Annotated in this window: 105 protein-coding genes, 2 tRNA genes and 1 pseudogene (2 of these 108 running past the window's edge); 46 read left to right on the forward strand and 62 right to left on the reverse strand. The window is 59.5% G+C overall.

The features are described from left to right. From BFP92_RS19945 to hutC, 21 genes and pseudogenes are all read right to left on the reverse strand, one after another. Nucleotides 1–528: the 5' portion of an amino acid ABC transporter permease gene (locus BFP92_RS19945; protein WP_065930777.1), read on the reverse strand. 432 nt of this gene lie to the left of the window's left edge; the window shows 528 of its 960 coding nt (coding positions 1–528); it begins with the start codon at nt 526–528; the stop codon falls past the left edge of the window. Nucleotides 529–682: 154 nt separating this feature from the next. Further along, nucleotides 683–1,480 carry a transporter substrate-binding domain-containing protein gene (locus BFP92_RS19950; RefSeq protein WP_065930922.1) on the reverse strand — a complete coding sequence of 266 codons (798 nt, stop codon included), beginning with the start codon at nt 1,478–1,480 and terminating at the stop codon, nt 683–685. A 220-nt stretch (nt 1,481–1,700) separates the two neighbouring features. Continuing rightward, the gene (locus BFP92_RS19955) at nt 1,701–2,501 is read right to left on the reverse strand and encodes a transporter substrate-binding domain-containing protein (protein WP_065930778.1); all 801 of its coding nucleotides are present in this window, start codon (nt 2,499–2,501) and stop codon (nt 1,701–1,703) included. 111 nt (nt 2,502–2,612) lie between these two features. Continuing rightward, nucleotides 2,613–5,257 (reverse strand): annotated as a pseudogene (gene mdoH / locus BFP92_RS19960) (glucans biosynthesis glucosyltransferase MdoH). Continuing rightward, nucleotides 5,250–6,995: a glucan biosynthesis protein G gene (locus BFP92_RS19965; RefSeq protein WP_065930923.1), complete on the reverse strand. Its 1,746-nt coding sequence runs from the start codon at nt 6,993–6,995 to the stop codon at nt 5,250–5,252. The pseudogene mdoH and the gene BFP92_RS19965 overlap by 8 nt, the downstream one beginning before the upstream one ends. Before the next feature lie 267 nt (nt 6,996–7,262). Continuing rightward, nucleotides 7,263–7,700, reverse strand: a complete 438-nt coding sequence (gene dtd, locus BFP92_RS19970; RefSeq protein ID WP_065930779.1) for a D-aminoacyl-tRNA deacylase — start codon at nt 7,698–7,700, stop codon at nt 7,263–7,265. Beyond that, nucleotides 7,697–8,668, reverse strand: a complete 972-nt coding sequence (pip, locus tag BFP92_RS19975; protein ID WP_056860643.1) for a prolyl aminopeptidase — start codon at nt 8,666–8,668, stop codon at nt 7,697–7,699. Before pip ends, dtd begins: the two co-directional genes overlap by 4 nt. Nucleotides 8,669–8,772: 104 nt before the next feature. Beyond that, nucleotides 8,773–9,702 (reverse strand): alpha/beta hydrolase, encoded by a 930-nt coding sequence (locus BFP92_RS19980; RefSeq protein WP_065930780.1) that lies wholly within the window; start codon nt 9,700–9,702, stop codon nt 8,773–8,775. 92 nt (nt 9,703–9,794) lie between these two features. Beyond that, nucleotides 9,795–10,730: a choline ABC transporter substrate-binding protein gene (locus BFP92_RS19985; protein WP_065930781.1), complete on the reverse strand. Its 936-nt coding sequence runs from the start codon at nt 10,728–10,730 to the stop codon at nt 9,795–9,797. Nucleotides 10,731–10,973: 243 nt separating this feature from the next. Beyond that, on the reverse strand, nt 10,974–11,774 hold the full coding sequence (gene hutG / locus BFP92_RS19990; RefSeq protein ID WP_065930782.1) for an N-formylglutamate deformylase: 801 nt from the start codon (nt 11,772–11,774) through the stop codon (nt 10,974–10,976). A gap of 11 nt (nt 11,775–11,785) precedes the next feature. Then, nucleotides 11,786–12,991 carry an imidazolonepropionase gene (gene hutI, locus BFP92_RS19995; RefSeq protein ID WP_065930783.1) on the reverse strand — a complete coding sequence of 402 codons (1,206 nt, stop codon included), beginning with the start codon at nt 12,989–12,991 and terminating at the stop codon, nt 11,786–11,788. Nucleotides 12,992–13,006: 15 nt separating this feature from the next. Continuing rightward, nucleotides 13,007–14,416, reverse strand: a complete 1,410-nt coding sequence (locus BFP92_RS20000) for an amino acid permease (RefSeq protein WP_065930784.1) — start codon at nt 14,414–14,416, stop codon at nt 13,007–13,009. Nucleotides 14,417–14,534: 118 nt separating this feature from the next. After that, entirely contained in the window at nt 14,535–16,073 is a 1,539-nt protein-coding gene (hutH, locus tag BFP92_RS20005; protein ID WP_099487750.1) for a histidine ammonia-lyase, read from the reverse strand. An 18-nt stretch (nt 16,074–16,091) separates the two neighbouring features. Further along, nucleotides 16,092–17,615 (reverse strand): HAL/PAL/TAL family ammonia-lyase, encoded by a 1,524-nt coding sequence (gene hutH, locus BFP92_RS20010; RefSeq protein ID WP_065930785.1) that lies wholly within the window; start codon nt 17,613–17,615, stop codon nt 16,092–16,094. A 131-nt stretch (nt 17,616–17,746) separates the two neighbouring features. Next, on the reverse strand, nt 17,747–18,571 hold the full coding sequence (locus BFP92_RS20015; protein ID WP_065930786.1) for a quaternary amine ABC transporter ATP-binding protein: 825 nt from the start codon (nt 18,569–18,571) through the stop codon (nt 17,747–17,749). Beyond that, complete coding sequence (locus BFP92_RS20020; protein WP_017138613.1) at nt 18,568–19,419, reverse strand: ABC transporter permease; 852 nt, start codon at nt 19,417–19,419, stop codon at nt 18,568–18,570. The genes BFP92_RS20015 and BFP92_RS20020 overlap by 4 nt, the downstream gene beginning before the upstream one ends. A gap of 72 nt (nt 19,420–19,491) precedes the next feature. Further along, nucleotides 19,492–20,457, reverse strand: coding sequence for an ABC transporter substrate-binding protein (locus tag BFP92_RS20025; RefSeq protein ID WP_056860651.1), 966 nt, complete (start codon nt 20,455–20,457; stop codon nt 19,492–19,494). Between the two features lie 69 nt (nt 20,458–20,526). Further along, a complete protein-coding gene (locus tag BFP92_RS20030; RefSeq protein WP_065930787.1) occupies nt 20,527–21,972 on the reverse strand; it encodes a purine-cytosine permease family protein in 1,446 nt (481 codons plus the stop codon). A 108-nt stretch (nt 21,973–22,080) separates the two neighbouring features. Then, nucleotides 22,081–23,766 carry a urocanate hydratase gene (gene hutU, locus BFP92_RS20035; RefSeq protein WP_017138616.1) on the reverse strand — a complete coding sequence of 562 codons (1,686 nt, stop codon included), beginning with the start codon at nt 23,764–23,766 and terminating at the stop codon, nt 22,081–22,083. A 323-nt stretch (nt 23,767–24,089) separates the two neighbouring features. Continuing rightward, nucleotides 24,090–24,650, reverse strand: coding sequence for a HutD/Ves family protein (locus BFP92_RS20040; protein ID WP_065930788.1), 561 nt, complete (start codon nt 24,648–24,650; stop codon nt 24,090–24,092). Continuing rightward, entirely contained in the window at nt 24,647–25,357 is a 711-nt protein-coding gene (gene hutC / locus BFP92_RS20045) for a histidine utilization repressor (protein WP_017738808.1), read from the reverse strand. The genes BFP92_RS20040 and hutC overlap by 4 nt, the downstream gene beginning before the upstream one ends. 147 nt (nt 25,358–25,504) lie before the next feature. Here hutC and BFP92_RS20050 point away from each other — a divergent pair, with 147 nt between their 5' ends. After that, nucleotides 25,505–26,869, forward strand: coding sequence for a formimidoylglutamate deiminase (locus BFP92_RS20050; protein ID WP_065930789.1), 1,365 nt, complete (start codon nt 25,505–25,507; stop codon nt 26,867–26,869). 118 nt (nt 26,870–26,987) lie between these two features. Here BFP92_RS20050 and BFP92_RS20055 read toward each other — a convergent pair whose 3' ends face one another. Both BFP92_RS20055 and BFP92_RS20060 read right to left on the reverse strand, forming a co-directional pair. Then, complete coding sequence (locus BFP92_RS20055; RefSeq protein ID WP_028615380.1) at nt 26,988–27,557, reverse strand: lipocalin family protein; 570 nt, start codon at nt 27,555–27,557, stop codon at nt 26,988–26,990. A gap of 30 nt (nt 27,558–27,587) precedes the next feature. Next, entirely contained in the window at nt 27,588–27,842 is a 255-nt protein-coding gene (locus BFP92_RS20060; protein WP_017849914.1) for a hypothetical protein, read from the reverse strand. A 221-nt stretch (nt 27,843–28,063) separates the two neighbouring features. Here BFP92_RS20060 and BFP92_RS20065 point away from each other — a divergent pair, with 221 nt between their 5' ends. Further along, nucleotides 28,064–28,336 (forward strand): type II toxin-antitoxin system Phd/YefM family antitoxin, encoded by a 273-nt coding sequence (locus BFP92_RS20065; protein ID WP_065930790.1) that lies wholly within the window; start codon nt 28,064–28,066, stop codon nt 28,334–28,336. Then, a complete protein-coding gene (locus BFP92_RS20070) occupies nt 28,333–28,656 on the forward strand; it encodes a type II toxin-antitoxin system RelE/ParE family toxin (RefSeq protein ID WP_065930791.1) in 324 nt (107 codons plus the stop codon). The genes BFP92_RS20065 and BFP92_RS20070 overlap by 4 nt, the downstream gene beginning before the upstream one ends. Nucleotides 28,657–28,713: 57 nt before the next feature. On the opposite strand, the gene BFP92_RS20075 is transcribed toward BFP92_RS20070, so the two are convergent. The 4 genes from BFP92_RS20075 to BFP92_RS20090 form a co-directional block, all read right to left on the reverse strand. Then, nucleotides 28,714–29,724 carry a class 1 fructose-bisphosphatase gene (locus BFP92_RS20075; RefSeq protein ID WP_003237460.1) on the reverse strand — a complete coding sequence of 337 codons (1,011 nt, stop codon included), beginning with the start codon at nt 29,722–29,724 and terminating at the stop codon, nt 28,714–28,716. A 96-nt stretch (nt 29,725–29,820) separates the two neighbouring features. Next, entirely contained in the window at nt 29,821–31,164 is a 1,344-nt protein-coding gene (locus BFP92_RS20080) for a DUF3999 domain-containing protein (RefSeq protein ID WP_065930925.1), read from the reverse strand. Continuing rightward, nucleotides 31,164–34,688 (reverse strand): DUF2339 domain-containing protein, encoded by a 3,525-nt coding sequence (locus BFP92_RS20085; RefSeq protein ID WP_065930792.1) that lies wholly within the window; start codon nt 34,686–34,688, stop codon nt 31,164–31,166. The genes BFP92_RS20080 and BFP92_RS20085 overlap by 1 nt, the downstream gene beginning before the upstream one ends. 170 nt (nt 34,689–34,858) lie before the next feature. Further along, the gene (locus BFP92_RS20090) at nt 34,859–37,309 is read right to left on the reverse strand and encodes a glycogen/starch/alpha-glucan phosphorylase (RefSeq protein WP_065930793.1); all 2,451 of its coding nucleotides are present in this window, start codon (nt 37,307–37,309) and stop codon (nt 34,859–34,861) included. Between the two features lie 236 nt (nt 37,310–37,545). On the opposite strand from BFP92_RS20090, the gene BFP92_RS20095 reads away from it, so the two are divergent. Then, nucleotides 37,546–37,980 (forward strand): YkgJ family cysteine cluster protein, encoded by a 435-nt coding sequence (locus tag BFP92_RS20095; RefSeq protein ID WP_017138625.1) that lies wholly within the window; start codon nt 37,546–37,548, stop codon nt 37,978–37,980. A 335-nt stretch (nt 37,981–38,315) separates the two neighbouring features. On the opposite strand, the gene typA is transcribed toward BFP92_RS20095, so the two are convergent. Beyond that, nucleotides 38,316–40,136 (reverse strand): translational GTPase TypA, encoded by a 1,821-nt coding sequence (typA, locus tag BFP92_RS20100; protein ID WP_053140412.1) that lies wholly within the window; start codon nt 40,134–40,136, stop codon nt 38,316–38,318. 139 nt (nt 40,137–40,275) lie between these two features. Then, nucleotides 40,276–41,730 carry a tRNA uracil 4-sulfurtransferase ThiI gene (thiI, locus tag BFP92_RS20105; RefSeq protein WP_065930794.1) on the reverse strand — a complete coding sequence of 485 codons (1,455 nt, stop codon included), beginning with the start codon at nt 41,728–41,730 and terminating at the stop codon, nt 40,276–40,278. Nucleotides 41,731–42,064: 334 nt separating this feature from the next. Here thiI and glnA point away from each other — a divergent pair, with 334 nt between their 5' ends. Then, nucleotides 42,065–43,471 carry a glutamate--ammonia ligase gene (gene glnA / locus BFP92_RS20110; protein ID WP_065930795.1) on the forward strand — a complete coding sequence of 469 codons (1,407 nt, stop codon included), beginning with the start codon at nt 42,065–42,067 and terminating at the stop codon, nt 43,469–43,471. Between the two features lie 70 nt (nt 43,472–43,541). On the opposite strand, the gene BFP92_RS20115 is transcribed toward glnA, so the two are convergent. Further along, nucleotides 43,542–43,781, reverse strand: a complete 240-nt coding sequence (locus BFP92_RS20115) for a DUF6124 family protein (RefSeq protein WP_065930796.1) — start codon at nt 43,779–43,781, stop codon at nt 43,542–43,544. A 429-nt stretch (nt 43,782–44,210) separates the two neighbouring features. On the opposite strand from BFP92_RS20115, the gene BFP92_RS20120 reads away from it, so the two are divergent. The 3 genes from BFP92_RS20120 (at nt 44,211) to ntrC (ending at nt 47,653) form a co-directional block, all read left to right on the forward strand. Continuing rightward, on the forward strand, nt 44,211–44,747 hold the full coding sequence (locus tag BFP92_RS20120; RefSeq protein ID WP_065930797.1) for a chorismate mutase: 537 nt from the start codon (nt 44,211–44,213) through the stop codon (nt 44,745–44,747). A 387-nt stretch (nt 44,748–45,134) separates the two neighbouring features. After that, nucleotides 45,135–46,220, forward strand: coding sequence for a nitrogen regulation protein NR(II) (gene glnL / locus BFP92_RS20125; RefSeq protein ID WP_017138631.1), 1,086 nt, complete (start codon nt 45,135–45,137; stop codon nt 46,218–46,220). Further along, a complete protein-coding gene (gene ntrC / locus BFP92_RS20130; protein WP_017138632.1) occupies nt 46,217–47,653 on the forward strand; it encodes a nitrogen regulation protein NR(I) in 1,437 nt (478 codons plus the stop codon). The genes glnL and ntrC overlap by 4 nt, the downstream gene beginning before the upstream one ends. Nucleotides 47,654–48,191: 538 nt before the next feature. On the opposite strand, the gene BFP92_RS20135 is transcribed toward ntrC, so the two are convergent. Next, a complete protein-coding gene (locus BFP92_RS20135) occupies nt 48,192–48,632 on the reverse strand; it encodes a hypothetical protein (RefSeq protein ID WP_065930798.1) in 441 nt (146 codons plus the stop codon). Between BFP92_RS20135 and BFP92_RS20140 the strand changes: the two genes are divergently transcribed. Further along, nucleotides 48,631–49,086 (forward strand): tRNA (cytidine(34)-2'-O)-methyltransferase, encoded by a 456-nt coding sequence (locus BFP92_RS20140; RefSeq protein ID WP_065930799.1) that lies wholly within the window; start codon nt 48,631–48,633, stop codon nt 49,084–49,086. The genes BFP92_RS20135 and BFP92_RS20140 overlap by 2 nt on opposite strands. A gap of 132 nt (nt 49,087–49,218) precedes the next feature. On the opposite strand, the gene secB is transcribed toward BFP92_RS20140, so the two are convergent. The 3 genes from secB to BFP92_RS20155 are packed head-to-tail and all read right to left on the reverse strand — an operon-like array spanning nt 49,219 to nt 50,410. Further along, nucleotides 49,219–49,698, reverse strand: coding sequence for a protein-export chaperone SecB (gene secB, locus BFP92_RS20145; RefSeq protein WP_012721755.1), 480 nt, complete (start codon nt 49,696–49,698; stop codon nt 49,219–49,221). A 42-nt stretch (nt 49,699–49,740) separates the two neighbouring features. Continuing rightward, the gene (gene grxC / locus BFP92_RS20150) at nt 49,741–49,995 is read right to left on the reverse strand and encodes a glutaredoxin 3 (RefSeq protein ID WP_065930800.1); all 255 of its coding nucleotides are present in this window, start codon (nt 49,993–49,995) and stop codon (nt 49,741–49,743) included. 1 nt (nt 49,996) lies between these two features. Continuing rightward, entirely contained in the window at nt 49,997–50,410 is a 414-nt protein-coding gene (locus BFP92_RS20155) for a rhodanese-like domain-containing protein (protein ID WP_017138635.1), read from the reverse strand. 151 nt (nt 50,411–50,561) lie between these two features. On the opposite strand from BFP92_RS20155, the gene gpmI reads away from it, so the two are divergent. From gpmI to BFP92_RS20180, 5 genes are all read left to right on the forward strand, one after another. Continuing rightward, a complete protein-coding gene (gene gpmI / locus BFP92_RS20160; RefSeq protein WP_065930801.1) occupies nt 50,562–52,088 on the forward strand; it encodes a 2,3-bisphosphoglycerate-independent phosphoglycerate mutase in 1,527 nt (508 codons plus the stop codon). A 225-nt stretch (nt 52,089–52,313) separates the two neighbouring features. Beyond that, the gene (locus BFP92_RS20165) at nt 52,314–53,609 is read left to right on the forward strand and encodes a murein hydrolase activator EnvC family protein (protein ID WP_065930802.1); all 1,296 of its coding nucleotides are present in this window, start codon (nt 52,314–52,316) and stop codon (nt 53,607–53,609) included. A 30-nt stretch (nt 53,610–53,639) separates the two neighbouring features. Next, a complete protein-coding gene (locus BFP92_RS20170; protein WP_065930803.1) occupies nt 53,640–54,953 on the forward strand; it encodes a S41 family peptidase in 1,314 nt (437 codons plus the stop codon). A gap of 1 nt (nt 54,954) precedes the next feature. Then, complete coding sequence (locus BFP92_RS20175) at nt 54,955–55,740, forward strand: divergent polysaccharide deacetylase family protein (protein WP_065930804.1); 786 nt, start codon at nt 54,955–54,957, stop codon at nt 55,738–55,740. Nucleotides 55,741–55,803: 63 nt separating this feature from the next. Beyond that, nucleotides 55,804–57,093, forward strand: coding sequence for a Vps62-related protein (locus BFP92_RS20180; protein WP_065930805.1), 1,290 nt, complete (start codon nt 55,804–55,806; stop codon nt 57,091–57,093). Here BFP92_RS20180 and BFP92_RS20185 read toward each other — a convergent pair. The 7 genes from BFP92_RS20185 to BFP92_RS20215 all read right to left on the reverse strand — a co-directional run bounded on the left by BFP92_RS20185 (nt 57,046) and on the right by BFP92_RS20215 (nt 62,842). Next, nucleotides 57,046–57,801 (reverse strand): substrate-binding periplasmic protein, encoded by a 756-nt coding sequence (locus BFP92_RS20185; RefSeq protein WP_065930806.1) that lies wholly within the window; start codon nt 57,799–57,801, stop codon nt 57,046–57,048. The two genes, BFP92_RS20180 and BFP92_RS20185, sit on opposite strands and share 48 nt — an antisense overlap. A 66-nt stretch (nt 57,802–57,867) precedes the next feature. Then, nucleotides 57,868–58,638: an imidazole glycerol phosphate synthase subunit HisF gene (gene hisF / locus BFP92_RS20190; RefSeq protein WP_065930807.1), complete on the reverse strand. Its 771-nt coding sequence runs from the start codon at nt 58,636–58,638 to the stop codon at nt 57,868–57,870. 9 nt (nt 58,639–58,647) lie between these two features. Further along, nucleotides 58,648–59,385, reverse strand: coding sequence for a 1-(5-phosphoribosyl)-5-[(5-phosphoribosylamino)methylideneamino]imidazole-4-carboxamide isomerase (hisA, locus tag BFP92_RS20195; protein WP_008435688.1), 738 nt, complete (start codon nt 59,383–59,385; stop codon nt 58,648–58,650). A gap of 39 nt (nt 59,386–59,424) precedes the next feature. Further along, nucleotides 59,425–59,682, reverse strand: coding sequence for a DUF2164 domain-containing protein (locus BFP92_RS20200; RefSeq protein WP_005783916.1), 258 nt, complete (start codon nt 59,680–59,682; stop codon nt 59,425–59,427). Continuing rightward, entirely contained in the window at nt 59,682–60,320 is a 639-nt protein-coding gene (hisH, locus tag BFP92_RS20205) for an imidazole glycerol phosphate synthase subunit HisH (protein WP_065930808.1), read from the reverse strand. Before hisH ends, BFP92_RS20200 begins: the two co-directional genes overlap by 1 nt. Next, a complete protein-coding gene (hisB, locus tag BFP92_RS20210) occupies nt 60,320–60,913 on the reverse strand; it encodes an imidazoleglycerol-phosphate dehydratase HisB (RefSeq protein WP_017138645.1) in 594 nt (197 codons plus the stop codon). Before hisB ends, hisH begins: the two co-directional genes overlap by 1 nt. 267 nt (nt 60,914–61,180) lie before the next feature. After that, complete coding sequence (locus BFP92_RS20215) at nt 61,181–62,842, reverse strand: OFA family MFS transporter (protein WP_065930809.1); 1,662 nt, start codon at nt 62,840–62,842, stop codon at nt 61,181–61,183. A 326-nt stretch (nt 62,843–63,168) separates the two neighbouring features. Here BFP92_RS20215 and BFP92_RS20220 point away from each other — a divergent pair, with 326 nt between their 5' ends. The 5 genes from BFP92_RS20220 (at nt 63,169) to BFP92_RS20240 (ending at nt 67,738) form a co-directional block, all read left to right on the forward strand. Continuing rightward, the gene (locus BFP92_RS20220) at nt 63,169–65,385 is read left to right on the forward strand and encodes an AsmA family protein (protein WP_065930810.1); all 2,217 of its coding nucleotides are present in this window, start codon (nt 63,169–63,171) and stop codon (nt 65,383–65,385) included. Beyond that, nucleotides 65,382–66,449, forward strand: coding sequence for an A/G-specific adenine glycosylase (gene mutY / locus BFP92_RS20225; protein ID WP_065930811.1), 1,068 nt, complete (start codon nt 65,382–65,384; stop codon nt 66,447–66,449). Before BFP92_RS20220 ends, mutY begins: the two co-directional genes overlap by 4 nt. After that, nucleotides 66,446–66,718 carry an oxidative damage protection protein gene (locus BFP92_RS20230; protein ID WP_056860676.1) on the forward strand — a complete coding sequence of 91 codons (273 nt, stop codon included), beginning with the start codon at nt 66,446–66,448 and terminating at the stop codon, nt 66,716–66,718. Before mutY ends, BFP92_RS20230 begins: the two co-directional genes overlap by 4 nt. 103 nt (nt 66,719–66,821) lie before the next feature. Then, nucleotides 66,822–66,897: transfer RNA gene (locus BFP92_RS20235), tRNA-Phe, on the forward strand. Nucleotides 66,898–67,063: 166 nt separating this feature from the next. Next, on the forward strand, nt 67,064–67,738 hold the full coding sequence (locus BFP92_RS20240; protein ID WP_058422640.1) for a hypothetical protein: 675 nt from the start codon (nt 67,064–67,066) through the stop codon (nt 67,736–67,738). 8 nt (nt 67,739–67,746) lie between these two features. Here the strand turns inward: BFP92_RS20240 and BFP92_RS20245 are convergent, their stop codons facing one another. Next, nucleotides 67,747–69,354: an ArnT family glycosyltransferase gene (locus BFP92_RS20245; RefSeq protein ID WP_065930812.1), complete on the reverse strand. Its 1,608-nt coding sequence runs from the start codon at nt 69,352–69,354 to the stop codon at nt 67,747–67,749. 88 nt (nt 69,355–69,442) lie between these two features. Continuing rightward, on the reverse strand, nt 69,443–70,408 hold the full coding sequence (locus BFP92_RS20250; protein WP_065930926.1) for an arsenic resistance protein: 966 nt from the start codon (nt 70,406–70,408) through the stop codon (nt 69,443–69,445). A 169-nt stretch (nt 70,409–70,577) separates the two neighbouring features. On the opposite strand from BFP92_RS20250, the gene BFP92_RS20255 reads away from it, so the two are divergent. Continuing rightward, nucleotides 70,578–71,486: an alpha/beta hydrolase family protein gene (locus BFP92_RS20255; RefSeq protein WP_065930813.1), complete on the forward strand. Its 909-nt coding sequence runs from the start codon at nt 70,578–70,580 to the stop codon at nt 71,484–71,486. Nucleotides 71,487–71,558: 72 nt separating this feature from the next. Further along, nucleotides 71,559–71,972 (forward strand): hypothetical protein, encoded by a 414-nt coding sequence (locus BFP92_RS20260; RefSeq protein WP_065930814.1) that lies wholly within the window; start codon nt 71,559–71,561, stop codon nt 71,970–71,972. Nucleotides 71,973–72,115: 143 nt separating this feature from the next. Here the strand turns inward: BFP92_RS20260 and gabP are convergent, their stop codons facing one another. Next, nucleotides 72,116–73,507: a GABA permease gene (gene gabP / locus BFP92_RS20265; RefSeq protein WP_056860683.1), complete on the reverse strand. Its 1,392-nt coding sequence runs from the start codon at nt 73,505–73,507 to the stop codon at nt 72,116–72,118. Nucleotides 73,508–74,061: 554 nt separating this feature from the next. Between gabP and BFP92_RS20270 the strand changes: the two genes are divergently transcribed. The 5 genes from BFP92_RS20270 to BFP92_RS20290 all read left to right on the forward strand — a co-directional run bounded on the left by BFP92_RS20270 (nt 74,062) and on the right by BFP92_RS20290 (nt 78,274). After that, complete coding sequence (locus tag BFP92_RS20270; RefSeq protein ID WP_017138656.1) at nt 74,062–74,835, forward strand: ABC transporter ATP-binding protein; 774 nt, start codon at nt 74,062–74,064, stop codon at nt 74,833–74,835. A 13-nt stretch (nt 74,836–74,848) separates the two neighbouring features. Next, nucleotides 74,849–75,601 carry an ABC transporter substrate-binding protein gene (locus BFP92_RS20275; RefSeq protein ID WP_065930815.1) on the forward strand — a complete coding sequence of 251 codons (753 nt, stop codon included), beginning with the start codon at nt 74,849–74,851 and terminating at the stop codon, nt 75,599–75,601. Between the two features lie 81 nt (nt 75,602–75,682). Then, nucleotides 75,683–76,378: an ABC transporter permease gene (locus BFP92_RS20280; protein ID WP_065930816.1), complete on the forward strand. Its 696-nt coding sequence runs from the start codon at nt 75,683–75,685 to the stop codon at nt 76,376–76,378. A 38-nt stretch (nt 76,379–76,416) separates the two neighbouring features. Then, entirely contained in the window at nt 76,417–77,106 is a 690-nt protein-coding gene (locus tag BFP92_RS20285) for an ABC transporter permease (protein WP_058422651.1), read from the forward strand. Next, nucleotides 77,087–78,274, forward strand: a complete 1,188-nt coding sequence (locus tag BFP92_RS20290; RefSeq protein ID WP_065930817.1) for a methyltransferase — start codon at nt 77,087–77,089, stop codon at nt 78,272–78,274. The genes BFP92_RS20285 and BFP92_RS20290 overlap by 20 nt, the downstream gene beginning before the upstream one ends. A gap of 241 nt (nt 78,275–78,515) precedes the next feature. Here the strand turns inward: BFP92_RS20290 and bcsQ (BFP92_RS20295) are convergent, their stop codons facing one another. Continuing rightward, nucleotides 78,516–79,415, reverse strand: a complete 900-nt coding sequence (gene bcsQ / locus BFP92_RS20295) for a cellulose biosynthesis protein BcsQ (RefSeq protein ID WP_065930818.1) — start codon at nt 79,413–79,415, stop codon at nt 78,516–78,518. Nucleotides 79,416–79,582: 167 nt separating this feature from the next. Then, nucleotides 79,583–80,476, reverse strand: coding sequence for a cellulose biosynthesis protein BcsQ (gene bcsQ, locus BFP92_RS20300; RefSeq protein ID WP_239694284.1), 894 nt, complete (start codon nt 80,474–80,476; stop codon nt 79,583–79,585). Between the two features lie 397 nt (nt 80,477–80,873). Here bcsQ (BFP92_RS20300) and BFP92_RS20305 point away from each other — a divergent pair, with 397 nt between their 5' ends. Together BFP92_RS20305 and BFP92_RS20310 are read left to right on the forward strand one after the other, a co-directional pair. Then, entirely contained in the window at nt 80,874–81,107 is a 234-nt protein-coding gene (locus BFP92_RS20305) for a DUF2790 domain-containing protein (protein WP_065930928.1), read from the forward strand. Between the two features lie 127 nt (nt 81,108–81,234). Continuing rightward, nucleotides 81,235–81,310, forward strand: a tRNA-Thr gene (locus BFP92_RS20310). Between the two features lie 498 nt (nt 81,311–81,808). On the opposite strand, the gene BFP92_RS20315 is transcribed toward BFP92_RS20310, so the two are convergent. Next, complete coding sequence (locus BFP92_RS20315; protein ID WP_065930819.1) at nt 81,809–82,573, reverse strand: hypothetical protein; 765 nt, start codon at nt 82,571–82,573, stop codon at nt 81,809–81,811. A gap of 67 nt (nt 82,574–82,640) precedes the next feature. Further along, nucleotides 82,641–84,074: an SMODS domain-containing nucleotidyltransferase gene (locus tag BFP92_RS30595; RefSeq protein WP_083221764.1), complete on the reverse strand. Its 1,434-nt coding sequence runs from the start codon at nt 84,072–84,074 to the stop codon at nt 82,641–82,643. Nucleotides 84,075–85,087: 1,013 nt separating this feature from the next. On the opposite strand from BFP92_RS30595, the gene BFP92_RS20320 reads away from it, so the two are divergent. Beyond that, nucleotides 85,088–86,701, forward strand: a complete 1,614-nt coding sequence (locus BFP92_RS20320) for a TIGR04141 family sporadically distributed protein (protein ID WP_065930820.1) — start codon at nt 85,088–85,090, stop codon at nt 86,699–86,701. A gap of 287 nt (nt 86,702–86,988) precedes the next feature. On the opposite strand, the gene BFP92_RS20325 is transcribed toward BFP92_RS20320, so the two are convergent. Beyond that, entirely contained in the window at nt 86,989–88,107 is a 1,119-nt protein-coding gene (locus tag BFP92_RS20325) for a GTP pyrophosphokinase (protein WP_065930821.1), read from the reverse strand. Nucleotides 88,108–88,530: 423 nt separating this feature from the next. On the opposite strand from BFP92_RS20325, the gene BFP92_RS20330 reads away from it, so the two are divergent. Then, entirely contained in the window at nt 88,531–88,815 is a 285-nt protein-coding gene (locus tag BFP92_RS20330; RefSeq protein WP_065930822.1) for a DUF3077 domain-containing protein, read from the forward strand. Nucleotides 88,816–88,880: 65 nt separating this feature from the next. On the opposite strand, the gene BFP92_RS20335 is transcribed toward BFP92_RS20330, so the two are convergent. Further along, a complete protein-coding gene (locus BFP92_RS20335) occupies nt 88,881–89,366 on the reverse strand; it encodes a hypothetical protein (RefSeq protein ID WP_065930823.1) in 486 nt (161 codons plus the stop codon). Nucleotides 89,367–89,487: 121 nt separating this feature from the next. Here BFP92_RS20335 and BFP92_RS20340 point away from each other — a divergent pair, with 121 nt between their 5' ends. Next, on the forward strand, nt 89,488–90,375 hold the full coding sequence (locus tag BFP92_RS20340) for an AraC family transcriptional regulator (protein ID WP_065930824.1): 888 nt from the start codon (nt 89,488–89,490) through the stop codon (nt 90,373–90,375). Nucleotides 90,376–90,393: 18 nt separating this feature from the next. On the opposite strand, the gene BFP92_RS20345 is transcribed toward BFP92_RS20340, so the two are convergent. The 6 genes from BFP92_RS20345 to BFP92_RS31775 all read right to left on the reverse strand — a co-directional run bounded on the left by BFP92_RS20345 (nt 90,394) and on the right by BFP92_RS31775 (nt 95,312). Next, a complete protein-coding gene (locus tag BFP92_RS20345) occupies nt 90,394–91,095 on the reverse strand; it encodes an SDR family NAD(P)-dependent oxidoreductase (RefSeq protein WP_065930825.1) in 702 nt (233 codons plus the stop codon). Beyond that, nucleotides 91,092–91,313, reverse strand: a complete 222-nt coding sequence (locus BFP92_RS20350) for a tautomerase family protein (protein ID WP_065930826.1) — start codon at nt 91,311–91,313, stop codon at nt 91,092–91,094. The genes BFP92_RS20345 and BFP92_RS20350 overlap by 4 nt, the downstream gene beginning before the upstream one ends. Before the next feature lie 339 nt (nt 91,314–91,652). Further along, entirely contained in the window at nt 91,653–92,939 is a 1,287-nt protein-coding gene (locus BFP92_RS20355) for an OprD family porin (RefSeq protein ID WP_056860697.1), read from the reverse strand. Between the two features lie 545 nt (nt 92,940–93,484). Next, nucleotides 93,485–93,703 carry a hypothetical protein gene (locus BFP92_RS20360; RefSeq protein ID WP_056860698.1) on the reverse strand — a complete coding sequence of 73 codons (219 nt, stop codon included), beginning with the start codon at nt 93,701–93,703 and terminating at the stop codon, nt 93,485–93,487. 234 nt (nt 93,704–93,937) lie between these two features. After that, nucleotides 93,938–95,044 carry an agmatine deiminase gene (gene aguA, locus BFP92_RS20365; protein WP_058422624.1) on the reverse strand — a complete coding sequence of 369 codons (1,107 nt, stop codon included), beginning with the start codon at nt 95,042–95,044 and terminating at the stop codon, nt 93,938–93,940. A 121-nt stretch (nt 95,045–95,165) separates the two neighbouring features. Next, nucleotides 95,166–95,312 carry a hypothetical protein gene (locus BFP92_RS31775; RefSeq protein ID WP_170875851.1) on the reverse strand — a complete coding sequence of 49 codons (147 nt, stop codon included), beginning with the start codon at nt 95,310–95,312 and terminating at the stop codon, nt 95,166–95,168. A gap of 98 nt (nt 95,313–95,410) precedes the next feature. On the opposite strand from BFP92_RS31775, the gene rfbB reads away from it, so the two are divergent. The 5 genes from rfbB to BFP92_RS20390 all read left to right on the forward strand — a co-directional run bounded on the left by rfbB (nt 95,411) and on the right by BFP92_RS20390 (nt 100,809). Beyond that, nucleotides 95,411–96,493, forward strand: coding sequence for a dTDP-glucose 4,6-dehydratase (gene rfbB / locus BFP92_RS20370; RefSeq protein WP_065930827.1), 1,083 nt, complete (start codon nt 95,411–95,413; stop codon nt 96,491–96,493). 41 nt (nt 96,494–96,534) lie between these two features. Then, on the forward strand, nt 96,535–97,080 hold the full coding sequence (gene rfbC, locus BFP92_RS20375; RefSeq protein ID WP_065930828.1) for a dTDP-4-dehydrorhamnose 3,5-epimerase: 546 nt from the start codon (nt 96,535–96,537) through the stop codon (nt 97,078–97,080). Nucleotides 97,081–97,145: 65 nt separating this feature from the next. Next, entirely contained in the window at nt 97,146–98,954 is a 1,809-nt protein-coding gene (locus BFP92_RS20380) for a sensor histidine kinase (RefSeq protein WP_065930829.1), read from the forward strand. Beyond that, on the forward strand, nt 98,951–100,336 hold the full coding sequence (locus BFP92_RS20385; RefSeq protein WP_065930830.1) for a sigma-54-dependent transcriptional regulator: 1,386 nt from the start codon (nt 98,951–98,953) through the stop codon (nt 100,334–100,336). The genes BFP92_RS20380 and BFP92_RS20385 overlap by 4 nt, the downstream gene beginning before the upstream one ends. A 17-nt stretch (nt 100,337–100,353) precedes the next feature. Continuing rightward, nucleotides 100,354–100,809 (forward strand): thioesterase domain-containing protein, encoded by a 456-nt coding sequence (locus tag BFP92_RS20390; RefSeq protein WP_065930831.1) that lies wholly within the window; start codon nt 100,354–100,356, stop codon nt 100,807–100,809. A 128-nt stretch (nt 100,810–100,937) separates the two neighbouring features. Here BFP92_RS20390 and cysQ read toward each other — a convergent pair whose 3' ends face one another. Continuing rightward, nucleotides 100,938–101,774, reverse strand: a complete 837-nt coding sequence (gene cysQ, locus BFP92_RS20395; protein ID WP_056860705.1) for a 3'(2'),5'-bisphosphate nucleotidase CysQ — start codon at nt 101,772–101,774, stop codon at nt 100,938–100,940. After that, nucleotides 101,771–102,337, reverse strand: coding sequence for an ADP compounds hydrolase NudE (nudE, locus tag BFP92_RS20400; protein WP_017135384.1), 567 nt, complete (start codon nt 102,335–102,337; stop codon nt 101,771–101,773). Before nudE ends, cysQ begins: the two co-directional genes overlap by 4 nt. Before the next feature lie 87 nt (nt 102,338–102,424). On the opposite strand from nudE, the gene yrfG reads away from it, so the two are divergent. Beyond that, nucleotides 102,425–103,087 (forward strand): GMP/IMP nucleotidase, encoded by a 663-nt coding sequence (gene yrfG, locus BFP92_RS20405; RefSeq protein ID WP_065930832.1) that lies wholly within the window; start codon nt 102,425–102,427, stop codon nt 103,085–103,087. Between the two features lie 124 nt (nt 103,088–103,211). On the opposite strand, the gene lysM is transcribed toward yrfG, so the two are convergent. Continuing rightward, the gene (lysM, locus tag BFP92_RS20410) at nt 103,212–103,652 is read right to left on the reverse strand and encodes a peptidoglycan-binding protein LysM (RefSeq protein ID WP_065930833.1); all 441 of its coding nucleotides are present in this window, start codon (nt 103,650–103,652) and stop codon (nt 103,212–103,214) included. A 234-nt stretch (nt 103,653–103,886) separates the two neighbouring features. Between lysM and fdhD the strand changes: the two genes are divergently transcribed. The 3 genes from fdhD to BFP92_RS20425 all read left to right on the forward strand — a co-directional run bounded on the left by fdhD (nt 103,887) and on the right by BFP92_RS20425 (nt 107,808). Continuing rightward, nucleotides 103,887–104,726 carry a formate dehydrogenase accessory sulfurtransferase FdhD gene (gene fdhD, locus BFP92_RS20415; protein WP_056858200.1) on the forward strand — a complete coding sequence of 280 codons (840 nt, stop codon included), beginning with the start codon at nt 103,887–103,889 and terminating at the stop codon, nt 104,724–104,726. Beyond that, complete coding sequence (locus BFP92_RS20420) at nt 104,723–107,071, forward strand: FdhF/YdeP family oxidoreductase (protein WP_065930834.1); 2,349 nt, start codon at nt 104,723–104,725, stop codon at nt 107,069–107,071. The genes fdhD and BFP92_RS20420 overlap by 4 nt, the downstream gene beginning before the upstream one ends. A 257-nt stretch (nt 107,072–107,328) precedes the next feature. Then, a complete protein-coding gene (locus BFP92_RS20425; protein ID WP_065930835.1) occupies nt 107,329–107,808 on the forward strand; it encodes a glycine zipper domain-containing protein in 480 nt (159 codons plus the stop codon). A 144-nt stretch (nt 107,809–107,952) separates the two neighbouring features. Here BFP92_RS20425 and BFP92_RS20430 read toward each other — a convergent pair whose 3' ends face one another. Together BFP92_RS20430 and BFP92_RS20435 are read right to left on the reverse strand one after the other, a co-directional pair. Continuing rightward, entirely contained in the window at nt 107,953–108,384 is a 432-nt protein-coding gene (locus BFP92_RS20430; RefSeq protein WP_065930836.1) for an acyl-CoA thioesterase, read from the reverse strand. 23 nt (nt 108,385–108,407) lie between these two features. After that, entirely contained in the window at nt 108,408–110,345 is a 1,938-nt protein-coding gene (locus tag BFP92_RS20435; protein WP_065930837.1) for a RecQ family ATP-dependent DNA helicase, read from the reverse strand. A 172-nt stretch (nt 110,346–110,517) separates the two neighbouring features. Between BFP92_RS20435 and BFP92_RS20440 the strand changes: the two genes are divergently transcribed. The 6 genes from BFP92_RS20440 to BFP92_RS20465 all read left to right on the forward strand — a co-directional run bounded on the left by BFP92_RS20440 (nt 110,518) and on the right by BFP92_RS20465 (nt 115,258). Beyond that, nucleotides 110,518–111,546, forward strand: a complete 1,029-nt coding sequence (locus BFP92_RS20440; protein ID WP_065930929.1) for a S8 family peptidase — start codon at nt 110,518–110,520, stop codon at nt 111,544–111,546. A gap of 322 nt (nt 111,547–111,868) precedes the next feature. Beyond that, nucleotides 111,869–112,192 carry a hypothetical protein gene (locus BFP92_RS20445; RefSeq protein WP_065930838.1) on the forward strand — a complete coding sequence of 108 codons (324 nt, stop codon included), beginning with the start codon at nt 111,869–111,871 and terminating at the stop codon, nt 112,190–112,192. A gap of 244 nt (nt 112,193–112,436) precedes the next feature. Then, nucleotides 112,437–112,958: a hypothetical protein gene (locus tag BFP92_RS20450; protein WP_239694285.1), complete on the forward strand. Its 522-nt coding sequence runs from the start codon at nt 112,437–112,439 to the stop codon at nt 112,956–112,958. Beyond that, entirely contained in the window at nt 112,958–113,590 is a 633-nt protein-coding gene (locus BFP92_RS30600) for a DUF1493 family protein (RefSeq protein WP_239694286.1), read from the forward strand. The genes BFP92_RS20450 and BFP92_RS30600 overlap by 1 nt, the downstream gene beginning before the upstream one ends. Before the next feature lie 269 nt (nt 113,591–113,859). Beyond that, the gene (locus BFP92_RS20460) at nt 113,860–114,216 is read left to right on the forward strand and encodes a DUF1493 family protein (protein WP_065930839.1); all 357 of its coding nucleotides are present in this window, start codon (nt 113,860–113,862) and stop codon (nt 114,214–114,216) included. 178 nt (nt 114,217–114,394) lie between these two features. Then, nucleotides 114,395–115,258, forward strand: coding sequence for a DMT family transporter (locus BFP92_RS20465; protein ID WP_239694287.1), 864 nt, complete (start codon nt 114,395–114,397; stop codon nt 115,256–115,258). A 56-nt stretch (nt 115,259–115,314) separates the two neighbouring features. Here the strand turns inward: BFP92_RS20465 and BFP92_RS20470 are convergent, their stop codons facing one another. Next, nucleotides 115,315–115,343, reverse strand: partial view of a phosphoenolpyruvate carboxykinase gene (locus tag BFP92_RS20470; RefSeq protein WP_065930841.1) — the 3' portion only. The gene runs 1,513 nt beyond the window's last position; only the last 29 of its 1,542 coding nucleotides appear in the window; its start codon lies off the right edge, out of view; the stop codon is at nt 115,315–115,317.

Consider the following 115,343-nt stretch of genomic DNA (forward strand, 5'->3'; position numbering starts at 1 on the left):
GAAGATAAAGATTTGCACCAATAGCGGCGTACCGCGCACCAGTTCGACGTAGATCGTCGACAGATCGCGCAAGGTCGGGTTGCTCGACAGACGGCATAAGCCGGTTGCCAGACCCATCGCCAAACCCAGGATTCCGGAGACCACCGACAACCATAAGGTCGTCCACAAACCCCACATCAACGGGCCCAGCGCCCAATGCCGGGTGACGCCGATAACATCGCCTTCGGCCACGTCGTCGCCACGTGACACTTGCAGGCTGTTGTCGGCCACGGTCAGCTTTTGCTCGGTGCCTGCGTCGTTGCGCAAGGTGACTTCGGCGACGTCGCCTTTGCGCACCAGCTCAATGACGGTGGAGATGTCGGCGGCGCGCTGGGACGTTTCGGCCTGATAGGCGAAGTACTGCGGCACGCGGTTCCAGCGCCACTCGTAGGACATCAACGAGGTGGCGTAGTACAACGCGCCGGCCAGGCCGACCAGCACGACCACGGTCAGCAGGTGCCAGGGCCATTGGGCTTTTTTCTGTTTCATTTCACTTTCCGAAGATGTATCGCCTGGCATGAGATCGTTCCCACGCTCTGCGTGGGAATGCCTCACTGGGCGCTCTGCGTCCGCTTTGTGACGCGCAGCGTCACGGGCTGCATTCCCACGCAGAGCGTGGGAACGATCGACTCGGTGTCAGCGCTTATTCCATGTCCTTGAGCCACTCGGAGCTCTTGAACCACTTGTCATGGATGCGATCGTAGGTGCCGTCGTTGCGGATCTGGTGCAGGAAGTTGTTGATGTAGTTGAGGCTGTCGAAATCGCCCTTTTTCAGGCCGAACGCCAGTGGCTCGAAGGTGAAGGGTTCTTCCAGGAACACCAGCTTGCCATTACCGACTTTCTTCTCGGCAACCACGTTGTACGGCGCGTCATACACAAAGGCATCGGCCTTGCCGTTGACCACGTCCAGCACGCCTTCCTGTTCGTTGTCATAGCCGTGGTACTTGGCTTTGGAGATCAGCTTCCTGGCAACCATCTCGCCGGTGGTGCCGAGCTTGGAGGTCAGGCGGTATTTCTCGTCGTTCAAATCTTTGTAGGATTTGATGGTGCCTTCCAGGTCTTTACGAATCAGCAGGGTCTGGCCGACCACAATGAAGGGTTCGCTGAAGTTCAGGCGCAGATTGCGCTCCTGGGTCAGGGTCATGCCGCTGCCGATCATGTCGAACTTGCCGGTCAGGAAGGCCGGGATAATGCCGTCGTAGCCGGTGGATACCAGTTCCAGCTTGACGCCCATGGACTTGGCCATGGCCTTGAGGATGTCGACTTCAAAACCGATGATTTCACCGCGCTTGTCGGTCATTTCGAACGGCATGTAGGTCGGGTCCATGCCGACTTTCAGCGTGCCGCGCTTGACCGCATCGTCGATGGCGCCCGCATGCGCCGCAGTGGCCGCGACCAGCGCAGTGACGCCGAGCATCAGCATCGAAAGATACTTTTTCATCATCAAGTCCCCTGAAAGATTCTTATAACGCCGGCGCGCAAAAGGGCTGCACCAATTCGGGGTGCGATCCTAACCCACTCGTTGCCCGTCACAAAGGTTTCACGGGTAAATGTTATCGGCGTATGTCGGAAAAGCCCCACAACGGTGCAGCACAGCCCAGGCACTAGACACATCAGCACAACAGCGCCGCAATTGATTGATGTGTAAGCAGTTATGACGTTCAGTCGATCTCCGCCATCCAGTCGGTTTCCTTGAACCACTTGTCGTGCAGCCGATCGTAGGTGCCATCCTGGGCAATTTGATTGAGGAAGTGGTTGATCCAATTGAGGCTGTCGTAGTCGCCTTTTTTGAGCCCAAACGCCAAGGGCTCAAAGGTAAACGGCTGCTCAAGGGCAAAGAGCCGATGGTTTTCCGGCCTGGTCATCGCGATCAGGTTGTAGGGCGCGTCATGGACAAAGGCGTCGGCCTTGCCCTCCACCACCTGGCGCACACCCTCTTCGGGCGTTGCGAAGCTGCTCAGGTGCGCGGCGCCCAGAAACCGCTGCGCAGCCGCTTCACCGGTGGTGCCTTCAGTCGCAGCGATGCGGTAACCCGCCTCGTCGAGGTCTTCGATGCTGGCAATCTTGCCGGCAAGGCTGGGGTTCAGCAGTACGGTCTGGCCGACCACGATAAAGGAGTCGCTGAAATTCAGCTTGAGGTTGCGCTCCTGCGTCACCGTCATGCCGCTGCCGATCAGGTCGAACTTCTTCGCCATCAGCCCCGGCAGCAACTCGGTATAAGGCACGGCGACCAGTTCAAGCTCGACGCCCAAGGCGCGGCTCATCGCCTGCAGCAAGTCGACCTCAAAACCAACGATACGGCCCTGCTTGTCCTTCATTTCAAAGGGCACATAGGTGGGCGTGGTGCCGACTTTAAGCACACCGCGTCGAACCGCCTCATCGAGGGCACCAGCACTCAACCAGCCTGCGTAAATCAATGCGATGACGCCGCTCAGCACCGCCGAACAATACCTTTTGATCATGAAACCCCCTGCGACCTAGTCAATTTGGGGGCGATGCTACCCCAGCGACAGGCACGGCAATACGCTTCGAACAAAGGTCTTTTGTTTCGAAATAACAAGGGGTTAGCGGTATTAGGAGGATATTCTGAACGCTGTAGGAACAGCGCATCTAACGCCCCCGAGGTGAGCCCTCGGGGGCGTCGGAATCAGGCCGGTTGGGCCTGGGACGACAGCGGTTGCAGCGGCAGCAATGGCGCGTGCGGATCAGCCTTCACCGATGCACGCCAGGCACCGAGCCACTCGGCATGACCTTCACTCCACACCTGCTGATGCAGGCGAGCCAAGGCTACCGGGTCACTCAGCAATGCCAGGCGCTCGCCGTTGTTGAGGCCGGCGGGGCCGACTTTCATCGCGTGGCGCACACGTTCCTGACGCAAGTGTTCGATCGGCTCCGCCTCACGGTGACGCGAGGTCGCCAGGGCGCAGGCCAGGGCGTTTTGCTGCGGGTCGACCACCGAACGCACAAACCCGTCATTGAGGGCGTGCCAACGGTTTTCGTGGGTGTATTGCTCGGTCGACAGCAAGGCTTGCGGCGGGTTGTATTCCTCTGGGATCAGGAACAGGCTCTCGTCGCGAGACTTGAGGCCCAGCTTGACCCGGCTGGAGATCACCGACACCGGAATCGACAGCATCAGCGAGCCGACGATCGGAATCAGCCACCACAGGAAGCTTGGGTTCAACCACACCACCAACAACGCCCACAGGAAGCCCAGCAGGGTTTGCGGGCCGTGACGCTTGACCGCCTCGCTCCATGGCGTGGAATCGTCGTCACGCTGCGGCGAGTTCCAGGTCGCCGCCCAGCCCAGGAACGCGGCGAGCACGAAACGGGTGTGGAAGATCATGCGCACCGGCGCCAGCAGCATGGAGAACAGCATCTCCAGCAGCATCGACAAGGTCACCTTGAACTTGCCACCGAACTCTTTCGCGCCCTTGGCCCAGATCAGGATAATGCTGAGCAATTTAGGCAGGAACAGCAGCACGATGGTGGTGGAAAACAGCGCCACCGCCTTGTCCGGGTGCCATTGGGGCCACAGCGGGTACAACTGGCGTGGTGCCATGAAGTACTGCGGCTCCATCAAGGTGTTCACTGCCAGCAATGCCGTCGACAGCACCAGGAAGAAGAACCACAACGGCGCCGACAGGTAGGACATCACGCCGGTCAGGAACACCGCACGGTGCACCGGGTGCATGCCTTTGACCAGGAACAGGCGGAAGTTCATCAGGTTACCGTGGCACCAGCGACGGTCACGCTTGAGCTCATCCAGCAGGTTCGGCGGCAGTTCTTCGTAGCTGCCCGGCAGGTCGTAAGCAATCCACACGCCCCAGCCGGCACGGCGCATCAGCGCCGCTTCAACGAAGTCGTGGGAGAGGATCGCACCGGCAAACGCACCTTTACCCGGCAACGGCGCCAGGGCGCAGTGCTCGATAAACGGCTTCATACGAATGATGGCGTTGTGACCCCAGTAGTGGGATTCACCCAGCTGCCAGAAGTGCAGACCAGCGGTAAACAGCGGGCCGTAGACGCGGGTGGCGAACTGCTGCATGCGCGCATACAGAGTGTCCATGCCCGACGCACGCGGCGCGGTCTGGATAATCCCGGCATCCGGCGTGGCTTCCATCAAGCGCACCAGGCTGGTCAGGCATTCGCCGCTCATCACGCTGTCGGCGTCGAGCACCACCATGTACTTGTATTCACCGCCCCAACGACGGCAGAAGTCGTCGAGGTTGCCGCTCTTGCGCTTTACGCGACGGCGACGGCGGCGATAGAAGATCTTGCCGAAACCACCGGCTTCGCGGCACACATCAAGCCAGGCTTGCTGTTCGGCGATGCAGATATCGGCTTCGTTACTGTCGCTGAGCACGAAGAAATCGAAACGGTCCAGGTCGCCCGTGGCGGCCACCGATTCGAACGTAGCGCGCAGGCCGGCAAATACCCGCGGCACGTCTTCGTTGCAGATCGGCATCACCAGCGCGGTGCGGGCGTCCTTCGGAATCGGCTCGTCACCGGCACTTTTACCGGAGATCCGGTATTTATCGTGGCCAGTCAGCAACTCCAGGAAGCCCATCAGCGCGGTCCAGAAGCCGGCCGAAACCCAGCAGAACAGAATCCCGAACATGATCAGAATGCTGGTTTGCAAGGCGTAAGGCAGTACCTGGGTAGCGGTTTGCAGCAGGGTCTGGTTGCGGATTTCGTCGAAGTCGACCAGCGACCAGCCCTGGTACGGCATGATGCCTTTCATGTACCAGCCGGCAACGATGGTCTGGCCGAGCATCAGCACCAGCAGGATATAGCGACGGATCGAACCCACGGTACGCCAGCGTGCTGCCGGCAATACGCGCTCATCCTTCGGCGGCGCCGGAGGGTTGGTGCGACCGGTCATCCGGCGCCAACCACGCACCAGGATATTGGTACGCCATGGCTCCGGCACCACTTTGGTCCGACGGATCGGCGGCGTGGCCTTCAGGCAAACCCGGCCGTTGGCGTCAAGCGCCAGCATCTCGGCGTCTTGCAGCTCTTCGGCGGTATTGAGCGTCAACCGGCGGCCGACCGAGGCTTGGGCAGCCTCGGTGGGTGCGTCGAACGTCTTCGAAGACAGACGTTCGTGCAGCTCGCTGAAGGAAGTGCAGCCCGCCAGTTCGGCGCGCTGCTCTGCGGTCATCGGGAGGTGCGCCAGGTACTCGGACAGGGTCTCTGGCGTGGCTTGAGAATTACTCATCGGCAGGCAACTGATAGCTCCAGGTTTCGGTCAGGACGTGTTCGGTCTTTTCCGGCTCCGGATTGGCGGGGGCAGCCTCTGGCTGCTTGGCGTCCTTGTCTTTCGCTTCCTTGGCGTCTTTCCTGGCCTGTTTTTCGTGTTGCTTGGCCAGCAGTTTGTCGGCCTTGAGCACCTGGGTCGAGACCTTCTCAGGCTCAGCTTTCACGATGTCTTCGACCAGCGCGGCACGCATTTCGGTGGGCTTGCCTGCGTCCTTGATCTTCATGCGCAGGGTCAGGCGCCAGCCTTTGGTGTGCTCGTTGTAGCGCACGCTGTTTTCAACGATTTCGGCGTTGTCACCCACGCTCACCTGGCTGCGCACTGGCGCATCCGGCGGCAGGTTCTTCAGGGACGGGCCCTCGAAGTCCACCAGGTAGGCCACGCTGCCGTCAGGCTGGCGAATCAGGTTGGATTGCTTCACGTCACCGGTGGAACGCAAGGTCTGCTTGACCCAGGCGCTGTCGGCCGGGTGCAGGTCTTTCTCGTCCATGGTCCAGTGCAGGCGATAGCTGACATCCAGCGGCTCGCCGACTTTCGGCAGCTCGGCCGGGCTCCAGAACGCAACGATGTTGTCGTTGGTTTCGTCGGCGGTCGGAATCTCTACCAGGTCGACAGAACCCTTGCCCCAATCGCCTTCAGGCTCGATCCAGGCGCTTGGGCGCTTGTCGTAGTTGTCGTCCAGGTCTTCGTAGTGGCTGAAGTCGCGGCCACGTTGCAGCAGGCCGAAACCACGCGGGTTCTCGACGGCGAAGTTGCTGACCGACAGGTGTTTAGGGTTGTTCAGTGGGCGCCAGATCCACTCGCCATTGCCGGCATGGATCGACAGGCCGCTGGAATCGTGCAGCTCACGGCGGTAGTTAAGCACCTTGGAAGGCTGGTTCGCGCCGAACAGGTACATGCTGGTAAGCGGGGCGATGCCCAGCTTGCTGACCTTGTCACGCAGGAACATCTGGGATTTGACGTCGACAATGGTGTCGGTGCCAGGACGCAGGGTCAGGCGATAGGCGCCGGTGGCACGCGGTGAGTCCAGCAGGGCGAAGATCACCAGCTGTTTCTCGCCCGGTTTAGGGCGCTCGATCCAGAACTCGGTGAAACGCGGGAACTCTTCACCGGACGGCAATGCCGTGTCAATCGCCATGCCACGGGCCGACAGGCCATAGGACTGGCCCTTGCCGACGACGCGGAAGTAGCTGGCGCCGAGCATGGTCATGATTTCGTCTTGCTTGTCGGCCTTGTTGATCGGGTACAGCACACGGAAGCCGGCGTAACCCAGCTGTTCGGTGGCTTTAGGATCAAATTTCACGTCGCCGAAATCGAAACGACTTGGGTCGTACTTGATTTCCTGGACGCTGTCGGCGGTCACTTCGTTGATTTTCACCGGCGTGTCGAAGTGCATGCCCTGGTGATAGAAGGACAGCTTGAACGGCGTGTTCTGATCGGCCCACTCAGCTTTTTCGTTGCGGAAACGAATCTTCTGGTAGTCGGCGAATTTCATTTCGCGAAATTCGTTAGGCAGATTGCTGCGCGGAGCTTCGTATTTCTGCCCAGCCAGCTCTTTTGCCTTGGCCGACACATCATCCAGACTGAATGCCCACAGTTGACCCGCGCCGAACAGGCAAAACAGGGCAGAGCCCGTTACCAGTGCGTTTCGTAACCGCTTAGCAGACAATTTTGGTGCATTACAGGGACTAACAATCACGAGCAACCCTCGCCGAAAACAGATCAAAAAACCAACGGCCAGCTATCTATATGCCAGGTTGGCGAGCATTGTTCCGACTCCCCTGGGGCAAAATGATTCCCCAATGGTTTGTCGGACAAGTCTCTACCTAAGTCAAAAATGGACCAATTTACGCTGATCCCCATAGCGCGCGATTATCTAGTAGCCCGCGATACAACGCATCAGGGACAACGAAGTATTTGTAGTGAAACCCTGCGTTTTTAGGCATTAAAGTCGTTTTTAATACATTCATGTCTGTAAGAGGAATGTCACAGGGCCATCATTGACCAAGTGCACCTGCATATCAGCGCCAAAACGCCCTGACGCCACCTTGCCATGCAATTGTTGCGCTTGTAACAACAAGTGCTCAAAAAGCGCCGCTCCCAGCGCCGGCGGGGCCGCAGTGGAGAAGCTGGGCCGCAACCCGCTTTTGGTATCCGCCGCCAGGGTGAACTGCGACACCAGCAGCAAACCGCCGCCGATATCCTTCAACGACAGGTTCATCTTGCCCTCGTCGTCGCTGAACACCCGATAGTTAAGCAGCTTGTGCAGCAGTTTGTCGGCGCTCTCGGGCGTATCTGAAGGTTCGACGGCCACCAGCACCAGCAAACCCTGGTCAATAGAGCCTACGACTTCGCCCTCAACCTCAACCCGGGCGCCACGCACCCGTTGTAACAGGCCCTTCATGCTTCTTCTGGCGGCAGATCAAGCAGGCGCCGTGCCATCTCGCCGGTCGCGCGCACCAATGCATCGGTGATGCCGGGCTCGGACGCGGCATGCCCGGCCTCGCGAATCACCTGCAATTCACTGTTGGGCCAGGCCTGATGCAGCTCCCAGGCGTTATCCAGCGGGCAGATCATATCGTAGCGGCCATGGATGATGACGCCAGGCAGATGGGCGATCTTGTGCATATCGCGAATCAGCTGGTTGGGCTCCAGGAAGGAGTTGTTAGTAAAGTAGTGGCACTCGATACGCGCAATCGACAGGGCGCGCTGCGGCTCGGAAAAACGCTCGACATGCTGCGGGCTCGGGCACAGACCGAGCATGCGCCCTTCCCAGCCGGACCAGGCTTTGGCGGCGTGCATCTGGGCGATCTGGTCGTTGCCGGTGAGGCGCTTGTGGTAGGCGGCAACCATGTCGTGGCGCTCGTCCGCCGGGATCGGGGCAAGGTAGTCCTGCCAGTAATCCGGGAACATGCGGCTGGCGCCCTCCTGGTAGAACCAGTGAATATCCTGCGGGCGGGCCAGGAAAATCCCGCGCAGGATCAGGCCATGCACGCGCTCGGGGTGGGTTTGTGCGTAGGACAGCGACAGGGTCGAGCCCCAGGAGCCGCCAAACAGCACCCATTTGTCGATGCCCAGGTGCTCGCGGATGCGCTCAAGGTCGGCGACCAGATCCCAGGTGGTGTTGTTCTCCAAACTCGCGCGGGGTGTGGAACGCCCGCAGCCACGCTGGTCGAAGGTCACGATGCGGTACAGGTTCGGGTCAAAATAGCAGCGGCTCTGGGCATCGCAACCGGAGCCGGGGCCACCGTGGATGAAGACGACAGGCAAGCCTTCGGGGGAGCCACTCTCATCGACGTACAGCGTGTGGGTGTCATCGACGGCCAGATCGTGCCGGGCGTAGGGTTTGATCTGCGGGTACCAAGTCTGCATTGCGCGCTCCATAGGGTGTCGGGTTCATCCCTGAGGGGACGTCTATTATTCTTGCCGTCTGGCATCATAAACCCGAATTGTGCAATGAGCATGCCCTTGAATACTTAGACCTGTGTCAGCCCTTCGCGCCTGAGGTAATGCAGCAGATAGTTATAAAGCTGATCCACCTCCGGGGCTTGGCCGCGTGCGCGCAGGCAACCATGGACCAGCCCTTTGCCGGAATACAGCACGGCGGGCACACCGGCCTGTTGCAGCCGTTCGGCATAGAGCATGCCGTCATCGCGCAACGGGTCGAACTGGGCCACGGCGATCAACGCCTTGGGTAAGCCGCCGAAATGCTCGGCCAACAAAGGCATGGCATAGGCCGATGGCGTGCCCGCAGCGTCCAGGTACATTGCCAGGTAGCAGTCGGTGTCGGCGCTGCTGAGCAGGGGCGCGTCCCTGCAGTCACGGCGCGAGGGCAAATCGGCCGGGCCGCCCAGGCCGGGGTAAATCAGCACCTGAGCCACGGGCAGCGGCTGGCCATCGTCGCGCAGCCCCAGGCACAGCGCCGCCGCCAGATTGCCGCCCGCGCTGTCGCCCATCACCACCAGGCGTTGCAGGTTGATGGCGTGCGGCCCCTGACCGGCCTGGAGTGCCTGCCATACGGCGCGACAGTCTTGGTAGGCCGCCGGGAACGGATGCTCAGGTGCCAGGCGATAGTCGATGGCGATCACCAGCACTTGCAGCGTGTTGGCCAGTTCGAAGCAGATGAAGTCGTGGGAGTTCAGCCCGCCCACCGCCCAGCCGCCGCCGTGCATATAGAGAAGACAGGGCCAGCCCTCCGTCGGCGCTGAGGCCCTGGGTCGGTAACTACGCACGCCTACGCCGCCCAGGGAAAAGTCCGACAGTTGCAGCCCTTCAGGCTGCGGTGGCGTGAAGGCCTGGCACATACGGTCGTAGTTGTGGCGCAAGCCTGCCAGCGACGAGTCGTCACTGGTGAAGGATTCGGTTTTGGTGATGAAGGCGGCTAGCTGCGGAGAAGTCGGATACATGCGCAATATCCCTGACAATCGAGATCTAAAGGTGGGAGCTGGCTTGCCTGCTCCCACAGTTGCTCTGTGTTGTTTGATCTACCGTGCCTGGCTTAAGGTTTGAGGCTGGCCTGCACCGCCGCCACACCGTCGCTGCCATCAAACGCCGTAACCCCGGCCAACCAGCGCTGCAGATCCTCAGGGTGGTCACGCAACCACTGCCTGGCCACATCCTGCGGCGACTGGCGCTCCATGATCGGCACCATCAACTGGCTTTCCTGGGCGGCGGTGAAGGTCAGGTTCTGCAACAGACGGTTGGCGTTGGGGCAGCGCTCGCCGAAGTCCGGCGCGGTGACGGTGGAAACCGTGGCGCGGCCTTCGTCCGGGCCGAACACATCTTCACTGCCTGTGAGGTAAGCCATTTTCATGTTGATGTTCATCGGGTGCGGGGTCCAGCCGACGAACACCACGAACTCCTTACGGTTCACCGCTCGCTGCACCGCGGCGAGCATGCCGGCTTCACCGGAAGCGACCAGCTTGAAGCCACCGAGGCCGAAGTGGTTGGTGTCGATCATCTTCTGGATATCGGTATTGGCACCGCTGCCCGGCTCGATGCCGTAGATCTTGCCGCCGAGTTTGTCCTTGAAGCGGGCGATGTCGGCAAACGTCTTCAGCCCGGTATCGGCCACGTATTGCGGCACGGCCAGGGTGGCTTGGGCGTCGGCCAGGCTCGGCGTGTCGAACACCTTGACCTGCCTGGCGGCCAGGAATGGCGCGATGTTGTTGTCCATCGCCGGTTTCCAGTAGCCGAGGAAGATATCCAGGCGCTTGTCGCGGATGCCGGCAAAGATGATCTGCTGCACGGCGCTGGTCTGTTTGCTGTCGTAGCCCAGGCCGGTAAGCAGCACGTCGGCCATGCCGGAGGTGGCGATCACGTCGGTCCAGCTGACCACGCCCATGCGGATGGCTTTACATGAGGCGGGGTCGGCGGCCATGGCGTTGGCGCTGATCAAAGCGGCAGCGGTGAGGGTCAACAACAGTCTTTTCATGGATGAGGTCTCACTCGGCAGCTTTTATTGTGGGGAGTGGCGTCTGGCGCGCCGTACCCACAACCTTACTTAGCGGGACCTCTGCTGACACGAACTGTGGCGACCGGCAGTTGCACTGGAGCGACTGTGAGGGCCCCTTCGCGAGCAAGCCCGCTCCCACATTGGGACCGCATTCTCCTGCTGAAACTCGGTCAAATGTGGGAGCGGGCTTGCTCGCGAAAGCTATTTCAGCAGCACCGAAAATTATCGGTAACGCCTCTGCCCCCAGGCCAACAACCCTTCCAGCAACTGCTTCAATACCACCCGCGTCGGCTCAGCCAGATCCGCGCGATACCGGAACGGCTCAACCTCTTCCATATACGTGCTCTGGCACAGCTCCAACTGCACCGCATGAATATCCTGCGTCGGGTCGCCGTAGTGGCGAGTGATATGCCCGCCCTTGAAGCGCCCGTTCAGCACATGGGTGAATTGCGGATGCTCAGCGCAGATGCCTTCCAGCTGGCTGGCCAGCTCGGGGTCACACGCCGCGCCGTTGAAGGTGCCGAGGTTGAAGTCCGGCAGCTTGCCGTCGAACAGGTGCGGGATTACCGAACGGATCGAGTGCGCGTCAAACAGCAAGGCGTAGCCGAACTCGGCCTTGAGCCGCGCCAGCTCTTCTTGCAGCGTGCGGTGGTACGGGCCCCAGATCTTTTGCAGGTAGGCTACGCGTTCTTCTTCGGACGGCACCTGCCCTTCACGGAACAACGGCACGCCATCGAACAGGGTCGCCGGGTACAGCCCGGTGGTGGCGCCGGCGTAGAGCGGTTTGTCGTCGGACGGCCGGTTCAGGTCGATCACAAACCGCGAGTACTCGGCCGACAAGGTACTGGCGCCCAGTGCTTCGGCAAAGTCATACAACGTCGGGATATGCCAGTCGGTGTCCGGCAAGCTTTGTGCCTCGGGGATCAGCCCGGCTTCGACCGCAGGCGTCAGGCGCAAACCCGCGTGGGGCATGCTGATCAGCAGCGGCACGCGGCCTTGTTTGAAGTTCAGAACCTTATCCACAACAACACTCCTCAGACGGTGACGTCGACGCCATGGCGCACGACGCGTTTATCCAGTTCGCCGCCCAGCCAGTAGGCCAGGTCGGCAGGGCGATCAATCTGCCAAGCGACAAAGTCCGCAACCTTGCCCACTTCCAGCGAACCATGGGTGTCGCCCATGCCCAGCGCGGTGGCCGCATGTTGCGTGGCGCCGGCCAGGGCTTCTTCCGGGGTCATGCGGAACAAGGTGCAAGCCATGTTCAACATCAGGCGCACCGACAGCGCCGGCGAGGTGCCGGGGTTGAGGTCGCTGGCAATGGCGATCTTTACGCCGTGCCTGCGCAGCGCATCCATCGGCGGCAATTGGGTTTCACGCAGGAAGTAGAACGCCCCCGGCAGCAACACCGCGACAGTGCCGGAAGCGGCCATGGCGATGGCGTCTTCTTCGGTCATGAACTCCAGGTGGTCGGCCGACAGTGCGTGGTAACGCGCCGCGAGGCTGGAGCCGTGCAAAGAGGACAGCTGCTCGGCGTGCAGTTTCACCGGCAAGCCCAACTGCTGGGCGACCTTGAATACACGCTCCACTTGTTCGGTGGAAAACGCCAGGTACTCACAGAAGGCGTCTACCGCATCCACCAGCCCTTCGGCCGCGAGCGCCGGCAGCATCTCAGTGCAGATGTGGTCGATGTAGTCGTCAGCGCGATCCTTGTACTCCGGCGGCAGCGCGTGAGCCGCCAGGCACGTGGCGCGCACGCTCACCGGCAGCACCTGGCCAAGGCGCCGCGCAACCCGCAGCATCTTGCGCTCGTTGGCCAGGTCCAGGCCGTAGCCGGACTTGATCTCCACCGTGGTCACGCCGTCACGCAGCAAACTGCGCAAGCGCTTTTCAGCGCTGGCAAACAATTCATCTTCGGTGGCGGCACGGGTGGCGCGCACGGTGCTGGCAATACCGCCACCCTTGGCAGCGATTTCGGCGTAGCTCACGCCTTCAAGGCGCTGCTCGAATTCACCGCTGCGATTGCCGCCGAACACCGTGTGGGTGTGGCAGTCGATCAGCCCGGGGGTGACCCACGCGCCTTGCAGGTCATGCACCTGGGCGTAGTCCGCCGTCGGCACTTCGCTGCGCGGGCCGATCCACTCAATCAGTGAATTGGCAGTGACCATCGCGGCATCCTCGATGATCGAGTATTTGCCGTGGGCCATGGTTGCGACGTGGCAGTGTTGCCAAAGCGTTTTCATCAACGCCTCCCTAAGTTATCGATGAGACAAAGCCGGGTCGTATTGGACCCTGGCCGCTTGCCCGGCGGCGGGTTTGACCCACAGCAGGTAAGCCAGCACCAGCAGCACGATCCACACGGCGCCGACCAGCAAAGCCGCCTGGGTATCCGGGAAGTAACCCAGCACACCAAACACGAACAGCATGAACACGATGGCCGCCGCTGGCGCATAGGGCCAGAACGGCACCGGGAATTTCAGCTCGGCCACCTGTTCCTTGGTCATGGAGCGGCGCATGGCGACCTGGGTAAACAGGATCATCAGCCACACCCACACGGTGGCGAAGGTGGCAATCGAGGCGATCAGCAGGAACACGTTTTCCGGGATCAGGTAATTGAGCACCACGCCGCCGAGCAACGCCGCGCCCATTACCAGCACGGTCATCCACGGCACGCCGTGTTTGGACAGTTGCGCGAAACCCTTGGGCGCCTGCCCTTGCTGGGCCAGGCCATACATCATGCGGCCGGCGCCGAAGATGTCGCTGTTGATGGCCGAGACGGCGGCGGAGATCACCACGATATTGAGGATGGTCGCTGCCGAGCCGATGCCAAGGTTGCTGAAGATCTGCACGAACGGACTGCCCTGGCTGCCAATCTGTGGCCACGGGTAGATGGCCATCAGCACAAACAGGGTCAGCACGTAGAACAGCAGGATGCGCAGCGGCACCGCATTGATCGCCTTGGGGATCACGCGCTGCGGGTCTTTGGCTTCACCGGCGGTGATGCCGATGATTTCGATGCCGCCAAACGCAAACATCACCACCGCGAACGAGGCGATCAGGCCACCGATGCCGTTAGGCATGAAGCCGCCGTGGGCCCACAGGTTGCTCAAGCCGCTGGCCTGGGTTTCGCCTGCCGAATGAATGCCGAACAGCATGATGCCAAAGCCGCCGAGGATCATCGCCACGATGGCACCGACCTTGAGCAGTGACAGCCAGAACTCCATCTCGCCAAACACTTTGACGTTGCACAGGTTCAGGCCGCCGATCAAAAACACGATGCCCAGCACCCAGACCCAGCGTGCAACCTCGGGAAACCAGAAGCCCATGTAGATGCCAAAGGCGGTGACGTCGGCGAGACAGACGATGATCATTTCAAACGCGTAGGTCCAGCCGAGCACAAACCCGGCCATCGGCCCCAAATAGGTGCTGGCGTATTGGCCGAAGGAGCCGGACACCGGGTTGTGCACGGCCATTTCACCGAGGGCGCGCATCACCATGAACACCGCAGCGCCGCCGATCAGGTAGGCCAGCAGTACGGCAGGGCCGGCCATTTGGATGGCGGAGGCGGACCCATAGAACAGCCCGGTGCCGATCGCGGAACCGAGTGCCATGAAGCGAATATGTCGGGCGCTTAGCCCGCGTTTCAAACCCTTTTCTTGCTGGTGCATTTCTCGTCCCTATTATTCTTATGAGGAGAAGATCGTTCCCACGCTCCGCGTCACGACTCTAAAAGCGGACGCGGAGCGTCCAGGGCAGCATTCCCACGCAGAGCGTGGGAACGATCGGTTACAAGCTCGGCAGGAGCTTGGCCGGCACCAGCTCGTTCAGGCAGCGGCTGGCGAGCAGTTCGCTGGCGGCATTGATGTCTGGCGCGAAGAAGCGGTCCTTTTCATAGAACGCCACTTTGTCGCGCAGAATCGCGCGGGCTTTTTCCAGCTTGGCCGAAGTTTTCAAACCGTCGCGCAAGTCCAGGCCCTGGCACGCCGCCAGCCATTCGACGGCGAGTACGCCACGGGTGTTCTCGGCCATTTCCCACAAGCGTTTGCCCGCAGCCGGGGCCATGGACACGTGGTCTTCCTGGTTGGCCGACGTCGGGATGCTATCCACGCTATGGGGATGCGCCAGCGCCTTGTTCTCACTGGCCAGCGCCGCAGCGGTGACCTGGGCGATCATGAAGCCGGAGTTCACCCCGCCATTGCCGACCAAAAACGGCGGCAGTTGCGACATGTGCTTGTCCATCATCAACGAGATACGACGCTCGCTCAGCGAACCGATTTCGGCGATCGCCAGCGCCATGTTGTCGGCAGCCATGGCCACCGGCTCGGCGTGGAAGTTACCGCCGGAGATCACGTCGCCTTCGGCAGCAAACACCAGCGGGTTATCCGACACCGCATTGGCCTCTACCACCAGCACGTCGGCGGCCTGGCGGAACTGGGTCAGGCAGGCGCCCATGACTTGTGGCTGGCAGCGCAGGGAATACGGGTCTTGTACTTTGTCGCAGTTCTGGTGCGACTGGGACACCTGGCTGCTCTCGCCGAGCAGGTCGCGATAGGCCGCAGCCGCATCGATCTGCCCACGCTGGCCACGGGCGGCATGGATACGTGCGTCGAACGGCGAGCGCGAGCCAAGCACCGCTTCCACTGTGAGGGCACCGCACGCCAGCGCACCGGCGAACAGGTCTTCGCCTTCGAACAGGCCGCGCAGCGCATAGGCGGTGGACACCTGGGTGCCGTTCAGCAGCGCCAGGCCTTCTTTGGCCGCCAGCGTCAGCGGCGTCAGGCCGGCAACTTTCAGCGCGTCGGTGGCCTCCAGCCATTCGCCCTTGTAGCGTGCCTTGCCTTCGCCCAGCAGCACCAGCGACATATGCGCCAGTGGCGCCAAGTCGCCGGAAGCACCGACCGACCCTTTGAGCGGAATGTGCGGGTACACCTCGGCGTTGATCAGTGCGATCAGCGCGTCGATCACCTGGCGACGAATGCCGGAAAACCCACGGCTCAGGCTGTTGACCTTGAGCACCATGACCAGCCGCACCAGCGCGTCGCTGATCGGCTCACCGACGCCGGCGGCGTGGGACAGCACCAGGGAACGCTGGAGGTTTTCCAGGTCAACGCTTGCGATGCGGGTCGAGGCCAGCAGGCCGAAACCGGTGTTGATGCCGTAGGCGGTGCGGTTCTCGGCGAGAATCTGCTCCACGCAGGCCACACTGGCTTCGATCTGCGCCGTGGCGCTGTCATCCAGACTGAGGGTTACCGGCTGCTGGTAGATAGCCCGCAGTTGGGCAAGGCTCAGTTGGCCTGGAATCAAATTTAGCGCAGTCACATTCATGCTCCTTGTGAATTATTCTTAGTGCAAATTAGGTAATACGTGGTGCAGCAAAGCGGTGTCCTTGAGCAACGCGGCGGCGCTCGCGATGTCCGGCGCCAGCCAGCGGTCCTGCTCGTAAGGTGAGACTTTTTCACGCAACAGACGCCAGGCACTGTCAGTGCCCGCGCCAAAACGCTGGTCCTTCAAAAACTCAAACGCCTGGGCCGCCAGCAGGTACTCGATGGCGAGGATCTGGGTGACATTGGCCAACAGCTGATGCAGCTTGAGCGCGGCATTGGTGCCCATGCTCAAGTGGTCTTCCTGCAGGCCCGAGGTGACGAAATTGTCGAGCACCGCCGGTTGGGCCAGCTGGCGGTTTTGCCCGCACAGCGAAGCGGCGACGTACTGCACGATCATCATCCCGGAGTTGACCCCAGGGTTGCTGACCAAAAACGCCGGCAAGCCACTGACATGCGGGTTGATCAGGCGGTCCAGGCGACGCTCGGCCACCGAGCCGATTTCGGCCATGGCAATGGCGAGCATATCGGCCGCCAGCGCCACAGACTGCCCATGCGGGTTGGCCTGGGACACCACGCGGTAGTTGTCCGGCGTGCCGAGCACCAGCGGGTTGTCGGTGGCGCTGTTGAGTTCGGTCTCGATCTGGCGTGTGGCGTGTTCAACCTGATCACGTGCCGCGCCGTGAATCTGCGGGATCGAGCGGATGCTCAGCGCGTCCTGGGTGCGGATGCCTTTGCTGCTGGCGATCACTTCACTGCCGTCGAGCAAGGCGCGCAGGTTGATGCCGACTTGCTGCATGCCCGGGTGGGGCTTGAGGGCGATGATGGCTTCGTCGAAGGCGTCGATCTGACCACGCTGGGCTTCGAAACTCATGGCGCCGATCACGTCGGCCCATTGCAGCAGGTGATGCGCGTCAGCCAGGGCCAGGCAGCTCAGGCCGGTCATGCACGGCGTGCCATTGACCAGGCACAGGCCGTCTTTGGCGCCGAGCACCACAGGCGGTAAACCTTCGGCTTTTAAGGCGGCTTGCGCCGTCACGATCTGGCCGCGATAGCTCACCTCACCAACGCCGAGCAAGGCCACGCCAATGTGGGCCATGTGGGTCAGGTAGCCCACCGAGCCCTGGGACGGCACTTGCGGCGTGATGCCATGGTTGAGCAACGCCAGCAGCGAATGCACCACCTGCGGGTGCAGGCCGGATTTGCCGTGGCTGTAGTTGATGACGGCTGCGCAGATGATCGCGCGGGTCTGTTCGTCGCTCAGCACCGGGCCGACGCCACAGGCGTGGCTCAGCAGTGTGTTGCGCGACAGCTGGCTGAGTTGTTCACCTTTGAGCGACACATTGCACAGCGCGCCCAGGCCGGTGTTCACACCATAGGCGCGTTCGCCGCTGGTGACGATGCGCTGCACGATGGCCTGGGCATTGTCGATGCGCGCCCAGGCGTGGCCCGAAAGTTCGAGCACGGCGCCATGGCGGGCGACGGCGACCACGTCCTGCCAACGCAGAGGGGCGTCGGCGATGATGATTGTTGTTGCCTGGGACATCTTGAGCCTCTTGAATTGATCGTTCCCACGCTCTGCGTGGGAACGCCGCCTGGGACGCTCCGCGTCCCGCTGTCAGGTGTGACGCGGAGCGTCACGGGATGCATTCCCACGCAGAGCGTGGGAACGATCAGCTACACCACCGCCGCCCGGCGCTGAACAAACCTGTCCACATACTCATCCGCCGGCGAATGCAGAATCTCGCGCGGTGTGCCGACCTGGATCAGCTTGCCGTCCTTGAGGATCGCAATGCGGTTGCCGATGCGCACCGCCTCGTCGAGGTCGTGGGTGATGAACACGATGGTTTTGTGCAGGGTCTTTTGCAGCTCCAGCAACTGGTCCTGCATCTCGGCGCGGATCAACGGGTCGAGGGCGCTGAAGGCTTCGTCCATCAGGATGATGTCGGTGTCCGCCGCCAGGGCGCGGGCCAGGCCGACACGTTGGCGCATGCCGCCGGAAAGCTGGTGCGGGTATTTGTTTTCGTAGCCCTTCAGGCCCACGGTTTCGATCCAGTGCAGCGCACGTTCGGCGCACACCTGCTGGGTTTCGCCGCGCACCTTGAGGCCGTAGGCGACGTTGTCGAGCACGCTCTTGTGGGGCAGCAAGCCGAAGCTCTGAAATACCATGCTGATCTTGTGGCGGCGGAATTGGCGCAGGGCTTCCATGTCCAGTTGCAGGATGTCTTCGCCGTCCACCAGGATCGCGCCGCTGGTAGGATCGATCAGACGGTTGAAGTGGCGTACCAGGGTGGATTTGCCCGAACCCGACAGGCCCATGATCACAAAGATCTCGCCGGTGCCGATGCTCAGTGACAGGTCGTTCACGCCGACCACGCAACCGGTCTCGGCCAGCACTTGGTCCTTGGTCTTGCCCTGGCCAACCAGCGCCAGGGCTTCCTTGGAGCGGTTGCCGAAAATCTTGAAGACGTTTTTAACTTCAATTTTGCTGACAGTAGTCATTTGCTCGCCTCATGCCGTGGACGACCATAGGCCTGGGTAATGCGGTCGATGACCACTGCGAGAATCACAATCGCCAGCCCGGCTTCGAGGCCACGGCCGACGTTGAGGGTCTGGATGCCGACGAGTACGTCTTCACCCAGACCACGGGCGCCAATCATCGAGGCGATAACCACCATCGACAACGCCATCATGGTGGTCTGGTTGATACCCGCCATGATGCTCGGCAGCGCCAGCGGCAGTTGCACGCCAAACAGTTGCTGCCAGCGGTTGGCACCGAAGGCGTTGATGGCTTCCATGACTTCGCCGTCGACCTGGCGAATGCCCAAGTCGGTAAGGCGAATCAGCGGCGGCGCGGCGTAGATCACCGTGGCGAAAATCGCCGGCACCTTGCCCAGGCCAAACAGCATCAGCACCGGGATCAAGTACACGAAGCTGGGCATGGTTTGCATGATGTCGAGCAGCGGCATCAATACCGAACGCAGGCGATTGCTGCGTGCCGACAGGATGCCCAGCGGAATGCCGATCAGCACCGAGATCACCGTGGCGACCATCATCAGCGCCAGGGTTTGCATCAGCTTGTCCCACAGGCCAACCGCGCCCACCAGGAACAGCAGACCGACGATCACCGCCGTGGTCACCACCTTGCGGGTGGCGTGCCAGGCGATGCCGCCGACAATGGCGAGCATCAGCCACCAGGGCGCTGCGCGCAGCAAGCCTTCCAGGTTGACGATGGCCCATAACAGCGTGTCGGAGATGTGCCGGAACACATCACCGTAGTTGGTGACCAGCGAGTCCACCCAACCGTTGACCCAGTCGGCGATGGAAAACGTAAAACTCTCAGGAAACATAGCGTGCTCTCGATCCAGTGGGTTGTGGCCGTGTGCCCGGCTAACCCCTCAGGGTAGCCGGACACCCTTGACCTACAAGGCCGCGTCGATTTTCTTGGCTGCGTCGTCGCTCACCCATGCGTGCCAGACTTCAGGATGTTCCTTGAGGAAAATTTTCGCCAGTTTTGGCGACTCAATCCGCTCTTTGGCCATGCGACCGAGGTTCTGGTTAAGCAGGTCGATCGGCAGGTTGACCTTCTCCAGCACCGCTACCAGTTCAGGCGCTTGCTCGTGGAAGGTCTTGGACAGGCCGACCTTGATGCTCACGCTTTTATCCACACCGGGCTTTTCTTCGAGCTTGACCAGATCAACCTGGCCCATGAGCGGGGTGGGTGACCAGTAGTAGAACAGGATCGGCTCGCCACGCTTGTAGCTCGACAGCACAGCGGCATCCAGCGCTGGGCCGGTGCCAGGGCGGAAGTTGGTGTAGGTGCTTTCCAGGCCGTAGCTTTTGAGCATCTCGCTGTTGTCCAGCTCACAGGTCCAGCCGGCCGGGCAGTTGTAGAAGCGGCCTTTGGACGGTTCTTCCTGGTCCTTGAACACCGAGGCGTATTTGGCCAGGTCGGCGATGTTTTTCAGGTCCGGCGCCTTGGGCTCCAGCTTGCGCTTGGCGTCGCCTTCGATCACGTAACGCGGCACGTACCAGCCTTCGACGGCACCGACAACGGGCGCGCCAACGCCAACGACTTTGCCGGCCTTCTCGGCCTTGTTCCAGACTTCGCTGCGGCCTACCCATTCTTCGGCGAACACCTGGATGTCGTTGCTGCTCAGGGCGTTTTCCATGGTGATGGAATTGCCCGGCAAGCTGTCGGTTTTGCAGCCGTAGCCTTTCTCCAGCACGGTTTGCAGGATGTCGGTGAGCAACATGCCGCTTTCCCAGTTCAGCCCGGCGAATTTCACCGGTTTGCCGGACTCGCACCAACCCGCTGCCTGGGCGCCGGCAGAGGCCAGCAAGCCTGCAGATAACACGGTGGCCAGCAGGGTTTTATTCATCTTCATTGTTGTGACGCTCCCAATCTTGAAATGGATTACGGCAGTCAGTAGGCATCCTGCCCTGTCCACGTCCCATCAGGCTTGTGCAGCCAGCCCGTTTGTCGTTGGTGCAGCGCCCTGCTCTATTGGCAGGATCAGTTGATCGGGCACTGTGCCGTGCCATTTTTTCGCACACACGTAATACAGGGCCGCAGGCAGTACCAGGCCGATGATCCAGGAGATATCCACATCACCCAGCGCGGCAACCAAAGGGCCGGTGTAGAACTTGGTAGAGATGAACGGCAACTGCACCAGCACGCCGAACACATAGACGCTGATACCCAGCAGGTTCCAGCGACCGTAGCGGCCCTTCGGGTCGGCCAAGGCCGGTACGTCATAGCGCTCGCGGGTGATGCAGTAGTAATCCACCAGGTTGATCGCACTCCACGGCGTGAAGAACGCCAGTAGAAACAGAATGAAAGACTTGAACGCACCGAGGAACGAGTGCTGGCCGAGCAACGCGATCAGGGTTGCAGTGCCGACAATCACCAGCACGAACACCAGACGTTGCAGGCGCGTGACCTCCAGGCGACCACGGAAGCCGCTGATGATGGTCGCAATGCACATGAAGCTGCCGTAGGAGTTCAGGGTAGAGATGGTGACCTTGCCGAACGCGATGCTGAAGTACAGCAGCGCAGCGGTGGCGCCCGTACCACTTAACCCGACGATGTAGGCGACTTCGTGACCGGCAAATTGCCCGTTGGACATGGCCGCGGCAAACACGCCAAGGACCATCGCCACCTGAGCACCAATGACTGAACCCGCACCGGCGGCGAAAAAGGTTTTCAGCGAAGATGTTTTGCTTGGCAGGTAACGTGAATAGTCCGCCACGTAAGGGCCGAAGGCGATCTGCCAGGAGGCCGCGAGCGACACCGCCAGCAGGAAACTGCTCCAGCTGAAGTGGCGAATCTGCAAAAGCGCGCCAACGTCGGTCTGGCTCATCAAACGGCTGAACAGATAGACAAAGGCGATCACGCCAATGACGCTGGCGACACGCCCAATAAAGTGGATCACCCGGTAACCCAGTACGGTGACCAGTACGATCACGCTGGCAAAAATCAGGATACCGACGCTGTCGCTGACCCCGAACAACTGGCCCAGCGCCTGCCCCGACAGCACGGTCCCGGTCGCGGTGAAACCGAGGTACATCAAACAAACCAGCACAATCGGAATGGCTGCACCATAAACGCCGAACTGCACCCGGCTGGAGATCATCTGTGGCAGACCAAGCTTTGGCCCTTGCGCCGCATGCAACGCCATGACGCCGCCGCCGATGAGTTGGCCGATCAACAGACCGATCAACGACCAGAACACATCACCGCCGAGCACCACGGCCAAGGCCCCGGTGACAATCGCGGTGATTTGCAGGTTGGCCCCCATCCACAGGGTGAACTGGCTCAATAGACGACCGTGTCTTTCCGCTTCCGGGATGTAGTCGATCGAACGCCTTTCGATCAACGGGGTGGTGTCATTTGCAGCCATGGTGTTCAACCTCTGATGGATTGTTTTTCGGTGGTGCGGGTGAAACATGTCTTGTGTACACAGCAGGGCAAATGTGGGAGCTGGCTCCCACAGGAACCAGGCCAGCCGTTACTTGATCATCGGCAGGTTGAGGCCCTGCTCCTTGGCGCAATCGATAGCGATCTGGTAACCGGCATCGGCGTGACGCATCACCCCGGTGGCCGGGTCGTTGTGCAGCACGCGGGCAATGCGCTCAGCCGCTTCGTCGGTGCCGTCGCAGACGATGACCATGCCCGAATGCTGGGAGAAGCCCATGCCCACGCCACCGCCGTGGTGCAGCGACACCCAGGTCGCGCCGCTTGCGGTGTTGAGCAGGGCGTTGAGCAGTGGCCAGTCGGACACGGCGTCGGAGCCGTCCTGCATGGCTTCGGTTTCGCGGTTGGGGCTGGCGACCGAGCCGGAGTCGAGGTGGTCACGGCCGATCACCACCGGCGCCGACAGCTCGCCGCTGCGTACCATTTCGTTGAACGCCAGGCCAAGCTTGGCGCGCTGGCCCAGGCCAACCCAGCAGATACGTGCCGGCAAGCCCTGGAAGCTGATGCGCTCGCGGGCCATGTCCAGCCAGTTGTGCAGGTGCGCGTCGTCCGGGATCAGCTCTTTGACTTTGGCGTCGGTCTTGTAGATGTCTTGCGGGTCACCCGACAGCGCAGCCCAGCGGAACGGGCCGATACCACGGCAGAACAGTGGGCGGATGTAGGCCGGCACAAAACCCGGGAAGTCGAAGGCATTTTCCACGCCTTCTTCCTGGGCCATTTGGCGGATGTTGTTGCCGTAGTCGAAGGTCGGAATGCCTTGCTTCTGGAATTCCAGCATGGCTTTGACGTGCACGGCCATCGACTGCTTGGCGGCCTTGATCACGGCAGCCGGCTCGGTCTTGGCGCGGGCGCGGTATTCGTCCCAGGTCCAGCCGGCCGGCAGGTAGCCATTGAGTGGGTCGTGGGCGCTGGTCTGGTCGGTGACCATGTCCGGGCGCACGCCGCGCTTGATCAGTTCCGGCAGGATTTCGGCCGCGTTGCCCAGCAAGGCGATGGAGATGGCCTTGCCTTCTTTGGTGTATTTGGCGATGCGGGCCAGGGCGTCGTCGAGGTCGGTGGCTTGCTCGTCGACATAACGGCTGGCCAGACGAAAATCGATGCTGACCTGCTGGCACTCGATGTTCAGCGAGCAGGCGCCAGCCAGGGTCGCAGCCAACGGCTGAGCGCCGCCCATGCCGCCGAGGCCGGCGGTGAGGACCCAGCGGCCGGTGAGGTCGCTGTTGTAATGCTGGCGGCCGGCTTCGACGAAGGTTTCGTAGGTGCCCTGCACGATGCCCTGGCTGCCGATGTAGATCCAGCTGCCGGCGGTCATCTGGCCGTACATGGCCAGGCCCTTGGCATCCAGTTCGTTAAAGTGCTCCCAACTGGCCCAGTGCGGCACCAGGTTGGAGTTGGCGATCAGCACGCGCGGAGCGTTGCTGTGGGTCTTGAACACGCCGACCGGCTTGCCGGATTGCACCAGCAGGGTCTCGTCGTCATTCAGGTTAGTGAGGCTCTCGACGATCTGGTCGTAGCACTCCCAGTTACGCGCCGCACGGCCGATACCGCCGTACACCACCAATTCTTTCGGGTTCTCGGCCACTTGCGGATCAAGGTTGTTCATCAGCATGCGCAACGGTGCTTCAGTCAGCCAGCTTTTGGCGGTGAGCTTGTTACCGCGAGCGGCACGGATTTCGACGTCACGGTATTTAGTAGGCTTGGCTTTCGAAAAATCGGTCACAGCTGGACTCCTCGGCATGGTGCGCGAACATTGATGGTGCGAAGGAGAGTCTTACGCACACATCTTTACTTGTATGTACAAGCATATGCAATCAAGCGGCCAACTTGGTGAGGGAGCGTGTGAGATTTTTTGGGGAGGCGTGTGAAAGCCTTGGAAATTAAGGCTTCCAGGCTTGTTGAAATTTCTTACAGAGGGAGTTTGCGGACGGGGAAATTGCTAACGATTGCCTGGCGTTGCGCCAAGCTGGGGCATTCGGTAACAAATTGGTGCGCGGCTGGAAACAGCTCTTATGAACAATGAAAAGCAAATGTGGGAGCAGTTTTTTAACCGAGTTGGGTCAGTTCGATAATGCAGCTGCGGCCGCTGACGGCGATATCCAGCAAGCCAGTGTTACCGTCGATTTGCAGGCAATCGTGATGGCCGAGCTTTTCACCCAGCACCTTCACCTCATCGGCCACACTGAACACCAACACCGTGCGCGCCGTGCTGAAAAAACGCTGCACGCCGTCAATCCACTGCAACCGTGCGTGGTAACGCTCAGGCGAATAAATCAGGTTGAAATCGCGGATCGGCCCGGTGATCAGGCGGCACGACACTTGGCTGTCACCCTTGAACGCAAACGGCTGCAGCGGTAACAGTCCGCGCTGTTCCTCGCCATCCACGGTCAACACCATGCCCGCGCCTTTGATCACGGTGATCACGCGCTGGTAGCCGGCAAAGGTGGAAAACCCGCCCGACTCGGCAATATCGGCAATCGACAGGCGCCAGCCAAAGCCATCCAGGCCAGTGCCTGCGTCACGGGTGATTTCTTCGGTGCTGCCGCCGCCGTTTTTCCACGGCATGCGGATGTAATCGGTGGCGCGCCAGACGTTCACTGCACTCATTTACTGAAACGTCCTTCCAGGCTATGACGGGAACCGGGGTGGATCAAACGCGCGGCGGTGACCGGCTGGCGGCCGGACCAGGTGCGGCGGCGAATCAACAGGCAGGGCTCGCTCGGCTCGATCTGCAACAGCTTGCACTCGGCGGCATCGGCGAGGATGGCTTCAACCACATGCTCGCCCTCGGTCAGGGGCGCGACCTGGTTGAGGTAGGCGTACGGCGTTTGCTGGGTGAAATCCTGTTGCAGGTATTCCGGCGCCACCAGGGCGTTGACGAAGCGGTCTTCGATTTGCACGGGAATATCGTTTTCAAAATGCACGATCAGCGAGTGAAACACCCGCCCGCCTTCACGCATTTCCAGGGCCACGGCGCGCTCGGAACCGGCGGCCTCTTCGCCCAGGTGAATAACCTGGCAGGTATGGCGATGACCGCGCGAGGCGATCTCATCGGCAATGTTGTGTACTTCAAACAGCGCCGACTGGCTCTTGGGCTCAGCGACGAAGGTGCCGACGCCTTGCATGCGCACCAGCAAACCTTCGGCGGTGAGTTCGCGCAGGGCGCGGTTGATGGTCATGCGGCTGAAGCCTAACTGGCTGACCAGTTCGCTCTCGGACGGCACGCGGTAATGGGGCGGCCAGTTGCCGTTGAGAATCTGCTGGCTGATCATCTGTTTGACGCGGGCATACAAGGGCGCCGGACTTTCGTCCATGTGGGCAGCCAGCGAAGACTTGGCAGGCGGAGTCGGCACAGGGAATCCTTGCAGGGGGAAAAGATGCATAGATTGCCGGAGTTTACCGAGCAGGCAAACGTCTGTATATGTATATACAAATAAACACACGACCGGGGTGCCTTGATCATGTCCGCTTTCTTTGCCGAACGCGCGCTGCTGCCTAATGGATGGGCCAACGATGTACGCTTTGAAGTCAGCGCCGATGGCGTGCTGACCCAGGTTGAGCCCAATGCCAGCGCAGACCACGCCGAACGGCTCAGAGGCCCGGTTTTGGCGGGCATGCCCAACCTGCACTCCCATGCGTTCCAGCGCGCCATGGCCGGTTTGGCCGAAGTGGCCGGCAACCCGAATGACAGCTTCTGGACCTGGCGCGACTTGATGTACCGCATGGTCGGCAAGATCAACCCCGAGCAATTGCAGGTCATCGCCCGCCAGCTGTATATCGAGATGCTCAAGGCCGGCTACACCTCGGTGGCCGAGTTTCATTATGTGCACCACGACGTCAGCGGCCAGGCGTATGCCGATCGCACGGAGCTGTCGCGGCAGATCAGCCAGGCGGCGGCCAGCAGTGGCATCGGCCTGACGTTGCTGCCAGTGCTCTACACCCACTCCGGTTTTGGTGGCCAGGCGCCGAATGACGGCCAGCGGCGCTTTATCAACAGCACCGAAGATTACCTGGACCTGCAAGCACGCCTGAAACCCATTCTGGCGGCGCAGCCAGCGCAGCAGTTGGGCCTGTGTTTCCACTCGTTGCGTGCCGTCACACCCGAACAGATCAACGCTGTGCTGGCCGCCAGTGACAAGGCGTGCCCGGTGCATATCCACATTGCCGAGCAGCAAAAAGAAGTCGACGACTGCCTGGCCTGGAGCGGCAAACGCCCGCTGCAATGGCTGTATGACAATGTGGAAGTGGATGAGCGTTGGTGCCTGGTGCACGCCACCCATGCTGACGCCGACGAAGTCACGCAAATGGCCAAGAGCCGGGCAATCGCCGGCTTGTGCCTGACCACCGAAGCCAACCTGGGCGATGGGATTTTCCCGGCGGTGGATTTCCTCGCTCAAGGCGGGCGCATGGGTATCGGTTCCGACAGCCATGTGTCACTGAGTGTGGTGGAGGAGTTGCGCTGGCTCGAATATGGCCAGCGCCTGCGGGACCAGCGGCGCAACCGTCTGTATCGCAGTGATCAGCCGATGGTTGGCCGCACGTTGTTCGATGCTGCACTCGACGGCGGCGCCCAAGCGTTGGGGCAGCCGATTGGTCGGTTGGAAGTGGGCAAGCGGGCAGATTGGATTGTGCTGGATGGCAATGACCCGTACCTGGCGACGGCGACCGAGGATGGGATTCTCAATCGCTGGCTGTTCGCCGGTGGTGATCGCCAAGTGCGCGATGTGCTGGTCAACGGCAAGTGGGTGGTGCGCGATGGGCATCATGCCGGCGAAGAAGACAGCAGCCGGGCGTTCACCCAAGTATTGAAAGACTTGCTCGGTTAAAAATGTGGGAGCGGGCTTGCTCGCGAAAGCGGTGGATCAGCCAACTTATCTGTCGACTGACACTCCGTATTCGCGAGCAAGCCCGCTCCCACATTTTTGATCGGCGGTACTCTCAGGTTTATTGCGAAGTCTTCGCCATCTGTTTGTCCGACGTACGCCAGATCAACCGCGTGGTGTCATAACCCTGCTGGCGCGCCCTGCTCAGCAGGTCTTCGCGGGTGTCGGCACTCACCGTCGGGGTGCGCGACAAGATCCACATGTAGCGTCGGCTCGGGCTGCCGACGATGGCGGTCTTGTAGTCATCACTCACGTACAGCACCCAGTAATCGCCCTTGGCGACGCCCGGCAGCAGCGCCGTGAACCAGTTATTGAATTCCACCCAGAGCTTGTCGGTCTTGCCCGGCACTTGCGGCGTGGCCGTGCCCTTGGCTTCTTCCCACTTCCACTCTGTAGTCAGGCAGCGGTTGAACACCGACATGTCGCCATCCGGCAACAGGGTGTAGCGAGCTTCGGACTGCGCGCAGTTGCGCTGGAAGTACATCGGCAATCGGGCCAACTCATACCAGGTGCCCTGGTAACGCTTGAGGTTGACGTTGCTCGCGGTCTTGGGTTGCAGATCATCGCCAGAATGGCTGGCGCAGCCCGCCAAAAACAGACTGGCGCAAAGAAACAAAACAAAACGCATCATTCTTCTTCTCCCGCAGGCTCGCGCCCCGGTTTACTTCAGGCCTTGCCCGGAAAACATCAGAACTTTGTCACCGGCGTACTGCACGCTGATAAAGCTGTTTTTATCGCCCCACGTGCAACTGGACATGCCCAGCGCACCGGAACAATCGGTCGGCTTACCCAGCAACGACTCCACCTCGGCCTTGGCCATGCCAGCCGACAGCTTTGCGTAATTTTCTTGATTGACCTTGCTGCACGCGGCTAACAGCACGCAAAAAGCCAGCAAAGCGAGACGGCGTAAAGACATGGAAAAGCTCCTGGAGAGACAAAGCAGCTGGGGTATCTGCCAGAAGCTTAGAAGGGAAAAGGGGTGTCTGGTTCCCGATAGGGGGTGGTATTTCTTTTTTCTGCGCACGGGTCCTTTTCAGCGCCTTTTCGAACGCAAAACCTCAACCTTTCATCAGTCCAGCGCTACGACAAGACCAAATAAAGACTAATATCGGTCCAACATCGAGCAAGGGCTTACCCGTGAAATTCTCATCCCAGATAAAACCGATCAGCTACCTGAAAAGCCATACGGCCGAGATCGTCAAAACCCTCACAGAAAGCCGCGAACCGCTGGTTATCACTCAAAACGGTGAGGCAAAGCTGGTGGTGATGGACGTGAAGAGCTTTGAAGAACAGGCGGAAACCATGGCCTTGTTAAAGCTTTTGGCCTTGGGTAATCGACAGATTGAATCAGGCCAGTTTGAGGATATGGAGGACGTATTCGCAGAGCTGGACAAGGACGACGCTCAATGACGTTCAGGGTTGTGATTCTTCACTCAGCAAAGAACGACCTTAAAGACATCAAGTCATACCTCATTCGACAATTCTCTGCGTCAACCTGGCAAACGACCTTTGAATCGTTGAAACAAGCTATGCGCCGCCTCGAAACTCAGCCTTATGCAGGCTCGATACCGGAAGAAATCGAGCGGCTGAATATGAGCCAGTATCGCCAAGTGGTGAGTGGCATGAACCGGATCATCTACGAAATCCGTGAACAAACCATCTATGTCCACATCATCGCCGACACTCGAAAAAACTTGCAGGCACTGCTGCTGAAAAATCTTATCCAGTAAATAAAAAAGCCCCGAAACGCTGAAAGCATTTCGGGGCTTTTTGATCATCACAAATTTTTACTTCTTGTGATAAGCCGTCACACGCTCAACTTCTTCCTTCGAGCCCAGGAACACCGCCACGCGCTGGTGCAGGCCTTCCGGCTGGATGTCGAGGATGCGCTGGTGGCCGTCGGTGGACGCGCCGCCTGCTTGCTCAACCAGGAACGACATCGGGTTGGCTTCGTACATCAAGCGCAGCTTGCCCGGCTTGGAAGGTTCGCGGCTGTCACGTGGGTACATGAACAGGCCACCACGGGTCAGGATGCGGTGCACGTCCGCCACCATCGCAGCGACCCAGCGCATGTTGAAGTTCTTCTTCAACGGGCCTTCTTCGCCGGCCATCAACTCGCCCACGTAGCGGGTCACGGGCTCTTCCCAGTGACGCTGGTTGGACATGTTGATGGCAAATTCCTGGGTGGAAGCCGGAATGGTGATGTCTTCGTGGGTCAGCACGAAGCTGCCCATTTCGCGGTCCAGGGTGAAGCCTTTAACGCCGTCGCCCAGGGTCAGCACCAGCATGGTCTGCGGGCCGTAGATGGCGTAGCCGGCAGCCACCTGCTCGGTGCCTGGCTGCAGGAAGGCCTTTTCGTTCAGGGCTTCGTTCTGGCTCAGGTATTCATTCGGGCAGCGCAGTACCGAGAAGATGGTGCCGACCGGTGCGTTGATGTCGATGTTGGACGAGCCGTCCAGTGGGTCGAACACCAGCAGATACGCGCCCTTCGGGTACTTGCCCGGGATCTGGTAGGCGTTGTCCATTTCTTCGGACGCCATGCCGGCCAGGTGACCGCCCCATTCGTTGGCTTCGAGCAGGATTTCGTTGGAAATCACATCGAGCTTCTTCTGCACTTCACCTTGGACGTTTTCAGTGCCCATGCTGCCCAGAACACCACCGAGTGCGCCTTTGGACACGGCGTGGCTGATTTCCTTGCAAGCACGCGCCACCACTTCGATAAGGAAGCGCAGATCGGCAGGCGTGTTGTTGCTGCGGGTCTGCTCGATCAAATAGCGACTCAGGGTAACGCGGGACATGGAAGGCTCCGGAAAATGGGGGGCTTAAAAACCCGCGCAGTTTAACGCGAGTCGAGGGTTATTTCCTCTAATCAGAGGATTTAACCCCAATAGAGTTCACGGCTTGGCCGCCGGTGCACGCAACAAACTGTAGGCCATCGCCCCTAGCGCCGCCACACCCAGCAGGAGCACGGCCCACAGGCCGAGTTTCTTCCAGTCGGTGCCCGCTTCGGGCGAAACGGCAATCGCAGGCGATTTGACCGTCACGTCGCCTGTGACCGTGGCCTGCCCCAAGGTCTTGATACGCTCGGCGCTGTAGTCGGGAATCAGCGTCGACAGCGGCAAGTTAGCGGCCTTTACCGACGGGTTGCCCAACGCCAGGGTAAACGGCGGCTCACCGCGCGCCAGGAACACCAACTGCGTGGCGCGCACAGCAAAACGCAATGCCGGCGCTTCCACGCCCAGGCCACCGCCGCGCTCGTCCACCTGCAACTTGAGCTCACCCACGGCAACGCCAGGCAATTGCAATTCATCCTGCACCACGTCCTGGCCATTCTGGGTCAGGCGATACAACAAGCCATTGCTCAACGGCTGCCAGGCCTGATTGGCTTCGCGCCGCCCCGCCAACGTCACGGGCGCCAGCGTGTTGGGCTGCTTGAGCTCGACGCGCAAGCGCTCCACATACAGCCCCGTCGGCAGCTGCCAGCTGTATTCACCGGCCTTGAGCCGCGTACCCGACAGCGGCTGCGACCACACCAACGGCAGCGGCAAGCTGCTGCTGGTCGCGCTGACCAGTTTGGCCGACGTCAACTGCGGTGCCGCCTGCCCTTGCCACACCAGGCGTAGATAACGCGCCGTTTGCCCCGGCAAGCTCACGTCATGCTGCTCGACACGCTCGTCGGCAAACGACAAGCGCGCCACTTGCCCGTCGCCCCACGCCTGCCAGTGCTGCAAGTCATCACTGGCTTCAATGCTGAAACGCTGGAAACCGTCCTGCTCGCGGCTCCAGTCCAGGCTCAACTGCTGCAACGGCGCCTTGATCGAACTGGCGTCCAGCACCCAGCCACGCAACACTTGCGCGCCGGTTTTAGGCGGCAGCACTTGCAGCAAGGTGCCTTCGGCAGTGGACTTCATCACCACATCCGGCACGCTTTCACGGGTGTCGGCGGCGTACAGCGGGAACCACTTCACATCCGTCACGTCGCGGCTTTCGGTGCGTTGCGCGGACTGGCGCGACAGCGCGTAAGCCTGGGGCTCGCCGGCGGCATTGAACACGCGCACATCACCAAGATCCGCCTGGCGCGCGCTCAATTGCACCGACAGCGGCAACGCCAGGCGATACCACGGCCCGTTGCCACTGACCGCCAACGGCACCTGTGTGGTGAAGTCGGCGGGCGTCTCTTGCGCCCACACCGACAACGTCGAACACATGCCCAACGCAATCACGCTCAACTTACCGATCAAGAGGATGCTCCTTCAGTTTCCAACACCGGCTCGACGCGTTTGGGCGGCAGCGGTGCAAAGTAACCCACCACCAGCAACAGCCCGCCCACACCAATAAACGACACGATCCGCGCCAGCCCGCCACGGTTACTCAGCTCGACAAAGAACAGCTTGGCGACCACCACCGCAATCAACGCCGCGCCGATCAGCCACACTTCGCGACGATGGCGCAGGTGGCCGCCGATCATCAGGCCCAGGGCGATCAGGGTCCAGACCAGCGACAAGCCGGCCTGCACCCACATGGACGCCAGCAAGGCCTCCAGCTGGAACGGCACGCCCACCCAATGGTGGGCGGTGCGCATCACCAAGGCCGTGAAGAAGGCAAACAGCGAAGCCCCCGCGACACCTTGGGCGATCAGCTCTGCACGCGGCCCGCGCTGCGGCGCCACGCTGCGCGACCGCAGGTAAATACCCAGCAATGCGAACAGCAGGCCCACGTCCAACGGGTTGAGCAATGGCACGTACGGCAGCGGTTTCGCCGTGCCGTCGCTGAAGATGTTCGCCAACCAGAACCAGCCGAGCATCAATACCGCCAGCGGCAACGCGGCCAGCACACGGTATTCACGCGGGTAGGCCGACACCGGCCACGGCCAGCTGCGCGGTGCCGCCGCCAGCACCAGGTACAGGCTTGGCAGAATCGCCCAACCCAGCCAGCGCCAGGCGTTGTACTCGCTCGACAGCAGCAACAGGCCGTAACGCAGCTCCAGCGCCAACACACCGATCAACATCCAGCAGCCGAGCACATGAGCGATGCTCACTACCGTGCCCGGCACCACCGCCGCCAAACGGCGCAGCGCGATGAAATGCACCCCAAACACCGCCAACCACGCCAGCCAGCCGTACTGCGCCGCCGGGTGGTAGTAATCATGGGCAGACACCAGCAACACCACGCCCGCCGCCGGCATCAGCAAGGCGCACAGCATGCCCAGAGATGCCCAGCGCAAACGTGCGGCCAACAGCGCCCAGATCGCCACGCTCACCGCCGCGATACCGAGCAAAAATGCGCCTTGCAGCGCCTGCGGGATAAACCGCAGCACTTCGCCGATCAACGCCAATGCCCACCAGGCCGCGCCCCACACCAGCAGCAGGTCGGACAGGCGTTGCAATTTCAACACGGCAAACACCGGCGCCTGCGGTTCACGTTGCAAGCGCCAGGCGCCCACCATTGCCGCCAGGCCCAGCACCATCGGCGTCCAGAAACCGCTGTGCGCCAAGGGGCGCAAGCCCTCGCTGCTCAACGGCCCGAGCAACTGCGGCACCGCCAACAGGAACGAGGCGCCACCCACTATTTGCAGCAGCAAACCAAACACGAAACTCACGCGTTGTTGCAGGTACAGGCTCAACCAGATGATCAGCAAGCCACTGGCCGCCCATACGCCGCTGGCGCTTTCCCATGGCAGTACAAACAGCACCGCGAGGTTGATCAACACCAAGCCGGCCAGCAGCACCACCGACAACCCGCGCAACAGCCGCACATCGCTGCGCACCAGGTCATCGCGCGCGGCCAACAGCATGCCGCCGACCAACGCCAGGCCGATCAACGAGGCGGTCAACAAGCCGGTCCAGCCGGCACTGAATACCGCGGCCCCATCACCGCCCTGCAAGCGCAGGAGGAACAACGCCCCGCCGAGCAATTGCACACCGAAGGCAGCGAACAGGAAGGTGCGCGAGCCGATGCGCAGGCCGACAAACAATGTCAGCAGACCGGCGATTGCCCAACTGATGGCGGTGCCTTGGGTCAGCAACAACAACGGCGCAAGCAGGTACAAAAAGGTCAGGCCCAGGCTCGCCAGCACGGGCAGGCCGTTGCGCTCCCAGCCCGCGGCTTGTTCGGTCGAGGCCTTGCGCAACTGATCGAAGCTGAACAACAGCGCTGCGCCCAGCAACAGCGCGCCCAGTGGGGCACCGTCGAGCAGGGTCAACTCGCCAACGCGCAGTTCGCTGAGGAACGCCAGCGCCGACCCCAACTGTAACAACAGGCCAAACGCGCGAGCCAACGGCCGCTGCTGACGCAAGCCGAGCCAGAAGATACCGGCCCCCTCCACCGCCCAGGCCGCCGCCGTCCAGCGCGCGTCGAGGCCCAGCGGAATTGCCAGGCTGGCAAAGATCACGCCCAGCGCCAGGCAGGTTTCGGCCAGCAGCAAGGCGCGCCCGCCACTCAGCATACGAGCCAAGCCCATGTAGATAAGGCCTAAACCCAGGGCACTGAACGCGGCGGCAAACTCCAGGTGCTGCACCACGGCGAACTGCAAGCCAAAGCCTGCCAACGGCGGGCCGAACAGCATGCTGCCATCGACATAATCACCCTTGGCCGCCGACCAGCGCAGCAGCGCCTCACGGCCTTCGGGCGCATCGCCCACCTCTTGCAGCTTGCGGCGGGCGAACAACAGGCCGATGGCCAGGTACATCAGGAAAAACAGGATCAGGAACGGCTCGGTGCTCCACAGCAGTTCCGGCGTGTAGGAGCGCATGCCCCAGGCGAAGCCTATGCCGAAGGTGCCGACAAATCCGATCAGGTTGAGCAGACGCCAGGCCTTGAACCACGCGATGGCCAGAATGCCGGCGTTGAGCAAGGCAAAGTAACTGAACAGCGCCACATGGTTGCCGGCGCCGGTTGAGGTCAGAATCGGCGCGGCAAACCCACCCAGCGCCGCTGCGCAGGCCAGGCCGAGGGCATCCTGGGTGATCGCCAGGATGGCCGAGAACACCGTGACCGCCACCAGCAGGCCCAATGCGGCGCTCGGGTCGATCAAGGGGTGCAAGCGCATCGCGGCAAACACCGTCAGGTACAACACGGCAATCCCGGTACCTTGCAGCATCAGGCCGTAATTGCTGTTGCGCAGCCGTAACCACCAACCCAGGCCCAACAGGCCGATGGCGGCAGCGGCAACCCCGGCATAACGCAGTTCAATCGGCACCACCACGCCTTCGGTGGCATAACGCAGCAAAAAGGCCAGGCCAAGAAACAGCAGCACCACGCCAACGCGCAGCACAGTGTTGCCGCCGAACAGCCAATTGCGTGCGCCGCCGATGGCGCGCTCGATCAGGTTGGGGCCACGGGGGATAGCAGGTTCTTTCGGCGCGGGGGCCGGTGCCGGCGTCGGCGCCTGGGCCCAGACGTCATCCGGCAACGGCTGGCTGGCCTCGGCCGTCATGGCGACAGGCGCCAGTTCGGCGGGCAATTCCCAAACAAGCTCGGGCCTTTCAACAACAAGTGCGGGCTCAGGGATGAGGGGTTCGACGATTTCGTTGCGGGTCGGCGTCGGCACCTCCAACTGGCGCAAGCGTTCGCCCAGGGCGATCAGCGCCTTCTGCGTGGTTTCCAACTGACGCGCTTGTTGCTCCGCCTGGGCCGACAGCCTGGACAGGCGAATCGCCTGGCCAATGCCCAAGCCCAGCAATGCACCGATGCCGGCGTCCGAAAACGACTCATCGAACGCCCAACCGAGCGCCAGGCCAATCAGCATGAAAATCCATTGCATGGTCGATATCCCTAAGCAGCCCGAGGCGGGCAAACCGGGGCCTAGTATATCGACGCAAAGCTAATGTGGGAGCGGGCTTGCTCGCGAAAGCGGGGTGCCAGTCGACATATTTGTTAACTGACCCTCCGCATTCGCGAGCAAGCCCGCTCCCACACTTTGTCTTGCGGTGTTTAGTCGAGGGCTTTCCAGATCTCGGTGGCGTATTCGCGGATGGTACGGTCCGAGCTGAACCAGCCCATGCGCGCCGTATTAAGCACCGCCGAGCGCCACCAGGCCTTGGAATCATGCCAATGCGCCTCGACCCGTGCCTGGGCGTCCCAGTAAGCGTCGAAATCGGCGCATACCAGGAAGCGGTCGTAGTCGATCAGCCCGTCGATCAAGCCCACATAGCGGCCCGGATCATCCGGCGAGAACACCCCGCCACGGATCGCTTGCAGCACATCGTTCAGGCGATGGGAGGCGGCAATGTCCGGCCCCGCGTTGAACTCACCGGCGTGCTTGCGGGCTTCGACCTGCTGGGCGCTGAGGCCGAAGATAAACATATGCTCGGCGCCCACGCGCTCGTGCATCTCCACGTTGGCGCCGTCCATGGTGCCGATGGTCAGCGCGCCGTTAAGGCCGAACTTCATGTTGCTGGTGCCCGACGCCTCAAAACCGGCAGTGGAAATCTGCTCCGACAAATCCGCCGCCGGGATGATGCTTTCCGCCAGGCTCACGTTGTAGTTGGGCAGGAACACCACTTTGAGCAAACCGCGCACGGTCGGGTCGTTGTTCACGGTGCGAGCGATGTCGTTGGTCAGCTTGATGATCAACTTGGCCTGGTGATAGCTGGCCGCCGCCTTGCCCGCGAAGATTTTCACGCGCGGCACCCAATCGGTGCCTGGCTCGGCGCGGATTGCCTGGTACAAGGCCACGGTGTGCAGCAGGTTGAGCAGTTGGCGTTTGTATTCGTGGATCCGCTTGACCTGCACGTCGAACATCGCCGCCGGGTTCACCGAAATGCCCAGGCGCTCGTGGATGATCTCGGCCAGTGCCCTCTTGCTGTGCAGGCGCTGTTCGGCGAAGGCTTTGCGGAACGCCTGCTTCTCGGCGAACGGCTCCAGTTCCACCAGGCGTTCTTCGGGCTTGTCGAGAAGGTCCGGGCCAAGGGCTTCCACCAGCATCTCGGTGAGCTTGGGGTTGGCCTGGTACAGCCAGCGGCGGAAGGTAATGCCGTTGGTTTTGTTATTGATGCGCTCCGGGTACAGCTTGTGCATTTCAGAGAACACCGTGCTGCGCATCAACTGGGTGTGCAGCCCGGAAACGCCGTTGACGCTGTGGGAGCCCAGAAACGCCAGGTTACCCATGCGCACGCGGCGGCCATTGTCTTCTTCGATCAGGGACACGGCGCGCAATACGTCGAAATCGTGGATGCCCTTGGCGCGCAGCGAATCGATATGCTGGGCGTTGATCAGGTAGATGATCTGCATGTGCCGAGGCAGCATGCGTTCCATCAAACCGACAGGCCAGGTTTCCAACGCTTCGGGCAACAAGGTGTGATTGGTGTAGGAAAGGGTTTCAACCGTCACATCCCACGCGGCTTCCCACGGGATGTCATGCAGGTCGACCAGTTGGCGCATCAGCTCAGCCACGGCGATGGACGGGTGCGTGTCGTTGAGCTGAATCGCGGCGTGTTCGCCCAGGCTGAGGACCGAGCCGTGCATGTTCTTGTGGCGGCGCAGCAAGTCTTGCAGCGAGGCGGAGACGAAAAAGTATTCCTGGCGCAGGCGCAATTCCTGCCCTGCTTCGGTGCTGTCGGCCGGGTAAAGCACTCGGGAGATGCTTTCGGCGCGGGCCACTTCCGCTACGGCGCCCAAGTGGTCACCAGCGTTGAAGCGCTCCAGGTGCAGGTCTTCTACCGCACGGGCACGCCACAGGCGCAGGGTGTTCACACTGGCACCGCGCCAGCCGACCACCGGCGTGTCGTACGCCACTGCGCGCACGGTTTCGTTAGGCGTCCATACCTGGATCATTTTGCCGGAGGCGTCCGCCAGGGTTTCGACGCTGCCGCCAAAGCCGATCGGGTAGATCACTTCGGCGCGCTCGAACTCCCACGGGTTGCCGAAATCCAGCCAGCGCTCGGTCTGCTCTTGCTGCCAGCCGTCGACGATCGCCTGGCGGAACAGGCCGTGTTCATAGCGGATGCCATAGCCGTGGCCGGCAATGCCCAGGGTCGACATGCTTTCCATAAAGCACGCGGCCAGGCGGCCCAGGCCACCGTTGCCGAGCGCCGCGTCGGGCTCCAGCAGGCGGATGCGCTCCAGGTCCACGCCCAGCTCGGACAGGGCTTCGCGGGCAATCTCCAACACACCCAGGTTGCTCAGGCTGTCGTAGAGCAAACGGCCGATCAGGAATTCCAGCGAGAGGTAATACACCCGCTTCTGGCCTTTGCGGTAGATGCGCCGCGTGTGGTTCATCCAGTGGTCGACCATCTGGTCGCGTGCGGCCAGGGCAATGGCTTCGAACCAGTCGTGGTCGAAGGCGTGATCCGGGTCCTTGCCCACCGCGTAAGTGAGTTTGGTCAAGACAGCATCGCGGAATGCGGCTACCTCTGCTTCTCGTGCAAGCGGTTCCTGAGACATCGGTGCGACCTCGGGCGAGATTGAAGGAGTTGCTAGAGCCTAGTCGGTCTGACAGACGGTAGACGTGCTGGTTCGGCAGTTTTTTAACTCATTCACCATTGCCGGAAATTGATGCAGGGGCCGTGCCTGCTTTTCACCCCTGCACCGTTGGAGATGAAATCTGCAAAATATTGTTCAAAAAACCACCAATCCCGGTATGATCGCGCGCCCGGATACAGCCCCACCTTGGAACCTTGATGAAGCCTCAACTGATCGCCGCCGCGGAACTCGACCGTCTAGAGACCTGGCAGAAATATTCCGCCCACATGTGCGGCGGCTGCGTGTCCAGCTGCTGCACGCTGCCGGTCGAGGTGAAGATCAAGGACCTGATCCGCATTGGCATCGTCGATGAGTTCGAGCGCGGCGACCCGCCGAAGAACATCGCCAAGCGTTTGCAGAAGGAAGGCATCGTCGAGCGCTACAACAACAAATCCGAGATCTTTACCCTCCAGCGCATGAGCAACAACGACTGCCTGTACCTGGATCGTAAGACGCGCTTCTGCACTATTTATGACAAGCGCCCGGATACTTGCCGCAACCACCCGAAAATCGGGCCACGGCCGGGGTATTGCGCGTATAAGCCCAAAGAAGTGGTGCGCGAGACCAATTTGCGGACCCTCGACAAGTTCTGATGATCGTGAAGATCGTTCCCACGCTCCGCGTGGTAACGCAGCCCTGGACGCTCTGCGTCCGCCCTTAAAAGCGGGACGCGGAGCGTCCCAAGCGGCATTCCCACGCAGAGCGTGGGAATGATCGGCACCGGGGGCGTTTTTCATTCAGCCCGAGTTAACTCAGTTCTCTGATGATCGTTCCCACGCTCCGCGTGGGAATGCAGCCCTGGACGCTCTGCGTCCGCCCTTAAAGCGGGACGCGGAGCGTCTCCCACGCAGAGCGTGGGAACAATCAGGCATAAAAAAACGCCCCCGGCCTTTCGACCGGGGGCGTTTTTCATTCAGCCTGAGTTAACTCAGTTCTTGGCTTTCTTGGCAGCGCGGGTACGCTCGCCTTCGTCCAGGATCTTCTTACGCAGGCGGATCGACTTAGGCGTAACTTCGCACAGCTCGTCGTCCTGGATGAATTCCAGGGCCTGTTCCAGGGTGAAGCGAACAGGTGGGACCAGAGCGATGGTTTCGTCTTTGCCCGAAGCACGCATGTTGTCGAGCTTCTTGCCTTTGGTTGGGTTAACGCCCATGTCGTTGTCACGGCTGTTCAGACCAACGATCTGACCGTTGTAGATCTCTTGACCGTGTTCAACGAACAGCTTGCCACGCGCCTGCAGAGTTTCCAGGGAGTAGGTCAGCGCCTTGCCGGTTTCTACCGATACCAGAACACCGTTCTGACGGCCGGACATGTCGCCGGACTTCATGGTGTCGTAGCGATCGAAGATCGAGGTCAGGATGCCAGCACCGTTGGTCAGGGTCAGGAACTGGTTACGGAAACCGATCAGACCACGCGCAGGGATGTTGTATTCCAGACGCACACGGCCTTTGCCATCCGGCACCATGTTGGTCAGGTCGCCCTTACGCAGGCCCATCTCTTCCATGACCTTGCCCTGGGATTCTTCAGGGGTGTCGATGGTGACGTTTTCGAACGGTTCCTGCTTCACGCCGTCAACAGTACGGATGATCACTTCTGGACGACCAACGCCCATTTCGAAGCCTTCGCGACGCATGGTTTCGATCAGTACCGAGAGGTGCAGCTCACCACGGCCGGAAACCTTGAACTTGTCAGCCGAGTCGCCTTCTTCAACGCGCAGAGCAACGTTGTACAGCAGCTCTTTGTCCAGACGTTCCTTGATGTTACGGGAAGTCACGAACTTGCCTTCTTTACCGCAGAAAGGCGAGTCGTTTACCTGGAAGGTCATGGAAACGGTTGGCTCGTCAACGGTCAGAGGCTTCATCGCCTCGACGGTGTCCGGCTGGCACAGGGTGTCGGAGATGAACAGCGAGTCCATACCGCTCACGCAAACGATGTCGCCAGCAAACGCTTCTTCAACGTCGATACGGTGCAGACCGTGGTGACCCATCAGCTTCAGGATACGGCCGTTACGCTTCTTGCCGTCGGCGCCGATGGCAACAACCGGGGTGTTCGGCTTGACGCTACCACGGGCAATACGGCCAACGCCGATAACACCCAGGAAGCTGTTGTAGTCCAGTGCCGAGATTTGCATCTGGAACGGGCCTTCACGGTCAACCTTCGGTGGTGGAACGTGGTCAACGATGGCCTGGTACAGCGGGGTCATGTCTTCCGCCATGGCGGTGTGTTCCAGACCGGCAATACCGTTCAGGGCCGAAGCGTAGATGACTTGGAAGTCCAGCTGTTCTTCGGTAGCACCCAGGTTGTCGAACAGGTCGAAGATCTGGTCCAGAACCCAGTCCGGACGCGCGCCTGGACGGTCAACCTTGTTGATGCACACGATCGGACGCAGGCCGGCTTCGAACGCCTTCTTGGTCACGAAACGGGTTTGCGGCATAGGGCCGTCTTGAGCGTCAACCAGCAGCAGAACGGAGTCAACCATCGACATTACGCGTTCTACTTCGCCGCCGAAGTCGGCGTGGCCCGGGGTATCCACGATGTTGATGTGGTAGCCGTTCCAGTTGATAGCGGTGTTTTTAGCCAGGATGGTAATACCGCGCTCTTTTTCCTGGTCGTTGGAGTCCATCACGCGCTCGTCGTTGAGCTCGTTGCGCTCCAGGGTGCCGGATTGACGCAGGAGTTTGTCTACCAGGGTGGTTTTACCATGGTCAACGTGAGCAATGATGGCGATGTTACGTAGATTTTCGATCACTTGTGTATCTCGATCAGAGGATTCGGTGTGCTGACAGGTCGTGGCAGCGATTAACAGTAGAGTCAGGCCTTGCCGTTACAGCTTGACGGCAGAGTCGGGGGGCCGGTGACGCAGGCCACAGGCAAACAGCCCCGGGCTCTTAGCTCGGTCGATAAACGCGCACATTGGCATACCCCTCACTGAGCAAATGGTGGGCATGCAGGCGACTCATCACGCCTTTGTCGCAATACAGCAGGTACTGACGGCTGTTATCCAGTTCCTTGAAACGCGCGTTCAATGCGTAGAACGGCAGCGCTTGCACGTCGATGCCAGCGATTTCCAGCGGCTCATCCTCGGCGGCATCCGGGTGACGGATGTCGACGACGATCTGGCCGGCCAGGGCTTCGCTGACTTCTTCGATTTGCACATCCTGGCCCAATTCATCGATGACGCGATCGATCGGGACCAGTTTGGCGTTCTCAAGCGCACGCTCAAGAATCGCCATATCAAACTGTTGTTCTTCATACTCCACGCGGTTGCGCTTGGCGTGGGTCTTGGGGTTCACCGAAATGACCCCGCAATATTCAGGCATATGCTTGGCAAAGTCGGCCGTGCCGATTTCTTCTGCCAGGTCGATGATGTCCTGCTTGTGGCTGGCGATCAGCGGGCGCAAGACCAGCTTCTCGGTGACGCAATCAATCAGCGACAGGTTTGGCAGCGTCTGGCTGGACACCTGGGAGATCGCTTCACCGGTCACCAGCGCGTCGATCTGCAATTGATCGGCGATTCGGGACGCAGCGCGCAACATCATACGCTTCAATACCACGCCCATATGACTGTTATCGACTTTGCCGAGAATTTCGCCCAGCACTTCCTCGAACGGCACGCTTACAAATAGCACGCGTTGGGAGCTGCCGTACTTCTTCCAGATAAAGTGCGCGACTTCCATCACGCCCAATTCGTGTGCACGCCCGCCCAGGTTAAAAAAGCAGAAGTGGCTCATCAGGCCGCGGCGCATGATCTGGTAGGCCGCCACCGTGGAATCGAAACCGCCGGACATGAGTACCAGGGTCTGTTCCAGGGCGCCCAGCGGGTAACCGCCGATGCTGTTGTGCTGGCTGTGGATCACAAACAACCGTTGGTCGCGAATTTCCATGCGCACTTCAATTTGCGGCGCTTTGAGGGAAATTCCGGCGGCGCCGCACTCGCGACGCAGCTTGCTGCCGACGTATTTCTCCACATCCATGGAGCTGAAGGTGTGCTTGCCGGCACGCTTGCAGCGCACCGAAAAGATCTTGCCTTCCAGCGACTCACCGTAGTGCTGTTTGCACTTTTCGGTGATGTCGTCGAAGTCGCCCAACGGGTACTCATCCACCTGCAGGAAATGCGCAATGCCCGGCATGCAGCTCAGGCGCTCGGTCATGTCCTTCAAGGCTTTGGCGTCGGTAATACGGGTTTCCAGCTCGAGGTTGTCCCACACGCCGTTCACCACCACAGCCGGGTCCAGGTCGCGGAGCACGGCACGGATGTTCTTGGCCAACTGACGGATGAAACGCGTCCGTACCGGTCGGCTTTTGATGGTGATCTCGGGGAAGACTTTTACGATTAATTTCATGGAAACAGCGCGCGCCGGGCCTGCTGAAAAAGGGGGGCGCGGATTATAGCGGAAATCGCTCAAGGTTTAACCAGTTAATATGCATCACAGATACAACGCACCAAAACGGGTCATTTGCGCAAATTAACGCTACATTGCAGTGCGTTATTTATTCCGCTTCAGCGGATTGCACCGTTATAGGGGCCATTTTGAGGCAAAAAGGCCATGTTGGCGCACTGGCATGCAATTTGCTCTCTTGTGAGGCAGGTTGCCTTGGTCGAGTATTCGCGCCGGCATCACCCACATTCTAAGGGCTAACTCCACTACCCCAGCCCGAAGCCACCCGGAGGACACCATGTCGAAGTCGGTTCAACTCATCAAAGATCATGACGTTAAATGGATTGATCTGCGCTTCACGGACACTAAAGGTACTCAGCACCACGTGACCATGCCGGCTCGCGACGCGCTGGATGATGCGTTCTTCGAAGAAGGCAAAATGTTCGACGGTTCCTCCATTGCCGGCTGGAAAGGCATCGAAGCTTCCGACATGATCCTGATGCCGGACGACAGCACTGCCGTACTCGACCCGTTCACCGAAGACCCAACCCTGATCATCGTCTGCGACGTGATCGAGCCTTCGACCATGCAAGGCTACGACCGCGACCCACGTGCGATCGCCAAGCGCGCCGAGGAATACCTGAAGTCGACCGGTATCGGCGACACCGTATTCGTAGGCCCGGAGCCGGAATTCTTCATCTTTGATTCGGTCAAGTTCAAGTCCGACATCTCCGGCTCCATGTTCAAGATCTTCTCCGAACAAGGTTCGTGGATGTCTGACCAGGACATCGAAGGCGGCAACAAAGGCCACCGTCCAGGCGTCAAAGGGGGTTACTTCCCGGTTCCGCCGTTCGACCACGACCACGAAATCCGTACCTCCATGTGCAACGCCATGGAAGAAATGGGCCTGGTCATCGAAGTTCACCACCACGAAGTGGCGACTGCCGGCCAGAACGAAATCGGCGTGAAGTTCAACACCCTGGTGGCCAAGGCTGACGAAGTTCAGACCCTGAAGTACTGCGTACACAACGTGGCGGATGCCTACGGCCGTACCGCTACCTTCATGCCTAAGCCACTGTACGGCGATAACGGTTCGGGTATGCACGTTCACCTGTCCATCGCCAAAGATGGCAAGAACACCTTCGCTGGCGAAGGTTATGCCGGCCTGTCCGACACTGCCCTGTACTTCATCGGCGGTATCATCAAGCACGGTAAGGCCCTGAACGGCTTCACCAACCCGTCGACCAACTCCTACAAGCGTCTGGTCCCAGGTTTCGAAGCACCGGTAATGCTGGCCTACTCGGCGCGTAACCGTTCCGCTTCGATCCGTATTCCTTACGTGTCCAGCCCGCGCGCTCGCCGTATCGAAGCTCGCTTCCCGGACCCGGCAGCCAACCCATACCTGGCCTTCGCTGCGCTGGTAATGGCTGGCCTGGACGGTATCCAGAACAAGATCCACCCAGGCGACGCCGCCGACAAAAACTTGTACGACCTGCCGCCTGAAGAGGCCAAAGAGATCCCACAAGTGTGCGGCAGCCTGAAAGAAGCCCTGGAAGAGCTGGACAAGGGCCGTGCGTTCCTGACCAAAGGCGGCGTATTCAGCGACGACTTCATCAACGCTTACATCGAGCTGAAAAGCGAAGAAGAAATCAAAGTACGCACCTTCGTACACCCACTGGAATACGAGCTGTACTACAGCTGCTGATCCGGTAGCGCCGCTTAACGTGGCGTAACGAAAAAGACCTCCTTCGGGGAGGTCTTTTTTTGCCTGGCGTTTAGCGAGCCGGGGCGTGGCGGTCGAGCATGTTGCCCACCATCAAGGTGCCGAGGGCACTGAGCTGGTGAATCGCCAGGACGGTATCGCGGTGCTTGCCTTCCAGGGCCTCGGACAAATCAAGCAACAAGGTGCTGACCGAGGTAAAGGCTTCGAAGCTGTTGATCAGCAGGGATTCGTCGTCGCTGCCAGGGTCGATGGTGAAGACGGATGGAGGCGGATTTGGGGTTGCTTTGAACATGTCTTAACTTCCTCGAATGAGGCCGCCATCGACTCGCTACTAAACGATAGGGTGGCAGCTATGCGCAGGTTAGTAGACCGGGGAAGTTAAGCAAAAGCCGGCGCACCCGAAGGTGCCCTACGCACAGCCGCCATAAAGGTCGGAGTGGTACGACTTAACTTAACCCTCAGGCTACTAAACCTGATCGCTGATGAGCAGCGACCGAGCAACCTTAGAGACGACAAGCCAGCCGTACAAGCCGGCGGATTCTGGCGCACCTGTAGGCAAGCACGCAAGTTAAGGTAGCCTCTGGCTGACACCGCCCAAAATCTGCAACCCCAATCAAAATGTGGGAGCGGGCTTGCTCGCGAAGGCGGCGTATCAGTTAATGCATCGGGTGACTGACGCACCGCCTTCGCGAGCAAGCCCGCTCCCACAAGGAGATCTACGTTGAAACATAGATTTGCATTCGCCCTGTTATTCACCTGCGCCACAGCCAGCGCAGCGCCGCCCACTCTGGAGCCCTTGCTCAACAGCATCGCCGAGCGCCTGGAGATTGCCGATCAGGTAGCCCTGAGCAAATGGGACAGCCACAAGCCCGTAGAGGACAAAAAGCGCGAACAAGAGGTGATCGCCAGCGTCACCGCCCAAGCCCCCAGCTACAAACTCGACCCCGCTGCCGCCGAGCAGTTTTTTTCGGCGCAGATCGAGGCCAACAAGCTGGTGCAATACACCCACCTGTCCGACTGGCAGTTCCAGGGCAAGGCCCCCGACGACCCGCGCCCGGATCTGGTGAAGCAGATTCGGCCGCAACTGGACCAACTGCAAAAAACCCTCCTGCAGCAACTGGCCGACTTCACCCCGCAGCGTACCGACCCGCAATGCCCGCAGTGGTTGGCCACCGCCATCCATGAGCCGCTGAATGACCCGACCCGCCAGCTAGCCATGATCCGCGCCACTGCCGAGCTGTGCATCTTCAAAGGTTAAAGCCTGCAAACCCAATCAAAACTGTGGGAGCGGGCTTGCTCGCGAAGGCGGCGAATCAGTCGATACATGTGTTAACTGACACACCGCCTTCGCGAGCAAGCCCGCCCCCACATTTGGATTGGGCGCATTCAGATGTACCTTCCGCGCCTTCCTGAACAAACTTTCCAAAACCGCACTATATTGGTGCGACAGCCTGCACGCTTCCCACCCATCCAGCCCATTTTGGTTCGATTCTTCCCGAGCCAGCTGGCAGAACGCCACAGTTTCGCGCCTAAAACCCTTATTTCAGGGGTTTAACGCTTCTTTTCGGAGCCTTGGTTTGGTTTTTGCATTTTCCTTGTATCAGCGTGTGCCTCAAGCCCGCGCCTTGCTCCAAAAGAGGTCCCGATGACCATCAGCGATGCACTGCACCGTTTGTTACTCGACAACCTGACCACCGCGACCATCCTGCTCAATGACGACTTGCGTCTTGAGTACATGAACCCGGCGGCGGAGATGCTCCTGGCCATCAGCGGCCAGCGCAGCCATGGGCAGTTCATCAGCGAATTGTTCACCGAGTCGGCCGAGGCCTTGAGTTCGTTGCGCCAGGCCGTGGAGCAGGCGCACCCGTTCACCAAGCGCGAAGCGATGCTCACCGCCCTCACCGGCCAGACCCTGACCGTCGACTACGCCGTGACCCCGATCCTGAGCAACGGTGCGACCCTGCTGTTGCTCGAAGTGCACCCGCGCGACCGCCTGCTGCGCATCACCAAAGAAGAAGCGCAGCTGTCCAAGCAGGAAACCAGCAAGATGCTGGTGCGCGGCCTGGCCCACGAGATCAAGAACCCCCTCGGCGGCATTCGCGGCGCGGCGCAGTTGCTGGCCCGTGAGCTGCCGGAGGAACACCTCAAGGACTACACCAACGTCATCATCGAGGAGGCCGACCGCCTGCGTAACCTGGTGGACCGCATGCTCGGCTCCAACAAGCTGCCGTCCCTGGCGATGACCAACGTGCACGAGGTGCTGGAGCGCGTGTGCCAGCTGGTCGAGGCCGAAAGCCAGGGCTGCATCACCTTGGTGCGCGACTACGACCCAAGCATTCCCGACGTATTGATCGACCGCGAGCAGATGATTCAGGCGGTGCTCAATATCGTGCGCAACGCCATGCAGGCCATCAGCAGTCAGAACGAGCTGCGCCTGGGCCGCATCAGCCTGCGCACCCGCGCCCTGCGCCAGTTCACCATCGGCCATGTGCGCCATCGCCTGGTGACCAAGGTCGAGATCATCGACAACGGCCCGGGCATTCCTGCGGAACTGCAGGAAACCATCTTCTTTCCCATGGTCAGCGGCCGCCCGGACGGTACCGGGCTGGGCCTGGCCATTACCCAGAACATCATCAGCCAGCACCAGGGCCTGATCGAATGTGAGAGCCATCCCGGCCACACCACGTTCTCGATCTTCCTGCCATTGGAACAAGGAGCCCCCACGACATGAGCCGTAGTGAAACTGTCTGGATCGTCGATGACGACCGTTCTATCCGCTGGGTCCTCGAGAAAGCCTTGCAACAGGAAGGCATGACCACCCAGAGCTTCGACAGCGCCGACGGGGTGATGAGCCGCCTGGCTCGTCAGCAGCCGGACGTGATCATCTCCGACATTCGCATGCCCGGCGCCAGTGGCCTGGACTTGCTGGCGCGCATCCGCGAGCAGCACCCGCGTTTGCCGGTGATCATCATGACCGCGCACTCGGATCTGGACAGCGCTGTCGCGTCGTATCAGGGCGGTGCCTTTGAATACCTGCCCAAGCCGTTCGATGTGGACGAGGCGGTGGCGCTGGTCAAGCGCGCCAACCAGCACGCCCAGGAACAACAAAGCCAGGAAGCCCCACCGGCCCTGACCCGCACCCCGGAAATCATCGGTGAGGCACCGGCGATGCAGGAAGTGTTTCGCGCCATCGGGCGTTTGAGCCACTCCAACATCACCGTGTTGATCAACGGCGAGTCGGGCACCGGTAAAGAGTTGGTGGCCCACGCGCTGCACCGTCACAGCCCACGGGCGGCTTCGCCGTTTATCGCGCTGAACATGGCGGCGATTCCGAAGGACTTGATGGAGTCCGAGCTGTTCGGCCATGAAAAAGGCGCGTTCACCGGCGCGGCCAACCTGCGTCGCGGGCGCTTTGAACAGGCTGACGGCGGCACGCTGTTCCTGGATGAAATCGGCGATATGCCGGCAGATACCCAGACACGCTTGCTGCGCGTATTGGCAGATGGCGAATTCTACCGCGTCGGCGGGCACACGCCGGTCAAGGTTGATGTGCGCATCATTGCGGCGACGCACCAGAATCTGGAAACGTTGGTACACGCGGGCAAATTCCGTGAGGACTTGTTTCACCGTTTGAACGTGATTCGTATCCACATCCCTCGGATGTCGGATCGCCGCGAAGACATTCCGACCCTGGCCCGCCACTTCCTCAGCCGCGCCGCGCAAGAATTGGCGGTGGAGCCGAAGCTGCTCAAAAGCGAGACCGAGGAATACCTCAAGAATCTGCCGTGGCCGGGCAACGTGCGTCAGTTGGAGAACACCTGCCGCTGGATCACGGTGATGGCGTCCGGGCGCGAAGTGCACATCAGCGACCTGCCGCCGGAGCTGTTGAGCCTGCCGCAGGATTCGGCACCGGTGACCAACTGGGAGCAGGCGCTGCGCCAATGGGCCGACCAGGCTTTGGCACGCGGCCAGTCGAACCTGCTGGACAGCGCCGTGCCGGCGTTCGAGCGGATCATGATCGAAACTGCCCTGAAGCACACCGCCGGCCGCCGTCGCGATGCCGCGGTGTTGCTGGGCTGGGGCCGCAATACCTTGACGCGCAAGATCAAGGAGTTGGGCATGAAGGTCGATGGTGGGGATGATGATGAGGGTGATGAAGCCTAACTGCTGATCGTTCCCACGCTCGGCGTGGGAACGCCTCCCCGGACGCTCCGCGTCCGAGCCTCACCGCAAGTTCAGATCTGTGCACTGGTGACGCGGAGCGTCACGCGATGCATTCCCACGCGGAGCGTGGGAACGATCAGGTGGAGTGCACCGGTTCAATGCACCACGAACCGGCATCGGGCACGAATCCAACTCCCGAAACACGCGCCGAATTAAGAAAAGATTAGATCCCAAAAACACCAAAGCCCCGTATTCCGGGGCTTTGCGCTTTCTGGCGTAATTTTTTGGCGCACATTTCAACTTCTGGCACGCGCCCTGCAACAACCCTTACATCACCCAGTTTCGGGGACCTTGGTACAGGCAGGCCGAGAATCCCCTCTTTACACCTGGGGTGCTTGATGCGCATCGCGTCGCGCCCCACACCCGTTTCGGGAACCTCGGTACAGGCAGGCCGGGGATTCCCTCTTTAACACCGAAGCCTTCATGGCTTCACCCCGTTTTGGGAGCCCTGGTACAGGCAGGCCGGGAACTCCCTCTTTTATTGCTCTTGGAGATGGATCTCCAGCCGCCAGCGGCCATCAGCCTTCTCGCCTTTCCACTCCCCGCGCAACGGCCGAGCCGCCACCAGGTTCAGCAGCAAGCCGCCATCGGTTTTGCGAACCCGCCAGTTCACGTCCTTGTCGTTGACCTTGAGTTGCCCGCTGGCAGCCTTGCCTTGCGCGTCGAACAACACTGCAACGGTGCCGTCGACGTGTTCGCCGTGCAGCTTGGGTTCGCTGTTGAACCACACCACCACGCCGTCTGCCGCTGTTTCTACCTGCTGCAGTTCGACCGGATCCGGCGTGGTCAGGCGGCCGATCATCAGCCCGATCATCAAACCAACAATCGCCAATGAGCCCATCACCCGTGGCAATAGCTTCGGCCTTGGGTCGTCTTCAGGGGTAGAATGCAGCGCATCTTTGCCTTCGGAGCCGTGCATGTTTCACGTCATCCTTTTTCAACCAGAAATTCCGCCGAATACCGGCAACGTTATCAGGCTGTGCGCCAACAGTGGCTGCCACCTGCATTTGATCGAGCCTTTGGGCTTCGACATGGACGACAAGCGCCTGCGTCGCGCCGGGCTGGACTACCACGAGTACGCCACGCTCAAGCGCCACGCCGACCTCGCCAGCTGCCTGGAGAGTTTGGGCCACCCGCGGCTGTTCGCGTTCACCACCAAGGGCTCGCGGCCGTTTCATGATGCCAGCTTTGCCGAAGGCGACGCCTTCCTGTTCGGCCCGGAAAGCCGTGGCCTGCCGGCGGAGGTGCTTGATGCACTGCCTGAGGGCCATCGTCTGCGCTTGCCGATGCGCGAGGGTTGCCGCAGCTTGAACCTGTCCAACACCGTGGCCGTCGCTGTCTATGAAGGCTGGCGCCAACTCGGCTTTAAATAACACCGCATAACAAATGTGGGAGCGGGCTTGCTCGCGAAAGCGGAGTGTCAGTCAACGAAGATATCGACTGAAGTACCGCATTCGCGAGCAAGCCCGCTCCCACATTTGATCGGTGTCGTTGCTCAGAACAGCTTACTGAACAGTCGACGAACCTTCCTGTTGCATGCGCTGCAGCTCTTGCGCGTACAGGGCATCGAAGTTCACCGGCGCCAGCATCAATGCCGGGAACGAGCCACGGGTGACCAGGCTGTCCAGGGTCTCACGGGCATACGGGAACAGGATGTTCGGGCAGAACGCGCCCAGGGTGTGGCTCATGGATGCTTCGTCCAGGCCCTGGATCAGGAAGATACCAGCCTGTTGCACTTCAGCGATGAAAGCTACTTCTTCGCCGTTCTTAACAGTCACGGACAAGGTCAGCACGACTTCGTGGAAGTCGCCTTCCAGAGCCTTTTGACGGGTGTTCAGGTCCAGCGCAACGCTTGGGGTCCATTCCTGACGGAAGATGGCCGGGCTTTTCGGCGCTTCGAACGACAGGTCACGCACGTAGATCCGCTGCAGCGAAAACTGTGGGCCTTGAGCTTCTGCTGCTTCGGTGTTCTGTTGGTCAGTCATCGCAGATCCTTCTTGATCTTGGGGTCTTTTAGGGTTTAGGAGTCAGACGAGCAGCAGCGCATCGAGTTTACCGGCGCGCTCCAGAGCGAACAGGTCATCGCACCCACCGACATGCTTGTCGCCGATCCAGATCTGCGGCACGGACGTGCGTCCCGCTTTCTGGGCCATTTCGGCGCGCACCTGGGGTTTGCCGTCGACCTTGATCTCTTCGAAGGCAACGCCCTTTTTCTCAAGCAGAGCCTTGGCCCGCATGCAGTAAGGGCACCAATCGCTGGAGTAAACGACAACCTGGCTCATATCACTTCACCAGCGGCAGGTTATCGGCCTTCCAGCTGCCGATACCGCCGGACAGTTTGGCGGCGGTGAAACCGGCTTTGAGCATCTCGCGGGCGTGAGTGCCGGCGTGCTGGCCTTGGGCGTCGACCAGAATAATGGTCTTGGCCTTGTGTTTTTCCAGCTCGGGCAAGCGTGCGATCAGCTTGTCCTGTGGAATGTTCAGGGCGCCGACGATATGGCCGGCGGCGAAATCCTTGGCCGGGCGAATATCCACGACAACGGCCTCATCCTTGTTGACCAGCGCGGTCAGCTCCGACGTGCTCAGGCTGCGGCCACCGCGACTCATTTCATGAGCGATCAGCAGCGCCAGCAGGATGACGAAGGCACCCGCGAGCAGGTAGTGGGCAGTGGCAAATGCAATCAGGTGATCAACCATCAAGGAGGTTCCAGGGCGTTAAAATGGCGGTAAGTATACACAGCCGTCAGGGGCGGCCAACCCCCGTAAAGCGGTGACGTGGTCGGAACTTCGCTTTAGACTGCTACTCCCTTTTCAATTGTCTTCCTTTATTAGCGCCGCGAGAGGATCTATGACTACCACGCCTAAACCTTTGGTCCTGATAATTCTCGATGGCTTTGGACACAGTGAAAGCCACCACGACAACGCCGTGTACTCGGCCAGCAAGCCGGTACTCGACCGTCTGACCGCCACCGTACCCAACGGCCTGATCTCCGGTTCCGGTATGGATGTGGGCTTGCCGGACGGCCAAATGGGCAACTCCGAAGTCGGCCACATGAACCTGGGCGCCGGACGAGTGGTATACCAGGACTTCACCCGCGTGACCAAAGCGATCCGTGATGGCGAGTTCTTCGAGAACCCGACCATCTGCGCGGCGGTGGATAAAGCCGTAGCCGCCGGCAAAGCCGTGCACTTTATGGGCCTGTTGTCCGACGGCGGTGTACACAGCCACCAGGACCACCTGGTTGCCATGGCCGAACTGGCCTTCAAGCGCGGCGCCGAAAAAATCTACCTGCACGCCTTCCTCGACGGCCGCGATACGCCGCCGAAAAGCGCGCAATCGTCCATCGAACTGCTCGACGCCACCTTCGCCGCCCTCGGCAAGGGCCGCATCGCCAGCCTGGTCGGCCGTTACTTCGCCATGGACCGTGACAACCGTTGGGACCGTGTCGCCCAGGCCTACAACCTGATCGCGGAAGGCCAGGGCGAATTTCACGCCGCCACCGCCCAGGAAGGTCTGGAAGCCGCCTATGCGCGTGGCGAGAGCGACGAATTCGTCAAAGCCACCACCATCGGCGAGCCGGTCAAAGTCGAAGACGGCGACGCCCTGGTGTTCATGAACTTCCGCGCGGACCGTGCGCGCGAGCTGAGCCACGTATTCGTTGACGCCGGTTTCAAGGACTTCGAGCGCGCAAGCCAGCCGAAAGCCGAGTTCGTCATGCTTACCCAATACGCCGCCAACATCCCGGCCCCTTCGGCATTCGCGCCGGGCAGCCTGGAAAACGTGCTGGGCGACTATTTGGCGAAAAACGGCAAGACCCAGCTGCGCATTGCCGAAACCGAAAAATATGCCCACGTGACCTTCTTCTTCTCCGGTGGCCGCGAAGAGCCGTTCCCGGGTGAAGAACGCATCCTGATCCCGTCGCCAAAAGTCGCCACCTACGACCTGCAGCCGGAGATGAGCGCGCCGGAAGTCACCGACAAGATCGTCGATGCCATCGAACACCAGCGTTACGACGTGATCGTGGTCAACTACGCCAACGGCGACATGGTCGGCCACAGCGGCAACCTGGAAGCGGCCGTGAAAGCCGTGGAATGCCTGGACCTGTGCGTCGGCCGCATCGTCGACGCCCTGGAGAAAGTCGGCGGCGAAGCGCTGATCACCGCCGACCACGGCAACTGCGAGCAGATGTCCGACGAATCCACCGGGCAAGCCCACACCGCCCACACCACCGAGCCGGTGCCGTTCATCTATGTCGGCAAGCGTGACCTTAAAGTGCGCGAAGGCGGCGTACTGGCGGACGTGGCGCCGACCATGCTGAAACTGATGGGGCTGGAGAAACCGAAAGAGATGACCGGTACTTCGATTCTGGTCTGATCCCAGCCTCACCACAAAACCAGTGTGGGAGCGGGCTTGCCCGCGATAGCATTCTGCCAGTCGACTACACAGTTCACTGACACACCGCTATCGCAGGCAAGCCAGCTCCCACATCTGCATGTGGCGTCCGTGAGATATCTTGCTCTCCAGCCCGAATTGGGCGTTTTTTTTGCGGCGCTTGGCGGGCATACTAGGCCGTCCCTTTCCCTGGTGTCGCCCGCCTCTATGCTTCGCGCCTTGATTACCCTCGCTCTAGTCTGCTTGCTCCAACCGGCGTTTGCCGATGAGCGCGCACAAACCCAACAACAGTTGGACGCTACGCGTCAGGACATTACCGAGCTGAAAAAACTGCTCGGCAAGCTCCAGGAAGAAAAATCCGGGGTGCAGAAAGACCTGCGCGGCACGGAAACCGAGATGGGCAAGCTCGAGAAGCAGGTCCAGGAGCTACAAAAAGAATTAAAGAAGAGCGAGTCGGAACTGGAGCGACTCGACGCTGAGAAAAAAAAACTCCAGAGCGCACGCGTTGAACAGCAACGCCTGATCGCGATCCAGGCCCGCGCCGCCTACCAGAGCGGCCGCCAGGAATACCTCAAGCTGCTGCTCAACCAGCAGAACCCCGAGAAATTCGCGCGCACCCTCACCTATTACGACTACCTGAGCAAGGCGCGCCTGGCGCAATTGAAGGGTTTTAATGAAACCCTGCGCCAGCTGGCCAATGTCGAGCAGGAAATCGCCGACCAGCAGTCGCAATTGCTTGATCAGAAAACCGCCCTCGACACCCAGCGCGACCAGTTGGACAAGGTGCGCAAAGAACGCCAGCAAGCCCTGGCCAAGCTCAATAATGACGTGAAAGCCCGCGACGCCAAGCTCCAGGCGCGCGAGCAAGACCAGGCTGACCTGGGCAAAGTGCTCAAAACCATCGAAGAAACCCTGGCGCGCCAGGCACGTGAGGCTGAAGAAGCGCGGCAAAAAGCGCTGATCGCCCAGCAGGAAGCGGAAAAAAAGCGCCAGCGTGAAGCCGAGCTGGCCGCCACCACTGACGCGCCGGCGCCGCGTAAACCGGCGCGCGCAGCGCCTGGGCCGCTGGTTTCCAGCTCCGGCGAGAACTTCGGCGGCCCTTTTGCTTCAGCCCGCGGAAAACTTCCATGGCCCGTTGATGGTCGACTACTGGCGCGCTTTGGTGAAACCCGTGGCGACGACACCCGCGCCAAGTGGGATGGGGTGATGATCAGCGCCGCCGCCGGCAGCCAGGTCCACGCCGTTCACGGTGGGCGTGTGGTGTTTGCCGATTGGCTGCGCGGCGCCGGTTTGTTGGTGATTCTTGACCACGGCAATGGCTATTTGAGCCTTTACGGCCACAATCAGACATTACTCAAGTCGGCAGGTGATGTTGTAAAAGCCGGTGAATCCATCTCCACTGTCGGTAACAGTGGCGGCCAGGACACCCCGGCGCTGTACTTCGCTATTCGTCAGCAGGGCCGCCCGAGCGACCCTGCACAATGGTGCCGTTCCCAAGGATAGGGCTGCACCTACATTAGGAGTTCGTTCGACATGCTGCATTTGTCCCGCCTCACTTCGCTGGCCCTGACGATCGCCCTGGTGATCGGCGCGCCGCTGGCTTTTGCCGACCAGGCTGCACCGGCGCCCGCCGCCACCGCTGCGACCACCAAGGCGCCGCTGCCACTGGACGAGCTGCGTACCTTTGCCGAGGTCATGGACCGGATCAAGGCAGCCTATGTCGAACCCGTAGACGACAAGACCCTGCTGGAAAATGCCATCAAGGGCATGCTCAGCAACCTCGACCCGCACTCCGCTTACCTGGGGCCGGAAGACTTTGCCGAGCTGCAGGAAAGCACCAGCGGTGAGTTCGGCGGCCTGGGCATCGAAGTCGGTTCCGAAGATGGCCAGATCAAAGTGGTCTCGCCGATCGATGACACCCCTGCGTCCAAGGCGGGCATTCAGGCCGGCGACTTGATCGTGAAGATCAACGGCCAGCCGACCCGTGGCCAGTCCATGACCGAGGCCGTCGACAAGATGCGCGGCAAGCTCGGCCAGAAAATCACCCTGACCCTGGTACGCGACGGCGGCAACCCGTTTGACGTGACCCTGGCCCGCGCGACCATCACGGTCAAGAGCGTGAAGAGCCAGTTGCTGGAGTCGGGCTACGGTTACATCCGTATCACCCAGTTCCAGGTCAAGACCGGCGACGAAGTGGCCAAGGCCCTGGCCAAGCTGCGCAAAGACAACGGCAAGAAACTCAACGGCATCGTGCTCGACCTGCGTAACAACCCAGGCGGCGTGCTGCAGTCGGCGGTTGAAGTGGTCGACCACTTCATCAGCAAAGGCCTGATCGTGTACACCAAGGGCCGTATCGCCAACTCCGAGTTGCGCTTCTCGGCCACCGGCAACGACCTGAGCGAAGGCGTGCCACTGGCCGTGCTGATCAACGGTGGCAGCGCTTCGGCGTCGGAAATTGTCGCCGGGGCCCTGCAAGACCAGAAGCGCGGCGTGCTGATGGGCACCACCAGCTTCGGCAAAGGCTCGGTGCAAACCGTATTGCCGCTGAACAACGACCGCGCACTGAAGATCACCACGGCGTTGTACTACACGCCGAACGGTCGCTCGATCCAGGCCCAGGGCATCGTGCCGGACATCGAGGTGCGCCGGGCCAAGATTACCAACGAGGTCGACAGCGAGTACTACAAAGAGGCCGACCTGCAAGGTCACTTGGGCAATGGCAACGGCGGCGCCGACCAGCCGACCGGCAGTGGCACCAAAGCCAAGCCGATGCCGCAGGACGACGACTACCAACTGGCCCAGGCGCTCAGCCTGCTTAAAGGCCTGAGCATTACGCGCAGCCGTTGATATGCGTTTTGCCCTGATCATCGCTCTGCTGTGCAGCCTGGCAGGCGTCGCCCACGCGACGCCTGCCGGCGAGCCGCAAAAGGCCTACCTGACCCTTATCATCGACGACCTGGGGCAAAACCTGCCCCGGGACCGTCGCGTGCTGGGCCTGCCAGGGCCGGTGACCACGGCGATCATGCCCGACACACCCCACGCCGCCGAATTCGCCCGTGAAGCGCACAAGGCCGGCAAGGTCGTGATCCTGCACATGCCCATGGACCCAGCCACCGGCCCGTTCGCCTGGCACCCCGAGCTGCCCATCGAAGAACTCGGCAAGCGCCTGGACGCCGCCTTCAAGGCCGTGCCCTACACCGCCGGCATCAACAACCATATGGGCAGCCGCATGACCGCCCAGCCAGCGGCGATGGCGTGGTTGATGGCCGAGCTGCAACGGCGCAACAAGTTCTTTGTCGACAGCCGCACCAGCGCGCAGACCGTCGCCGCCGCCGAGGCCCAGAAGATCGGCCTGGCGCATGTCTCGCGGGATGTGTTCCTGGATGACGAACGCACCGAGGCGGCGATTGCCACGCAATTGCAAACCGCGATCAAGCTGGCGCACAAACAGGGCTCGGTGGTGATGATCGGCCACCCTTACCCGCAAACGCTGGCGGTACTGGAGCGTGAGTTGCCCAAGCTCAAGGCCCAGGGCATCGACTGGATTGATATCAAGTTGATGATCAGTGTGCGCAGCAACCAAGCCATGGCGGCACACGGCAAAAACGGTACGTATCTTCCGGCGCGTAGATAGTTACCGCTCGGTACTGACTGCCCTGCTCGATAGTTGATGCTCCCATCAACTGGAGAGCCCTCCATGAAGCCTCTGCAATTCAATGACCTGCTCATCAGCTTTACCAGCGAGTTTCTGCCACTGTGGAACGACAAAGGGTCGGGCGCGCACAAAGCCGTCGGCCTCTGGCGGCCGAGCACCGCCTCCGATGCCCTGAGCCCGTTTTTTTCCTTGGGTGATATTGCGGTGAACCACTATCGCAATATCAACCACGCCAACGTTGTCGCCGTGGTCAGCGACGCGAACAAGGTCGATGGCACGGCCCTGCGTGCGCCCGTCGATTATCAATTGGTGTGGCAGGATGAAGGCACCGGAGCGCTGGGCAATGCGTCCATCTGGCGCCCGCTGCCACCGGAAGACTATGTGGCGATGGGGCTGGTGTACGGCGTGGACTACGACAAACCCTCACGCCATGCCGTGCGGTGTGTGCGAGAAGACCTGGTGATGGCCGCTCAAGCGGGCGAATTGATCTGGGACGATAAAGGCAGCGGCGCCGCCAGCGATTTGAGCCTCTGGTCGGTGACACCTCCCGATGCACCCGCCGGCGAAATATACCTGGCCCCCGGCACCTTCATCGGCACTGGCAACTATGCCAGGCCAAGCCTTGAGGCCTATTCGCTGCGCCTGACATTGACAGCGCAGTTGCACGACCTGCCACCGCCGACCCTCAGCGGGTACGAACGCCCGGAACCTGATGAAACCGCCCACACGCCCCAGGCGTGCGAGCTGCCCTGGTTCTGTGTCAAAGACCCGGAATTGACCGTGATTGAACAGTTTCAGTCGTCGCCGACCTATCGCCTGGAACGCGCCGACCGCCACCTTTGTGTAGGTTTTGGGCACAACATCGAAGCGACCCGTCAGCCGTTCATGTGGACGGCTGCAAAAGGTGAAACAGGTGGGACTGCCAAGGCTCTGGCGGCCAACACCAGCATCGACCTGGGCAAAGAGTGGCCAGGCGGCGAACAGGTTTGCGAGTTGAATTTTTCGGCGCACCTGGATCGCGACTTCACCCACACGCAACGTTCGGCCAAAGGCTGGGACCAGGCTTCGTCGCTGGAAATCATCACCTACGTTCAGCCAAAGAAAGCCGTTGCAGCTTACCTTCTACACAGCGAATACCGCCTGCTGCGACAAGACGGTAGCCAGGTTTCAAGCACCGCCAGCTATACCAATGGTGACAACATCTACCTGAGCGATTATCCAAACGCCGAGCCGCTGCCTGACGAACCACCGCCAGCGGCGCAAACGCACCAAGCGCAGTCTGAGCTAGAGGTAACGGGCCATGATCTGATCGACCCCACCCTCATCCCGTAACTGGTCGAGTGCCGCCTGAAGCTTGGCCACCACCTCATCCGGCACGTCTTTATTCAGCGCCAGGTACAACTGGGCACTGTTGAAGCGCAGCACGGTTTTCAGTTGGGTCACCCCCACCTGGCGAGCCAGATAACGGCCCGCCGGGTCGCCGGTGGCCCACAGGTCGATCTGGCCATCCACCAGTTTTTGCGCGTTGTCCTGGTCACGCAGCGCAACGATGGGCTTAAGGCCCTGCTTTTCCAGGGTCTCGGCAATGGCGTCACCTTTGTAGGCGCCTATCTTGTATCGACGGGCCTGTTCAAGGTCTGTCAGTTCTATCTTGCTGTCGGCCCTGGCCAGCATCACCCAATCATCCGGGCCGATGGGGCCGACCCATTTGAACAGGGCTTCGCGGTCCGGCAGGCGCGCCATCACAAAGACGCCGTAGCCGGGTTTTTCCAGGGCGAGTTTGTAGATGCGCTCCCAAGGAAAACGCAAAGTCAGGTTGTAGGAAATGCCGGCACGCTTGAACGTCTCGCGCACGATATCGACGGCGATGCCTTCGATGTTTTCTTCCTTGGCGAAGTTCTTGCCGTTTTTCGCCATGTTGTAGGGCGGGAAGTTTTCGGTCAGCAACACCAGGGAGGCGTCGGACGGTTCCTCGGCGTGAGCCGAACCCGTCAACAGAATGGACGTACTGGCGAGGGCAAGCAGAAGGGTCTTGAACATGAAGGCTACCGGGATCCATGGCAAGCGCAGAGAGTGCCCCGCGCCTGCCAGGGTGTCCAGCAGCGTTTAGCGAACGACGATACCGCGCGCGGCCATATAGGCTTTGGCCTCAGGCACGGTGTATTCGCCAAAGTGGAAAATGCTCGCCGCCAGCACCGCGCTGGCATGGCCTTCGATCACGCCGTCGGCCAGGTGCTGCAGGTTGCCGACGCCGCCGGAGGCGATCACCGGAATGCCCAGCGCATCGCTGATGGCGCGGGTCACGCCCAGGTCGAAACCGTTTTTCATGCCGTCCTGGTCCATGCTGGTCAGCAGGATCTCACCGGCGCCCAGGGCTTCCATCTTCATCGCCCATTCCACCGCGTCCAGGCCGGTGGGCTTGCGACCGCCGTGGGTGAAGATCTCCCAGCGCGGGGTTTCGCCCGGCGCGGAAACCTTCTTGGCGTCGATGGCGACCACGATGCATTGCGAGCCGAAGTGCTGCGCGGCTTCGCCGACGAACTCCGGGTTGAATACGGCAGCGGTGTTGATCGAGACCTTGTCCGCACCGGCATTGAGCAGGTTGCGGATGTCTTGCACGGTGCGCACGCCACCGCCCACGGTCAGCGGGATAAACACCTGGCTGGCCATGCGCTCGACGGTATGCAAGGTGGTGTCGCGGCCGTCGACGCTGGCGGTGATGTCGAGAAAGGTAATCTCGTCGGCACCTTGCTCATCATAGCGACGGGCGATTTCCACCGGGTCGCCGGCGTCGCGGATGTTCTCGAACTTGACGCCCTTGACCACGCGACCGTTGTCGACGTCCAGGCAAGGGATGATGCGTTTGGCCAGCGCCATGGTCAGTCCTCAGCCGTTGTAGGCGTCGCAGTAAGCCTGGGCTTCGGCGACGTCCAAAGTACCTTCGTAGATCGCGCGGCCGGTGATGGCGCCGATGATGCCGGGCGCCTTGGCGTCCAGCAGCGACTTGATGTCACCCAGGTTGTGAATGCCACCGGAGGCGATCACCGGGATCCTGGTCGCGGCGGCCAGCGCTGCGGTGAACGGCACGTTGCAGCCCTGCATCATGCCGTCTTTGGCGATGTCGGTATAAACGATGGCGGACACGCCGTCGGCTTCGAACTGCTTGGCCAGGTCGATGACCTGCACGGTGCTGATCTCAGCCCAACCGTCGGTGGCGACAAAGCCGTCTTTGGCATCCAGGCCGACAATCACCTTGCCCGGAAACGCACGGCAGGCTTCTGCCACAAACGCCGGGTCTTTCACCGCTTTGGTGCCGATGATCACATAGCTCACGCCAGCCTTGACGTAGTGCTCGATGGTTTCCAGGGAGCGAATGCCGCCGCCGATCTGGATCGGCAGGTTCGGGTAGCGCTTGGCGATGGCGGTCACCACTTCGCCATTGACTGGCTGGCCTTCGAAGGCGCCGTTCAAGTCCACCAGATGCAGACGACGGCAGCCCCCTTCTACCCATTTGGCAGCCATGCTCACCGGGTCATCGGAGAACACGGTGGAGTCTTCCATGCGGCCTTGGCGCAGGCGTACACAAGCGCCGTCCTTGAGATCGATAGCGGGGATAATCAGCATCTGGCAAACCTTATTCGATATTCAGCAATGCTTGGGAAATCAGGGTTTCTCAAGCGACCACAGGTCGCTTTCGATGCTTTCGAACCTTTCTTTAAGGAGCGTCTGCGTGTCGAAAATCGCCCTGTTGTAATAGTGCGGCGCCACTTCGGTGGTGAACAGCTCAAGAATCTCGGCGACCTCGAACGAGCCCAACTTAAGCTCGAAACGGTCCTCCATGAAACGCTTGATCTTGTCGGTCGCCTCACGCTCCTGTTCGGGCGTGAGGTTCAAGATCGGCGGCTTCGGCTTCTTGGCCATTACCAGCGACCATCCCACGCGGCGAAGTTCTGCAGCAATTGCAGGCCATGGGTATGGCTCTTCTCCGGGTGGAACTGCACGGCAAAGCGCGAACCGTCGGCCAGCGCGGCGGCGAAGTCGACGCCATAATGCCCGCCGCCCACCACGTGGCGCGGGTTACCGGCATTGATGTAGTAGCTGTGCACAAAGTAGAAACGCGCCAGGTCCGGAATGTCGTGCCACAGCGGGTGTTCGACGGTCTGGCTGACTTCGTTCCAACCCATGTGCGGCACCTTCAAGTGCTCGCCGTCTTCGTGCAGGTCTTTACCAAAGAACTTCACCTGGCCAGGGAACAGGCCGATGCAGTCGACGCCGCCGTTCTCTTCACTGCTGTCGAGCAAGGCTTGCATGCCCACGCAGATGCCGAGGAACGGGCGGTCCTGGCTGACTTCACGCACCAGGTTGTCAAAGCCCAGGCGGCGGATCTCGGCCATGCAATCGCGAATCGCGCCGACGCCGGGGAACACCACGCGGTCGGCTTCGCGAATCACGTTGGCATCGCTGGTGATCAGCACCTTGCCGGCGCCCACGTGCTCGAGCGCCTTGGCCACCGAGTGCAGGTTACCCATGCCGTAATCGATAACCGCGACCGTCTGCATTACAGAACGCCCTTGGTCGATGGCATTTGCCCGGCCATGCGGTCATCCAGCTCTACGGCCATGCGCAGTGCGCGGCCGAATGCCTTGAACACGGTTTCGATCTGGTGGTGGGTGTTGGTGCCGCGCAGGTTGTCGATGTGCAGGCTGACGAGTGCGTGGTTGACGAAGCCCTGGAAGAACTCCTGGAACAGGTCGACATCGAAGCCGCCCACGGTAGCGCGGGTGTACGGCACGTGCATCTGCAGGCCTGGGCGGCCGGAGAAGTCGATGACTACACGCGACAGCGCTTCGTCCAGCGGGACATAGGCATGGCCGTAGCGACGGATGCCTTTTTTGTCGCCGATGGCCTTGGCAAATGCCTGGCCGAGGGTGATGCCTACGTCTTCCACCGTGTGGTGGTCGTCGATATGCAGGTCGCCCTTGCTGACGATATCCAGGTCGATCAGCCCGTGACGGGCGATCTGGTCCAGCATGTGCTCAAGAAAAGGGACACCGATATCAAATCGGGCCTTTCCGGTGCCATCCAGGTTGATCGAGGCTTTGATCTGGGTTTCCAGAGTGTCGCGCTCGACGGATACCTTACGTTCGGCCATCACCAGCTCCGCAAAATCATTGGGCGAAAAAGGCAGCCATTATAGGGGTGCGGGCGCTAAACAGAAACATCGAAGGGGATAAGACTGACGAGTTGATGAATGCGCCCCAGCATGGTGCGCAAAGATCGTTCCCACGCTCTGCGTGGGAATGCCGCTTGGGACGCTCCGCGTTCCGCTGTCGACGCTCGACTGAAGCCTTGCGCCATGGTGACGCAGAGCGTCACAGCCTGCATTCCCACGCGGGAGCGTGGGAACGATCAGGCGTTATTAGTGGAACAACACCGCTGTCTTCTGCAGGGTCACCCACACACCCCACGCCAACGGAATACCTACCACCAGCCAGGCGGCAATCGCCATCGGCACAGTACCAGGGGCCGCTTTCCACTCCAGCGAAGTGCTGGCATCAGCGCCTTTGTCATGGCCCAGCGCCTGTTCGGCAGCCAGCTCGGCGTCGGTCATGAAGTACTTGTCGGCCACCGGGCGCACCAGCAGGTTGCAGAGAAAACCCAGCACCAGCAGGCCTGCAAGGATGTACAAGGTGATGTCGTAGGCCGCAGCGCGCGGAACGCCGATGCTCAGCTGGTATTCGCGAAGGTAGTTCACCAACACCGGGCCCAGCACGCCGGCCGCCGCCCAAGCGGTCAACAGACGACCGTGGATCGCGCCGACCATCTGGGTGCCGAACAGGTCGGCCAGGTACGCAGGCACGGTCGCAAAACCGCCGCCGTACATCGACAGGATGATGCAGAACGCCGCCACAAACAGTGCCACGTTGCCCAGGTGCCCCAGGTTCGGGATTAGCGCGTACAGGGCAAAGCCCAGGGCGAAGAACACGAAGTAGGTGTTTTTACGGCCCAGGTAGTCGGAGAACGACGCCCAGAAAAACCGGCCACCGATGTTGAACAGGCTCAACAGACCGGTGAAACCTGCAGCGATGGCCGCAATGGAAGCCAGTTGACCTGCGTCCAGCTGGCCAAACGGCACATCCACACCCAGCAACTTGCCACCGAACACTTCCTGCAGCAGCGGCGACGCCATGCCGAGGATGCCGATACCGGCGGACACGTTCAGGCACAGCACCAGCCATACCAGGCGGAATTGCGGGGTTTTCCACGCTACGTTCACGTGCACGTGGCGGTGGGTGATCATCGCGTTGCTGGCTTTTTTCGCCGGGGCGGTCCAGCCCTCAGGCTTCCAGCCGGTCGGCGGCACGCGGTACGAGAGTGCGCCACCAATCATGAACACGAAGTAGATGACGGCCATGACCACAAAGCTCTGCCACACACCCACGCTGGTTGGCGAGGCGAAATGGCCCATCAGCGCTGCGGCCAACGGTGCACCCACCATCGCGCCACCGCCGAAGCCCATGATCGCCATGCCGGTAGCCATGCCGCGCTTGTCCGGGAACCACTTGATCAGGGTCGACACCGGCGAGATGTAGCCCAGGCCCAGGCCGATACCGCCAATCACACCGGAGCCGATCCACATCAGCCAGATCTGGTGGGTATAAATCCCCAGCGCCGAGATCAACAGGCCGCCGCACCAGCACAAGGCCGAGACAACACCGGCTTTGCGTGGCCCGGCATGTTCCAGCCAGCCACCCCAGATGGCCGCCGAGCAGCCCAGGAAGATGAAGAACAGGGTGTAGATCCAGCCCAGCATGGAGATGGGCCAGTCGCACTGGGACGAGAAGACTTGCGCGATAAAGCTCATGTCCGGCGCGCAGGCGACCGGCGCGGTGATACCCAGTGCCTTGGACAGCGGCAGCCAGAATACCGAGAACCCGTAGGCCATGCCGATACAGAGGTGGATGGCCAGGGCGGCCGGTGGAACCAGCCAGCGGTTGAAGCCGGGCTTGGCGATAATGCGTTCCTTGGACAGGAACGCAGGCTGTGCGGCAGTACTACCGGCCGCAGTGCTAGTGCTCATTGGTGTTTCCCCCAGTTATTAGTATGTGTCCGTCAGGCACTCTCTCCCTCGACCTTGCACGCAGAGCGTTGGCCGTTGTTGTTGAGTAAAGCTCCTTTTAAGCGCGACTTTGTGTCGCAGACGACAGACGAACCCGCAAAGATTAGCACCAGTGGGTGACAGAAAAACCAAACTGACATCACCTTTTTTACTCAAACTGATGTGTTTGACAGCAAAATCCGACTTTGCCGGTGCTAGATACAATGTAACGATGCGTGAACTGACGCAGGCCTTCGGGCGTTATACTCTGCGGCTAAATTTTGAAATCGACATACAAGGACTCGCCCATGAAAGCGTTCGGCAAAATCCTGGGTCTGGTACTCCTCGGGCTGTTGCTGATCATTGTGGCCCTGGGCTTTGCCCTGACCCACCTCTTCGATCCCAACGACTACAAAGACGAGATTCGCCAGATTGCCCGCGACAAGGCCCACATCGAGCTGACGCTCAATGGCGATATCGGCTGGAGCCTGTTCCCGTGGCTGGGCCTTGAGCTGCATGAAGCCAGCGTAGCGACCCTCACCGCCCCGACCCAACCGTTTGCCGACTTGCAGATGCTCGGTCTGTCGGTGCGCGTGCTGCCGCTGCTGCGCCGCGAAGTGCAGATGAGCGATGTGCGTGTCGAAGGCCTCAACCTGCGCCTTACCCGCGACAAGCAAGGCCATGGCAACTGGGAAGACATCGGCAAGAACCTGCCGGATGCGACCGAAACGGCCAGCGCCCCTGCCCCAGCGCAAGCCCCGGCCGAGCCCGAACCGGAAAAGCCGCCAAAGCCGATACGCCTGGACATCGACAGCCTGACCATCAACAACGCCCGAGTTGAATACAACGATGAACAGACCGGCAAACAGTTCAGCGCTGAAAGCATCCAGCTGAGCGCCGGTGCCGTACACGAAGGCGCGAGCATTCCACTCAAGCTCACCGCCTTCCTGGGCAGCAACCAGCCACTGATGCGGGTCAAAACCGAGCTGAACGGCAACCTGCGCATCCAGCGCGCCCTGCAGCGCTACCAGTTCGAAGACATGAAACTCAGCGGCGAAGCCACCGGCGAGCCGCTGCAAGGCAAGACGGTGACCTTCTCCACCCAGGGCCAATTGCTGGTGGACCTGGCGGCCAACATCGCCGAGTGGACCAACCTCAAGCTCTCCGCCAACCAACTGCGCGCCTTGGGCGAATTGAAGGTCAATGACCTGAACAAAACCCCACAAGTCAGCGGCGCGCTGTCGATTGCCCAGTTTGACCTGGCCAAGTTCCTCGACAGCGTCGGGCACCCGCTGCCGCCCATGGCTGACGGCAGCCTGAGCAAAGTCGAGCTGGTCAGCCGCCTCAAGGGCACCCCGACCAGCGTGGCGCTGGAAGACCTGAACCTGAAACTCGACGGCAGCACCTTCACCGGTCGTATCGCCGTGGATGACTTTGCCAGGCAAGCCCTGCGCGTGCAGCTCAAGGGCGACACCTTCAACGCCGATAACTACCTGCCGGCCAAGTCCGAATCGGCCAAAGGCGCAACCGCCGCCCGCCAGGCCGAAGTGCAGAACAGCGAAGCCGGCGCCATGGCCGCAGGTGGCACCACACCATTGCCGGAAGCCCCGACCAAAGGCGCGTGGAGCACCGACAAGCTGCTGCCACTGACCCGCCTGCGCGCCCTGGACGTCAACGCCGACCTGGCCTTTGGGCAACTGACCTTAAGCAAGCTGCCGATCCAGAATGCAGTGCTCAAGGCCTCCGGCGCCGATGGCCAGCTCAAGCTCGACACTTTGAGCGGCGGCCTCTACAACGGCACCTTCCAGGCCAACGGCACACTCGATGTGCGCCAGGACATCCCGCTGCTGGCGCTGCAAACCCACATCAAGCAAGTGCCGGTTGAACGCATCCTGCAAGCCCAGGGGCAAAACCCGCCGGTCAAAGGCCAGGTCACTCTCGACAGCAACCTCAGCGGCCGTGGCAACAGCCAAAAGGCGCTGATCGACAGCCTCAACGGTACCGCCAGCTTTGTGATCACTAACGGCGCGCTGCTCAACGCCAACATTGAACAGCAACTGTGTACCGGCATTGCGCTGCTCAATCGCAAAACACTGAGCACCACGCCACAGGGCAAGGACACACCATTCCAGGAACTGCGCGGCACGCTTAACTTGCGTAACGGCGTGGCGAGCAACCCGGACCTCAAAGTGCGCATCCCGGGCCTGGCGGTCAACGGCAACGGTGACGTCGACCTGCGTGTGCTGGGCATGGACTACCGCGTCGGCATCATCGTCGAAGGCGACCAACGCGACGTGCCGGACCCGGCCTGCCAGGTCGGCGCCAACTTCCAGAACATCGAAGTGCCGCTGCGCTGCCGTGGCCCGCTGGAACTGGGCGCCAAGGCCTGCCGCCTGGACAAGGATGGCTTGACCCAGGTCGCCATCAAAGCCGCCGGCAACAAGCTCAGCGATAAGATCGAAGAGAAGCTCGACAAGGTTAATCCGCAGCTTAAAGACGCCCTTAAAGGCCTGTTCAAACGATGAGAGACGAGCAGTTTTCACAGGCGGTGCTGGACTGGTACGACCGCCACGGTCGCCATGACCTGCCCTGGCAACAGGGCATCACGCCTTACCGGGTGTGGGTCTCGGAGATCATGTTGCAACAGACCCAGGTGAGCACGGTGCTCAACTATTTCGACCGGTTCATGGCTTCCTTGCCGACGGTCGAAGCCCTGGCCGCCGCGCCGGAAGATGAAGTGCTGCACCTGTGGACGGGCCTGGGTTATTACACCCGTGCACGTAACCTGCAGAAGACTGCCAAAATCGTGGTCGCTGAATACGGCGGCGAATTCCCCAAGGATGTGCAAAAGCTCACTGAGCTGCCCGGCATTGGCCTCTCAACCGCCGGCGCCATCGCCAGCTTGAGCATGGGCCTGCGCGCGCCGATCCTCGACGGCAACGTTAAACGCGTGCTGGCGCGCTTTACCGCGCAAGAAGGCTACCCCGGCGAACCCAAGGTCGCGAAACAGCTCTGGGCCACCGCTGAGCGCTTTACGCCCCACGATCGCGTCAATGCCTACACCCAGGCAATGATGGACATGGGCGCCACGCTCTGCACGCGCAGCAAGCCCAGCTGCCTGCTGTGCCCGCTGGAAAAAGGCTGCGAAGCCCATATGCTCGGCCTGGAGACGCGTTACCCGATCCCCAAGCCGCGCAAGACCATCCCGCAAAAACGCACGCTGATGCCACTGCTGGCCAACGCCGAGGGCGCGATTCTGCTTTACCGTCGCCCGTCCACGGGCCTGTGGGGCGGTTTGTGGAGCTTGCCGGAACTTGATGACCTGCAAGACCTGGAACACCTCGCCAACCAGCACGCGCTGGCTCTGGGCGAACAACAGGCGCTGCCGGGGCTGATCCACACCTTCAGCCACTTCCAGCTGGCCATCGAACCCTGGCTGGTGCAGGTCGAGGAATCCGCCCATCACGTGGCCGAGGCCGACTGGCTCTGGTATAACCTCGCCACCCCGCCGCGCCTGGGCCTTGCCGCCCCGGTGAAAAAACTGCTGAAGCGCGCGGCCGACGTATTGAACGCAGGAGTTTCGTCATGACCCGCACCGTAATGTGCCGCAAGTACAAAGAAGAACTGCCAGGCCTGGAACGTCCTCCGTACCCAGGCGCCAAGGGCCAGGATATTTTCGAACATATCTCCGCCCAGGCCTGGGGCGACTGGCTGAAACACCAGACCCTGCTGATCAACGAAAAACGCCTGAACATGATGAACGCCGAAGACCGTAAATACCTGGCGGGCGAAATGGACAAGTTCTTTTCCGGCGAGGATTACGCCAAGGCCGACGGCTACGTGCCGCCTGCTCAATAATTGATCAAAAACCGGGGTCGGCACGTAAGCGACGGTAATAATTAAATATTTTTTGAAAACTTGCTTGACGACCCCCTGAAAAACCCGTTTAATGCGCCCCGTTGCCCAGATAGCTCAGTCGGTAGAGCAGGGGATTGAAAATCCCCGTGTCGGCGGTTCGATTCCGTCTCTGGGCACCACTAATACCGAAAAACCCCAAGCGAAGATGATTCCTTGGGGTTTTTTATTGCCTGCGATTTAGTGGCCGCGAGCCAACGCCCCGCCCGATCCACACCCGAGGCTTATTTATCCCGCTGCTCGATCGTTTAGCTGTTACTGAATTTTCTGTTGCAAGGTAGTTATTGGATGAACCGGTACTTGTTCTGCGCGCTGTTGCTGCTGACGGCGTTGCTCAGTGGCTGCGCCACACAAATGGATGTCTCGATCAACGCAACACCCGATCCGGACTATCACTTTGATCGACAGGCGCTGGTGCTGGTGACCACGTCCGTGGGCGGCAGTGCGCAAAACACGCTCAATGCCCGCTACTACCTGCGGGACATGGTCAGCGCCATGAAGGACCAGGGCTTTCGCGAGGTGTACACCGATGCCAGCCTGCCCAAGAACCATGGGCCGATCAAAATGACCATCATCCTGGATGTCGACAGCAAGCAGGTCACTTACCGCTACACCGCCACCGATTACGGCCAGGTGCCCACCAGCACCACCACCGAGTGCAAGAAGAACAAAAAGAAAGCCGACCAGTTGACCTGCACCAGCAAGCCGAACACCACCTACGGCCCGGTGGGCACCTCGGAGCGCACCGGCTACACCACGCTCACCACCTTCACCGCCACCGCGCGTGACGAAGCAAGCCGGCGCGCGGTGTACGTGTTGCGGGTGATGTCCTACAACGAAGACTGCCAGGCCGCCAAGATCGAAGCCTTCCTGGTCGAACAGGGCCTGCAGAACCTCAACTTCCAGGACCGCGTGCAGCGCAACTACACCGTGACGATGCCCGAGGGCTACCAGTGCAAGTAGGCGCCTGCCTACTTCAGTAGAAACACCATCAGCGGGTTGTCGTTAAGCCGCCCTTCGAAGTCTGGTGCCTGCTGCTCCATCGGCGTGCCCTTGAGCAGCGCTGCTTCTCTGCGCGGCACCAGCACCCAGGATGGGCGCGGCAAGGTGGCGAGCTTCTCGGGTTCGTTACCGGCGACGAACAGCGGCTGCTCATCGTGCGTCAGGTTCATCATGTAGCGGATTGCCCAGGTGTCGCGGCCAAGGTCGACAAACACCAATGGCCCCGGCTGCGACGCGCGCAGTGCCTCTACCTGGCTGACAAACTTGCGGGTGTCATATTGCAGGTCCTTGGCCGGGTCGATCACCACCACCAGCAGCACCCATTGCGCCGCCAAGGCGATCACACTCAGCCATACCAGGCGCAACGGGCGACGCCAGGCAATCAGCGCCGCCACTTGCAGCACCACCCACACGCCGATCAACGGCGGCAGCGACACGTCGGGCCAGTAACCGTGCTTCTGCCAGGTGTGCCGGCAGATAAACAACACCACCACGCACAACGCCGGTAGCGCCACGACAAGCCATTCGTAGCAGCGGCGCACACCGACGAACCAGTTTTGCGCCTGGAGCAGCCCATAGGCGGCGACAGCGGCAAACATCGGCACCATCGGCAGAATGTAGTAAGCACGCTTGAAGTGCGGCACCGACAGCCCGAGCAAAATCATCAGGCCACAGGCCGCCAAGCGCACCACCATTTGCACGTCTTCGTTGCCCCAGCGCTCGGACCAGCGATGCCGCAGCGCGACCATCGCCGCCAAGGCCAACGGCACCACCGGGAAGTAGCGGTACAAACTCAACTTGAAGTAGAAGTAGAAAGGCTCGCCGGACTCATCGAGGCGCCCACTGACTTGCATCCTGAACACATCGTCGGCAAAGGCATCGCCACCGCTGACCCGCGCCAGCTTCATCAATGCCCACCAACAGGCCCCCAGCAACACCAGCCCGACAAAACCGTGGATCAGCACCTGCTTGACCCGCTCACCCGGCCGGCCCAGCGCCCAGTAAACGCAGACCACGCCGCAGACTTCGATAAGCCCCAAAGGCCCACGAATCGCGAAGGCCAGCACAAACAGCGGGAATACCGCCAACTGTCGAAGCCATGAGCCGAGACGCTCGCCCGTGTGCAGCAGGTAGAAGCTGCCTACGCATAACAGCGCGACCATCAGGTCCAGGCAGACCGAGCGCGATTTATCGAGCAGTTGGGTGGTGAGCAGCGTGAGCAGCACCGTCAGCAATGCCCAGGGCCGACTGAACGGCGCCAGCAGGCGATAGACCAGGGCGATCATGCCCGCCGCAGCGAGGGCCGTCGGCAGTACGTTGGCCAGGTGGTTCGGCGCACCGAACAGGCGGGCAAACACAAAGCTGAAAAAGGTCGCAGTGCCGGGGTAGTCCGGGTACGGCTGGCCGTAGGTGGTAGGGAAAAGACTCGCGCCATGGCGAAACATTTCCTGCATGAACAACGCCCAGCGCCCGTCAAAGCCTTGGGGTTGCTCGCCCCAAATGCCCAAGGTGAACAGCAATAAAGCGATCAGAAACAGGCCCAGCGACTCCAGGCGATAACGGCTGCGGTGGTCCATCGAATGTCCTTTCAGGTGGGGAACGCCGACTCCATGGTGCCGATTGCGCCCCTGAATAACGCCTGAACAAATCCGAGTATTTATGTACCTATCGACCGGCGCGCCACACCAGCGCGGGAATCAGCCGGATGTAGAGTAGCTCGCCCACCAGTTCAAGCAGGGTTTGCAGAATCACCGCCGTGGCGGCCAGACCGCGCACATCTTCAGGCAGCGCCAACGCCAGTGGCAGCACCACCAACGAGTTGCGCGTCGAAGCACTGAAGGTCACCGCCCGCGCGGTTACCGCAGGCAACGCAAACAGCCGCGCAGCCAGCGCGCCCATCAGCGGCGCCAGCAACAGGAAGCCGAGGTACACCGGAATCACCGGCAGCAACAACGCGATATCGCGCACCACCGAAGTGATCTGCGAGCCGATCACCACAAGCAGCACCAGCGCCATCGCCGGCACCGGCAGCCAGGCCCAGGCGTTGTTCCAAAGATTGATAGTGCTTGAGCGCCGTGCCAGGGAGGTGGTCAACACCGCCAGGATCATCGGCAGCACAATCAGCAACAGGAACGCCTCGACAAACGGCCCCACCGCCACTACCACGGCGGATTGCGCGCCCAGCATAAAACTCAGGTACACCGGCAGCAGCACCAGTTGCAGCAACAACAGCACCGGCGTCGCCGCCAGCATCAGCCGCGAGTCACCCTTGCCGATATGGGTGAACACCACCACGTAGTCGATACACGGTGTGAGCAACACCAGCAACGCGCCCACCAGCAACGCCGGGCGCTCCACCAGGCCTCGGGTCAATGCCCACACCAGCAAGGGCACCAGAATGAAATTGGCCAGCAGCAATGCGCCGATGAAGCGTTTATTGCCCAAGCCCTGGCGCAAGTCCAGAAACGGAATTTGCAGGAACATGGCGTACATCAGCACTGCAATGGCGGGCGTGACCAACACACCGAGGCCTTGGGCTGACAAGGGGGCGAACACGCCAAATGCGGCCGCCAGGAGCACGGCGACGAAGTAGATCGGGATTTGGTTGTGTTCGAGGGTGTCGCGGGTCATGGGCTGACTCTGGCTGATCATTTGATCGCAAGCCTAAGCACCGGGAGCGCCGAGGTCGAGCATCGCGACATATCCTGCGCCCATCACGCGCCAAATTTGTTAGTTTCGGCTTCTTATAAAAGCGCGCGGCCCCAAGCCCACCCCAAAAGCGCAAGTATCGAGCCGACCCATGAACCTGCCCACCCGCCCTGCCCCACAAACATTCTGCGAGCCCGCTGCCGACGGCTACCCTATCGGCGGCTTCACCTGGCGCCACCCGCGCACCGACCTCGAACGCCCAGTCGTCATCATCAACGCCGCCACCTCGGTGCGCTGCCGTCACTATTCACGCTTCGCCGACTACCTGTTTGCCAACGGCTTCGACGTGATCACCTACGACTACCGTGGCATCGGCGAATCCCGCAGCGGCGCGTTACGAGGCTTCAAGGCGTCGTGGTCAGATTGGGGCGTGCTGGATTTCGAGGCGATGCTGCAGCGCGCACAGCGGGAGTTTCCGGGGCAGCCGATTGATGTGGTCGGCCACAGTTTCGGTGGGTGCGCGGCGGGGCTCGGTGCTTGCGGCGCGGTGATTCGGCGCATCGTGACGGTCGGCGCCCAGTTTGCGTACTGGCGCGATTACGCGGCGAAAGGACGCTGGCGCATGTTTGCCAAATGGCATGTGGTGATGCCGCTGGTGACGGCCCTGTACGGTTATTTCCCCGGCAAACGCATGGGCTGGCTGGAGGACACGCCCGCAGGCGTGGTGCGCGACTGGAGCCTGCCGACGCCGCACTATGAAACGCGCCCCAGCGGGCGCGGCCTGGGTGTGCTGCCTTTTTCTCGAGTGAAGGCGCAATTGCTGGCCATTAGCATCACCGACGACCCTTTTGGGACTGTGGCGGCTATTGAGCGACTGCTGGGCTATTTTGAAAACTGCGCGCGCACTCACCTGCGAATCGCGCCCGAGGATATCGGCGAAAAAGCCGTCGGGCATTTCGCTTTTTTTCGCAGTGAATATCAGGACCGGTTGTGGCCGATTGCGCTGCAATGGCTGCAAAAAGGCGAGCTGGCGCCAAGCACACCCGGTCAGCGCGTCTAGATTCCCTTGGGATTTCCCCCAACCTGCGCTTCAATACCCCACACCGATTAAGTACCCAAGGACGTTGAGCCCATGGCCTCGCCGAACAAGCAGCAAAAACGTGCCCACCGGGCAAAGGCCAAGGCCAAGCAAAACCGCACCCAGCGCGCCGTCGCGACCAAGCCGGATGCGTTTGCTGGCGACGACAGCCGCATTGACCTTGAGTCGGTGGATTTGACCGAGTTGTTCGTCGAGATGCGCGCCGCCGGCGAAATCAGCCAGCAGGCGTTGTGTGCGGCATTCCTGACGCACCCACTGCTGGCCGTGGTGCTGGAGCAGGAAGGCGAGGAAGACGCGACAGATTTTATCCTGGCGGCGTTGATCGAATATCGCCAGTGGGCCACGGACACCGAGGATGAAGCCGCGGCGCTGGCGTGGATTGAATCCCCGCAGTTCCAGGCCGATTACGTGGCGGCATCCCAGGCGCTGGTCAACTCCAAGGACTGACACACAACACAATGTGGGAGCGGGCTTGCTCGCGAATGCGGTGAATCAGCCAGCACATCTGGCGACTGACACACCGCTTTCGCGAGCAAGCCCGCTCCCACACTTTTTGAACTGCGGCGCATATGGCACCGCAGTTCATCACGTCAATTGAGCACCGCAGCGCCTACCTTCTGCGCCTTGCGACGGCTCGCCACAAACAGCCCCGCCAACACCACCAGCAAGCTCAGAATACCGGTCGCGATGATCTCGACGCGGTGGGCTTCCTGGAACAGCATGATGGTCAACGTGCCGACGATGAACACCATCACCGCGTAGGTCAGGCCGGGGAACAGCCACATCTTGAACACAATCTTCTCACCCGCCGCCGTGCGCTTCTGGCGCATGCGCAGTTGCGACACGGCGATCACCAGGTACACCAGCAGCGCAATGGCGCCGGAGCTGGCCAGCAGGAATTCGAACACTGCAGCCGGGGCCACATAGTTGGCGAATACCGCCAGGAACGCAGCGCCGGTCGACAGCAACACTGCCCAGTAAGGCGTACCACTTTTGTTGGTGCGCTTGGCTACGGCCGGTGCATCACCGCGACGGCCCAGGGAGAACAGCATGCGCGAGGCGGTGTAGAGCGCCGAGTTGAGGCAGCTGGTCACGGCAACCAGTACCACCAGGTCGACGATCAGCTTGGCATTCGGGATGCCCATGCGCTCAAGCACGGTCTGGTAGGAACCTACCGCCGCCAGGGTCGGATCGTTCCATGGCACCAGGGATACCACGATGAAGATCGACAGCAGGTAGAACAAACCAATCCGCCAGATCACCGAGTTGGTGGCTTTGGTGATTTGCTGGCCAGGGTTCTTCGATTCGGCCGCTGCGATGGTGACGATCTCGGTGCCCATGAACGAGAACATGGTGGTCAGGATCGCCGCCAATACGGCGCCCATGCCGTTAGGCATGAAGCCTTGGGTATCAAACAGGTGCGAAACACCGCTGACCTGGCTGGTCGGCAGGAAGCCGAAGATCGCCGCGAGGCCAAGGATCACAAAAGCCACAATCGCCACGACTTTGATCAGCGCAAACCAGAACTCGAACTCGCCGTAGTTCTTCACGCTGAACAGGTTGGTGGCCGTGAGCAGCAAGGTGATGATCAGGGTAAACGCCCAGATCGCCACATCGGGGAACCAGGCATTCAGGATGGTCGCGGCGGCGTTGGCTTCCAGTGGAATCACCAACACCCAGAACCACCAGTACAGCCAGCCGATGGTGAAACCGGCCCAATGACCGATCGCACGGTCGGCATAGGTGGAGAACGAACCGGTGTCCGGCGAAGCCACGGCCATTTCGGCGAGCATGCGCATCACCAACACCACCAGCGTGCCCGCAGCGGCGTACGCCAGCAGTACAGCGGGGCCGGCGGCTGCAATCGCGTGGCCGGAGCCGACAAACAAACCGGCGCCGATAACGCCGGCAATCGACAGCATGGTGACGTGACGCGGTTTGAGCCCCTGTTCGAGGTCATTGGAGCTTTGCGTACTACTCATTGACACACCTTTGCGAGGAATTGCGAAAACGGTCCGCCCGGCCTGCGATCCTTCTCGTGAAAAGAAACCAACGGGGCGTTCTTTATTTTTTACGCAAGATTTGCGCCAAAATATTACAGAGCCGCGATTGACGCGGGCTGTAGGACAATTCATTAGCTCACGCAAGTCGTTGAGAACTATGGCATTGCGCTATAGCGTTACCGTGCGACCCAACTGCGACACGAAAATACGCACCAAAAACACACACAAAAAGTACGTGACGCTCCATAAAAGGGCTGATAAGGACCGTTTGCCCGGTTAACCCTTCCAACACCCGGCCAAAGCTGGCACCATCGCGCCCTTTTTTACGCGAAGCCTGTGGATTTATCGGGTTCAAACGTCTGTAGGTTGTTGATAGCGCGACACACTGCTGTGCCGATGCGACACCCTGCCGCAGACCACCCGTTAACCGTCCGCAGCGCTGTTGGCTGCCATCCGAACGCTATGCTAGCTTGGCGCCTCGCCAGGAAGGCGGCCCAACAGCAAGAATGCACTGAACACAATGAGGACCGCACATGGCTGAGGCCGCGCCCGCGCTTGAAATCCGCAACTTGCATAAACGCTATGGTGAGCTGGAGGTACTTAAAGGTATCTCGCTGACCGCCCGCGACGGCGACGTGATCTCGATCCTGGGTTCCTCCGGTTCCGGCAAGTCCACCTTTTTGCGTTGCATCAACCTGCTGGAAAACCCCCATCAGGGCCAGATCCTGGTGGCCGGTGAAGAGCTCAAGCTCAAGGCCGCGAAAAACGGTGAGCTGATGGCGGCAGACGGCAAACAGATCAACCGCCTGCGCAGCGAAATCGGTTTTGTGTTTCAAAACTTTAACCTGTGGCCGCACATGAGCATCCTCGACAACATCATCGAGGCGCCCCGCCGCGTGCTCGGCCAGAGCAAGGCCGAAGCGATAGAAGTGGCCGAAGCCCTGCTGGCCAAGGTCGGCATCAGTGACAAGCGCCACGCGTACCCGGCGCAACTGTCCGGCGGCCAGCAACAACGGGCAGCCATCGCACGCACCCTGGCGATGCAACCCAAGGTCATCCTGTTCGACGAGCCGACATCGGCGCTTGACCCGGAAATGGTCCAGGAAGTACTTAATGTGATCCGCGCGCTGGCCGAAGAAGGCCGCACCATGCTGCTGGTCACCCATGAAATGGGCTTTGCCCGTCAGGTTTCCAGTGAAGTGGTGTTCCTGCATCAGGGCCTGGTCGAAGAGCAAGGATCGCCACAGCAGGTGTTTGAAAACCCGCTTTCGGCGCGCTGCAAACAATTCATGTCCAGCAACCGCTAACGGAGCAACATGCATGCAGAACTATAAAAAATTCCTTCTGGCCGCGGCCGTTTCGATGGCGTTCAGCGCCACGGCCATGGCAGAGACCTTGACCATGGGGATCGAAGCGGCCTACCCGCCCTTCAACAATAAAGACGCCAGCGGCAACGTTGTGGGCTTCGACAAAGACATCGGCGACGCCCTGTGCGCCAAGATGAAAGTCGAGAAGTGCGACGTGTATGTGTCCGACTGGGACGGCATCATTCCGGCCCTGAACGCCAAGAAGTTCGACTTCCTGATTTCTTCGCTGTCGATCACCGATGAACGCAAGCAGGCTGTGGACTTTACCGACCCGTACTACTCCAACAAGCTGCAATTCATCGCACCCAAAGCCACAGCAGACTTCAAGACCGACGCGGATTACCTGAAGGGCAAGACCATCGGTGCACAGCGCGCGACACTGGCCGGCACTTACCTGGAAGACAAGCTGCCGGACACCAAGGCCAGCCTCTACGACACCCAGGAAAACGCCTACCTCGACCTGACTTCCGGCCGCCTCGACGGCATCCTGGCCGACAAGTACGTGCAGTATGAATGGCTCAAGAGCGATGCCGGCAAGCCTTATGAATTCAAAGGCGACCCGGTGGTAGAAAGCGACAAGATCGGTATCGCCGTACGCAAGGGCGACCCGCTGCGCGAGCGCCTGAACAAAGCCCTGGCAGAGATCAAGGCAGACGGCACCTACAAGAAGATCAACGACAAGTACTTCCCGTTCAGCATCGAATGATCTGAACGGCCTGACCGGCGCGCTTCTATTGGTTAGTAGCGCGCCGGCTTTCAGCAATGCCTGCCGCGATATGAAAACACCATGAATTTCGATCTCTACGGATTCGGCCCGGCGCTTGCCGCTGGCGCGTTGATGACCGTCAAACTGGCGCTCACGGCCCTGTGCCTGGGGCTGGTGCTCGGCCTTGCCGGCGCCTTGGCCAAGACTTCACCGTACAAGCCGTTGCAATGGCTGGGCGGGGCTTACTCGACCATCGTCCGTGGCATTCCCGAGCTGTTGTGGGTGCTGCTGATTTACTTCGGCACCGTCAACCTGATGCGTGCCCTGGGCGAGTTTTTGGGTAACCCTGACCTGTCTCTCAGTGCCTTTGCCGCCGGGGTTATCGCCCTGGGCCTGTGCTTTGGCGCCTACGCCACGGAAGTGTTCCGCGGCGCGATTCTTGCCATTCCCAAGGGCCACCGCGAAGCCGGTGTGGCGCTGGGCCTGTCGAAGGTGCGGATTTTCACCCGCTTGATCATGCCGCAGATGTGGCGCATCGCCCTGCCGGGCCTGGGCAACCTGTTCATGATCCTGATGAAAGACACCGCGCTGGTGTCGGTGATCGGCCTTGAAGAAATCATGCGTCACGCACAGATCGGCGTGACCGTGACCAAGCAGCCGTTCACCTTCTTTATGGTCGCGGCCTTTATGTACCTGGGCCTCACTGTGCTGGCCATGACCGGCATGCACTTCCTGGAAAAACGCGCCGCCCGCGGCTTTGCAAGGAGCACCCAATGAGCGGTGACTACAGCTGGCTGTCGCACTTCGACCTGGGCCTGAACTGGGCCGTGATCATCAAGTGGCTGCCCAAACTGGCCCAGGGTGCAACCCTGACTCTGGAACTGGTGGCTATCGCGGTGATCGCCGGTTTGCTGCTGGCGATTCCCCTGGGTATCGCGCGCTCCTCGCGCCGCTGGTACGTGAGCGCCCTGCCCTACGCCTACATTTTCTTCTTCCGTGGCACACCGCTGCTGGTGCAGTTGTTCCTGGTCTATTACGGCCTGGCGCAGTTCGATGCGGTGCGTAACAGCTTTATGTGGCCCTACCTGCGCGATCCGTTCTGGTGCGCCACGGCCACCATGACCTTGCACACCGCCGCGTATATCGCCGAGATCCTGCGCGGTGCGATCCAGGCCATCCCGCCGGGTGAGATCGAAGCGGCGCGCGCCCTGGGCATGTCCAAACCCAAGACGCTGTTCTACATCATCCTGCCGCGCGCCTCGCGCATCGGCCTGCCGGCGTACAGCAACGAAGTGATCCTGATGCTTAAGGCCAGCGCCCTGGCCAGCACCGTCACCCTGCTGGAACTGACCGGCATGGCGCGCACCATCATCGCCCGCACCTATTTACCTGTGGAGATCTTCTTCGCGGCCGGGCTGTTCTACCTGCTGATGGCCTACATCCTGGTGCGGGGTTTCAAACTGCTCGAACGCTGGCTGCGCGTCGATGCTTGCCAGGGACGTTGAAGCGCGCTTCGCGGCGCTGGATGCGTTTTTAATCGAGCACCAAGGGCTGTGGCGACCACGGCCCTTTACGCACCTGCACTTACCTTGGGAACACCAGCACCCCGAGCTGGCCCAGTGGCTGCGCCAGCGCTCGCTGGCCGATGCCGAAGCCTGTCACAACCACCCGTATGAACTGCCGGCGCCCGCGCCTTTTCCACAGCTGGCTTTTCAGGCCGCGCAGCTCAGCGCTGTGGATAAGTTACCCGCACACGCCCTGGAGCCTGCCCGCCATCGCCTGAACGTGGATGTGCCCGGGCGCAAATGGCAGCAAATCGAGGCGTTCGGCGCCGCGCTGAATTTTGCTGCAACACCCCTGCATTGGCTGGACTGGTGCGCCGGCAAAGGCCACCTCGGCCGCCGCTTGCTGCAACCCGGCCAACAACTGACCTGCCTTGAATACGACCCGGCGCTGATCGCCTCGGGCCAGGCCTTGAGCGACCATCACAGCCTGGCCGTGACCCATCGCCTGCAAGACGTGATGGCCGATGTGGCGATCAGTGCAGACCACACGCCCGTCGCCTTGCATGCCTGCGGCGATCTGCATGTGCGGCTGTTGCACGTGGCCAGTGCGGCGGGCTGCAAACGCCTGGCGCTGGCACCTTGCTGCTATAACCGCATCGGCGCCGAGCGCTATCACGCCTTGTCGACCGCCGGGCGTGCCTCGCAACTACAGCTTTCAATCGATGACCTGGGGTTACCGCTGAGCGAAACCGTCACCGCCGGCAATCGCGTGCGCCAGCACCGGGATACGTCCATGGCCCGGCGCCTGGGTTTCGACCAGTTGCAACGCCAACTGCGTGGCGGCGATGAGTACCTGCCCACGCCATCGCTGCCCGCCAGCTGGCTGGATAAGCCCTTCGCTGATTACTGCCAGGAACTGGCCCGCCTCAAGAATTTATCCACAGGTGAACAGGATTGGGCGGCGCTGGAAGCACACGGATGGCGGCGCTTGGCCGAGGTGCGCAACCTGGAGTTGGTCAGAGGACTGTTTCGGCGGCCGCTTGAGCTGTGGCTGGTGTTGGATAGGGCGCTGTTCTTGAAAGAACAGGGCTACAAGGTTGAGATAGGCACCTTCTGCGAACCCACGCTAACGCCGCGCAACTTGATGGTGCTGGCGGAGCGCGATTAAGGGGCGAAACTTCCTACACGCGCCCTGTGGATAACTCTGTTGATGAATTCTTTACAGAGCCTGTAGCTATCAGCGCTACAGACCAAAACCCACCCTGGTCATTTTTTGTTCATAAAATAAAACGCACACAAAACAGGCAGTTGCAGCGTGTTGAGAACGGCTCCACAAAGTGGCTGTTTCGTGACAGGCGCAACCAACCGATTGTGCATAAGCATTTGGCGCCAAGTGCATAAAGCGCGATTTATGCGGTTCTTTTAGGTGCCTTCAGCACGCGGCAAATCTCGTTGATATCGTCGCCGGCCAGCCGCTTTGTGGCGTTGTCCAACGGGTCGGCCGCAAACGCCAACGCTTCGTTGATCGCCATATCGCGGTGCACCTCCAGCGGCGCTTTGCCCAGGCGCTGTTTGAACGCTTCCAGCATGTCCAGGCTGAAGGCGCTGTTCTCATCCACTTGGTTGACCACCACATGCACTACCGGCGGGCGGGCGCCGGCAAGGTGCGGCGCGAGCAAACCCTCCAAATGGTCGAGGGTACCCAGGCACGCGGCGTCGGCCTGGGCGATAACCAGCACCACATCGGCCACGTTAAGTGCTTGATGGAAGTACACGTTGTTACCGGCGGGCGTATCGATGATCACCGTCTGCCGCTCGCTCAAGCCCAGCGCCGCCAGGCGCTGCGCCAACCAGCTGGGTTCGTGCTTAAGCCAACGCTCGAGGTTTTCCTGTTGCTCGATGTCGATATCGCCAAAGGTAATCACCTGGCAACCGGCAAAGCCAAGCTGCTGCAGCGGGCTCCACTGCCCATGCTCCAGGCTGGTACGGCCGATTCCCGGCAAGGTGCCACTGACGCCAAAGTGATGGTGCAGGGCATTTTGCGGGTCCAGGTCCAGCGCCACCACTGATTCACCATGGCGCTGCAAACCGCTGCTCAACGCCGTGGCCAGGGTGCTGCGGCCGACACCGCCATTGATCGAGACCAACGCCACCACTTTGGGGCACAGCGCTGCGAGATGAGTCGATTGGGGAAGGGTGTTTTCGTTTGCGGGCACACTGCCAAAAAAGTGCATGCGTGCATTAATACCGTTGGCATCGTGGCTGACGTTCTTGCCGAACAACGTCAACAGCTCTTCGCTAAGGCTCATGGGCAGCTCCTCACGACGCAGCTAAAGACGTGAAGGTCGGCAAGCAGGCACTTACCGCAGGTCTTATTATGGGCGTCTTAGTGACGCATTCTGTGACAGACGCGGTAAAGTGTCATTATTTTGCTGTTTTTGCTGATCATTTTTTAGACAAGCGGTAATTGGTCAATTTAATGGCCATTGCTCGACAGATGCATCCGAACGCTCAGCGCCCGGCATAACGCACTCACATCCTGGGAGCCGCCGCTATTTAACGCAGGGTCAAACGGGTCGCGCCCATAGGCCTGCGCCTCACTGACCGAAACGTCACGCTGGACGGTGCCGAGTACGGCATCGCCCAGGCGTAGCTTGAACACTCCGGCCATGTCCTTACTAAAAGATTGGCCAGCGTCGACCTGGTTGATCACGTAAAACCGCAGGGGAGGCGCCGCCCCCGCAAGGTACGGCGCGAGCAGCTCGTCCATCTTGGCCAAACGCCGAAACGAAGAGGCGTCCGGCTGCACCACCACCAGTACCACATCGGCCACCGACAGCGCCTGGCTCAAGTACACCGTATTACCCGCCGGCACATCGATCACCACCGTGTCACTCGCATTGAGCCCCAACCCGGCCAAGCGCTTGGCGAGAAAAGCTTGATCCTGGCCGAGCCAGCGATTAAGGCTTTGCTGCTGCACGGCATCGGTCTCGCCAAAAGTCACCAGCTGGCAGCCGGCAAACCCGCGCTTGGGCAACGCCTGCCAGGTTTGATTAAGCAGGCTGGTGGCGCCCAGACCGGGCACATCAAAGCCTGGGCACAAGTGATGGCGCAGCGCGTTTTGCGGGTCCAGCTCCAACGCCAGCGCCGGGTGGCCCTGGCGCTGCAAACCACTGGCAAGCGCAGCCGCCAACGTGCTGCGCCCGACACCGCCGGTGGCGGAAACCACCACCACGACCTTGGGCGCCACCGCATCCGTATACACCACGCCATGCGGCCCCTCTACCGCCTCATGACGATAGGGCGCGGCACCCTGATTCAACTGATCCAACAACTGCTGAAAAGGCACCGCCACCTGCGACTCACGCAAACAAGGTTCAGCCAGCGCGGCGTATAGCTTAGTGATGTGATCTGCACGCCCCACCGGCTGCTCCTCCCTGTTGGGCCAATGAATAACTGGGCCGCATTGTGTGATATCACAGTGATGGTGTCAGTATTCTGGTGTTTGTATCCAAAACCTTTCAGATGAGCGGCATGGCGCCATTTTTATGGCTCATCTTCTGCCAGGTGATATACCTCTATAAAACAACGCACTAGGCGATCACTGTGTGTTTTTTAACCAATGCAAGCTCGCCGCTCGTATCAACAAGTACACAGATTCACACGCCATACACAACGAAACAAAACCCGCCCTGCGCGACACAGCCCGGATACCTCCCCGGCATTCAATGGCCTCACCCCACCATTGCACCTGCGAGGCCATCACCATGAACCCCAGCAACTGGAAAACCCTAATCGCCGCCAGCCTGCTTGGCTTGACCTTCACCGCCCATGCCGAGGCAAGTCATAAGCCGGATATCCAGCGCGTGCTCTCGACCACCGAAGACACCCGCTCGGGATGCGGCGTGGTGAACGCGCGCATGACCTATCTGGACTCTAAAGGCGATACGCAGGTGTTGGCGTACATGAAGTTTACCGACCAGTGCGGCGACGGCAATTGAGTCGGATTTGAGGCTCACGAGGGTAGGAAAAAGCAGCGAGCGTAAAAAAACCTTGGTATCTGCAAAAATAGTCAGAATTCAGGGGTTTACAGAAGCTTGGCAATCGCTATAATCGTCGCCCTAACACGCCGGTATAGCTCAGTTGGTAGAGCAACTGACTTGTAATCAGTAGGTCCCGGGTTCGACTCCTGGTGCCGGCACCATACAAAACGAAGCCTCCACAGAAATGTGGGGGCTTTGTTGTTCTGGGGTTTGGGGTTTTGAGCGTACCCTTCCTCTCCACTCGCCGTGGCCATCCTCTTCGCCGTCCTCTCCTCGCCACCGCTCAGCTCCGTCCGGGCACCTGACGTGCGGGATGCCTCCAGATTGAGGGTGAGAATAAATCGGTCTTCTTTTCCAAAACGTACACAATGTGGCCACACTGGAATTACTAGGCCGCGCGCCACCACTTCATTTCGACGGTTGAGATGCTGCTGTCAGCTCACTAGCAAATTTCAGGACAGGCGCTGGTGAAAAATAAATCCGTCCCCTTTTCATATTTTGTCGGTTAGGTGCTGACACTCGCCATGGCCTTCAAAGTCGCAAATTTTGATATTCGACTCCTGCACAGGAATGATGCTCTCCCTAGCTGCCAACCCTGGCTGCTCTGGCGCCCTGCCGTCTAAGCGTCTGGGGCTCCTCATAGCACTTCGATTGTCATATCAGATGTTAAGGTCCAGTCTAATTCGATTCCATTCTTCCGAGAGACTATGATTCATTTTCATGAACGTTGATGACGGAAAGGTTATTGCTGCATTGGCCTTAGATGTCTCGTAAAACGAGCAGAGATCCACCGCCATTGCATTGAATGAGGCACCTGACGCACAAGAGGTAAACAGATTACGTGTACGTTCATAAGTGTCTTCACAGCGACTCCTAAGCCATTCAAGTCGAATGTATTTCGCAATGACTTGCTCGCTGAATACCGCTTGCGATACCGCCAGTATCAATCCAAAATCTGCGTTTCTCCAATAAATACAGACGAACCAAGCCATGAAGTAAATAATTACCTTGGCCCTTTCAAGTCGCAGTATCCGCAGAGTAATATTTTTGCTAAACCAGCTATTCTCTAGAACTTGTGCTGCAACGCGTCGCATGGGGTCAACTTGGTCATTATTGTAATAACCGTCGGTCTTCTCGTGAATCAAGCTAATGCTGTAGGCCTTGCCAAAAAATTCCCGGCGACGATTATCCTCGGCTCGTGGAAGAAAGTAGAGCCTAATGCTGATCCCAATGATGAAAATTGAAATAACTGTGACTGCAAAAGCCACCATTATTAAGTTATATAGTTCGGGCAGCTTTTCTTTTGTTACGAAGAGGGATGCAATCGAGATGACTGCGCCAAAATAGAATAAGGCATTAGCAACGTTCTCCGCACGTTCAAGAGCATTATAATAATTAATACGAATAGGGTCACTACGAGACATTTTGTCCTCCAGAGTAAAGTTTCTGCGCAATGCGGTTAAGTATAGACTGCATAGTTTATCTTGACATTCACTCGATTGTTACGTAAAAAACTTCGCTCTTTCCAGCTAAAACCTCATCGGATTTTCTGACTAAAAAAGCCTCAATCATGTGTACCCCACGGTATGAGAGTTGTTCGGTTCGAACTGCATGAATGTCAGAGTGATAAAAATCGCCGCGTAGAGCGTTGTTTCGTGTAGCTACTGCATCGGTATTTGTCACTCGCCACATGACCCTGTAATCCCTGGGAAATGGCAAGCCATTACCAGTAAATGCACAAAACTCTAACCATTTTCCGGGGGATAGCGCAGTCAGGCTTGCAACTTCCCAAAGTCTCGGAGAGTCTTTATTTGTACGCAAGAATGCACGAACTCGAACTGACAATTGGCTGCCTGCTAGTCGCCATTGCGGTTTTTGCATATGGGGGAGGCTATTGAATCCTGATGGCAATGCTGCTCTACCCAAAGTTTTAACTCGATCAACCAGGTCAATAAATATGCTACCGGAAGGGGCGAAACTCTCGTTCGCAGCTCTGCTAATCAGGCTAGCTTTCTCTACTACCTCAGTTCTCGCGAAATCTTCACCAAACAATAAGCGCCAGGCACTTATGCTCTTACCTCGATCATCTTCGCTGTATGCTTCATCAATCCAATTTCGGTACTTGCTAATTTTATTTCTGAAATTATCATATTTAACGTCGTCCCACGCATTACTTTGAACTTCCGTAAAGAGGACGGGGTTTTTTACTATTGGTTTGGTAGGATTTAGCTGAAGCCAATCGTCTAGTCTTCCCATCAGTATTTTTAGCGCAGCAGGGACATCGGAAAATGTTTCGTTCAATAAATCGCCGTCTCTCACCTGCAGACCAAGCAAAGTGGTCAGTAAAAAAGATGGACAAGTAAAATTACCCTTAATATCTCTCATATACTTGACTAGGCGGGTTACCTTTACTAGATTGTTTTTTGTGGTTTCTCTATTTTTCTCATGCAGCCAGTCCGTATAGTCTTTGGGATTTGATTCTTCGAACTCATTTGAAATACGATTACATACTTCATAGATATCGACATACATTCGCTCTTTTATGCAGGGAGCGATATCGATTTTTCGCTCTCCTGCATATTCAATAGTGACACAATGTGAGAAGCGACGAAGTTTTTCTCGATAAACACCACTAGCAGCAAATACGTTATGTAATCTATTTACATAATCTTTGGGCTCCCACCCGTCGACAGGGTCGATATATACCAGTAGATCGGCATCGAATGGGCACTCTGGGAGAGGCTTGATAATTGTTTTGTGAGCCCAAGACCCTTGGGCGGAAAATTCAATAACCGTTGGTTCCCAGTCAGAGTTTTGGATGAACTGCTTCAGCGTATCGATGCTACTTTCAAGTTTATTGAAACGATCTTTATTTAGGTTAACTGTATCGGTTAAAAAGTCGTCGAATAGTGATATTAACTTCATTAACTTAGATCCCTCTATGTTGTTTGAATTTAAGAAAATTTGTACTCAGCTTTCGTTAAAGTTTATTCGAAATTTGCCACGCATGGCTTGATACTAGCGTTTTGGTGCCACCCCGTCTATCAACCAAATTTAAATTTATTATCGTTTTATCGAGCGGCAGTTCTTGGCCGCCGGTTGCCTGTCGCCATGGCATCTTTTGGCGGATTTCTGCCTATGCTCTACGAAAGAGATAATTGACAACGTTAAAATTCAGGGGGATTTACCATTCGTATGCGGTTCTGAATTACTTACAGACCGACAATGTGCTCACATTTAAAAAATCCCGAATTCGATTCCACCAAACTCCATAACTAGCTGATTTATTTATAGTTACTAGTTGGGGTACGCCAAATTTACCACCGACTTCCAGAACCGCAGAAAACCTAGCCTCCCCGGGACATACCGTTCGTCTGGTGCCGGCACCATAAAAGACGAAGCCCTCACAGCAATGTGAGGGCTTTGTTGTTTCTGGGGTTTGAGGGCGTGGGTGTCCACGAAAATGCCTGCATTTCTCTCGTCTTCGTGTGTAAGACGCTTCCGCTTTTCCTTCTAGCTATTGTCTAGCACTTCTTGGGCGCCTAACGTCCGGCTACCTTCTTAACGCGAATATCTCGGTGCGGTGGATAGCTATGGCTTCGCAGCTTTTACCTTTTTGCGTCCAATCCGAACTCGTCTGTCAGCTGGATCGACTCGTCGGCGCTAAAGGGCGGGATCGCGCATGCCATCTGCAGTCAGCGCTGGAGCATTACGTCAAATTTGAAATGGCTCATGTTCAAGCTTACGGTAGGGATCAGATACGTAGAGCTGGAGAGTGTTACTAGCCTTGAGGGCGTGGAAGAGGAGGAGCCGATACAGAGGAGGAAGTCACAGCATTGAAAAATGGTTCGTATCCCTTCCATGTCTTTTTTGATGGCCTTTTGCCAAGCGTAATGTATTGTGCCTCTTAGACAGAGCGCCCTAGGGATAGAAACGCCATGCCGAAAAGAGCAAGAGAAAGAAAAGAAAAGCTTTCAATTTATCTAGCAAAAAAAGGCAAGGTCGATGACATTGAATTACTCAAATTAGAAAACTCAAAATTACCAATATCACTGGAAATCCAAAACATTGAAAAAGCACTTTTATATATAAAAAAAGATCCACCCATACATTCACCACCATGGACTAAATTATTTACATCCAGGGAAGAAGTTTCAGACGATGACTTTGGCACTAGCAGCAGCGTAGGTGCAGCTCTAGTCATATCCACTTTACAAGAAAAATTTATAATTACATTCGGCACCGGCTTTCACCTCCTGAATGAAGAAAATATCGAAAGAGATTTTGGCCTGAGAGTCACTTTAAACTCGGTCAACCCAGACAAATTAAGAAGCTTAGATAAATCGAGTTACGATCACAACCCTTTAAACTCAAGAACGCAGAGCACAAAAGAAGTCGATATATTTGATTTACACATGGATTCTGAAGTAGAAATTCTATCTACTGTCACAGGTAGCTCGACAGTAGAAATTTTTGGAAGCCACATAACGGGAAGGGACGCTTTTACAGTTATAACATCCTTAGATCTAGATAATTTAAACTTAATCCTAGAAGAGGCACTAAATAGGCACAAGCAAAAACTACCTGAAATTTTCGAGTGGGTAGAAAATATAAACCGAGTGCGGGATCTCGATGATATTGAGATACTTGATATGGAACTCGAAAATGTACTTAACGGTCCCAACCTTGATAATTTCTGGCTAGGTGAACCCGAAATTGTAGACTGGGAAAACCAAATAGGTTACTCATTTGACCTTTATGCTCGCACGGAAAGACATGTAGTACTCGAAATGAAACACCTAGTGGATCACTTGAAATCAAAACCCGCACCACTATCAATAGAGTCCCTGAAACAAACTCAAGTGCACATTAATGACAATCTATACAAGTCAATAAAAAGCTGGTCGGCGTATAAATGTCTCTATGCGGAAATTTCGTATAGCGGCGAAAGCTATATATTACGAAACGCTACATGGTACAAAGTTGACTCGAATTTCGTAAAAAAAATTGACGACCATTTATTATCTTTAAACACATACAACGGCCCACTCCCTCGATACGAAGAGGACAGAGAGGAAGATTACAACCAGAAATTGATCTTAGACCCCTCTTTTGAACTCCTCGACAAGAAAAACATAAAAATTGGGGGTGCCTATGACAAGCTAGAGTTTTGTGACGTCATAAAAAATGGCAACGAACTCATCCACGTTAAATACTATAGAAGCTCAAGTACTTTAAGCCATTTGTTTTCACAGGGCTGCGTATCCGCAGAAGCATTTATTAGTGACACTGAATTCAGAAAAAAACTCAACTCAAAACTGCCAAACTCTATTCGCCTCACAGATCCAACCGCCCGTCCAAACCCAAGTGACTACAAAATAGTTTATGCTATTGCAACAACAAAAAAATTACCATCAGAGTTACCTTTCTTCTCTAAAGTCACTCTAAAAAATGCTCTGAAAATCCTTAGAGGGCTTAACTATCAAGTTGAAATAATCGCAATCGATGTAGACCCGAACTTATTGATAAAGAAGAAATGCAGACCCAAATAGCTAAAAGATTATTTGGGACCGTTCTGGGCCTGCCCCCTTTTTCGGATCAGTTTGTTCAGGAGATTTGGTTGGAGGAAAGGGCTTTGATTGAGGGGAGCTAGAGGGGAGGATGAAAACAAATCTGTCCCGTTAATTACACTCACTAGGTCTTGACTCGTTGCCAAAACACAAAGCCCTGTAGTTCGGGGCTTTGTGGTTTTTGTGGGTTGGAGATAAAAGTATCCGAAATGAAACGGTTACCTATGAGTCACCACAAAGAGGCTATAAATTGCAAACTAGAATTACAACTACCATTTTTGAACATCGTGCGCACTGATCAAGGCTTGGACAATCTTTAAGCCTTCATCTGGATTTGCATACACACCCTCACTGTAAACCGTCTTTCCATCAGGAGTTATAATGACAAGCCTACAATTTTCTAATGGGTCGCTCTCGGGCACTAGTTTTTTCACTGCGGGATCAGACCAATCCACTAAAGCAGCGACAAACTTCTTATCTACGATTTTCTTAGTAGTTTGATACTCCAAGAAATAACCTAAAGAGTACTCCAACTTACTTTTCTTAGGATGACTGGAGTCGTAAATCACTACAAATAATGGCAACCCCAACTGACGCGACTTCTGCAAAGCGGATTCAAGATTAACAAAAGGAGGAGATAGAAAATATTTGTGCTGCAGCTCTTTTTCCTGCTCGACCACGAAGCCTTGCCTAGTCTTATTATTTATTTTATCTTCTGCTAGCCGCTGATAAGCTTTACGAAACTTTATGAGAGTTAGATCTTCGGTCGCCAGTCTATCCGATATATCAGAAAGGAACCCCTCTAAATCGTTATTTTCCACACCGGAACTCTTAGCCTTATAGTGAAACTCATGAGTAACATCGCCCCAAGCATCCTGAAGCTTTGTTCTGATTTGAATTTCACATTTCATTTCTCGAGGTGCAATTACGATCTCTTTATCTTCTCCACGATCGACGCTATCGTATGCGACGCTACCCACCAAATGAATTGAACGATAGCCTGAGCGCTTCGGCTCTTTTATGTAATCCTCAACATCAGAATCTAATTTTAGATGATGCGAAGAATTTATCAGTTTCATAAAGCCGTGACAGTCATCCAGAAACCAGCACACCACCCGCGCGCCAATTAAATCATTGACAATATCTGTAGGATAGTAAAATTGAGGCCAGCCTTTCTTCTCAAGCTTCTTGAGAAAACTTCCAAGCCCTTTAACTCTAGCGGTTATTCGAACTGCCTCTGGGGGCAACTTATTATCAATGGTATAAGCAAGCGCAAGTTGGCTCAAACGAATTTCTAAAAGACTTTTAATTTGCTCCAAATCTTTTCCATAACGATCATAAAACCTTACAAGGCGTTGCTTTAACTCTTCTGGCGAAAGCTCACTCATTATACAAAACTCCTTTTTTGCAAAAAAACCACAATTGATCGCCTAAAAATCAGCATATACTTTTATCACAAAGAATAAAAAACACAAATCCTTCTAATTTTCTCGCATGCGCGTCATCAACGTTGTAAATGAATATCCACACTCAGGTTGCTCATTTCTTATTGATAGTCTAGCCTTCGCCAATCGCTGCCAATTCAGCGATCGGGCCTGAGAACCCGGCAAGATGCAGGCGCCACAGCGCCCCAAACACCCGATTTGCAGGCGTTTTTTTTCGCCCAGCATTTCGTGCAATGGCGGCTGTGCGTGGGAGACCTTCGGGTCTGCCGGGTTCCTGTATCTCCGGTTTCTCAGCCTGCGCACAGCTGCCACCCATTCGCCTGAGAACGAACGTGGTAGCTCTCAATTGATATGGGAGTTTTACCGATGACCGCTACAGATCCGTCTGCGTTAACCACCCTCGGCGTCACCCCTTTCTCCTTTCACTCCGACCAGCCTCTGTTCCGCGTCAACAGCGGCGTTTCCCTGCATGAAGCCCTGCACCACGTTTCCGATTTGCTCCACGTCGCCAAGTTGCTCGCAGAGGATGCGGCGATGATGAAGGAGACGGACCGTTATGCCTGGGCGTCGCATTATTTGCAGGAGATGAGCAAGGCGGTGATTGATGATGTGGTGAAGGTGTTGGCGTCGCCCTGTAATGCTGAGCAGTAAGGGGTAAAAGGGCTAGCCGGGCGTGCGCTATCGCGGGCAAGCCCGGCTCCCACATAAAAGCGCTTTTAGGCGAATTGGCCGCCTTTTTTGCGCAGGTAGATCATCTGCGCAGTCACGCCAATAACCAGCGCCAGCGCTATGCTGCCTTGTGCGCCGAGCAGCACGGGGGATTGCAGGTCTGTCACGAACGGGTGCCCGTCGGGCACGCGGCGCAGTGTTTCGGAGACGGTGGGTACCATCAGGAAAAATGCGGTCAGGCTCAGGAAGATTGTTTCCAGGTACGCGCGTGCGCGGCCCAGCCAGGCTAGGTGCCCTACTGCATATCCGGCTGCGAGCAGGGCAATGGTGATGATGCCGATGATGTTGCTCACGGGCTGTTTGGCGACCAGGAATACGCTGAAGGCGCCGATCAGCATCGATGCCAGGTAGAGCTTGCCGGGTGTTGAGCGGGGCACGATGCGGCCGTGGCGGATGAACATGTAGGCGGCCAGGGGGATGGCGGGCAGGCTGCCGAGGGTGTGGAGCCAGCCGAGGGGGGAGATTCCGAACATGGTGTGTGTCCCGTGTGGGTGGATGATGTGCATAAACGCGCCGCGCTGGAAACGTTCATCGCGATGGCGGCGGCGCGCTATGATCTGGGGATCAGCTTAGTGAAGGCGTGGCCGCGCAGACATGATGAATCCCCTCGATAATTTGATCATTCATCCGGAAATGCAGTTGGAGGGGCTGGCCAAAGGCGATCTGTTGTCGCAGGTGCTGGCGCAGATTCGTCTGACGGGGGACCGGGTGTATTCCTCTGCGCTGGCCGACCAGCAGCCACTCGAGCTGGATGAAAACAGCGCGCATATCTGCGTGCTTCAGCAAGGCCAGTTGCAACTGGAGGGCGGCGGCCACGCGCCGAGTACGCTGCAACAGGGCGATGTACTGTTGCTTCCTCACGACCCCACGGGCATCACGCTGACGGCGTGCGATGGGCCGGCCAGTGTGGTGGTGTGTCGGTTCTGGTTCGACGCGAGCAGTTTCCAGGCGATGCTGTTTGCCCTGCCCCGGCTTATTCATATTCGGCAAACCGAAGCCGCCGCCTGGGCCGAAGGCATCCTGTATTTCATGTTGCTTGAGGCCCATGACACGCAGCCGGGCGGGGCGTTGATGATTTCCCGCCTGATTGATTTGGTGGTGATCCGCATCCTGCGCACTTGGGTGCAGCAAGGGGCTGCGTCGGGATGGCTGGGCGGGTTGTCGGATGCGCGTATCGCGCGGGCGCTCAGGGCTATTCATGCAGCGCCGGGCCAGCAGTGGCGCATTGATGCGCTGGCGGAAGTGGCCGGTATGTCGCGTTCCAATTTCTGCGAGCGGTTCAGCGCGTTGGTGGGGCGCTCGCCGTTGCGGTACCAGAATGAGTGGCGGCTGACCTTGGCCAAAAGCATGCTCGCCAAGCAGGAAGGTCGCATCGGTGAGGTGGGTTTTGCGATTGGCTATGAGTCCGAGGCTGCGTTCAGTCGGGCCTATAAAGCCTTTTTCGGGCGCTCGCCTCGGGATGATAACGCCCGGCCAGGTTAGACCGGGCGTGGTGGTGTATCAGTGTCCGGCGCTTTGCCCGCCGTCCACATGCAGGATCTCGCCGGTAACAAACCCTGCGCTCTCCAGGTAGGTGATCGCCTGGGCGATATCACTCACTTCGCCCATGCGCCCTACCGGGTGCAATTGCCCCAATGCGGCGTGGGAATCTTCGCCATGCATCGGCGTCTTGATGATGCCCGGGCTCACCGCGTTCACCCGAATGCCGCGTTTGGCGTATTCAATCGCCAGGGATTTGGTCGCGGCGTTCAGCCCGCCTTTGGTGAGGCTGGCGAGTACCGAAGGCACGCCGTCGATGGCGTGATCGACCAGGCTGGTGGTGACATTGACGATGTGGCCGGCACCGTGTTTTTCCATCTCGGCGATGGCCAGTTGGGTGATGTAGAAAAACCCGTTGAGGTTCACCGCCAGCACGTTGGCGTAATCGTCCTGGGTGTAGGCGGTGAAGGGTTTGGCGATGAAGATGCCAGCGTTGTTGATCAGGCTGTCGACACGCCCGAAGGTGGCCAGGGCTTCGCGGATGACGCGCTGGGCGGTGGCCGGGTCGGCGATGTCGCCGGGCACCGTGAGGATGTTCGGGTCGGTGGATGGCTGGATCGAGCGCGAGGTGGCAACCACGCGGTAATCGAGGGCGCGGTAGGTTTGGACCACGGCAGCGCCGATGCCTTGGGAGGCGCCGGTGATGATCACGACTTTGCTCATTGTGTTTCTCCGGTAAGGGCTTGGGATCTGCGGTATTCGGTAGTGGTGATGCCGGCGTAGCCCCAGTTATCGGTGTCGATTTCTTCGATGACGATGTGGGTCAGGTCCGGGCGCTTGTTGAGCACGCGTTCGAGGGTTTCGGTGAACTCGGCAATGACCTGGGCTTTTTGCTCAGGGGTCACGCCGTCACGGGTGATGCGCAGGCTGATGAAGGGCATGGTGGTGACTCCAGTGGTCGGCCATCGGAAGTGATGGGTAGGCAATGGCGTCAATTTAGGCGTGCGCTGAGGCGAGATAAATGGGGGTTTGAGTACTATATTAGTGATGTGGTGTAACAAGTTCTTAGGGTACTTCTACACGATTGGACGCCACCTACTGGCGTCCGTAAAACTGATAAAAAACCATGCTTGATCGTTGACGGCGGGACGCGGAGCGTCCCAAGAGGCGTTCCCACGCAGAGCGGGGGAACGATCACCGGCGCTGATCCAAAGGCATAAAAAAACCCCGAACCAGTCGGGGTTTTTTATCGCCTGGCATCAGGCGCGACGTGCGATCAATTAGAAAACGTTGATCGGGTAGTCGGCGAACAGACGGATTTCGTTACCGCCTACGTTGTAGTTGCTGGCGTTGCTGGAGACGCGCAACCACGACGCACGAGCGCGCAGGCTCAGGTCTTTGGCTGGGCCGCTTTGAACGACATATTTGAACTGGTTGAAGATTTCACGCTCGGTGCCACTGCCACGGTTGGAACCGTCGTCAATGTTGGTGCCGCGCACGTAAGCGATGTTGTAGGTCAGGCCAGGCACGCCGAAGGCGCTGAAGTCCAGGCCGTAGCCTGCTTGCCAGGAGCGCTCGTCCTTGCCGTTAAAGTCGGACCAGTAGGAGTTGGCCAGCAGGATGGTATTGCCGCCGTCGCCGATGCCGCCAGCGTTGCGGTAACCGCCGTACAGGTAGCCGGTGTCACCGGTGCTGCGCTGGTGAGCGAGGGTGAAGCTGTGCGGGCCAACAGCCCAGGTAGCGCCCAGGCTCCAGATTTTGTTGTCGCGGGCGTCCGCATCACCTTGGTTTTCCAGGGCGAAGCTGCGGTCCAGCTTGGTTTTGTAGCCGTTGAAGTCAAAGGTCAACGATTGCTTCTCTGGCAGGGCCAGCACGTAGTTGACGTTGACGTATTGCTTCTTCAGCACGTCCTGCATGTTGGAAGCGTACAACGCGGCCGACAGGCTTTCGGTGAATTTGTAGCTACCACCGATGTAGTCGATGCTTTTCAGCGCGCCACTGTCGGAACCTTCGGCGCTCTTGCGGGCTTCCTTGGTGAAGTGACCAGCGTCCAGTTGCAGGCCGGCGATCTCTTTGGAAACGATCGACGTACCGGTGTAGGTTTCCGACAACAGACGGGAGTTGTCGTACTGCAACACAGGCACAGCCGGCATCTGGTCACCGTACTTGAGTACAGTGTTAGAGACGCGGAACTTGACGGCAGCGCCGCCCTTGGCCAGGTCGTTGGCTGCTTCGCCGCTGTCGCCTTGCTTGAAGAAGTCGATACCGCCAGCGCCGCTGCGACCTTTACCGCCGTCCAGGCGAATGGCGTATTGGCCGATCACGTCCACACCCACACCGACGGTGCCTTGGGTGAAGCCGGATTCGAACTTGCCGATGAAGCCCTGGCCCCATTCGGCTTTGTCTTGCTTGCCGTTTTTGTAGTCACGGCTGATGTAGGCGTTACGTGCTGCGATGTTCAGGTGGCTGTCGTCCACGAAACCCTTGGATTGCTCCTGGTCGTTAGCCATTGCTGTCGATGCGCTCAAAATCCCCAGAGCGATCAGACTCATCCGTTGCTTCAACATTTCTTATATTCCTTATTACTGGTTGAGTACGCGCTGTGACACCAGGCTCCGTGTTGCTTTCTGGTGTCGACGTTATCCAAAAAAAGAAGGCCCGCGGACGACTGAACTGCCGCGGGCCTTTTTTTATTGGATGAGTCATGGCGGTGAGCCACAGGCGTTGGGCGCAATCCTATGCGCGCGTTGAACTATGTGTCAATTTCGTGAATCGTCTGTATTTAGGCGAAATAATTCTAAGCGGTTCATTCCAAGGCCTTCGCTCAGGCCTGAAAAATCGTCTGATTCGTCAAGAAAACACATTATGTAACATTTTAGCCGAGGGTGTGTTTGCGAGCTCGTGGGCAACAGGCACCTACAACTTCTAAATTTCACGCGGTCAATGTGGGATCTAGGTGGTCTTCAGTTTTTCAGATCGTTCCCACGCTCTGCGTGGGAATGCCTCCTGTGACGCTCTGCGTCACGACCTCAGAAGCGGGACGCAGAGCGTCCCGGGCTGCATTCCCACGCAGAGCGTGGGAACGATCATCACCTGTGGGAGCTGGTGGGCTTCAGTTTTTCAGCAGTTCGCACAGCGCTTGCAGCTCATCCTCACTGAACAACCCCGCCGGGTAGCGTTCACTCATCACGCTGCGCACGTCAGGCTGTTGCTGCCTCACCTGTCGCGAGCCGTTTGCCTTCAACCATAGCGCCAGCGCATGGATCGCATCACCGCTAACCCGCGTCGGGTGGAACGGGCGCGTGTAGATCAGGTTGATATCGGCATTCATTCCAGCGCTCTCTCCTACTGCGTGAGCGGCTAACTTACTCAAGGTTTGTGACAGAACTGTGCAGTCATCACCTTGGGCCACTGTGGCAACATCGATACAAGAGCTATGCCAATGTCCCGTGTTTATAGGCATTCGGGCACAAAAAAGCCCGCAACCTAGCCAGGCTGCGGGCTTGCTGTAAGCGCTTTAAACAGGTAGCGCTCGGCGTTCACTCAAACGCTGTTACAACCGCACTCAATTTTTGTGCGGTGCTGGCTGTTGTTGGGTCAGGCAATGGATATTACCGCCGCCCAGTAACAGTTCACGGCCCGGCACCATTACCACTTCGTGCTGCGGGAACAGGTTCTGCAGGATCTCTTTGGCCTGGCTGTCCAGCGGGTCGTCGAAGCTCGGCGCGATGATGCCGCCGTTGACGATCAGGAAGTTCACGTAGGAACCGGCCAAACGCACAGTCGGATTACGTTCCTGGGAACCGTCGACCGGGTCGACACCGGCGCATTCCTCTTCGGTCGCGTACAACGGGCCCGGGATCGGCATTTTATGCACTGTGAACGGGCGGCCTTTAGCGTCTGTGCTGCTTTGCAGCACGGCCATGGCGGCGTGGCAGCGCGCAAAGTTAGGGTCTTGCGGGTCATCGGTCCAGGCCAGCAACACTTCGCCGGGGCGCACGTAGCAGCAGAAGTTATCCACATGGCCGTCGGTTTCGTCGTTGAACAGGCCGTCCGGCAACCAGATGACTTTATCCACCGCCAAATGGTCACGCAGCACCGCTTCAATGGCCGCGCGGTCCAGATGCGGGTTGCGATTGCGGTTCAACAGGCACTCTTCGGTGGTGATCACCGTGCCTTCGCCGTCGACATGGATCGAACCGCCTTCCAGCACGAAGCCTTCGGTGCGGTAGCGCGGCACGCGCTCGATCTCGAGGATCTTGCCGCCCACCTGCGAATCGCGGTTCCACGGCGCATACAGGCCGCCGTCAAAGCCGCCCCAGGCGTTGAAATCCCAGTTCACGCCGCGCACTTCGCCACTGTTATTGATCACAAAGGTCGGGCCGGTGTCGCGCACCCAGGCGTCGTCGTTGGACATTTCCACCACGCGGATATTGGGCACATCCAGGCGCGCACGGGCGTTCTCGTACTGGCCGGCAGACACCGCGACGGTCACCGGTTCAAAGCGTGCAATCGCCTTGGCCACCGCCACGTGAGCGGCCTGCGCCGGCTTGCCGCCCAGGCGCCAGTTGTCCGGGCGCTCGGGCCAGATCATCCAGGTTTGGGTTTGCGGCGCCCATTCGGCAGGCATGTAGAAGCCATCGGCGCGAGGTGTGCTGTGCAGGGTGGTCATGGCGTTCAGGACTCCGAATGGGGTGAAGGCCGACTTTATAACGGATAAAAATCGGCTTTAAAAGTGATAAAAGATCATGAATGACAAATATGACAGCCGTTAGTCGATAACAATCGATAACCTACAGTGGCTCATTGAGCACCTTCGACACCCTGTCGACAAAGAAATCCACGCTGCGTTTAGACGTCACCCTCGGCGGCTTGATCTTGAGGATGTTGAGGCAGTCGCCGGTCGGCAGCATGGAAACCCAACTCGCGCAGGCGATCAAGGCGACCCTTCTTCACCCGAGTATGCTTGCGCCGCCCCGTTGCGCAACTCAAGCTATGCTCTGGCTTATATGTCTGTCCTGGAAAAAAGGCTCTCTGAATGCGCATTCTCATCACCGGCGGCGCCGGCTTCATCGGTTCTGCCCTGGTTCGTCACCTGATTCAAAATACCGAGCACGAAGTGCTCAACCTGGACAAACTCACCTACGCCGGCAACCTGGAGTCACTCACCAGCATCGCCGCCAACAGCCGCTATGAGTTCGTGCAGGCCGATATCATCGACCAGGCCGCCGTCAGCGCCGTGCTGGCGCGCTTTGAGCCGCAGGCCATCATGCACCTGGCCGCCGAGTCGCACGTCGACCGCTCCATTGATGGCCCTTCGGACTTTATCCAGACCAACATCGTCGGCACCTACAGCCTGCTGGAAGCCACCCGCGCCTATTGGCAGACCCTGGAGGAACCGGCCAGGAGCGCGTTCCGCTTCCACCATATTTCCACCGACGAAGTGTACGGCGACCTCCACGGTGTGGACGACTTGTTCACCGAAACCACGCCTTACGCACCCAGCTCGCCGTATTCGGCCAGTAAAGCCGCCTCCGACCACCTGGTGCGCGCCTGGCAGCGCACCTATGGCCTGCCGGTGCTGCTGACCAACTGCTCGAACAACTACGGGCCATTCCACTTCCCCGAAAAGTTGATCCCGCTGGTGATCCTCAACGCCCTCGCCGGCAAGCCACTGCCGGTCTACGGCGACGGGTTGCAAGTGCGCGACTGGCTGTTCGTCGAAGACCACGCCCGCGCCTTGTTCAAAGTGGTCACCGAAGGTGTGGTCGGCGAGACCTACAACATCGGCGGTCACAACGAGCAAAAGAACATCGACGTTGTACGCGGCATCTGCGGCCTGCTCGAAGAACTGGCGCCACGGCGCCCGGCCGGTGTGGAGAAATTCACCGACCTGATCACCTTCGTCAAAGACCGCCCGGGCCACGACCAGCGCTACGCGATCGACGCGAGCAAGATCGAACACGAGCTGGGCTGGGTCCCGGAAGAAACCTTTGAAACCGGCCTGCGCAAAACCGTGCAGTGGTACCTCGATAACCTGGACTGGTGCCGCAGGGTCCAGGACGGCAGCTATCAAGGCGAGCGCCTGGGCAATACCGACCCAAAAGACCTGATCGCATAAGGTTCTGATCACACGACCCGTTCACCCGGCGAGGGAAACCAATGAATGTAATCGCGACCAAGCTGCCCGACGTATTGATCCTCGAGCCGAAGGTATTTGGCGATGAGCGTGGCTTTTTTTATGAGAGTTTCAACGCCAAGGCGTTTGCCCAAGCCACCGGCCTGCAGCTGGAGTTTGTGCAGGACAACCACTCTCGCTCGCAAAAGGGCGTGCTGCGCGGCTTGCACTACCAGATAGAAAACACCCAGGGCAAACTCGTGCGGGTGACCGCCGGTGAGGTCCTGGACGTGGCGGTGGATATTCGCCGCAGTTCGCCCACTTTCGGCCAGTGGACCAGCGTGCGCCTGTCCGCCGAAAACAACCGCCAACTGTGGGTTCCAGAGGGGTTTGCCCATGGGTTTGTAGTGCTCAGCGACTACGCCGAGTTCCTCTACAAGACCACTGACTACTACACGCCTTCGGCTGAGCGTTGTATTCGCTGGGACGACCCGGAGCTCAAGATTGACTGGCAGTTTGAGGGCACCCCAACCTTGTCCGCCAAGGATCAGATCGGCAAGGCCCTGGCAGACGCCGATCTGTTTGCATGACCGGCGAGTGCCTTGCACGCCGGCCCTAGGCATAATGCGCCTGTCCCCACAGGCGCATGACTCCCATGACTCCACCCCTCCCGCGTAGACCTCGCTGGCGCAGCCTCGCCTTACTGGCGTTGTGCCTGGCACCGCTGCTGTGGCCGCTGGAGCATCTGGCCGAGCGCTATTACCGCAGCGAACTGGCCGGGCAGAACCGCCAAACCCTCGACCTGTATGTCGCCAACCTGCTCGGCACCTTGCACCGCTATGAAGTGCTGCCGCAGATCCTCGGTGACTTGCCGGCCCTGCGCACCGCGCTGGACGCGCCCCAGGTCAGCGCCAACCTGACCAACGCCAACCTGCTGCTCAAGGAGGTTGCCGCTCAGGCCGGGGTGGAAGTGATGTACTTGATGGACACTACCGGCAAGACCCTCGCCGCCTCCAACTGGGACAAGCAGGACAGTTTTGTCGACCGTAATTTCTCGTTCCGGCCCTATTTCAGCGAAGCCATGGCCGGGCGTCTGGGGCGGTTTTTCGGCCTGGGCACCACCTCGGCCAAACGCGGCTACTTCTTCGCCGCCGCCGTGCGCGACGGCGCCAAAATAATCGGCGTGCTGGTGGTCAAGGTCGACCTGGACCACACCGAAAGCCTGTGGGGCAAAACCCCTGAGCAACTGCTGGTGACCGACCATAACGGCGTGGTCATCCTCACCTCGCGCCCGCAATGGCGCTTCCGGGCGACCCGGCCGCTCACGGAAGAAGAGCGCCAGGCAATCATCGCCATCCAGCCCTACCCGACCCGCGACCCGCAGCCACTGGCGCTGAGCTCTACGGCGTGGCTGCGCCAATCCACGGCCATCGCCGAAACCGGCTGGACCGTGGAAATCCTCGCACCGCGCTCGCTGATCAATCGCCCGGTGCGCACTGTGGTGGCCGTGGGCGGCGCGACGCTGCTGGTACTGATGTTGCTGCTGGGTCTGATGATGCAGCGCCGTCGCCATTACCTGGAACGCATCGCCTTCGAAGCCAAGGCCCGCCGCGAGCTGGAAGCGCGTGTGATCGAGCGCACCAGCGACCTCGAAGGCCTTAACCGCCGCCTCAAACAGGAAGTGCTGGAGCGTGAACACGCCCAGCAGGAACTGGTGCGCGCCCAGGATGACCTGGTGCAGGCCGGCAAGCTGTCGGCGCTGGGCACCATGTCGGCGAGTATCAGCCACGAACTCAACCAGCCGCTGGCGGCGATCCGCAGCTACGCGGAAAACGCCGAGATCCTGCTCGACCACGAACGCACCAACGACGCCCGTGGCAACCTCAAGCTGATCAGCGAACTGACCGGGCGCATGGCCTCGATCATCGCGCACCTGCGCGCCTTCGCCCGCCGCGACCGCCACGCCCCGGAAAGCGTGGCCCTGCAACCGGCGCTCGACGATGCCTTGGCGTTACTGGCCAAACGGCGGCGTTCGATGGAAGTCGAATTGATCCGCGATTTACCCGAGGCGACCTTGTGGGTGCAAGCCGGCGAAACCCGCCTGCGCCAGGTGCTCGGCAACCTGCTGGCCAACGCCCTCGACGCCCTTACCGAAAAAGGCCCGCCGCGCAAATTGTGGCTCAGTGCCCAAACCACCGAACAGGGCGTCAACCTGTACATTCGCGACAACGGCCCAGGTTTTTGCATGGAAGCCCTGGGCCGCGCCAGCGAGCCGTTCTACACCACCAAGACCCGCACCCAGGGCTTGGGGCTGGGCCTGGCGATCTGTGAGACGTTGATGCGTGCCTTTGGCGGCGAATTGCTGTTCGCCAATCACAAGGAAGGCGGCGCGCTGTTAACCCTGAAATTGCGTGCCGGCTCGCCGGGCGTGAGTCTGCAACCGTCCGAGGACCGCAGTGTATGAGTATCGATAACCAGATCCAGGTGGTGTTGATCGACGACGATCCACACTTGCGTCAGGCCCTGTGCCAGACCCTGGACCTGGCCGGGCTGAAAGTCCTGACCCTGGGCGAAGCCACCGGCCTCACGGCGCGCCTGTCCCGCGATTGGCCGGGCGTGGTGGTCAGCGATATCCGCATGCCCGGCATGGACGGCCTGGAGCTGCTGGCTGAACTGCACGGCCAGGATCCGGACCTGCCGGTGTTGCTGATAACCGGCCACGGCGATGTGCCGCTGGCGGTGCAAGCCATGCGCGCCGGGGCCTATGACTTCCTCGAAAAACCCTTCGCCAGCGACGCCCTGCTCGACAGCGTGCGCCGCGCACTGGCCCTGCGCCGCCTGGTGCTGGACAACCGCAGCCTGCGCCTGGCCCTCAGTGATCGCCAGCAACTGAGCACGCGCCTGGTCGGGCATTCGCCGCAGATGCTGCGCCTGCGTGAACAGATCGGCGCCCTGGCGGCGACCCGCGCCGACGTGTTGATCCTCGGTGAAACCGGCGCCGGCAAAGAGGTGGTGGCCCGCGCCCTGCACGACCTGTCGAGCCGCCGCAGCGGGCCGTTTGTGGCGATCAACGCCGGCGCCCTGGCGGAGTCGGTGGTCGAAAGCGAGCTGTTCGGCCATGAGCCCGGCGCCTTTACCGGCGCGCAGAAACGCCGTATCGGCAAGTTCGAGTTCGCCAATGGCGGCACGCTGTTCCTCGATGAAATCGAAAGCATGAGCCTGGACGTGCAGGTCAAGCTGCTGCGCCTGTTGCAGGAGCGAGTGGTAGAGCGCCTGGGCGGCAATCAGTTGATCCCGCTGGATATCCGCATCATCGCCGCCACCAAGGAAGACCTGCGCCAGGCCGCCGACCAGGGACGCTTCAGGGCCGACTTGTATTACCGTCTCAACGTGGCGCCGCTGCGCATTCCGCCGCTGCGCGAGCGCGGTGAAGATGCACTGATGCTGTTCCAGCATTTTGCCGACGAAGCCAGCAGCCGACACGGCCTGCCGTTGCACGAACTGCAACCGGGCCAACGTGCCCTGCTGTTGCGCCACAGTTGGCCGGGCAATGTGCGTGAACTGCAAAATGCAGCCGAGCGCTTTGCCCTTGGGCTGGAGCTGGCACTCGATGCCACGGCGGACAACCCCGCCGCGGGCGTGCTGACGTCAACCTCTGGCGGTTTGAGCGATCAAGTCGAGCAGTTCGAAAAAAGCCTGATCGCCGCCGAACTGACCCGCCCCCACAGCTCGGTGCGCAGCCTCGCCGAAGCCCTGGGCATCCCGCGCAAAACCCTGCATGACAAACTGCGCAAGCACGGCCTGAACTTCGCCGACAGCGCCAGCCACAGCGCCGACGACGAATGACCCGCCAAGAGACCGCCATGAACCGCGACAGCCGCTACCTGGAATCGATCCTTCACCACGACATTCCCCTCACCCGGGAAATGGGCCTCAAGGTGCTCGACTGGCAACACAGCCAACTGCAGTTGCACCTGCCCTTGCAGGCCAATATCAACCACAAGAGCACCATGTTTGGCGGCAGCCTCTATTGCGGCGCCGTGTTGGCGGGTTGGGGTTGGCTGCACCTGAGACTGCGTGAAGAAGGTGTTGAAGACGGGCATATCGTGATTCAGGAAGGGCAGATCAGTTATCCGCTGCCGGTGACTCAGGATGCGATCGCCATTTGCGTGGCGCCGCAAGACAAGGTGTGGAAGCGCTTTGTGGCGACGTACCAGCGCCATGGCCGGGCGCGGTTGGCGTTGGAGACGTGGATTGTGAATGAGGGCAGTGAGGAACGGGCCGTTAACTTTATTGGCCAATACGTCCTGCACCGCTAACTGCCACAACACAAAACCAAATGTGGGAGCGGGCTTGCTCGCGAAAGCGGAGTGTCAGTCACTGTGTATGTGTCTGATACACCGTATTCGCGAGCAAGCCCGCTCCCACATTTTGATTTGCTGTGGCTTTAAGATCTGGCCAAAGTCAGTAACCTTTCACGCCACGCTGCCTTGGCCGGCAACGCCAGAAAAAACGGGTTTAACAACGAAGCCCGCGCCGGATAGCTGAACGGCGCACCACTCAACTCCAGCACCTCACCACCCGCCCCTTCCAGCACACCCTGGGCTGCGGCCGTGTCCCACTGTGACGTCGGCGCCAGGCGCGGGTAGCAATCGGCGCTGCCTTCGGCCAGCAGGCAGAATTTCAGCGAGCTGCCGATATTCGCCAGCTTCAGCTCACCCAAGCCTTCGCTCAAGCCACTGAGCAGGCGTTCCTGCTCCGGGCTGCTATGGCGGCGGCTGGCGACCACGGTAAAGGCCTCGCCTGCAGCCGGGGTCTGGCGTACCTGGATCTGCTTGGGTGCTTCACTTACATCCGAGCGCCACGCGCCCAGGCCCGCGCCACCGAAGTAGCAGCGGCCACTGGTGGGCATCGACACCACGCCAAATACCACGCGGCCTTGCTCGATCAACGCAATGTTGACGGTAAATTCTTCGCTGCCGGAAATAAATTCCTTGGTGCCGTCCAGCGGGTCCACCAACCACCAGCGCTGCCAGCCGGCGCGCACGTTCTGGTCGATATCGGCATCTTCCTCGGACAGCACCGGGATGCTCGGGTCCAGGGCGGTAAGGCCCGCCAGGATCAGGTGGTGAGCCGCCAGGTCGGCCGCCGTCACCGGCGAATCATCCGCCTTGGAGGTGACCGCCACGTCCGCACGCCAATACGGCAGGATGACTTCACCCGCCTGGCGCGCCAGCTCGATCACAGGGGCAATAAACGGATGGCCTAAAAACAGTTCGCTCATGCGACAAAAGCTCCACGCTGGGTCAACAGGTCTCGTACCAAATACAGGGCCGCCAATGCACGGCCTTCACTGAACTGCTCGTTTTGCGCCAGCATCGACAGCTCGCGCAGGTTGACGCGTTCCACGCGCATCGGTTCAGGTTCATCGCCTTCCAGGCGTTCTTCATACAGCTCGGTGGCCAGTACCACCTGAATTTTCTGGCTCATATAACCAGGCGACAAGGACAGCTCGGTGATGTGCTCCAACTGGCGCGCGCCATAACCGGCCTCCTCCTTGAGTTCGCGGTTGGCCGCCGCCAGTACGTCCTCGCCAGGTTCGATCAAGCCCTTGGGCAACGACAATTCATATTCATCGGTGCCGCCGCAATACTCTTCCACCAGCAACGCGTGGTCGGCATCGATCATCGCCACGATCATCACCGCGCCGTAACCGGCACCGCGGCCTACCAGGCGCTCGTAGGTCCGTTCAACGCCATTGGAAAAGCGCAATTGCACTTCCTCCACGCGGAACAAACGGCTACTGGCGACTATTTCGCGGGCGAGGACGGTGGGTTTCTGGCGCATAAGCGGCTCCTTGGCGTGATCGGGTTACTATACCGTGGCTTTTCCGATTGTCTGTGTCGGATATCTTTACTTACATGAGAACGCCCCATGCCCTCTTTGCCCTGGCACGCCATCGACACCGTCCTGCTGGACATGGACGGCACCTTGCTCGACCTGCACTTCGACAACCACTTCTGGATGGAGCACCTGCCCCTGCGCTACGCGCAACTGCACGGCGTGAGCCGGGCCATGGCCGACATGGAGTTGCAACCGCTGTTCGAGCGTAACGCCGGACAGTTGCAATGGTATTGCCTGGATTTCTGGAGTGCCGAGCTGAACATCCCGGTGCGCGAACTCAAACTGGAAACCGCGCACCTGATCGCCCTGCGCCCGGACGCGGACACCTTTCTGGCGGCGATCAAACAGGCCGGCAAGCGTGTGATTTTGATCACCAACGCCCATCGTGATTCGCTGTCATTGAAGTTGGAGCGCATTGAACTGGCGCCGTATTTCGAACGATTGATCAGTTCCCACGACTACGGTTTCGCCAAGGAAAACCCGCAATTCTGGGACGCCTTGCAAGCCGACATCCAGTTCGACCCGGCCCGCAGCCTGTTTATCGATGACACCTTGCCGATCCTGCGCAGTGCACGCGAGTTTGGCGTGGGGCATTTGCTGGCGGTCAAAGAGCCGGACAGCAAGAAGGGGCCAAAGGACACAGGGGAGTTCGCGGCAGTCGATGATTACAGAGATCTCATCGCCGGGCTCTAATGTAAATGTGGGAGCTGGCCTTGCCCGCGATGCAGGCACCTCGGTGTATCAGTGATACCGAGGTGATGCTATCGCAGGCAAGCCAGCTCCCGTATAAAGCTGCTCCCACAGTTAGGTCTGTGTGTTACTCAGGAATACGCAGTACTTGCCCTGGGTAAATTTTGTCCGGATGCGACAACAACGGCTTGTTGGCCTCAAAGATTTTTTGATATTTGTTGGCGTCGCCATATACGCGCTTGGAAATAGCGCTGAGCGTGTCACCTTTTTCAACGGTGACAAAACGGGCAGCTGTCACGGCTGGGCCAGTCACGGTGATCTGGTCATCCACACTGGCAACGCCAGCGATATTACCCGCCGCCAGAAGGATTTTTTCTTTCTCTTCCTGACTGGCAACTTCACCGGTGATCGTCACTTTGTCACCGTCGACGGTGGCGTGAACGTTCGGGTTACCCAGCCCTACGGCTTCGATATGCTTTTTCAACTCTTCGCCAGCATTGGCGTTACCCGGCGTCAACAGATCAATCAACTTCTCGCCTGCTTCCTTAACAAAGCTAAAAATACTCATGGTGCGCTCTCCTTGGGGTTTAAGTTCCAGATGCCCAAGACTAGACCAGTCCTGCAGACTTGGGTTCCGGGCCCGCCAAAGACCCAAACACGCTAGCCTGCGCGCTGTCTGGAATAAGCCCACTACAGACGCCTTGATCGACGCCATCTATCAATAGATCAGTACAGCCGATTAGACGCGACCCTTTGTCGCGCCTAGTCTAAAGATTGATCATTCCCTCGGTGGTATTGCCCCATGAACGCCAAGCGCCCAGTCTGCGCGGCGCCTGCCCTCGAAACGCCCGCGCCAGCCGCCAGCCAGAGCTACCAGTTTTGCAATCTCGAACACACGGAAATCGCCAGCACTGCATTGGCCGAAGAAGTGGCGTTGGCGATTGCCTATAACGACATCAGCCAGGCGGTGATGCTGGTGACGCCCACCGACCTGGAAGACTTTATCGTCGGCTTCAGCATCGGCAGCGGCATTATCGCCGACGTTAGCGACATTTATGATCTAAAACTCAGCGGTGCTGGCTCTGCCCAGTACGCTCAGGTGCAGATTTCCAGCCGGGCCTTCTGGAACCTCAAGCAGCAACGCCGCCAGTTGGCCGGCACCAGCGGTTGCGGCCTGTGCGGGGTAGAAGCCGTGGAGCAAGCCTTGCCAGACCTGCAAGTGCTGCCCGGTGCGCCGTTGCCGCCTGCCGCATGGCTCGACGGCCTGCGCCAACGCATCAGCGCCTTTCAGCCTTTGGGCCAGCACAGCGGCGCGGTGCATGCGGCGATCTTTATGAATAACCAGGGCGAGTTGCTAATGGGTCGCGAAGACATCGGCCGGCATAACGCCCTGGATAAATTGATCGGCGCGCTGATCCGCCAAAAAATTCCGACCGACGGTGGCCTGGCCATTGTCACCAGCCGTTGCAGCCTCGAATTGATTCAAAAAGTGCTGCGCGCAGGCATCCAGACCCTGGTCAGCCTGTCGTCGCCCACCGGCCTGGCCCTGCAATGGGCGCGCCGGCACAACCTCAATCTCATCCACCTGCCGCAGAAAAGTGCGCCGCGGGTTTACAGCCCCGCGATGGAGAACCAGCCATGAGCATGCATCACCAAGCCGACCAAACCCCGACCCCGCGCTACAAGCCGTACAAAGGCCCGGCCGGCGGCTGGGGCGCACTGATCAGCGTGGCGCAGGCCTGGCTGACCAGCGACAACGCCATGAAAAACCTGCGCATGATGCTCAAGACCAACCAGAACGGCGGTTTCGACTGCCCTGGCTGCGCCTGGGGTGACTCGCCAGAAAGCGGCATGGTCAAGTTCTGCGAGAACGGCGCCAAGGCGGTCAACTGGGAAGCCACCAAGCGCCGCGTGGACGCCGCCTTCTTCGCCAAGCACAGCGTGACGGCGCTGCTGGAGCAGAGTGACTACTGGCTGGAATACCAGGGCCGCCTGACCGAACCGATGCGCTATGACGCCGAGACCGATCGCTATCAAGCCATCAGTTGGGAAGCCGCCTTTGACTTGATCGGCAAGCACCTCAACGCCCTGCCAAGCCCGGACATGGCCGAGTTCTACACCTCGGGCCGGGCCAGCAACGAAGCGGCGTACCTGTACCAGCTGTTTGTGCGCGCCTATGGCACCAACAATTTCCCGGACTGCTCGAACATGTGCCACGAAGCCAGCGGCGTCGCCCTGGCGCAAAGCGTGGGCGTCGGCAAAGGCACCGTGACCTTTGATGATTTCGAACATGCCGATGCGATTTTCGTCTGGGGCCAGAACCCCGGCACCAACCATCCGCGCATGCTTGAACCGCTGCGCGAAGCAGTAAAACGTGGCGCCCAGGTGGTGTGCATCAACCCGCTCAAAGAGCGTGGCCTGGAACGCTTCCAGCACCCGCAACACCCGCTGGAAATGCTCACCAACGGTGATAAACCCACCAACACCGCGTACTTCCGCCCGGCGCTGGGTGGCGACATGGCCATCCTGCGCGGCATGGCCAAGTTCCTGCTGCTGTGGGAGCGCCAGGCCCAGGCCGAAGGCAAGGAAGCGGTGTTCGACCACGATTTCCTCAATGAACACAGCGTCAATGTGCTGGAGTACCTGGGCCAGATCGACGACACCTCGTGGGATGAAATCGTCGCGCAGTCCGGCCTCAGCCTGGTCGAGATCGAGCAAGCGGCGCGCATGTACGCCAAAGGCAAAAACGTGATCATGTGCTGGGCGATGGGCATCACCCAGCATCGCCACTCGGTGCCGACCATCCAGGAAATCGCCAACCTGATGCTGCTGCGTGGCAACATCGGCCGCCCAGGCGCCGGCCTGTGCCCGGTGCGCGGCCACAGTAACGTGCAAGGCGACCGCACCATGGGCATCAACGAACGCCCGCCGGTGGCGTTTTTGGATGCGCTGGAGCGCCGCTTCCAGTTCCAGGTGCCGCGTACCAACGGCCACAACGTGGTCGAAGCGATCCACGCCATGCTCGAAGGCCGTTCCAAGGTGTTTATCGGCCTGGGCGGCAACTTCGCCCAAGCCACGCCAGACAGCCCGCGCACCTTTGAAGCGCTGCGTAACTGCGACCTGACCGTGCAGATCAGCACCAAGCTCAACCGCAGCCACCTGATGCACGGCAAAGACGCGCTGATTCTGCCGTGCCTGGGCCGTACCGACATCGACATCCAGGCCGACGGCCCGCAAGCGGTGACAGTGGAAGACTCGTTCAGCATGGTGCACGGCTCCAATGGCCAACTGCAGCCGCTGTCGAAGCTGATGAAGTCCGAGCCGGCGATTCTGGCCGGGATTGCCGCCGCCACGTTGGGCAGCAAGCCGGTGGACTGGAACTGGCTGGTGGCTGACTACGGGCGCATCCGCGACCTGATTGCCGACACCATCCCAGGCTTCAAGGATTTCAACGAGCGTATCAAGCACCCAGGCGGTTTCTACCTGGGCAACTCCGCCGGCGCACGCCGCTGGAACACGCCGTCGGGCCGCGCCAATTTCCGCCCGAACGTGCTGCCCAAAGACCTGATCCACGAACGCACCCACGCCACAGGCCGGGTGCCGGACCTGATCATGCAGTCGATGCGCTCCCACGATCAGTACAACACCACCATTTACGGCCTGGACGACCGCTACCGTGGGGTCAAGGGCCAGCGTGACGTGCTGTTCGTCAACGAAGCCGACATTATCCGCCTGGGCTTCAAGCCGGGGCAGAAGGCTGACATCGTGTCGCTGTGGGAAGATGGCCGCGAGCGCCGCGTGAAGGGCTTCACCTTGCTGGCGTTTGATATTCCGGCGGGCCAGGCGGCGGCTTACTACCCGGAAGTGAACCCGCTGGTGCCGCTGGAAAGCACCGGGGATGGCAGCCATACGCCGACCTCGAAGTTCGTGGCGATTTGCCTGGAAGCGGCGAGCGACAGTGGCTTGATCATGGCCCGCTCAGCCTAAGTCGATCGTTCCCACGCTCTGCGTGGGAACGCCGCCCTGGACGCTCTGCGTCCCCTTTCAACAGGCACAAAAAAAGGCCGCTTTTGCATAAAAACGGCCCTTCCGAAGTAGCTAAAGACTCACAAAACAGACTTAAGTTCCCTATACAAAACAGCAACTTAGCAAATTGTATACAACCTGTACCGCCGGTCGGTTTTCGATTGTCAGCGTCTCGATACAACCTCAGGATCGCGCCGTCATCCTCTTGAGGTCTCTCTATGAAGTTCTCCTCGATTCTCTTGTTGTCCCTTGGCCTGGTCAGTGGCGCAGCCATGGCCGGTGGCACCACCGAAGCCGGTGTGGGCGGCGCATTGGGCGGGGTTCTAGGTTCGGTTGTCGGCCAGCAGTTGGGCGGCAACACCGGTTCCACCATCGGCGCAGCCCTGGGTGGCGCAGGCGGTAGCGCGGTGGGTGCCGACAAGCGCAGCCGTGGCGAAGCCGCTATTGGCGGCGCATTGGGCGCAGCCGGCGGCAACGTCGTAGGCCGCAGTGTCGGCGGCAGCACCGGTGCATTGGTCGGCTCAGCAGCCGGCGGTGGTGCAGGCGGCGCGCTGGGCAACTACATGGGCAACAGAAGCGATGACGACGACCGCCGCTACCGCGGGCGCGACAACCGTCGTTATGACCGTGATGACCACCGTGGACGCGGGCATGCCTATGGGCATCGCAAGAACAAGCATCACTACCGTCATCGGTAAGGCCTAAAGAACACTGAAAAACCCATGTGGGAGCGGGCTTGCTCGCGAAGGCGGACTGTCAGTCAACTAATTTGCTGGCTGACACACCGCTTTCGCGAGCAAGCCCGCTCCCACATTAGGTTCAGGGTGTCTGCCAAGGCCAGGTCAGACCACCAACCGCTCCAACGCCTCGCGCAACTTCCCCGCAATCGCCACCGGCTGGTTCGACGCCCTGTCGACAAACACATGCACAAAGCGCCCCGCCGCACAGGCTTCATTCTCGTCGGCCTTGAACACCGCCAACTCATATTGCACCGAGCTGTTACCCAGTTTGCCCACCCGCAGGCCGATATCCAGCCGATCCGGAAACGCGATCGAAGCGAAATAATCGCACGCCGAACTCACCACAAACCCCACCACTTCACCGTCATGAATATCCAGCCCACCTTCTTCAATCAGGTAGGTATTCACCGCCGTGTCGAAAAAGCTGTAGTAGGTGACGTTGTTCACATGGCCATACACGTCATTGTCGTGCCAACGCGTGATGATCGGCTGGAAATGACGGTAGTCAGCGCGTTGCGGCATTGAGTCAGGCATGGGCGGCTCTCTGGAAAGTGGGTTTACAGGTCATTCAGATGGGCTTGCGCCCACTCACGCACCTCGGCGTAAGGGTAATCCTCCAGCGCAGCAAAACCCGGTATGCCCCGCGCCTTCATCTTGGTAAACAACGGTACGCTGATACCACCGAGAAACCGCGTCAGCCGTTCCGCTTCTGGCACGTTCGTGGTGTGTTCATGATGCCTGTGGATAAAATCACCGCACAGCCCCATGAAGTTTTTATCCACAAGTGGCGGCAGACTCGGTGGCGGCGGTAAATGTGCGACGTGGCCGTGGCATACCGAACAATGCCCGCAGCGTTGAGGGGCATTTTCATCACCAAAGTATTTGGCCAGACGCTGCCCCAGGCACTGCTCGGTCGCAAAAAGATCGAGCATGGCGTGGATCCGCGCCACTTCCGTCACTTCATGGTGCTTGAAGCCTGTGTATAACTCGGCGCTCAGCGCCTGTGGATCAAAGTCGGTATCGAGCAGGCTGTAGACCTCGGTCATCTGCTTGCTTTCCAGCTCGATCAGGCCCTGTTCCTGAAAGTAATCCAGCGCCTTCACCACGCGGCTGCGCTCGGCATTGTGCTGTTGGTACAGCGCATCGAAATCCACCGTCGCCCAGGTTTTAGCGCGTTTACATACCTGGATGATCGCCGCGACAAACTGCTGCCGCTCGCCGGAAAAACGCGCCAGCAGCGCCGCGGGTTCGATCAGGTACTTAAAGCGGTATTCGGCGTAAAACGCGTAGCGCGGTGCGATCACACCTCTGAGTTCCAACTGCACCAGCAGCGTCTTGAGCGGCAGCTCGCGGATGTTGCTGTGGTCCGACAGCGACCTCAACAGGAACTCCCACTGGCCCTCGCTTCGCGCTGCTTGCAACTCCTCGAGTACACGGCGAATGCCCTGCTGCTCCGGCGTGTCGCCATACACGAAGTTTTCCAGCACATTGAGGCTGTCACGGTTGGCCAGCACCAGGCAGTCGGACGGCTGCCCGTCACGCCCGGCGCGGCCGACTTCCTGGCTGTAGTTCTCGATGGATTTGGGCAGGTCGAAGTGCACCACGTTGCGGATGTCACTCTTGTCGATGCCCATGCCGAACGCGATGGTGGCAACGATGCAGTTGGAGCGCCCGCCCATAAAGCGCTGCTGGATGCCTTCACGTTTATCGTGGGGCAACCCGGCGTGGTACGCCTCGGCCTGAATGCCATTGCGATTCAGGTGCTCGGCAATCTGCTCAGCAGTTTTTTGCAACGTGACGTAAACGATGCTTGGCTGATTGGCCCGCGCGCTCATCCACTCGACCAGGCGCCGACGCTTGTCGTGGCCACTCACCGGTTCTACCAGCAAGTTCAGGTTGGGCCGGTAGAAGCCCGTGGTGATCACGTCATCCGGCGCAATGGCGAACTTGGCCTGCATGTCGGCAATCACCTTGGGCGTGGCTGTAGCCGTCAGCAGCAGCGCTTGTGGGATATTGAACTGGCGCTGGTAGTCCGGCAGCTTCAAATAGTCCGGACGGAAGTTGTGGCCCCATTCGGAAATACAGTGCGCCTCATCCACCACCAACAAGGAAATCTGCACGCTTTGCAGGAAGTTACGGAAGCGCTCGTTCTTCAAGCGCTCCACGGAAATCATCAAAATCTTCAACTCCCCCGAACGCGCACGGGCCATCACCTCATTGGCGTCTTCACGGCTCTGCGCCGAATCGATACTGCCGGCAGAAATGCCATGGCGCTGCAGGAAACCCAACTGGTCCTGCATCAGCGCCAACAGCGGCGACACCACCAGCGTCAGATGCGGCAACAGCACCGCCGACAGCTGATAACACAGGGACTTGCCCGACCCGGTAGGAAAAATCGCGGCCGCCGAACGACCGGCCAGCACTGCGCTGACCGCTTCTTCCTGGCCCAAACGAAACTGTGGATAACCAAAGACCTGCTGGAGGGTGTTGTGCATAAGCTGTCACTCCGTTGACCGCTGAACGAGTCAAAAACATAGACCAGCGATCGGTAAACGGTCGGGGATAAACGCTACAAACTGATACAGAGAAAACCAGCAAGCCCGCGCAAAAATGCAGACAGTAGCACGCTTGATTACAAGCCCCGACAAGGAGTCGTGAATGTCTCGCATGCCATCGTTTTCTTTGCTTCTCGCATTGCCCTTGCTGGTGATGGGCTGTGCAGCGCCGCCAAAACCCACTTCCGAGCAATTGGCCGTGCGTGCCTTTGAAACGCCCGAATACTTCGCCGCTAACGCCCTGCCTATCGTCAAGGCCTCCACCCTCTATGCGCGTGGCGGCACTGGCCAAGGCGTGAAAGTGGCGCTGATCGACTCGGGCCTCAACAGTGAATTACCTGAGTTCCAAGGGCGCTTGGCCGATATCGGTTACGATTTCGTGCGCCAACAGCCAGGCACCGTCGACATCAAAGGCCACGGCACACAAATGGCCGGTATTCTCGCCGCCAACAAGAACGCTCAAGGCATGCACGGGATCGCCTTCAACGCCCAGTTAATCCCCATGCGCTTCGGCGACGATAAGGAGCCGTTTTATTTCGACAGCGAAATTGCCCAGGGCTGGCGCCTGGCACATGCCCAAGGCGCACGCTTTTTCAGTAACTCCTGGGCAAACCCCATTGAAGCCAACACCAATGAAATGCCTGTCTATGAACGCCTGATGGGCGACTCACTGGAGGCGGCCAAGCAACTGGTGGCTGAAGGCGCGGTCTTTGTGTTCTCCACCGGCAACGAGGTCAAACGCGAGCCTCTTGCCGAACCCGGCCTGCCTGCACTGGTGCCAGAGCTGGAAAAAGGCTGGATCGCCGTCATGGCCCTCAAGAACGACGGCAGCGCGATCAACCTCAAGTCCAACTACTGCGGGCTTGCTGCGCGCTGGTGCATTGCCGTACCGGGTGGCGATGGTGGGGCGGGCCTGCTGACGACACAGAAAGATGGCAGCTACGGGCCGACCGCTGGAACTTCCCCGGCCGCCGCGTTGGTCAGCGGCGCCCTGGCGGCATTGCAAAGCCGCTTTCCCGAAATGACCCCGCAGCAGGTTCGCGATCGCTTGCTCAGCACCGCCAATCGGACGGGCATCTATGCTAACAGCGAAGCCTATGGGCGCGGGCTGATGGACCTGGATGCGGCTTCGCGTCTGTAAGCTTGGCGATTACCGCCCGACCTGATCGTTCCTCACGCTCTGCGTGGGAATGCCGCCTGGGACGCTCCGCGCCCCGCCATCCGCGCCCGGCTTTACCCTTCGGCAGTGGTGACGCAGAGCGTCACGGAAGGCATTCCCACGCAGGAGCGTGGGAGCGATCTAAGTGGTTAAACCATATGTTTATTGCTCGAAATAACGCTGGCTTCTAAGGTTCGCTCCGTCGCTATCAATACGGCGACCGAGCTTGGTCACTCGAACAACAGCAGAGATAAACGTGCCAATTTTTTTGGCGTATTTCTTTGATTTTTCGGAGTGCCCTTTTATGACAACGCTCAATGTCCCTGCCAATCGCTATCGTCAGCTACGCACCAACTTCACCAACACCCACCCTCTCGTCATCGACACCGAAGCCGCCGCCGAAGATATCCAGTGCGCCGCACACCAGCGCATCCGCGCTGCCACTGACTTGCTGGAAACCTTCACCTGCCTGACCTACGAACACGCCGACCTCAAAGACATTTCCCACATCATCAATGCCCTATATCTGCTGGTGCAGGATGGCTGTGATCTGCTGGAAGCAACGCAGCACGTTCAACTGCAACCGGCAGTCGACACGCAGCCACAACCAAGCCAACCCCTGAGCTAAACCTGTGGGAGCGGGCTTGCCCGCGATGGCGGACTGTCAGGCAATATTGCCCTACCTGACACACCGCCATCGCGGGCAAGCCCGGCTCCCACATTGGCTGGGTGTTGCCAAAAAAATCACTGTCAAACCGCAAATGCCGGAAAGCTTTGTGGGAAGCAGACAAACCCCGTGTAGTCCTCTTCCCAAACTGCTTAAAACAGCTATCTCACCCTCTACATAACCTCCCTTCATATGACCGAAACTGGTGACCTCTCAACTGTCCCGGCAAAAACCCGTGAATATCGAAAGGACTCAATACATCGGCCATTACGGCGTCACCTTCACGGTGATTCGCCTTACCGTTTTACCCACCCACAAGCACGCTTTGACAAACCTCTGCTTGCTGGAAGCTGGTACTTCGGCAAACGAAGTGCGCTATCGACTGGTGGATCTCTACGAAAAGATGTTCGCCCGAGATTTGCCTTGCAAGATGACAGTCGCGATCTCCAAGCCACTGACCCGACAACAAGCTGAACTGCTTAACGAACGCGGGACCATCGTCACCTTGCTACTGGCTGGGGCCTTCAGCGTTCCCCTTCACCCGCTTTCGAAACCTGTAGCACGCGTTGTCGGCGTCACAGTGGGTCTATTCACCAAAAACATCATTCGCAGTTATCACGCAGGTGATGTGATCGTCGGAAGTGAAGCTCAGGTAGACGGAGGAATAGGTCCTCAGCGCTCAATGTCTGCAATGGTCATTCAATTTCAGGGAGGAGGGAGACGTTGATGGAATACGTCCAATGGATCATTTTTATCGTGGTGAGCGTTGTCCTGGACAACAAAATGAGGTCCAAAACCCTTAGAAAATATGTCGGTTTATTACTGTTCGCTGTTGGCCTGACCTGCGCAATATGGCTCCCTTACTGGGCACAGGAAGTCCGACTCCCAAGCCTGCCTATAGGTGCGTTGCTATTAGGCTCGGGCCTATATCTGGATCGGCACCGCTATAGCCGAATCAGGTCCTCTCACCCATTGCTCGTCGCCCCCACACTTAACCTGGCAGCCGACTTTCCCGACGACCCCGTCATGCGTCACCTCCTGCAGCTCGTGAATGAAGACGTGGGCCTGCCCAAACATCAAGCTCTCAGCCTCAGCACTTCAATAAATCATGATCTCGGATGCAGCAGCTCTGAGGCTAGAAAATTGATGGCCGCACTGAAGCAAGATTTCGGCATGACGTTCGGAGACTACAGGAGCAATCGCTATTTCAAGCGTCGAGGCTTTGACATGTATTTGAGACATGTGGACAGAGGCAGCAAAGGCAAAATCCCGCTCACCATCGACATGCTCTACCAGGCCGTCAAAGCCAAACGCTGGAACACACGGGCACTCGAAGCAAAGAGATTTCAAGAGTCATGAATATCGTCCTGCAAATAGCCTGTTTCTTTGGTTTTTACGTTTTACTGCATTACCAGATCACTGACTCTATTCTGAGAAAACGCCTTGCAATCACGTGCCTCGTAACCGGCCTGGCATTGACGTTCTTATTACCCTACATGGCAGTAATCCTTAGAATGCCCTTGCTCCCTATCTTCGTATTCTTGATAGGCTTGGCACTCTTCATAACCCGCAACAAGTACCGCCGCCAACGCCACCCGCCCCCTCACCCACTCCTGCGTGCGCCCACCATGAACCTGGCCCCCAACTTCCCCGAAGACCCCGTGATGCAGCAGCTTCTGCAACTGCTGCACGAAGAAATCGGCCTGCCGAAGCACAAGACCCTTCGCCTCGAAACCTCGATCAACCTTGAGCTGGGCTGCGACGGCGCCGAGGCCAAGCAATTGATGGACGCGATGGAGCAAGAGTTTGCCCTCGACCTGGGCGACTACGATGCTTATCGTTACTTCAAACCGCCGGTGTTCGATGTGTTCCTCAAGCGCCGCGCCAAAGGGCGTGGCGACAAGGTGCCGCTGACCATCGGCATGCTCTACCTGGCGATCAAGACCCATAGCTGGGATACGCAAACCCTGGAAAACCTGAGCTGATCCCAAGACCACCGAGGATCAAATGTGGGAGCGGGCTTGCTCGCGAAAGCGGGCTTGCTCGCGAAAGCGGTGTGTCAGGTAGAGCATTTCTCACTGATCTACCGCATTCGCGAGCAAGCCCGCTCCCACAGGGGTTATGCGTTAATCTGGCGATTTGAGCCAACAACAAGGACCTTACATGGACGTAATAATGGGCCTGCTGGCCGCTCTGCTCTGGGGCGGTACGGATTTTCTCGTGGGCCTCAACGCCCGAGCCGTCGGCGTTAAACGCGCGGTGTATTTCGGCCAGGCCCTTGGCTTTTTGATCATGACGCTGTTGCTGGTGATCTTCCCGGCTTTCCTGTTCAAATCCCTGAATGCCCCGTTGAGCGTCTGGCTCCTGGGCATCACCGCCGCCCTGCTCACCGTCTCCGGCGCGCTGGCGCTGTCCAAGGCCTTCGCCCTGGGCAAAGCTGCCATCGTTGCGCCATTGGTGACCTCTTACGGCGTAGTCACCGCCCTGCTGTCCTGGGCCAGCGGCGAACACATCAACTTGATCCAACTCGGTTGCATCGGCCTCTGCGTAATCGGCGTGATCCTTTCCAGCATCCACAAGGACAACGGCACGCCCCACAACAACCCGCGCCAGTCCATCGCCTACGCCATGCTCGCCGCCTTGCTGTACGGCACCAGTTTCTGGTTGCAAGGCCGCTACACGCTGCCGGCGTTGGGGCCGATCACCATGCTGTGGCTGGGTTACCTGGTGGGCCTGTGCGTGTTGGTGGTGATGGTGCTGAAGATCCAGGACGGCCTGAAGATTCCGCCAATGAAAAACTGCGCGACACTGACGGGCGCGAGCTTGATGAACCTGGGGGGCTTCTCGGCATTTTCGTGGGGCGCGATGGCCGGCTCGGTTTCGGTGGTGACGGTGATCAGTACGTTGTCGGGGGGGATTGCGGCGATTTTGGGGTTTGTGTTTTTCAGGGAGCGGTTGTCGGGAGTGCAGGTGCTGGGGGTTGTGTTAGTGCTGGTCGGCGCAGTGGTTTTGCATATCGCCGTCTAACCTTTCGCCCACAAAAAAGCCGCCCCGAAGGGCGGCTTTTTCACAACAACCGAACCTTACAACTTAGGCCCGGCCGCCTTGATCG

Origin of the sequence: Pseudomonas sp. 58 R 3 (genome assembly GCF_900006605.1) — a bacterium.
GTDB lineage: Bacteria > Pseudomonadota > Gammaproteobacteria > Pseudomonadales > Pseudomonadaceae > Aquipseudomonas > Aquipseudomonas salomonii.

Coding starts and splice junctions, on each gene's coding strand:
- hisH (WP_065930808.1), bottom strand. CDS start 60,320: ATGCAGACGGTCGCGGTTATCGATTACGGCATGGGTAACCTGCACTCG.
- BFP92_RS19985 (WP_065930781.1), bottom strand. CDS start 10,730: ATGAAAAGACTGTTGTTGACCCTCACCGCTGCCGCTTTGATCAGCGCC.
- BFP92_RS20055 (WP_028615380.1), bottom strand. CDS start 27,557: ATGATGCGTTTTGTTTTGTTTCTTTGCGCCAGTCTGTTTTTGGCGGGC.
- yrfG (WP_065930832.1), top strand. CDS start 102,425: ATGCCCTCTTTGCCCTGGCACGCCATCGACACCGTCCTGCTGGACATG.
- BFP92_RS20200 (WP_005783916.1), bottom strand. CDS start 59,682: ATGGCCAAGAAGCCGAAGCCGCCGATCTTGAACCTCACGCCCGAACAG.
- BFP92_RS20280 (WP_065930816.1), top strand. CDS start 75,683: ATGAATTTCGATCTCTACGGATTCGGCCCGGCGCTTGCCGCTGGCGCG.
- rfbB (WP_065930827.1), top strand. CDS start 95,411: ATGCGCATTCTCATCACCGGCGGCGCCGGCTTCATCGGTTCTGCCCTG.
- glnA (WP_065930795.1), top strand. CDS start 42,065: ATGTCGAAGTCGGTTCAACTCATCAAAGATCATGACGTTAAATGGATT.
- dtd (WP_065930779.1), bottom strand. CDS start 7,700: ATGAAGGGCCTGTTACAACGGGTGCGTGGCGCCCGGGTTGAGGTTGAG.
- BFP92_RS20305 (WP_065930928.1), top strand. CDS start 80,874: ATGAACCCCAGCAACTGGAAAACCCTAATCGCCGCCAGCCTGCTTGGC.
- BFP92_RS20185 (WP_065930806.1), bottom strand. CDS start 57,801: ATGTTCAAGACCCTTCTGCTTGCCCTCGCCAGTACGTCCATTCTGTTG.
- BFP92_RS20340 (WP_065930824.1), top strand. CDS start 89,488: ATGATGAATCCCCTCGATAATTTGATCATTCATCCGGAAATGCAGTTG.
- BFP92_RS19955 (WP_065930778.1), bottom strand. CDS start 2,501: ATGATCAAAAGGTATTGTTCGGCGGTGCTGAGCGGCGTCATCGCATTG.
- grxC (WP_065930800.1), bottom strand. CDS start 49,995: ATGAGCCAGGTTGTCGTTTACTCCAGCGATTGGTGCCCTTACTGCATG.
- rfbC (WP_065930828.1), top strand. CDS start 96,535: ATGAATGTAATCGCGACCAAGCTGCCCGACGTATTGATCCTCGAGCCG.
- nudE (WP_017135384.1), bottom strand. CDS start 102,337: ATGCGCCAGAAACCCACCGTCCTCGCCCGCGAAATAGTCGCCAGTAGC.
- hisA (WP_008435688.1), bottom strand. CDS start 59,385: ATGCTGATTATCCCCGCTATCGATCTCAAGGACGGCGCTTGTGTACGC.
- secB (WP_012721755.1), bottom strand. CDS start 49,698: ATGACTGACCAACAGAACACCGAAGCAGCAGAAGCTCAAGGCCCACAG.
- pip (WP_056860643.1), bottom strand. CDS start 8,668: ATGCAGACTTGGTACCCGCAGATCAAACCCTACGCCCGGCACGATCTG.
- hutC (WP_017738808.1), bottom strand. CDS start 25,357: ATGGACGAAAGTCCGGCGCCCTTGTATGCCCGCGTCAAACAGATGATC.
- BFP92_RS20085 (WP_065930792.1), bottom strand. CDS start 34,688: ATGCAATGGATTTTCATGCTGATTGGCCTGGCGCTCGGTTGGGCGTTC.
- lysM (WP_065930833.1), bottom strand. CDS start 103,652: ATGAGTATTTTTAGCTTTGTTAAGGAAGCAGGCGAGAAGTTGATTGAT.
- cysQ (WP_056860705.1), bottom strand. CDS start 101,774: ATGAGCGAACTGTTTTTAGGCCATCCGTTTATTGCCCCTGTGATCGAG.
- BFP92_RS20290 (WP_065930817.1), top strand. CDS start 77,087: ATGCTTGCCAGGGACGTTGAAGCGCGCTTCGCGGCGCTGGATGCGTTT.
- BFP92_RS20030 (WP_065930787.1), bottom strand. CDS start 21,972: ATGGCTGCAAATGACACCACCCCGTTGATCGAAAGGCGTTCGATCGAC.
- BFP92_RS20250 (WP_065930926.1), bottom strand. CDS start 70,408: ATGACCCGCGACACCCTCGAACACAACCAAATCCCGATCTACTTCGTC.
- hutI (WP_065930783.1), bottom strand. CDS start 12,991: ATGAAAACGCTTTGGCAACACTGCCACGTCGCAACCATGGCCCACGGC.
- hutH (WP_099487750.1), bottom strand. CDS start 16,073: ATGAATGTGACTGCGCTAAATTTGATTCCAGGCCAACTGAGCCTTGCC.
- BFP92_RS20270 (WP_017138656.1), top strand. CDS start 74,062: ATGGCTGAGGCCGCGCCCGCGCTTGAAATCCGCAACTTGCATAAACGC.
- BFP92_RS20360 (WP_056860698.1), bottom strand. CDS start 93,703: ATGAATGCCGATATCAACCTGATCTACACGCGCCCGTTCCACCCGACG.
- BFP92_RS20095 (WP_017138625.1), top strand. CDS start 37,546: ATGAAGCCTCAACTGATCGCCGCCGCGGAACTCGACCGTCTAGAGACC.
- BFP92_RS20440 (WP_065930929.1), top strand. CDS start 110,518: ATGCCATCGTTTTCTTTGCTTCTCGCATTGCCCTTGCTGGTGATGGGC.
- BFP92_RS20425 (WP_065930835.1), top strand. CDS start 107,329: ATGAAGTTCTCCTCGATTCTCTTGTTGTCCCTTGGCCTGGTCAGTGGC.
- BFP92_RS20220 (WP_065930810.1), top strand. CDS start 63,169: ATGAAAGCGTTCGGCAAAATCCTGGGTCTGGTACTCCTCGGGCTGTTG.
- BFP92_RS20385 (WP_065930830.1), top strand. CDS start 98,951: ATGAGTATCGATAACCAGATCCAGGTGGTGTTGATCGACGACGATCCA.
- BFP92_RS20240 (WP_058422640.1), top strand. CDS start 67,064: ATGAACCGGTACTTGTTCTGCGCGCTGTTGCTGCTGACGGCGTTGCTC.
- BFP92_RS19950 (WP_065930922.1), bottom strand. CDS start 1,480: ATGAAAAAGTATCTTTCGATGCTGATGCTCGGCGTCACTGCGCTGGTC.
- BFP92_RS20320 (WP_065930820.1), top strand. CDS start 85,088: ATGCCGAAAAGAGCAAGAGAAAGAAAAGAAAAGCTTTCAATTTATCTA.
- BFP92_RS20350 (WP_065930826.1), bottom strand. CDS start 91,313: ATGCCCTTCATCAGCCTGCGCATCACCCGTGACGGCGTGACCCCTGAG.
- BFP92_RS20075 (WP_003237460.1), bottom strand. CDS start 29,724: ATGTCCCGCGTTACCCTGAGTCGCTATTTGATCGAGCAGACCCGCAGC.
- BFP92_RS20465 (WP_239694287.1), top strand. CDS start 114,395: ATGGACGTAATAATGGGCCTGCTGGCCGCTCTGCTCTGGGGCGGTACG.
- BFP92_RS20390 (WP_065930831.1), top strand. CDS start 100,354: ATGAACCGCGACAGCCGCTACCTGGAATCGATCCTTCACCACGACATT.
- BFP92_RS20180 (WP_065930805.1), top strand. CDS start 55,804: ATGAAGCCTCTGCAATTCAATGACCTGCTCATCAGCTTTACCAGCGAG.
- ntrC (WP_017138632.1), top strand. CDS start 46,217: ATGAGCCGTAGTGAAACTGTCTGGATCGTCGATGACGACCGTTCTATC.
- thiI (WP_065930794.1), bottom strand. CDS start 41,730: ATGAAATTAATCGTAAAAGTCTTCCCCGAGATCACCATCAAAAGCCGA.
- glnL (WP_017138631.1), top strand. CDS start 45,135: ATGACCATCAGCGATGCACTGCACCGTTTGTTACTCGACAACCTGACC.
- BFP92_RS20165 (WP_065930802.1), top strand. CDS start 52,314: ATGCTTCGCGCCTTGATTACCCTCGCTCTAGTCTGCTTGCTCCAACCG.
- BFP92_RS20335 (WP_065930823.1), bottom strand. CDS start 89,366: ATGTTCGGAATCTCCCCCCTCGGCTGGCTCCACACCCTCGGCAGCCTG.
- gabP (WP_056860683.1), bottom strand. CDS start 73,507: ATGAGTAGTACGCAAAGCTCCAATGACCTCGAACAGGGGCTCAAACCG.
- BFP92_RS20015 (WP_065930786.1), bottom strand. CDS start 18,571: ATGACTACTGTCAGCAAAATTGAAGTTAAAAACGTCTTCAAGATTTTC.
- BFP92_RS20025 (WP_056860651.1), bottom strand. CDS start 20,457: ATGAAGATGAATAAAACCCTGCTGGCCACCGTGTTATCTGCAGGCTTG.
- BFP92_RS20040 (WP_065930788.1), bottom strand. CDS start 24,650: ATGAGTGCAGTGAACGTCTGGCGCGCCACCGATTACATCCGCATGCCG.
- bcsQ (WP_065930818.1), bottom strand. CDS start 79,415: ATGAGCCTTAGCGAAGAGCTGTTGACGTTGTTCGGCAAGAACGTCAGC.
- gpmI (WP_065930801.1), top strand. CDS start 50,562: ATGACTACCACGCCTAAACCTTTGGTCCTGATAATTCTCGATGGCTTT.
- BFP92_RS20175 (WP_065930804.1), top strand. CDS start 54,955: ATGCGTTTTGCCCTGATCATCGCTCTGCTGTGCAGCCTGGCAGGCGTC.
- BFP92_RS20445 (WP_065930838.1), top strand. CDS start 111,869: ATGACAACGCTCAATGTCCCTGCCAATCGCTATCGTCAGCTACGCACC.
- BFP92_RS20315 (WP_065930819.1), bottom strand. CDS start 82,573: ATGTCTCGTAGTGACCCTATTCGTATTAATTATTATAATGCTCTTGAA.
- fdhD (WP_056858200.1), top strand. CDS start 103,887: ATGAACGCCAAGCGCCCAGTCTGCGCGGCGCCTGCCCTCGAAACGCCC.
- aguA (WP_058422624.1), bottom strand. CDS start 95,044: ATGACCACCCTGCACAGCACACCTCGCGCCGATGGCTTCTACATGCCT.
- hisB (WP_017138645.1), bottom strand. CDS start 60,913: ATGGCCGAACGTAAGGTATCCGTCGAGCGCGACACTCTGGAAACCCAG.
- BFP92_RS20090 (WP_065930793.1), bottom strand. CDS start 37,309: ATGTCTCAGGAACCGCTTGCACGAGAAGCAGAGGTAGCCGCATTCCGC.
- BFP92_RS20325 (WP_065930821.1), bottom strand. CDS start 88,107: ATGAGTGAGCTTTCGCCAGAAGAGTTAAAGCAACGCCTTGTAAGGTTT.
- BFP92_RS20070 (WP_065930791.1), top strand. CDS start 28,333: ATGACGTTCAGGGTTGTGATTCTTCACTCAGCAAAGAACGACCTTAAA.
- BFP92_RS20000 (WP_065930784.1), bottom strand. CDS start 14,416: ATGCACCAGCAAGAAAAGGGTTTGAAACGCGGGCTAAGCGCCCGACAT.
- BFP92_RS20420 (WP_065930834.1), top strand. CDS start 104,723: ATGAGCATGCATCACCAAGCCGACCAAACCCCGACCCCGCGCTACAAG.
- hutH (WP_065930785.1), bottom strand. CDS start 17,615: ATGTCCCAGGCAACAACAATCATCATCGCCGACGCCCCTCTGCGTTGG.
- BFP92_RS20460 (WP_065930839.1), top strand. CDS start 113,860: ATGAACCTGGCCCCCAACTTCCCCGAAGACCCCGTGATGCAGCAGCTT.
- BFP92_RS19980 (WP_065930780.1), bottom strand. CDS start 9,702: ATGTATCCGACTTCTCCGCAGCTAGCCGCCTTCATCACCAAAACCGAA.
- BFP92_RS20345 (WP_065930825.1), bottom strand. CDS start 91,095: ATGAGCAAAGTCGTGATCATCACCGGCGCCTCCCAAGGCATCGGCGCT.
- BFP92_RS20230 (WP_056860676.1), top strand. CDS start 66,446: ATGACCCGCACCGTAATGTGCCGCAAGTACAAAGAAGAACTGCCAGGC.
- BFP92_RS20275 (WP_065930815.1), top strand. CDS start 74,849: ATGCAGAACTATAAAAAATTCCTTCTGGCCGCGGCCGTTTCGATGGCG.
- BFP92_RS20135 (WP_065930798.1), bottom strand. CDS start 48,632: ATGCACGGCTCCGAAGGCAAAGATGCGCTGCATTCTACCCCTGAAGAC.
- BFP92_RS30600 (WP_239694286.1), top strand. CDS start 112,958: ATGGAATACGTCCAATGGATCATTTTTATCGTGGTGAGCGTTGTCCTG.
- BFP92_RS20430 (WP_065930836.1), bottom strand. CDS start 108,384: ATGCCTGACTCAATGCCGCAACGCGCTGACTACCGTCATTTCCAGCCG.
- BFP92_RS20260 (WP_065930814.1), top strand. CDS start 71,559: ATGGCCTCGCCGAACAAGCAGCAAAAACGTGCCCACCGGGCAAAGGCC.
- hisF (WP_065930807.1), bottom strand. CDS start 58,638: ATGGCGCTGGCCAAACGCATCATCCCTTGCCTGGACGTCGACAACGGT.
- BFP92_RS30595 (WP_083221764.1), bottom strand. CDS start 84,074: ATGAAGTTAATATCACTATTCGACGACTTTTTAACCGATACAGTTAAC.
- BFP92_RS20050 (WP_065930789.1), top strand. CDS start 25,505: ATGTCCGCTTTCTTTGCCGAACGCGCGCTGCTGCCTAATGGATGGGCC.
- BFP92_RS20020 (WP_017138613.1), bottom strand. CDS start 19,419: ATGTTTCCTGAGAGTTTTACGTTTTCCATCGCCGACTGGGTCAACGGT.
- BFP92_RS20060 (WP_017849914.1), bottom strand. CDS start 27,842: ATGTCTTTACGCCGTCTCGCTTTGCTGGCTTTTTGCGTGCTGTTAGCC.
- BFP92_RS20330 (WP_065930822.1), top strand. CDS start 88,531: ATGACCGCTACAGATCCGTCTGCGTTAACCACCCTCGGCGTCACCCCT.
- BFP92_RS20435 (WP_065930837.1), bottom strand. CDS start 110,345: ATGCACAACACCCTCCAGCAGGTCTTTGGTTATCCACAGTTTCGTTTG.
- mutY (WP_065930811.1), top strand. CDS start 65,382: ATGAGAGACGAGCAGTTTTCACAGGCGGTGCTGGACTGGTACGACCGC.
- BFP92_RS20115 (WP_065930796.1), bottom strand. CDS start 43,781: ATGTTCAAAGCAACCCCAAATCCGCCTCCATCCGTCTTCACCATCGAC.
- BFP92_RS20170 (WP_065930803.1), top strand. CDS start 53,640: ATGCTGCATTTGTCCCGCCTCACTTCGCTGGCCCTGACGATCGCCCTG.
- BFP92_RS20355 (WP_056860697.1), bottom strand. CDS start 92,939: ATGTTGAAGCAACGGATGAGTCTGATCGCTCTGGGGATTTTGAGCGCA.
- BFP92_RS20245 (WP_065930812.1), bottom strand. CDS start 69,354: ATGGACCACCGCAGCCGTTATCGCCTGGAGTCGCTGGGCCTGTTTCTG.
- BFP92_RS20140 (WP_065930799.1), top strand. CDS start 48,631: ATGTTTCACGTCATCCTTTTTCAACCAGAAATTCCGCCGAATACCGGC.
- BFP92_RS20255 (WP_065930813.1), top strand. CDS start 70,578: ATGAACCTGCCCACCCGCCCTGCCCCACAAACATTCTGCGAGCCCGCT.
- BFP92_RS20380 (WP_065930829.1), top strand. CDS start 97,146: ATGACTCCACCCCTCCCGCGTAGACCTCGCTGGCGCAGCCTCGCCTTA.
- BFP92_RS20215 (WP_065930809.1), bottom strand. CDS start 62,842: ATGAGCACTAGCACTGCGGCCGGTAGTACTGCCGCACAGCCTGCGTTC.
- BFP92_RS20155 (WP_017138635.1), bottom strand. CDS start 50,410: ATGGTTGATCACCTGATTGCATTTGCCACTGCCCACTACCTGCTCGCG.